The sequence below is a fragment of the Rhodospirillum sp. A1_3_36 genome, from assembly GCF_047263945.1.
Taxonomy (GTDB): Bacteria; Pseudomonadota; Alphaproteobacteria; order Rhodospirillales; family Rhodospirillaceae; genus Rhodospirillum.
On record NZ_JBLAVB010000001.1, the window covers coordinates 803,493 to 918,835 of the forward strand.

General features: G+C 60.7%; 105 protein-coding genes (1 of these 105 only partly in view). 34 read left to right on the forward strand and 71 right to left on the reverse strand.

The genetic code is table 11. The annotated features are described in order from the left end of the window. Positions 1 to 671: 671 nt before the first annotated feature. Positions 672 to 1,637 (forward strand): dihydrodipicolinate synthase family protein, encoded by a 966-nt coding sequence (locus tag ACLIRY_RS03515; protein ID WP_413203948.1) that lies wholly within the window; start codon positions 672 to 674, stop codon positions 1,635 to 1,637. Between the two features lie 110 nt (positions 1,638 to 1,747). On the opposite strand, the gene ACLIRY_RS03520 is transcribed toward ACLIRY_RS03515, so the two are convergent. Both ACLIRY_RS03520 and ACLIRY_RS03525 read right to left on the reverse strand, forming a co-directional pair. Then, on the reverse strand, positions 1,748 to 2,203 hold the full coding sequence (locus ACLIRY_RS03520) for an acyl-CoA thioesterase (RefSeq protein WP_413203949.1): 456 nt from the start codon (positions 2,201 to 2,203) through the stop codon (positions 1,748 to 1,750). Positions 2,204 to 2,445: 242 nt separating this feature from the next. Then, positions 2,446 to 3,225, reverse strand: a complete 780-nt coding sequence (locus ACLIRY_RS03525) for a 3-hydroxybutyrate dehydrogenase (RefSeq protein ID WP_413203950.1) — start codon at positions 3,223 to 3,225, stop codon at positions 2,446 to 2,448. Positions 3,226 to 3,581: 356 nt separating this feature from the next. Between ACLIRY_RS03525 and ACLIRY_RS03530 the strand changes: the two genes are divergently transcribed. Continuing rightward, positions 3,582 to 4,148, forward strand: a complete 567-nt coding sequence (locus ACLIRY_RS03530) for a hypothetical protein (RefSeq protein WP_413203951.1) — start codon at positions 3,582 to 3,584, stop codon at positions 4,146 to 4,148. Positions 4,149 to 4,234: 86 nt separating this feature from the next. Here the strand turns inward: ACLIRY_RS03530 and ACLIRY_RS03535 are convergent, their stop codons facing one another. The 6 genes from ACLIRY_RS03535 to gatC form a co-directional block, all read right to left on the reverse strand. Continuing rightward, positions 4,235 to 6,157 (reverse strand): propionyl-CoA synthetase, encoded by a 1,923-nt coding sequence (locus ACLIRY_RS03535; RefSeq protein WP_413204192.1) that lies wholly within the window; start codon positions 6,155 to 6,157, stop codon positions 4,235 to 4,237. 464 nt (positions 6,158 to 6,621) lie between these two features. Beyond that, entirely contained in the window at positions 6,622 to 6,789 is a 168-nt protein-coding gene (locus tag ACLIRY_RS03540; protein ID WP_413203952.1) for a YdcH family protein, read from the reverse strand. Between the two features lie 389 nt (positions 6,790 to 7,178). Beyond that, positions 7,179 to 8,264 carry a glycosyltransferase family 9 protein gene (locus ACLIRY_RS03545; RefSeq protein WP_413203953.1) on the reverse strand — a complete coding sequence of 362 codons (1,086 nt, stop codon included), beginning with the start codon at positions 8,262 to 8,264 and terminating at the stop codon, positions 7,179 to 7,181. A 619-nt stretch (positions 8,265 to 8,883) separates the two neighbouring features. Further along, on the reverse strand, positions 8,884 to 10,341 hold the full coding sequence (gene gatB, locus ACLIRY_RS03550; protein WP_413203954.1) for an Asp-tRNA(Asn)/Glu-tRNA(Gln) amidotransferase subunit GatB: 1,458 nt from the start codon (positions 10,339 to 10,341) through the stop codon (positions 8,884 to 8,886). A gap of 5 nt (positions 10,342 to 10,346) precedes the next feature. Next, the gene (gene gatA / locus ACLIRY_RS03555) at positions 10,347 to 11,822 is read right to left on the reverse strand and encodes an Asp-tRNA(Asn)/Glu-tRNA(Gln) amidotransferase subunit GatA (RefSeq protein WP_413203955.1); all 1,476 of its coding nucleotides are present in this window, start codon (positions 11,820 to 11,822) and stop codon (positions 10,347 to 10,349) included. A 5-nt stretch (positions 11,823 to 11,827) separates the two neighbouring features. After that, a complete protein-coding gene (gene gatC, locus ACLIRY_RS03560) occupies positions 11,828 to 12,115 on the reverse strand; it encodes an Asp-tRNA(Asn)/Glu-tRNA(Gln) amidotransferase subunit GatC (RefSeq protein WP_413203956.1) in 288 nt (95 codons plus the stop codon). 114 nt (positions 12,116 to 12,229) lie between these two features. Here gatC and ruvX point away from each other — a divergent pair, with 114 nt between their 5' ends. Both ruvX and ACLIRY_RS03570 read left to right on the forward strand, forming a co-directional pair. Continuing rightward, positions 12,230 to 12,697: a Holliday junction resolvase RuvX gene (gene ruvX / locus ACLIRY_RS03565; RefSeq protein WP_413203957.1), complete on the forward strand. Its 468-nt coding sequence runs from the start codon at positions 12,230 to 12,232 to the stop codon at positions 12,695 to 12,697. Positions 12,698 to 12,928: 231 nt separating this feature from the next. Next, positions 12,929 to 14,101, forward strand: coding sequence for an HD-GYP domain-containing protein (locus tag ACLIRY_RS03570; RefSeq protein ID WP_413203958.1), 1,173 nt, complete (start codon positions 12,929 to 12,931; stop codon positions 14,099 to 14,101). Between the two features lie 27 nt (positions 14,102 to 14,128). Here ACLIRY_RS03570 and ACLIRY_RS03575 read toward each other — a convergent pair whose 3' ends face one another. Continuing rightward, positions 14,129 to 14,701, reverse strand: coding sequence for a helix-turn-helix transcriptional regulator (locus ACLIRY_RS03575; RefSeq protein WP_413203959.1), 573 nt, complete (start codon positions 14,699 to 14,701; stop codon positions 14,129 to 14,131). 372 nt (positions 14,702 to 15,073) lie between these two features. On the opposite strand from ACLIRY_RS03575, the gene ACLIRY_RS03580 reads away from it, so the two are divergent. Beyond that, positions 15,074 to 16,006, forward strand: coding sequence for an AEC family transporter (locus ACLIRY_RS03580; RefSeq protein ID WP_413203960.1), 933 nt, complete (start codon positions 15,074 to 15,076; stop codon positions 16,004 to 16,006). Positions 16,007 to 16,038: 32 nt separating this feature from the next. Here ACLIRY_RS03580 and ACLIRY_RS03585 read toward each other — a convergent pair whose 3' ends face one another. From ACLIRY_RS03585 to ACLIRY_RS03595, 3 genes are read right to left on the reverse strand one after another with little or no spacing between them, the layout of a single operon-like run. Then, positions 16,039 to 16,515, reverse strand: coding sequence for a cytochrome C (locus ACLIRY_RS03585; protein WP_413203961.1), 477 nt, complete (start codon positions 16,513 to 16,515; stop codon positions 16,039 to 16,041). 16 nt (positions 16,516 to 16,531) lie between these two features. After that, positions 16,532 to 17,473: a DUF1924 domain-containing protein gene (locus ACLIRY_RS03590; RefSeq protein ID WP_413203962.1), complete on the reverse strand. Its 942-nt coding sequence runs from the start codon at positions 17,471 to 17,473 to the stop codon at positions 16,532 to 16,534. Continuing rightward, a complete protein-coding gene (locus ACLIRY_RS03595; protein WP_413203963.1) occupies positions 17,470 to 17,640 on the reverse strand; it encodes a hypothetical protein in 171 nt (56 codons plus the stop codon). Before ACLIRY_RS03595 ends, ACLIRY_RS03590 begins: the two co-directional genes overlap by 4 nt. Before the next feature lie 146 nt (positions 17,641 to 17,786). On the opposite strand from ACLIRY_RS03595, the gene ACLIRY_RS03600 reads away from it, so the two are divergent. The 4 genes from ACLIRY_RS03600 (at position 17,787) to ACLIRY_RS03615 (ending at position 20,942) form a co-directional block, all read left to right on the forward strand. Further along, entirely contained in the window at positions 17,787 to 18,164 is a 378-nt protein-coding gene (locus ACLIRY_RS03600) for a PepSY domain-containing protein (protein WP_413203964.1), read from the forward strand. Positions 18,165 to 18,167: 3 nt separating this feature from the next. Further along, a complete protein-coding gene (locus ACLIRY_RS03605; protein ID WP_413203965.1) occupies positions 18,168 to 18,833 on the forward strand; it encodes a response regulator transcription factor in 666 nt (221 codons plus the stop codon). After that, positions 18,830 to 20,197 (forward strand): ATP-binding protein, encoded by a 1,368-nt coding sequence (locus ACLIRY_RS03610; protein WP_413203966.1) that lies wholly within the window; start codon positions 18,830 to 18,832, stop codon positions 20,195 to 20,197. The genes ACLIRY_RS03605 and ACLIRY_RS03610 overlap by 4 nt, the downstream gene beginning before the upstream one ends. Positions 20,198 to 20,432: 235 nt before the next feature. Continuing rightward, a complete protein-coding gene (locus ACLIRY_RS03615) occupies positions 20,433 to 20,942 on the forward strand; it encodes a hypothetical protein (protein ID WP_413203967.1) in 510 nt (169 codons plus the stop codon). Positions 20,943 to 21,303: 361 nt separating this feature from the next. Here ACLIRY_RS03615 and mgrA read toward each other — a convergent pair whose 3' ends face one another. Then, a complete protein-coding gene (mgrA, locus tag ACLIRY_RS03620; protein WP_413203968.1) occupies positions 21,304 to 22,344 on the reverse strand; it encodes an L-glyceraldehyde 3-phosphate reductase in 1,041 nt (346 codons plus the stop codon). Between the two features lie 545 nt (positions 22,345 to 22,889). On the opposite strand from mgrA, the gene ACLIRY_RS03625 reads away from it, so the two are divergent. The 5 genes from ACLIRY_RS03625 (at position 22,890) to ACLIRY_RS03645 (ending at position 27,238) form a co-directional block, all read left to right on the forward strand. Next, the gene (locus ACLIRY_RS03625; RefSeq protein ID WP_413203969.1) at positions 22,890 to 23,867 is read left to right on the forward strand and encodes an aspartate carbamoyltransferase catalytic subunit; all 978 of its coding nucleotides are present in this window, start codon (positions 22,890 to 22,892) and stop codon (positions 23,865 to 23,867) included. Then, positions 23,867 to 25,183, forward strand: coding sequence for a dihydroorotase (gene pyrC, locus ACLIRY_RS03630; protein WP_413203970.1), 1,317 nt, complete (start codon positions 23,867 to 23,869; stop codon positions 25,181 to 25,183). Before ACLIRY_RS03625 ends, pyrC begins: the two co-directional genes overlap by 1 nt. Continuing rightward, positions 25,176 to 25,790, forward strand: a complete 615-nt coding sequence (gene plsY / locus ACLIRY_RS03635; protein WP_413203971.1) for a glycerol-3-phosphate 1-O-acyltransferase PlsY — start codon at positions 25,176 to 25,178, stop codon at positions 25,788 to 25,790. The genes pyrC and plsY overlap by 8 nt, the downstream gene beginning before the upstream one ends. Before the next feature lie 132 nt (positions 25,791 to 25,922). After that, positions 25,923 to 26,339 (forward strand): acyl-CoA thioesterase, encoded by a 417-nt coding sequence (locus ACLIRY_RS03640; RefSeq protein ID WP_413203972.1) that lies wholly within the window; start codon positions 25,923 to 25,925, stop codon positions 26,337 to 26,339. Between the two features lie 146 nt (positions 26,340 to 26,485). Next, positions 26,486 to 27,238: a DUF3261 domain-containing protein gene (locus ACLIRY_RS03645; RefSeq protein ID WP_413203973.1), complete on the forward strand. Its 753-nt coding sequence runs from the start codon at positions 26,486 to 26,488 to the stop codon at positions 27,236 to 27,238. 140 nt (positions 27,239 to 27,378) lie between these two features. Here ACLIRY_RS03645 and ACLIRY_RS03650 read toward each other — a convergent pair whose 3' ends face one another. Next, the gene (locus ACLIRY_RS03650) at positions 27,379 to 28,596 is read right to left on the reverse strand and encodes a YbfB/YjiJ family MFS transporter (protein ID WP_413203974.1); all 1,218 of its coding nucleotides are present in this window, start codon (positions 28,594 to 28,596) and stop codon (positions 27,379 to 27,381) included. A gap of 135 nt (positions 28,597 to 28,731) precedes the next feature. Between ACLIRY_RS03650 and ACLIRY_RS03655 the strand changes: the two genes are divergently transcribed. Next, entirely contained in the window at positions 28,732 to 29,526 is a 795-nt protein-coding gene (locus ACLIRY_RS03655) for a helix-turn-helix domain-containing protein (protein WP_413203975.1), read from the forward strand. An 84-nt stretch (positions 29,527 to 29,610) separates the two neighbouring features. Here ACLIRY_RS03655 and ACLIRY_RS03660 read toward each other — a convergent pair whose 3' ends face one another. From ACLIRY_RS03660 to ACLIRY_RS03720, 13 genes are all read right to left on the reverse strand, one after another. Continuing rightward, positions 29,611 to 31,146 carry a tripartite tricarboxylate transporter permease gene (locus tag ACLIRY_RS03660; RefSeq protein ID WP_413203976.1) on the reverse strand — a complete coding sequence of 512 codons (1,536 nt, stop codon included), beginning with the start codon at positions 31,144 to 31,146 and terminating at the stop codon, positions 29,611 to 29,613. 1 nt (position 31,147) lies between these two features. Further along, complete coding sequence (locus ACLIRY_RS03665) at positions 31,148 to 31,642, reverse strand: tripartite tricarboxylate transporter TctB family protein (protein WP_413203977.1); 495 nt, start codon at positions 31,640 to 31,642, stop codon at positions 31,148 to 31,150. 132 nt (positions 31,643 to 31,774) lie between these two features. Then, on the reverse strand, positions 31,775 to 32,770 hold the full coding sequence (locus ACLIRY_RS03670; RefSeq protein ID WP_413203978.1) for a Bug family tripartite tricarboxylate transporter substrate binding protein: 996 nt from the start codon (positions 32,768 to 32,770) through the stop codon (positions 31,775 to 31,777). A 375-nt stretch (positions 32,771 to 33,145) separates the two neighbouring features. Then, positions 33,146 to 35,503 carry a DNA translocase FtsK gene (locus tag ACLIRY_RS03675; protein WP_413203979.1) on the reverse strand — a complete coding sequence of 786 codons (2,358 nt, stop codon included), beginning with the start codon at positions 35,501 to 35,503 and terminating at the stop codon, positions 33,146 to 33,148. A 76-nt stretch (positions 35,504 to 35,579) separates the two neighbouring features. After that, positions 35,580 to 36,023 (reverse strand): PAS domain-containing protein, encoded by a 444-nt coding sequence (locus ACLIRY_RS03680; protein ID WP_413203980.1) that lies wholly within the window; start codon positions 36,021 to 36,023, stop codon positions 35,580 to 35,582. 181 nt (positions 36,024 to 36,204) lie between these two features. Continuing rightward, positions 36,205 to 40,635, reverse strand: coding sequence for a translocation/assembly module TamB domain-containing protein (locus ACLIRY_RS03685; RefSeq protein WP_413203981.1), 4,431 nt, complete (start codon positions 40,633 to 40,635; stop codon positions 36,205 to 36,207). Between the two features lies 1 nt (position 40,636). Then, positions 40,637 to 42,508, reverse strand: coding sequence for an autotransporter assembly complex protein TamA (locus ACLIRY_RS03690; protein WP_413203982.1), 1,872 nt, complete (start codon positions 42,506 to 42,508; stop codon positions 40,637 to 40,639). Positions 42,509 to 42,679: 171 nt separating this feature from the next. Further along, complete coding sequence (locus ACLIRY_RS03695; protein WP_413203983.1) at positions 42,680 to 43,606, reverse strand: sulfite exporter TauE/SafE family protein; 927 nt, start codon at positions 43,604 to 43,606, stop codon at positions 42,680 to 42,682. A gap of 192 nt (positions 43,607 to 43,798) precedes the next feature. Then, entirely contained in the window at positions 43,799 to 45,226 is a 1,428-nt protein-coding gene (locus tag ACLIRY_RS03700) for a sigma-54-dependent transcriptional regulator (protein ID WP_413203984.1), read from the reverse strand. Between the two features lie 603 nt (positions 45,227 to 45,829). Further along, positions 45,830 to 46,945: a CaiB/BaiF CoA transferase family protein gene (locus ACLIRY_RS03705; protein ID WP_413203985.1), complete on the reverse strand. Its 1,116-nt coding sequence runs from the start codon at positions 46,943 to 46,945 to the stop codon at positions 45,830 to 45,832. Between the two features lie 14 nt (positions 46,946 to 46,959). Then, a complete protein-coding gene (locus ACLIRY_RS03710) occupies positions 46,960 to 47,754 on the reverse strand; it encodes an ABC transporter ATP-binding protein (protein WP_413203986.1) in 795 nt (264 codons plus the stop codon). Next, the gene (locus ACLIRY_RS03715) at positions 47,751 to 48,671 is read right to left on the reverse strand and encodes an ABC transporter permease (protein ID WP_413203987.1); all 921 of its coding nucleotides are present in this window, start codon (positions 48,669 to 48,671) and stop codon (positions 47,751 to 47,753) included. Before ACLIRY_RS03715 ends, ACLIRY_RS03710 begins: the two co-directional genes overlap by 4 nt. A 10-nt stretch (positions 48,672 to 48,681) precedes the next feature. Next, complete coding sequence (locus tag ACLIRY_RS03720; RefSeq protein WP_413203988.1) at positions 48,682 to 49,653, reverse strand: ABC transporter substrate-binding protein; 972 nt, start codon at positions 49,651 to 49,653, stop codon at positions 48,682 to 48,684. 129 nt (positions 49,654 to 49,782) lie between these two features. On the opposite strand from ACLIRY_RS03720, the gene ACLIRY_RS03725 reads away from it, so the two are divergent. After that, positions 49,783 to 51,156 carry a class I SAM-dependent RNA methyltransferase gene (locus ACLIRY_RS03725; RefSeq protein WP_413203989.1) on the forward strand — a complete coding sequence of 458 codons (1,374 nt, stop codon included), beginning with the start codon at positions 49,783 to 49,785 and terminating at the stop codon, positions 51,154 to 51,156. A 241-nt stretch (positions 51,157 to 51,397) separates the two neighbouring features. Next, positions 51,398 to 51,979, forward strand: coding sequence for a septation protein A (locus ACLIRY_RS03730; protein ID WP_413203990.1), 582 nt, complete (start codon positions 51,398 to 51,400; stop codon positions 51,977 to 51,979). A gap of 453 nt (positions 51,980 to 52,432) precedes the next feature. Here ACLIRY_RS03730 and ACLIRY_RS03735 read toward each other — a convergent pair whose 3' ends face one another. The 8 genes from ACLIRY_RS03735 to ACLIRY_RS03770 form a co-directional block, all read right to left on the reverse strand. Next, positions 52,433 to 53,200 (reverse strand): ATP12 family chaperone protein, encoded by a 768-nt coding sequence (locus ACLIRY_RS03735; protein ID WP_413203991.1) that lies wholly within the window; start codon positions 53,198 to 53,200, stop codon positions 52,433 to 52,435. A gap of 362 nt (positions 53,201 to 53,562) precedes the next feature. Next, the gene (locus ACLIRY_RS03740; RefSeq protein ID WP_413203992.1) at positions 53,563 to 55,749 is read right to left on the reverse strand and encodes an AsmA family protein; all 2,187 of its coding nucleotides are present in this window, start codon (positions 55,747 to 55,749) and stop codon (positions 53,563 to 53,565) included. Then, positions 55,746 to 56,432, reverse strand: a complete 687-nt coding sequence (locus tag ACLIRY_RS03745; RefSeq protein ID WP_413203993.1) for an HAD family hydrolase — start codon at positions 56,430 to 56,432, stop codon at positions 55,746 to 55,748. Before ACLIRY_RS03745 ends, ACLIRY_RS03740 begins: the two co-directional genes overlap by 4 nt. Before the next feature lie 63 nt (positions 56,433 to 56,495). Then, positions 56,496 to 57,482, reverse strand: coding sequence for an RluA family pseudouridine synthase (locus tag ACLIRY_RS03750; RefSeq protein WP_413203994.1), 987 nt, complete (start codon positions 57,480 to 57,482; stop codon positions 56,496 to 56,498). After that, on the reverse strand, positions 57,479 to 57,865 hold the full coding sequence (crcB, locus tag ACLIRY_RS03755; protein ID WP_413203995.1) for a fluoride efflux transporter CrcB: 387 nt from the start codon (positions 57,863 to 57,865) through the stop codon (positions 57,479 to 57,481). Before crcB ends, ACLIRY_RS03750 begins: the two co-directional genes overlap by 4 nt. Positions 57,866 to 57,871: 6 nt before the next feature. After that, complete coding sequence (locus ACLIRY_RS03760) at positions 57,872 to 59,230, reverse strand: replication-associated recombination protein A (RefSeq protein WP_413203996.1); 1,359 nt, start codon at positions 59,228 to 59,230, stop codon at positions 57,872 to 57,874. Then, the gene (locus tag ACLIRY_RS03765) at positions 59,227 to 60,732 is read right to left on the reverse strand and encodes a DegQ family serine endoprotease (RefSeq protein ID WP_413203997.1); all 1,506 of its coding nucleotides are present in this window, start codon (positions 60,730 to 60,732) and stop codon (positions 59,227 to 59,229) included. Before ACLIRY_RS03765 ends, ACLIRY_RS03760 begins: the two co-directional genes overlap by 4 nt. 181 nt (positions 60,733 to 60,913) lie before the next feature. Next, entirely contained in the window at positions 60,914 to 62,119 is a 1,206-nt protein-coding gene (locus ACLIRY_RS03770) for an MFS transporter (protein WP_413203998.1), read from the reverse strand. A 224-nt stretch (positions 62,120 to 62,343) separates the two neighbouring features. On the opposite strand from ACLIRY_RS03770, the gene ACLIRY_RS03775 reads away from it, so the two are divergent. Then, entirely contained in the window at positions 62,344 to 62,934 is a 591-nt protein-coding gene (locus ACLIRY_RS03775; RefSeq protein ID WP_413203999.1) for a TetR/AcrR family transcriptional regulator, read from the forward strand. Positions 62,935 to 62,968: 34 nt separating this feature from the next. Here ACLIRY_RS03775 and ACLIRY_RS03780 read toward each other — a convergent pair whose 3' ends face one another. From ACLIRY_RS03780 to rplM, 4 genes are all read right to left on the reverse strand, one after another. Next, the gene (locus ACLIRY_RS03780; protein WP_413204000.1) at positions 62,969 to 63,241 is read right to left on the reverse strand and encodes a hypothetical protein; all 273 of its coding nucleotides are present in this window, start codon (positions 63,239 to 63,241) and stop codon (positions 62,969 to 62,971) included. Between the two features lie 213 nt (positions 63,242 to 63,454). Beyond that, entirely contained in the window at positions 63,455 to 64,483 is a 1,029-nt protein-coding gene (locus tag ACLIRY_RS03785) for an acyltransferase domain-containing protein (protein ID WP_413204001.1), read from the reverse strand. Between the two features lie 384 nt (positions 64,484 to 64,867). Then, complete coding sequence (rpsI, locus tag ACLIRY_RS03790) at positions 64,868 to 65,350, reverse strand: 30S ribosomal protein S9 (RefSeq protein ID WP_413204002.1); 483 nt, start codon at positions 65,348 to 65,350, stop codon at positions 64,868 to 64,870. Between the two features lie 3 nt (positions 65,351 to 65,353). After that, positions 65,354 to 65,818 carry a 50S ribosomal protein L13 gene (rplM, locus tag ACLIRY_RS03795; protein WP_413204003.1) on the reverse strand — a complete coding sequence of 155 codons (465 nt, stop codon included), beginning with the start codon at positions 65,816 to 65,818 and terminating at the stop codon, positions 65,354 to 65,356. Positions 65,819 to 66,158: 340 nt separating this feature from the next. Here rplM and ACLIRY_RS03800 point away from each other — a divergent pair, with 340 nt between their 5' ends. After that, positions 66,159 to 66,389 carry a hypothetical protein gene (locus ACLIRY_RS03800; RefSeq protein ID WP_413204004.1) on the forward strand — a complete coding sequence of 77 codons (231 nt, stop codon included), beginning with the start codon at positions 66,159 to 66,161 and terminating at the stop codon, positions 66,387 to 66,389. A 13-nt stretch (positions 66,390 to 66,402) separates the two neighbouring features. On the opposite strand, the gene ACLIRY_RS03805 is transcribed toward ACLIRY_RS03800, so the two are convergent. Next, a complete protein-coding gene (locus tag ACLIRY_RS03805) occupies positions 66,403 to 66,843 on the reverse strand; it encodes a PaaI family thioesterase (RefSeq protein ID WP_413204005.1) in 441 nt (146 codons plus the stop codon). 202 nt (positions 66,844 to 67,045) lie between these two features. Between ACLIRY_RS03805 and ACLIRY_RS03810 the strand changes: the two genes are divergently transcribed. The 4 genes from ACLIRY_RS03810 (at position 67,046) to ACLIRY_RS03825 (ending at position 71,527) form a co-directional block, all read left to right on the forward strand. Beyond that, positions 67,046 to 67,843, forward strand: coding sequence for an enoyl-CoA hydratase (locus ACLIRY_RS03810; protein WP_413204006.1), 798 nt, complete (start codon positions 67,046 to 67,048; stop codon positions 67,841 to 67,843). Between the two features lie 39 nt (positions 67,844 to 67,882). Further along, positions 67,883 to 68,608 (forward strand): CHAP domain-containing protein, encoded by a 726-nt coding sequence (locus ACLIRY_RS03815; RefSeq protein ID WP_413204007.1) that lies wholly within the window; start codon positions 67,883 to 67,885, stop codon positions 68,606 to 68,608. Between the two features lie 234 nt (positions 68,609 to 68,842). Then, complete coding sequence (locus ACLIRY_RS03820; protein WP_413204008.1) at positions 68,843 to 68,971, forward strand: hypothetical protein; 129 nt, start codon at positions 68,843 to 68,845, stop codon at positions 68,969 to 68,971. Between the two features lie 660 nt (positions 68,972 to 69,631). After that, positions 69,632 to 71,527, forward strand: coding sequence for an MASE3 domain-containing protein (locus tag ACLIRY_RS03825; protein WP_413204009.1), 1,896 nt, complete (start codon positions 69,632 to 69,634; stop codon positions 71,525 to 71,527). Between the two features lie 153 nt (positions 71,528 to 71,680). Here the strand turns inward: ACLIRY_RS03825 and otnI are convergent, their stop codons facing one another. Further along, entirely contained in the window at positions 71,681 to 72,475 is a 795-nt protein-coding gene (otnI, locus tag ACLIRY_RS03830) for a 2-oxo-tetronate isomerase (RefSeq protein ID WP_413204010.1), read from the reverse strand. Positions 72,476 to 72,647: 172 nt separating this feature from the next. Here otnI and hemN point away from each other — a divergent pair, with 172 nt between their 5' ends. Further along, the gene (gene hemN, locus ACLIRY_RS03835; protein ID WP_413204011.1) at positions 72,648 to 74,072 is read left to right on the forward strand and encodes an oxygen-independent coproporphyrinogen III oxidase; all 1,425 of its coding nucleotides are present in this window, start codon (positions 72,648 to 72,650) and stop codon (positions 74,070 to 74,072) included. A 101-nt stretch (positions 74,073 to 74,173) separates the two neighbouring features. Here hemN and ACLIRY_RS03840 read toward each other — a convergent pair whose 3' ends face one another. After that, complete coding sequence (locus ACLIRY_RS03840; RefSeq protein ID WP_413204012.1) at positions 74,174 to 74,863, reverse strand: orotate phosphoribosyltransferase; 690 nt, start codon at positions 74,861 to 74,863, stop codon at positions 74,174 to 74,176. A gap of 175 nt (positions 74,864 to 75,038) precedes the next feature. On the opposite strand from ACLIRY_RS03840, the gene ACLIRY_RS03845 reads away from it, so the two are divergent. After that, positions 75,039 to 75,833, forward strand: coding sequence for an enoyl-CoA hydratase/isomerase family protein (locus ACLIRY_RS03845; protein WP_413204013.1), 795 nt, complete (start codon positions 75,039 to 75,041; stop codon positions 75,831 to 75,833). A 281-nt stretch (positions 75,834 to 76,114) separates the two neighbouring features. On the opposite strand, the gene ACLIRY_RS03850 is transcribed toward ACLIRY_RS03845, so the two are convergent. From ACLIRY_RS03850 to hflK, 9 genes are all read right to left on the reverse strand, one after another. After that, on the reverse strand, positions 76,115 to 77,422 hold the full coding sequence (locus tag ACLIRY_RS03850; RefSeq protein ID WP_413204014.1) for a divergent polysaccharide deacetylase family protein: 1,308 nt from the start codon (positions 77,420 to 77,422) through the stop codon (positions 76,115 to 76,117). Positions 77,423 to 77,702: 280 nt separating this feature from the next. Further along, positions 77,703 to 78,185: a bacterioferritin gene (bfr, locus tag ACLIRY_RS03855; protein WP_413204015.1), complete on the reverse strand. Its 483-nt coding sequence runs from the start codon at positions 78,183 to 78,185 to the stop codon at positions 77,703 to 77,705. 273 nt (positions 78,186 to 78,458) lie between these two features. Next, on the reverse strand, positions 78,459 to 78,677 hold the full coding sequence (locus ACLIRY_RS03860) for a bacterioferritin-associated ferredoxin (RefSeq protein ID WP_413204016.1): 219 nt from the start codon (positions 78,675 to 78,677) through the stop codon (positions 78,459 to 78,461). Between the two features lie 656 nt (positions 78,678 to 79,333). Beyond that, entirely contained in the window at positions 79,334 to 79,828 is a 495-nt protein-coding gene (gene tsaA / locus ACLIRY_RS03865) for a tRNA (N6-threonylcarbamoyladenosine(37)-N6)-methyltransferase TrmO (protein ID WP_413204017.1), read from the reverse strand. 100 nt (positions 79,829 to 79,928) lie between these two features. Continuing rightward, a complete protein-coding gene (locus ACLIRY_RS03870) occupies positions 79,929 to 81,638 on the reverse strand; it encodes a hypothetical protein (RefSeq protein WP_413204018.1) in 1,710 nt (569 codons plus the stop codon). A gap of 255 nt (positions 81,639 to 81,893) precedes the next feature. After that, positions 81,894 to 82,502: a DNA polymerase III subunit chi gene (locus ACLIRY_RS03875; protein ID WP_413204019.1), complete on the reverse strand. Its 609-nt coding sequence runs from the start codon at positions 82,500 to 82,502 to the stop codon at positions 81,894 to 81,896. Between the two features lie 98 nt (positions 82,503 to 82,600). After that, positions 82,601 to 84,055, reverse strand: coding sequence for a DegQ family serine endoprotease (locus ACLIRY_RS03880; RefSeq protein ID WP_413204020.1), 1,455 nt, complete (start codon positions 84,053 to 84,055; stop codon positions 82,601 to 82,603). A gap of 739 nt (positions 84,056 to 84,794) precedes the next feature. Further along, entirely contained in the window at positions 84,795 to 85,679 is an 885-nt protein-coding gene (gene hflC / locus ACLIRY_RS03885) for a protease modulator HflC (protein WP_413204021.1), read from the reverse strand. Next, on the reverse strand, positions 85,679 to 86,842 hold the full coding sequence (gene hflK / locus ACLIRY_RS03890; RefSeq protein WP_413204022.1) for an FtsH protease activity modulator HflK: 1,164 nt from the start codon (positions 86,840 to 86,842) through the stop codon (positions 85,679 to 85,681). The genes hflC and hflK overlap by 1 nt, the downstream gene beginning before the upstream one ends. A gap of 330 nt (positions 86,843 to 87,172) precedes the next feature. On the opposite strand from hflK, the gene apbC reads away from it, so the two are divergent. Further along, positions 87,173 to 88,243, forward strand: a complete 1,071-nt coding sequence (apbC, locus tag ACLIRY_RS03895; RefSeq protein WP_413204023.1) for an iron-sulfur cluster carrier protein ApbC — start codon at positions 87,173 to 87,175, stop codon at positions 88,241 to 88,243. A 271-nt stretch (positions 88,244 to 88,514) separates the two neighbouring features. Here apbC and ACLIRY_RS03900 read toward each other — a convergent pair whose 3' ends face one another. Then, positions 88,515 to 89,351 carry a universal stress protein gene (locus tag ACLIRY_RS03900; protein WP_413204024.1) on the reverse strand — a complete coding sequence of 279 codons (837 nt, stop codon included), beginning with the start codon at positions 89,349 to 89,351 and terminating at the stop codon, positions 88,515 to 88,517. A 244-nt stretch (positions 89,352 to 89,595) separates the two neighbouring features. Here ACLIRY_RS03900 and ACLIRY_RS03905 point away from each other — a divergent pair, with 244 nt between their 5' ends. From ACLIRY_RS03905 to ACLIRY_RS03920, 4 genes are all read left to right on the forward strand, one after another. Then, positions 89,596 to 89,757 carry a hypothetical protein gene (locus ACLIRY_RS03905; protein WP_413204025.1) on the forward strand — a complete coding sequence of 54 codons (162 nt, stop codon included), beginning with the start codon at positions 89,596 to 89,598 and terminating at the stop codon, positions 89,755 to 89,757. A gap of 222 nt (positions 89,758 to 89,979) precedes the next feature. Next, the gene (gene hemA / locus ACLIRY_RS03910) at positions 89,980 to 91,194 is read left to right on the forward strand and encodes a 5-aminolevulinate synthase (protein ID WP_413204026.1); all 1,215 of its coding nucleotides are present in this window, start codon (positions 89,980 to 89,982) and stop codon (positions 91,192 to 91,194) included. A 79-nt stretch (positions 91,195 to 91,273) separates the two neighbouring features. Continuing rightward, positions 91,274 to 91,831: a hypothetical protein gene (locus ACLIRY_RS03915; protein ID WP_413204027.1), complete on the forward strand. Its 558-nt coding sequence runs from the start codon at positions 91,274 to 91,276 to the stop codon at positions 91,829 to 91,831. 212 nt (positions 91,832 to 92,043) lie between these two features. After that, positions 92,044 to 94,092 (forward strand): diguanylate cyclase, encoded by a 2,049-nt coding sequence (locus ACLIRY_RS03920; RefSeq protein WP_413204028.1) that lies wholly within the window; start codon positions 92,044 to 92,046, stop codon positions 94,090 to 94,092. A gap of 225 nt (positions 94,093 to 94,317) precedes the next feature. Here ACLIRY_RS03920 and ACLIRY_RS03925 read toward each other — a convergent pair whose 3' ends face one another. Next, a complete protein-coding gene (locus tag ACLIRY_RS03925; protein WP_413204029.1) occupies positions 94,318 to 94,710 on the reverse strand; it encodes a hypothetical protein in 393 nt (130 codons plus the stop codon). Between the two features lie 371 nt (positions 94,711 to 95,081). Here ACLIRY_RS03925 and ACLIRY_RS03930 point away from each other — a divergent pair, with 371 nt between their 5' ends. Continuing rightward, entirely contained in the window at positions 95,082 to 96,209 is a 1,128-nt protein-coding gene (locus ACLIRY_RS03930) for an NAD(P)/FAD-dependent oxidoreductase (protein ID WP_413204030.1), read from the forward strand. A 495-nt stretch (positions 96,210 to 96,704) separates the two neighbouring features. Here the strand turns inward: ACLIRY_RS03930 and ACLIRY_RS03935 are convergent, their stop codons facing one another. From ACLIRY_RS03935 to ACLIRY_RS03955, 5 genes are all read right to left on the reverse strand, one after another. Beyond that, positions 96,705 to 97,694, reverse strand: a complete 990-nt coding sequence (locus ACLIRY_RS03935) for a hypothetical protein (protein WP_413204031.1) — start codon at positions 97,692 to 97,694, stop codon at positions 96,705 to 96,707. Beyond that, positions 97,691 to 98,740: a sulfotransferase gene (locus ACLIRY_RS03940; RefSeq protein ID WP_413204032.1), complete on the reverse strand. Its 1,050-nt coding sequence runs from the start codon at positions 98,738 to 98,740 to the stop codon at positions 97,691 to 97,693. Before ACLIRY_RS03940 ends, ACLIRY_RS03935 begins: the two co-directional genes overlap by 4 nt. After that, positions 98,740 to 99,951, reverse strand: coding sequence for an oxygenase MpaB family protein (locus tag ACLIRY_RS03945; protein ID WP_413204033.1), 1,212 nt, complete (start codon positions 99,949 to 99,951; stop codon positions 98,740 to 98,742). Before ACLIRY_RS03945 ends, ACLIRY_RS03940 begins: the two co-directional genes overlap by 1 nt. A 592-nt stretch (positions 99,952 to 100,543) precedes the next feature. Further along, on the reverse strand, positions 100,544 to 102,388 hold the full coding sequence (locus ACLIRY_RS03950) for an O-acetylhomoserine aminocarboxypropyltransferase (protein WP_413204034.1): 1,845 nt from the start codon (positions 102,386 to 102,388) through the stop codon (positions 100,544 to 100,546). A gap of 75 nt (positions 102,389 to 102,463) precedes the next feature. Beyond that, positions 102,464 to 103,207 carry a creatininase family protein gene (locus ACLIRY_RS03955; protein WP_413204035.1) on the reverse strand — a complete coding sequence of 248 codons (744 nt, stop codon included), beginning with the start codon at positions 103,205 to 103,207 and terminating at the stop codon, positions 102,464 to 102,466. A 335-nt stretch (positions 103,208 to 103,542) separates the two neighbouring features. On the opposite strand from ACLIRY_RS03955, the gene ACLIRY_RS03960 reads away from it, so the two are divergent. Continuing rightward, positions 103,543 to 104,946 (forward strand): sigma-54-dependent transcriptional regulator, encoded by a 1,404-nt coding sequence (locus ACLIRY_RS03960; RefSeq protein ID WP_413204036.1) that lies wholly within the window; start codon positions 103,543 to 103,545, stop codon positions 104,944 to 104,946. A gap of 36 nt (positions 104,947 to 104,982) precedes the next feature. Here ACLIRY_RS03960 and ACLIRY_RS03965 read toward each other — a convergent pair whose 3' ends face one another. The 13 genes from ACLIRY_RS03965 to ACLIRY_RS04025 form a co-directional block, all read right to left on the reverse strand. Beyond that, complete coding sequence (locus tag ACLIRY_RS03965; RefSeq protein WP_413204037.1) at positions 104,983 to 105,417, reverse strand: hypothetical protein; 435 nt, start codon at positions 105,415 to 105,417, stop codon at positions 104,983 to 104,985. 131 nt (positions 105,418 to 105,548) lie between these two features. Next, a complete protein-coding gene (locus ACLIRY_RS03970) occupies positions 105,549 to 106,544 on the reverse strand; it encodes a hypothetical protein (RefSeq protein ID WP_413204038.1) in 996 nt (331 codons plus the stop codon). Positions 106,545 to 106,577: 33 nt separating this feature from the next. After that, entirely contained in the window at positions 106,578 to 106,976 is a 399-nt protein-coding gene (tolR, locus tag ACLIRY_RS03975) for a protein TolR (protein ID WP_413204039.1), read from the reverse strand. Positions 106,977 to 107,039: 63 nt separating this feature from the next. After that, entirely contained in the window at positions 107,040 to 108,008 is a 969-nt protein-coding gene (tolQ, locus tag ACLIRY_RS03980; RefSeq protein ID WP_413204040.1) for a protein TolQ, read from the reverse strand. A gap of 122 nt (positions 108,009 to 108,130) precedes the next feature. Next, positions 108,131 to 108,619, reverse strand: a complete 489-nt coding sequence (locus ACLIRY_RS03985) for a YbgC/FadM family acyl-CoA thioesterase (protein WP_413204041.1) — start codon at positions 108,617 to 108,619, stop codon at positions 108,131 to 108,133. Beyond that, positions 108,616 to 109,683, reverse strand: coding sequence for a Holliday junction branch migration DNA helicase RuvB (ruvB, locus tag ACLIRY_RS03990; RefSeq protein WP_413204042.1), 1,068 nt, complete (start codon positions 109,681 to 109,683; stop codon positions 108,616 to 108,618). The genes ACLIRY_RS03985 and ruvB overlap by 4 nt, the downstream gene beginning before the upstream one ends. Positions 109,684 to 109,686: 3 nt before the next feature. Further along, positions 109,687 to 110,334 (reverse strand): Holliday junction branch migration protein RuvA, encoded by a 648-nt coding sequence (ruvA, locus tag ACLIRY_RS03995; protein ID WP_413204043.1) that lies wholly within the window; start codon positions 110,332 to 110,334, stop codon positions 109,687 to 109,689. Beyond that, positions 110,331 to 110,840 (reverse strand): crossover junction endodeoxyribonuclease RuvC, encoded by a 510-nt coding sequence (ruvC, locus tag ACLIRY_RS04000; RefSeq protein WP_413204044.1) that lies wholly within the window; start codon positions 110,838 to 110,840, stop codon positions 110,331 to 110,333. Before ruvC ends, ruvA begins: the two co-directional genes overlap by 4 nt. Further along, positions 110,837 to 111,586 (reverse strand): YebC/PmpR family DNA-binding transcriptional regulator, encoded by a 750-nt coding sequence (locus ACLIRY_RS04005; RefSeq protein WP_413204045.1) that lies wholly within the window; start codon positions 111,584 to 111,586, stop codon positions 110,837 to 110,839. Before ACLIRY_RS04005 ends, ruvC begins: the two co-directional genes overlap by 4 nt. A 244-nt stretch (positions 111,587 to 111,830) precedes the next feature. Further along, the gene (locus tag ACLIRY_RS04010) at positions 111,831 to 112,646 is read right to left on the reverse strand and encodes a YmdB family metallophosphoesterase (protein WP_413204046.1); all 816 of its coding nucleotides are present in this window, start codon (positions 112,644 to 112,646) and stop codon (positions 111,831 to 111,833) included. Further along, a complete protein-coding gene (locus ACLIRY_RS04015) occupies positions 112,646 to 113,290 on the reverse strand; it encodes a 5-formyltetrahydrofolate cyclo-ligase (RefSeq protein WP_413204047.1) in 645 nt (214 codons plus the stop codon). The genes ACLIRY_RS04010 and ACLIRY_RS04015 overlap by 1 nt, the downstream gene beginning before the upstream one ends. 238 nt (positions 113,291 to 113,528) lie before the next feature. Further along, positions 113,529 to 113,882: a cell division protein ZapA gene (locus ACLIRY_RS04020; protein ID WP_413204048.1), complete on the reverse strand. Its 354-nt coding sequence runs from the start codon at positions 113,880 to 113,882 to the stop codon at positions 113,529 to 113,531. Positions 113,883 to 113,924: 42 nt separating this feature from the next. Next, the gene (locus tag ACLIRY_RS04025; protein ID WP_413204049.1) at positions 113,925 to 114,203 is read right to left on the reverse strand and encodes a hypothetical protein; all 279 of its coding nucleotides are present in this window, start codon (positions 114,201 to 114,203) and stop codon (positions 113,925 to 113,927) included. A gap of 130 nt (positions 114,204 to 114,333) precedes the next feature. Between ACLIRY_RS04025 and ACLIRY_RS04030 the strand changes: the two genes are divergently transcribed. Continuing rightward, positions 114,334 to 114,708 carry a hypothetical protein gene (locus ACLIRY_RS04030; protein ID WP_413204050.1) on the forward strand — a complete coding sequence of 125 codons (375 nt, stop codon included), beginning with the start codon at positions 114,334 to 114,336 and terminating at the stop codon, positions 114,706 to 114,708. A gap of 87 nt (positions 114,709 to 114,795) precedes the next feature. Next, positions 114,796 to 115,343 carry the 5' portion of a thiamine phosphate synthase gene (gene thiE / locus ACLIRY_RS04035; protein WP_413204051.1) on the forward strand. It continues 118 nt past the right edge of the window, so the window shows 548 of its 666 coding nt (coding positions 1-548); it begins with the start codon at positions 114,796 to 114,798; the stop codon falls past the right edge of the window.

Sequence of the window (115,343 nt, forward strand, 5' to 3'; positions counted from 1 at the left end):
TCAACCGCCTCTGCACGTTGCCAGACCCTTATACCAAGCGGCGCGGGTTGAAACCCACGCCGCTTTTCTTGCGTTCAAACGCCAGGCGGGCTGTTACGCGCCATAAGGCGCGGCGACCACTTGGCCGCTTCCAAGGTGCGGTGAGGCAAACTCACCGCACCTTGGTATAAGCCTCCACTTGGAGGGGGTATCCCGCAAAACACTCCTTTAAAAAATGGATTTTAAATCAGCCCCTGTTCACCTTCCCACTATAAGTATTTTTATTGTCGACAAAAATTATTCATCCCCATACCATTCCTCCATTGGCGACGTCCCGGGCCGCGACGTCATGTTCAATGGTCCCTTCCCTTTCGGCACGCGCGTTCAGAAGGAACACGCCGCACCAAAGGAGAATATTGGAATGTTTATTCGCTTGAAGACCTGGGGGCTGATCGCTTCCATACTGGTCATGGGCACGCCTGCCATGGCCCAAGAAATAACTTGGTAGATCCCACATCTGTTCCCGAAGGCTCACCCTTCTATGCCAGCTTTCTCGAGCGATTCTCCGATAACGTGTATATTCTCCCTGAAGTCCATCGCCCCCAGATATGACCTATGGGCTTCCCCATTCACGGGACGTTCTTATTCGGACCCATTCGAAATCGACTGAAAAGCCCACAAAGGAAACGACCATGGCTGATTCCGTCTTCACCGGCTGCATGCCAGCTCTCATGACCCCCTGTAAACCGGATCGCACCCCGGATTTCGACGCCCTCGTGAAGAAGGCCAAGGAGTTGATCGCCCACGGCATGTCGGCAGTGATCTACTGTGGGTCTATGGGCGATTGGCCCCTATTGACCGACGAGGAACGCCAAGAAGGCGTCGGCCGTCTGGTCGCCGCAGGCATTCCAACAGTCGTCGGCACCGGAGCCGTCAATACCAAGCAAGCCATCGCCCATGCGGCTCACGCGGCCAAGGTTGGCGCCAGCGGACTGATGATCATCCCCCGTGTCCTCTCCCGCGGCTCGTCGACCGCCGCGCAGAAGGCGCATTTCAAGGCCATCCTGTCGGCGGCACCCGACCTTCCCGCAGTCATCTACAACAGCCCCTACTATGGGTTTGCAACCCGAGCCGACCTGTTCTTCGCCCTGCGAGCCGAGCATCCCAATCTGGTCGGCTTCAAGGAGTTCGGCGGGGTTGCCGACCTGCGCTATGCCGCAGAGAACATCACCTCGCAGGACGAGAACGTCACGCTGATGATTGGCGTCGACACCACTGTGTTCCATGGTTACGTCAACTGCGGCGCCAAAGGTGCAATCACCGGCATCGGCAACGCGCTACCGCGCGAGGTTCTGCATCTGGTCTCGCTCTGTCAGAAGGCCGCCGCCGGAGATGCCGTAGCACGGGTTCAAGCCAAGGAGCTGGAGGAGGCCCTGCATGTGCTCTCCACCTTTGATGAGGGTCCGGACCTGGTGTTGTACTACAAGCATATGATGGTTCTCGGTGGGGACGCCGAATACGGGCTCCACTTCTACGAAGAAGACGCCCTGACAGACTCCCAACGCAATTACGCCGAAGCGCAGTACAAGCTGTTCAAGGATTGGTATGCAGACTGGAGCACAAGCCTGAACGGGGCCAAAGAACCCAACCCGAAATAGCTCTCATTATTTCAATAGATTATCTGTCATTCCCGCGTACGCGGGAATCCAGGGTGGAAACAGATAACGGAGGTAAATCCAGCAATGGCAGTACAATTGACCGCTCGCAATCAAACGGTATAGCGTTCGAGGGCAGCTCGCAGATCGTCAGGAATGGGAGTGGGCCGGGTGGTTTGCCGGTCCACGAAGACGTGGGTCCAACTCCCTTGGGCTGCTGCGTCCTCTTCTCCCTGGCGGAACAGGGCCAGTCCCCAGGTGACACTGGATGACCCGAGACGGTCAACCCTGACGGCGCCATCAATCATGACCCCTTGGGGGCCGAAACCAGACAAATCGACGGCTTTATTAAAAACGCAGCGGCTTTCGGCGGCGAAACTTACGATGGGCGAATCCCCGGTAAGGTCCAATCCCCCTTCAGTAGCGAGGAAGGTTACGATAGACAATTCAAAATAGCGGTAATAAAGCACATTATTAACGTGATTAAAGGGATCGAGATCTCCCCAACGGATTTGGATCGGTGTGAAATAGCGGAAGGCGCTGCGCTGTTCGATTGGGTGTTTGGGCATGAAAAACCTGGGAAAGACTGAAGGGTCGGGGAAGCTGTGCTTCCCGGTCGGGGGGATCGGGGGGCAGAAGCCCCCCGAATGTTACGATGTCCACCTTCGGTGGAACGGGGGGCAGAAGCCCCCCGAGTGTTACGATGTCCACCTTCGGTGGAACGGGGGCAGAAGCCCCCCGAGTGTTACGATGTCCACCTTCGGTGGAACGGGGGCAGAAGCCCCCCGAAGTATCAAGATATCCCCAAATCCTATTGGGCTGTCCAACCGCCATCGATTGAAAAGTGGGCGCCGGTCACCGTATCTGCAGCTTCGGAGCAAAGATAGACGGCCATACCGCCGATCTGCTCGGGTGTAACGAAACGCAGGGACGGTTGTTTTTCACCCAACAACTCCTTATTGGCCTCCTCAATGGACTTGCCCTCGGCCTCGGCGCGTGCCTCGATCTGCTTTTCCACCAGGGGCGTGTGCACCCAACCCGGGCAGATGGCATTAACGGTGACATGGCTGGTGGCATTTTCCAGGGCTGCAACCTTGGTCAGTCCAACAACACCATGCTTGGCGGCCACATAGGCAGCCTTCTTGGCGCTAGCGACCAGCCCATGGGCGCTGGCGATATTGATGATACGCCCCCAGTTCCGTTCCTGCATGCCCGGCAGGGCAGCGGCGGAGCAATGGAAGACGGCGGACAGGTTGATGGCGATCACCGCATCCCACTTCTCCACAGGGAAATCTGGGATAAAATCGGTGTGCTGGATTCCGGCGTTGTTGACCAGGATATCGAGTTTTCCGAACGCCTCGATGGCGTCCTCCACCAACTTGCGGGCAGCGTCGCCCTTGGACAGGTCGGCGAAAAGGTAAACGGCGCGAACACCGTAATCAGCCTCGATGCCTGCGCGGATTTTCTCGATCTCGTCCTTGTCGCCAAAGCCGTTCAGGACAATGTCGCAGCCCTGGGCCGCCAAGGCCTTGGCCACGCCCAAGCCGATACCACTGGTGGATCCGGTAACCAGCGCGCTCTTACCCTTCATGACCTACGTCCTCTCGCTTTTGATGTGCATCGTCCCTCCGGTTGGAGGAACCCTTCGGGAAGATACCACCCTGAAAGGATATGCGGAAAACCTGAATCTGGGTATTCCCAAGGCAGCCTGCACCTGTTTCCCGCCCCCCATGAAAAGTCGCTTTCCATTCTGGCCCCCCTTTAACAGGGTGCGGAAAAAACGCTTTTATCGTCATCCCCGCGCACGCGGAGATCGAAGTTTTGTGGTTTCTTTCCGTAGAATGAACCTCGGGTTGCCCTATCCCTTAACCCGGCCCCCCTTGACCCCACTCCTTCCACCCCCGAGATACCCCCAAAGAATTAGAGACACACCGGAGCCAAAGCCCCATGAAACACCTCGTCGCCCTTGGTCTGCTCGCAGCCACATTGACCGCTTGTGGCCCCATTCCCCGGAGTGTGACCGTACTCAGCGCAACGGGTGGGGCCTGGCCCCAAGTCCTTACGGCGCTGCAAGGTGGCCCCATTCCGGTAACAGTCATTGGTGCGGCCTATCCCGGCGCCACCGCTGACGAAAGCCTTGCTCTGATCGAACATGCCGTAACGACGGGAATCACTTGGTACCCGGCCAAAGTCGTCGACGGTCGGGGGCTCGATCCCCTTCCCTCTAATCACATGGTTTGGCTGATGGACGCATCCTCGGGGACGGACCCCGCTCCGCTCTGTACTGGAAGCCTTGCCCCAAAAACAGCCGGGACTGCGGACCCGGATCGTATCCATATGCTCGCCGCCCTCTGTTCAGGTGGACATGTGTATACGGCGGTTCAGGGATCCGTTGACCGCTCGCCCGAGGACCCCATGGCTGCCCCGGACCGTTTGGCGCGACAGATGGTCCGCCAATTAGCCGATTATGGGAAGGTCGAGCAGGACGACGATGTGGAGTGGGTCTCCCGCTGATGGGCAGCAGACCACGTCTGCAGAGTAGCAAAGGGCTCTGAATCCCAAGATTCAGAGCCCTTTGCCTTGGTGGATGATCAGCTCCCTCAGTTTGAGCGCTTCCTTGCCAAACCGATGCTTTCCAGGGCCTCCTCGATTTCCGGCAGGATACCGGGGTCATCGATGGTGGCGGGCATTTTGAACTCCTGGTTGTCGGCGATCTTCTGCATGGTCCCCCGTAGAATCTTGCCCGACCGGGTCTTAGGCAAACGGTGCACGACCACTGTTTGCTTATAGGCGGCAACGGGTCCAATCTGCTCCCGTACCAGAGAGGCACATTCCTTGGCGATCTGTTCTGCGGGGGTATTGATCCCAGTCTTCAGGCAGACGAAACCAAGCGGCACCTGCCCCTTCAGGTCATCGGCAACTCCAATGACGGCACATTCCGCAACCGAGGGGTGACCGGCCAGAACTTCCTCCATAGCGCCTGTGGAGAGGCGGTGCCCTGCGACATTGATAATGTCGTCCGTTCGGGTCATCACGTAGATATAGCCGTCATCATCGATGAAGCCCGCATCACCGGTCTTATAGTATCCCGGAAAGTCATTGAGGTAGGCTTGGCGGAAGCGCGCCTCGGCATTCCAAAGGGTCGGCAAGGTACCCGGCGGCAGGGGGAGCTTGCAAACCAATGCGCCGATTTGGCCCGGTTCGACCTCGTGATTGTTGTCATCCAGGACGCGGACGTCCCAACCGGGCGCGGCCCGGGTAGGGCTGCCATGCTTGACCGGAAACAGGTGCAGACCCAAGCAGTTGGCCGCGATGGACCACCCTGTCTCCGTCTGCCACCAATGGTCGATCACGGGCACCTTCAGGACCGCTTCGGCCCATTCGATGGTGGCCGGATCACAACGTTCGCCCGCCAGGAACAGAGCCCGGAACTTGGACATGTCATATTTTTCGAGGAACGCGGCATCCGGATCTTCTCGCTTAATGGCACGGAAGGCCGTCGGAGCGGTGAACAAGGTTACCACGTTGTGTTCGGCGATCACCCGCCAGAACGTCCCGGCGTCTGGCGTTCCCACAGGCTTGCCCTCGAAAACCACTGTCGTCGCGCCCTGCAACAATGGGCCATAGCAGATATAGGAGTGCCCCACGACCCAACCCACATCCGACGCGGCCCAGAAAACTTCGCCCGGGTTGATGTTATAGATCGCCTTCATCGACCACTTGAGGGCCACCGCATGCCCGCCATTGTCGCGGACGACGCCCTTCGGCTGGCCGGTGGTGCCAGAGGTGTACAGGATGTACAGGGGGTCGGTCGCGGCCACCGGAACGCAGTCATGGGGTTCCGCCTCCGCCGCAATGGCCTCCCAGTCCAGATCCCGGGGAGCGGTCAACTCGGCCTTGGCCTGCTCGCGCTGAAAGACGATCACATGCTCGGGCTTATGGTCTGCCTGTTCAATGGCTTCATCAAGCAGGGGCTTGTAGGCGATCACCCGGTTCGGCTCGATGCCACAGGAGGCGGCAACGATCACCTTGGGCTGGGAGTCGTTGATGCGGGTCGCCAATTCATGGGGGGCGAAACCGCCAAAGACGACAGAATGCACAGCCCCGAGGCGAGCGCAGGCCAGCATGGCCACCAAACTTTCGGGAATCATGGGCATATAGAGGATGACCCGATCGCCCTTGGTCACGCCCTTTGCCGCCATGGCTCCGGCAAAGCGGGACACCTGATCCTTCAACTCGGCGTAAGTGGTGGTCGTCTTCACCCCTGTCATCGGGCTATCGTAAATGATGGCGGCCTGATCAGCGCGACCGTCCTCTACATGACGGTCGACCGCGTTATAACAGGTGTTCATTTCCCCGCCAGCGAACCAGCGGTAAAGCGGCGCATTCGACTCATCAAGGACACTGTCCCAGGTCTTCGTCCAGACGATGTCCTCTGCAGCCTTGCCCCAGAAAGCGGACTTATCCTGGATAGAAAGCGCGTATGCCTCTTCGTAAGCGTTGCCCATGGCGTTTCCCCTAATTTGCGCGCCTGAGGGGCGCGCCCTCTCTCTTGTTTGCGTTTCATGGGTCCGAATTCCCGGACCGTCCCCGCTTCTCTTCTTCGCTCTGGGAAAAACAGTTCAGGCGCGGTGGCCCCCGCGCGGTAATGCCCCTCCCCGGCATGATCGGGCCCCTTTGGCCCCCCGTAGGTGCGATGATCACGCACTCTTCTTAGATTTAGCGTCTTGGATTTGATATTTACCCGGAGCGCACCTTTCGAGCAACCCTCAGGTGCAGCGGCCAGCAGAAGAATCCCTTGGAAAACACCAAGCCCCGCTCCCGAGATCGGGGACGGGGCTCAAAAAGCACGATTGCCGCACTTTCAGTCTTCTTAGACGACTTTTAGTCCTCTTAGACTACGGTGTGGCCGCGCTGGGAAACGCGGCGCGAAAGCGAAAAAAGAATGGGAAGGATTTCCCCTCCCCATTCGATCATCGGGCCTCGCTCAGCTGGTCCCCATCCGTGCGATTTCGTCCTTGATACGCAGCTTTTGCCGTTTCAACTCGGCGATGGCTGACATGTCGGGGGAAGGGCGGGTGAATTCATTGTCCAAACGATCCTCCAATTCAGCGTGACGGAACTGAAGAGCATCTTTGCGAGCGTCTTGACCCATGGAAGAGACCTCCTAACCTCGTTTGCAGACAAGAAAACGGTAACACTCCCTTGTGACGGAAAAAAGGCGAACATTAAGCAGCATGTTTTTTCTGTCAATTTTGAAATTATATTGCGAATGCGAAGACAAGACGAATGCTCCAGTCCTCCGCTAGAAAATTAGCTAACTCCTTGATATCAATAAAAATACTAGACAGACTATCCAAATAACGTAACAACAAAGCAAGCGACTCGCAGCTATAAGAGCCCAACCCGAAATTCATACCGTGATTTCAAAGGTTTCCGTTCCAGAATGGAGACCTGCCGCTCTTCCTGTGGCGACAACGGCGAAGATCTGACGAGTGGCCCGAAGATGGACAGAGAGGTATTCCACAGGACGAGACCTATGGTTTACTGGTCCGAGTCCAAAAGGGCGTTGACCTTGTCGACCACGCTTTCGACGGATAGGGACTGCATCCCATCCGTGGCCTGGAGCACCGTAACCCGGGGGCCCGTGGGATACCATTGGCCAGGCGGAAGATCCTTGGTGCCGAACAACCCCAATGTGTTCACACCCAGACTCGCGGCAAGGTGCATCGGCCCGGAATCATGTCCAACAAACAGATCGACGCCTGCCAAGACCGCCGCAGATTCCCGAGGGGACAGGGTGCCGCAAGCGTTCAGAACCGAACCCCGCCACCCCACGGCCACCTTCTCCGCCCGCTCCCGGTCTTCGGGAGCCCCAAGGAAGACCAACCCATACTCACCACGTGACGGAGCAAGGATTTGAAACAAGACACGCCAGTTTTCCTCGCCCCAATCCTGGAGAGGAGTCTTGCCCCCCATATTGACCGCGATCACGGAACGCCCAACCGCCGACGACAACACCGCCCGCCCCTGGGCACATTCTTTCGCCGTCAAACGCAGGTCCCAGCTTTCTCTGGCCTCAAGGTCGATGGGACCGAAGTCCGCCCTGCAACAGCGCACCAGACGAGAGGCTTCCCGCTCCACGTTACCCGTTCCGCTCTCCTGTCTATGGGTTTGCAAGTCCACAGAGCGGGGAAAGCACAGGATGCGACGAAATCCAATCAGCTTAAAAAACACCCAATCCCTCCAAGCTGCCCAGCCCCCCCGTTTCGCCGGGATGTAGATCATGGTGTCGGAGCCCAGAGACCGAAGCACCTTCGCCAAGGTCCAAAGGGTCGGAAGGGATTGGGTTCCCAGGGGATATTCGATGACTCTCTCGATAAATGAGCTGCCGAGAACTGAAGCCGGTGAGGGAGCCACTTCGGAAACGGGATGATTGGTCAAAAGGACCCAGCGCGCATCGGGAAAGGTCCGTCGGGCCGCGTGGATACACGGCAAGGCCACGATGGTATCCCCCAGAGATCCCAGCCGATAGAGAACGATGACAGGACCGTTTCCGGCTGTCCGGGACCCATCGGAGCCCGCAATCCCCCTTAGTCGTACGTCATGGGATAGAAATGACTCGTGCATTTTCGCCATGAGTAAAAAGGAAACGATCTGCCCTCACTTTAGAGCATCGAGCGAAAAAGTGGGGACCGCATGGAACGCGGAGCGGACAACCGGTTTTCCGCTCACGGTACACGACAGTAATTGCTCTCCCATCACGGGGCTTTGCCCCGTCCCCCACTGGGGCCGAAAGGCCCCAGACCCCAGGCTCTTATTGATAAAAGAAAAATGGGGGTTTGGGGGCATTGGCCCCCAAATGGGCTTGGGCTATCGCCCAAAAAACACGAGACACGGTCGTGTCCTGTGCTTCTTAAGAACCCAACCTGAATGACTCTCATTATTTCAACACCTTAGTCGTCATTCCCGCGCAATCGGAGATCCGGGGTGGGAGCAGGCACCGGAGGCACATCCCGCCACGCCAGTGCGTAAGAGCGCCGACACCGAAATCAACCTTGGATGCCCGTTTTCACAGGCATGACGGAGCCTTTTGAACTCACGGCATGCCTTTTGGGTTGGGCTCTATGGGATTCGGGTCTGAGGCCCAGCGGCCCCAGCAAGTAAAACCGGGCAGAGTCCCAGATCAGATAAAGGGCCGGAACACCTCCTTTCCGGCCCATGCCGTCGGCGTCTGGTGCGGCGTATCCTACCCCAAGATCTTCTTCTTCAGAATCTCGTTGACCATGCCGGGGTTGGCCTTGCCCTGGGTGGACTTCATCACCTGACCGGTGAACCAGCCCAGAAGCTTCTCCTTGCCGCCCTGCACGTCCGCGACCTTATCCGGGTTGGCTGCGATCACCGCGTCCACCGCCGCTTCAATGGCGCCCGTGTCGGTGACCTGCTTCAGGCCCTTTTCCTCGACGATGACCTCGGGGTCCCCACCGGTTTCCCACATGATCTCGAAGACATCCTTGGCGATGCGGCCGCTGATCACATCTTCTTTCAGCAGGTCCAGCAACTTGCCCAGGTTCTCAGCCGAAACCGGGCTTTCCCCCACGGACTTGCCTGCCTTGCCCAAGGCACCGAACAGGTTGTTGATCACCCAGTTCGCCGCGATCTTGCCGTCTCGACCGTCGGCCACTGCCTCGAAGTAATCGGCATTGGCCTGATCGACCACCAGCACGCTGGCGTCATAGGGCGTCAACCCGAAGTCCGAGATGAAGCGCGCCTTCTTATCGTCGGGCAGTTCCGGCAAGGCGTCACGGATCTTCTCGACGAAAGCGTCGTCGAATTCCAGGGGCAACAGGTCCGGATCCGGGAAATACCGGTAGTCGTGGGCGTTCTCCTTGGAGCGCATGGACCGGGTCTCGCCCTTCGCCGGATCGAACAGGCGGGTTTCCTGCACGATCTCGCCGCCGCTTTCGTAAACCTCCACATGGCGCCGCGCCTCGGCCTCGATGGCCTGCATGACGAAGCGAACGGAGTTCACGTTCTTCACTTCGCAGCGCGTGCGCAGCTCGTCGTTCCCCTGGGGACGAACGGAGACGTTCACGTCGCAGCGCATGGAGCCCTCCTCCATGTTGCCGTCACAGGTCCCCAGGTAGCGCAGAATGGAGCGCAGCTTGCGCAGGTAGGCGCCCGCTTCCTCTGGCTCACGCAGGTCCGGCTTGGACACGATCTCCATCAGCGCCACACCCGACCGGTTGAGGTCGATCAGACTCTTGCTCGGATGCTGGTCGTGCATGGACTTGCCCGCATCCTGCTCCAGGTGCAGACGCTCGATGCCCACCTCGCGCGAGGACCCATCGGGCATGTCGAGCACCAGCTTGCCCTCGCCCACGATGGGCTGTTCGTACTGGCTGATCTGGTAGCCCTGGGGCAGGTCGGCATAGAAGTAGTTCTTCCGGGCGAAGACGGAATGCTTGTTGATCTTGGCACGCAGCCCCAAACCGGTCTTTACAGCCTGTTCCACGCAAGTGCCGTTGATCACCGGCAACATACCCGGCATGGCCGCGTCCACCAGCGAGACCTGACTATTGGGCTCGGCCCCAAACGTGGTCGACGATCCGGAGAACAGTTTGGACTGGCTGATCACCTGACAGTGCACTTCCAGGCCGATCACCACTTCCCAGGTGCCGGTTTCACCTTCGATCAGATAGGTCATGTCCGTTAGCCCTCCAGGCCCTTGGGAACGGCGGAGAAGCCCGCAGCCTTTTCCAGCACCGATCCCACGTTCAGCACGGTTTCCTCGTCGAAATAGCGCCCTACCAGTTGCAGCCCCAGGGGCAGACCGGTGGAGGACAGACCGACCGGCACCGACAGGCCCGGCAGTCCCGCCAAGGAGGTGGGCACAGTGAACACATCGTTCAGGTACATGGTGACCGGATCACTGACCTCCTCGCCCAAACCAAAGGCGGCGGTGGGCGTGGTCGGTGTCAGGATCGCATCCACGGTCTTGAACGCCGTCTTGAAGTCTTCGGCAATCAGCGCCCGGACCTTCTGGGCCTTCAGGTAGTAGGCATCGTAATAGCCGGCGGACAGGGCATAGGTTCCCACCAGGATACGCCGCCGCACCTCCTCGCCAAACCCTGCAGCCCGAGTCTTGCAGTACATGTCATTCAGGCTGTCCCCGTCCACCCGCAGGCCGTATCTCACACCATCGTACCGCGCGAGGTTCGACGACGCCTCCGCCGGTGCAATGATATAGTAGGTCGCCAGGGCGTATTTGGTATGGGGAAGACTGACCTCCACCACCTCGGCGCCCGCATCCTTCAGCATCTCCGCGCCCCGGTCCCAAAGGGCGGCGATCTCCGGATCAAGCCCCTCGGGCCGGTATTCCTTGGGCAGACCAATTTTCAGCCCCCGGATGTCCCCGGTCAGGGCGGCCTCAAAGTTGGGCACTTCCACCGGCGCGCTGGTGCTGTCCATGGGGTCATGTCCGGCCATGGCACGCAGCATGATCGCCGCATCCCCCACGGTGCGGGTCATGGGTCCGGCCTGATCCAGCGAACTGGCGAAGGCCACGATGCCCCAACGGGAGCAGCGCCCATAGGTCGGTTTCAGGCCGACAATGCCGCAGAAGGCCGCGGGCTGGCGAATCGACCCACCGGTATCGGTACCCGTCGCCGCCATGGCAATGCGCGCCGCCACGGCAGATGCCGAACCGCCGGAGGAGCCGCCGGGCACCAGCTTGGTGTCGTCTCCGGTCCGGGTCCAGGGGCTGACACAGGAGCCGGACGCGCTGGTCTCGTTGGACGAACCCATGGCGAATTCATCCAGGTTGGTCTTGCCCAACATGACGGCCCCGGCATCCTTCAGCTTGCGGCTGACGAAGCTTTCATAGGGCGGCACGAAATTGCCCAGGATGTTGGACCCCGCAGTGGTTTTCACCCCTTCCGTGCAGAACAGGTCCTTGATCCCCACGGGGATGCCTTCCATGGGTCCCGCTTTGCCGACCTCAATCCTGGCTTGGCTTTCTCCGGCCCGGGCGAGCGCCACTTCCGGCGTTTCGGTGATATAGGCGTTCAGTGCCCGCGCCGCCTCCATGGCCGTCAGATGGGCCTGGGTCAGTTCGACAGCCGTGAAGGCACCCTTGGCCATACCATCGCGCGCCTCGGCGATGGTCAGTTTGGTCAATTCGCTCATGCCGCTCACTCCATCACCTTGGGAACCAGGAAGCAGCCGTCCTGTTGCTCGGGCGCGTTGGACAGCACGCGGTCCGGGTATCCGCCGTCGGTTACCTTGTCCTCGCGCCAGGCCAAAGCCAAATCAGCAACGCTGGTCATCGGCGGCACACCATCGGTGTTCACCTCGCCCAGTTGCTCGATCCAGTTCAGAATGCCTGACAGTTCTCCGGCCAGGGCCTCCATGCGGTCCTCTTCCACGTCAATGCGGGCAAGGACGGCGATGTTGGCGACTGTGGTCTTGTCCAACGCCATGGGGTATGGATCTCCAAGTCCTGTTTTTCGTCTCCGGCCCCGGAGCCCGTCGCCCCTGGCCGCCTACGACTAATGTAAGAGACCTTTGTTTAACGATGCCCAACGAGGTCCGCAATGCCTATCCTTGAGCGAGATGCCTTCCAAGACGCCCTCCCCCGGGACGGAGCCCTGTTTGGCCTGGACTTGGGAACCAAGACCATCGGCGTGGCGGCCAGTGACACCCGGCGAATGATCGCCAGCCCTGTAACCACTATCAAGCGTAAGAAGTTCACCATCGACGCCCAGGCACTCCTCGCCCTGATCGACGAGCGGGCCATCATCGGCCTTGTCCTTGGCCTGCCCGTCGAAATGGATGGAACGATGGGATCCCGCTGCCAAGCAACCAAAGCCTTTGCCCGAAACCTCTTGGCCCTGCGCGACCTGCCCCTGCTTTTGTGGGACGAGCGCCTGTCCACTGCGGCGGTGGAGCGACTCCTTATCGGAGAGGCGGACTTGACACGCTCCAAGCGCGCCCAGGTGGTCGACCGCGCTGCAGCCGCCTATATCCTGCAAGGGGTTTTAGATGCCCTGCCAAAACGCTGAACGAGCCAAAATACAGCCTTTTAACTTATGCCTTTCGTCTAAAAGACATTTCTATTTCACCCAAATATACTGCGGGTATCGATGGAGCCGGGACACCGGTCCGCCCGATGCACTCGGGACTAGAGATCGCCTTTCATAGCCCGGCCTGCGCCGGATCACCCTTCGATCCTATCGATCCAGCCGAAGGGAACAGTCAACGCCCGCCCAATAGGGAAAGGGGACTCTGTTGAGATGAGCACTGCATTTTTTAAAAGGCCCGGATCAATCAGCACTGGGTCGATCAGTGATCGTCTGGTTGATATCCACAAGGCAACACGCCTAAACCATCCGGATGTCAGCCGGATCGCTATCGCGCTTTACGACCCCAAAACAGATCGACTGCGAACCTTCGCCCATTCCAGCGAGGGCCGACACCCCCTGGACAACTACCAGATCTGCCTTTCGGAGGTCCCCTCACTCAAAATTCTGGCAAAGTCGGGGGAAATCCGCACAGTCAACAATCTTATCGATTTGTCCAGCCCTGGCAGTGGACATCACACCCATGCCATTGGCGACGAATATCGCTCCAGCCTGACCGTCCCCTTTTATAAGGGGGAAGACTTCGCCGGCTTCATCTTTTTCAATTCCCGAAAGCAGGGTTATTTTACCAAGGACCGATGCCAGGCCCTGTCCCTGGCTGCAGAGTTGGCCCATGCCCTGGTCATGGAAACCCTCAAACCTGTGGAAATGCTCACCAACTCCATTAGCGTAGCCAAGGACATCAGCCACTACCGGGACGAAGAAACCGGCGCCCACCTGGACCGGGTGGCCAATTACGCCAGTCTGATCGCCCAACATCTGGCCAATCAAGAGGAGCTGGACGATGAATTCATCCAGATGATTTTCCTCTTCGCCCCCCTGCACGATCTGGGCAAGGTCGCCATTCCCGACCATGTCCTGCTCAAGCCCGGCAAGCTTGACCCGGAGGAACTGAAAATCATGCGCACCCACCCCGACAAGGGCGTGGAGATCTGTGACCGACTGCTCAATTCCCTGGGTTTTGTGTCACCCCGCCAGGGACGGATGTTACGCAATATCATCCAACACCACCATGAGGCCTGGGACGGCTCTGGCTATCCCCATGGACTCAGCCGACGGAACATCCCCCTGGAAGCGGCCATCGTCGCCGTCGCCGATGTTTTCGACGCTCTGACCAGTGCCCGCCCCTACAAAAGAGCCTGGAGCACCGAAGACGCTTTCGCTTTCCTGTCCCGTCATGGGGGTGAAAAATTCCATCCCGATTGTGTCGACGTCTTTATGAACCACAGACAGGAGGTGGAAGCGATTCAACAACGGTTTGTCGACAACCCCAATGATCGGGAATACGCCGAATGGTCCGAGCAATTCCTGTCCCAGGTCGGGTAACAGGAATCTATGCGAGCGAGGAGAGGGTCAAAGACGCCCCGTCAGGGAATGATCAAGATTCAAGGGTAACACCTCCAGGCTCATCCGATTGATAGCCTCGGTCTTCGTTGACACCTCCAGCTTGACAAACAAGGTTCGGATCTGTGACCGCACCGTCCATTCGCTGCGACCCAGGGCAAGCGCCAGATCTGCCGCGCTGCTATGCCCCGCCAGCATCGCCGTCCCTAATCGGGCTTCCGCAGGTGTCAAGCCATACAGTTCGGACAAAAGCGACCGCATTCGGTCCGCGTTCTGATTAAGCACAATTGTCGGGACCATCACCGCCACGGTGTCGATCGTCCCCCCCAACCCCAGAACATGAACGATCATACGCGGACAGCCCCCATCGGCGGGCACCAAGAAGGACGAGGCCTTGTTCCGCCCCGGCTCCTTTTCCATGGCCTGCCGTACCGAGAGGAGAGTCATCGTCAACTTCTGATCCCCAATAGGAGAGGTTAAATGCAGACGCTCACAAGCGTCTTTATTCAAGAACTCCCCCCGATCCAGCTCCGCCCGGCCTGCGGTATTCACTCCAACGATGACGTCGGAACCGTCGAGCAAGAGCGTGGGAGCACTGAAAAATTCCACAAATGAATGAAAGAGAACATGAGTCACAGATTGATCTTCCATTACCTTCGTTTCCTCCATGAACCCCATACTCTTATTAGAGCTTTTCTTCTCTCTTGATAACACAAATTTCTCTTAAAACGGACGCTTTAGTAATTTAGTATTATTTTTTGGTGGCTATTTTTCCAAGTTTTAAATAGATTATCAATCGGTTAAATTTCATTATAACTCAAAATTGAATCTTTAATATTTATCATCCATTTAAATTTTCCCTTTGGAGAAGCAGTCACCAAGCAGCCTGGCTCCCTCATGGCGAATCGAACCTTGTCCTTGCACTGAACAGACCTCCGTCGTAAACCCAGCCCCATGAATGGAACGTTAGGGGCAGTCCTGCCCGTCTTTCTGGTCATCCTGCTGGGTCTAGTCCTACGTCGGGGGCGGTTCGTTTCCGACTCATTCTGGCAGCCTGCGGAGAAACTGACCTATTTCGTGACCTTTCCGGCCCTGCTGACGGCGAACCTCGCCAAGGCGGAAATGGGGGAACTTGCCTGGGAATCGCTGATGGTGGTGGAAGCCCTCGCGGTCCTGGCTGCGGCCGGGCTGATGGTCTCCCTGCGCCACCACCTCCGAGCCCGCGGGACCACTGATCCCTCCTTCACCAGCGCCTTTCAAGGGGCAATCCGTCCGAACACCTATGTGGGGCTAGCCGTTGCGGTCGCCCTATATGGGAGTCCTGGAGTTACCCTGACCGCCATCTGCATCGCCGTCGTGGTTCCCTTGGTCAATGTTCTGGCGGTCCTGTGCCTGTCGACCCTGGGGCATGGGCAATCGGCTGGTGCTTGGAATCTTGCGAAGGGTATTCTGACCAATCCGCTGATCCTGGCCTGCCTGTTGGGAATCCTCCTCAACGGAACGGGGATCGGCATGCCCCCCGTCATCGGTCCCTTCCTGGACATCCTGGGGCGGGCGGCCCTACCCATCGGGCTGCTCGCCGTGGGGGCTGGTTTGGCGCTGGAGGGGCTCCAGGGCCGGACCCTTCCCCTGGCCCTTTCGAGTTTGGCGAAGCTGGTCGTCATTCCCCTTCTGATCTGGCTGGGCGCCCTGCTTGCCGGGCTGGACGCCATAACCACCACGGTCGCCGTGATCTATGGTGCCCTGCCCTGTTCGGCCTCGTCCTACGTCCTGGCCCGGCGGATGGGGGGCGACGCGCCCCTGATGGCGTCGATCATCACCGTTCAAACTCTCCTGTCCGCCGCCACCATCCCCTTGATTGTCCTCTTTCTGCCTGGAGCCGCTTGAGGTCAATCAGATCTCACCGGCAATAGGCCCCCTCAGTCATCATCATCATAATATCCTTGTTCCGCCCCCCGGTGACAGGCGACGCAATCGAGGATGGACTTAATGCCCTTACGAGCCAGGCGATCCGGCGTGAAGCGCCTGTGTTCATGGGCGAAGTGTCGGCTTTCCGTGAACCGGGGAAGCGTGACCTCGGTCCCGCCAGTCCCAGACACGCCAGGGGAGCCCCACCGTCCGGCGCTGGCCGTCAAATAGGCGGTGATGGCTGCAGTATCCTTCTCTGGCAGGCTGGCGTTTTCACCATAGTGCTTGTCCAGGTTGGCCATGATCACCTCCCAGGAACCTGGGGAGAGCAGGCTTGGTGGGAAGGCCATATGGCACTCTCCGCATTCCTTCAGAGTCAGGGGATCGGTCACGGGCCTCATCCGTTCCTCCCCTTGAGCCAGCAGGGGCGCCCCGGCAAGGGTTGCGCTCAGGGCGCCGAGGATCAGGGCTTTACGCATGACAGTCATGGATCATATTCCTTTTTTATCGGCTTAACAGGAAGGCGGCGAAGTCGCCCTGTTCCAGGGCTGTGCAATCCCGGCCGAGAACAGCGGGGCAATCCCGGCCAAAGCGCTTATCCATCTGGCCCAGGTCGGAAACCCGTTCCGGGTTCACAGAGACGGCCATGGGGTCAATGACCCGACCGGTCTTGACGTGCTCCCCCTGATTGCGCGGGTCCGGGGTATGGCAGGCGGAACAGGAGGGGCGGGTTGCGTCCACCGTATTCCGCGAAAGGTAAAGGGCCTCTCCCCGCGCCGGATCAAAGGCGGTAACCGCCGGATCCTCAGCCTGAGCACGGGCCAGCAATTCGGCCATGACCGCGTCTTGGGGAGATCCGGCCGCGGCGGGATCGGGCGCAGTGACTCCCAACCCGGCAACGAGAACAGCGGCACCGAAAGCGACGCCCACGCGTCGACCGAGCAGAGATGCGATCCGCCCCAAACGGGAGAGGGCTGTGCCAAGCAGGGCAACCACCCCACCCTTGGGCCGCCAGAGCAGCCCCAAAACCAGGGCCACATGTCCGCCCACCAGCCAAGGCGCTGCCTCGGAAAGCGCTTTATGAAGGCCTTCGGCAGAGTGGAACCAGTCTGCGGCGATACCGCTATAGCCTGCCAGGGCAAAGCCCAACAGCATGATCGCCGCCATCCAGGGCATGACCAGACGAATCAGGGGGCCGCGTCCGCTTATGGCCTCGACACCGGGTTTGGCGAGGCGGCGAAGGGCGAAGGGCCCCTTGCCCCGGGCCAGGACCGCAGCCACCAGCCGCGCCCCGACCAATCCAGCGAAGAGGTAACCGGAAAACTGGTGCATGAAGAAGGTGTCCTCATCCGCCGTCAGATAGGCCACGACACCAGAACCGACGATAGATCCGTGCCACAGCCGCCACAGGGCAACCTTCCAGTTGCCGGAAAAGGGGATCCTCATTGGTCCACTCCATGAAAGGGGTCGGCAGGGGCGACAGCGGCGGAAAGGGTCCGTGGAGCCAAGTCTAAAACGGGCGCCTCGGCGCTCCGGGCCACACTCCAGGACAGGGCCGACAGCGCCACCACAGCGATACCCATCAATCCCTGGGAAAACAGCTTTTTAATCATGGGAAAAGGTCCCTTTCATCCGTTGTCGTCGATGCAAGACGGGATCCATCCCCCGTCCATGGTTCCCAATCTGCCCTCCCCTCCATGAACCCACCGTGACGCCGCTGTTCATTTGCCATTCATGTTCGGCCCGCTATGTTTGAAGGATGTCAAACAAATCGATATATCCCCTGCAGGGGCCAATCCGCGTCCCAGCTCTGATCCTCACCCTGGCACTCACCCTTGGCCCCGCCCTCTTGATCTCCGGCCCGGCCTGGGCGGATGGGGATGATCACGACCATGACCATGACCATGACCGCGCCCGGGCCGCTCTGCGCCGGGGGGATATCCTGCCCCTGACCGAGATCCTGGAGCGAATCCAGACCCAGGTCCCCGGTCGCTTCCTGGAAGTGGAACTGGAGGGCAAACACGACACTTTGATATACGACATAAAAATCATGGACGACCGGGGCCGGATCACACGCCTGGATGTGGACGCGGCCACCGGCGCGATCCTCAAACGCCGTGTCGGCGGGCACGACTGAGCCATGCGCGTCCTGATCGTCGAAGATGAACCCACCCTGGCCACGACCTTGAGTCGCGTCCTGGAGAAGGCGGGCTTCGCCGTAGACATCGCCTACGACGGAGAAGAGGGCCTCTTCCTGGGGGAAACGGAACCCTATGACGCCATCGTCCTGGATCTGGGCCTGCCCAAACTGGATGGCGTCGGCGTGCTGCGCCAATGGCGTGCCAGGGCCATGGATGCGCCGGTCCTGATCTTGACCGCCCGGGGGGCTTGGTCGGAGAAGGTCGCCGGGTTCGAGGCAGGTGCCGACGATTATGTGACCAAACCCTTCGAGATGGAGGAGGTCGTTTACCGCCTGAAAGCCCTCGCTCGCCGCGCCCGAGGTCAAGCCAGCGCCGAGATCACCATTGGTCCCCTGCGGGTCGATACCAACGCCCAAAAGGCTGCTATCGCCGGTGTCCCCCTCGATCTGACGGCCCAGGAATACCGAATCCTCGCCGCCCTGGCTCTGCGGCAAGGGCAAACGGTGACCCGCACCGATATTATCGAAACCGTCTATGACCGGGACTACGACAGGGACTCCAATGTCATCGACGTCATCATCGGCCGACTGCGCAAAAAGCTTGGCCCAGGCTATATTGCCACCGTGCGCGGCCTGGGCTACCGCCTGGACACTCCCCCCCCATGATCCGGGTAACACCCCGGTCCTTGCGGGGGCGCCTCTTGCTGGCTGGCAGTCTCTGGCTGATGGCCGGTGTCACGACCGCCTATCTGCTGCTCTCCTGGGCCATCGCCGACACCCTCAATCACGCCTTCCAGGATCGACTCGCCGGGTTGGTCGATAGCTTGGCTGCGGGAATTGACCCAGGGACTGACCCAGGAAACGGGTCTGGACCGGGGAGCCCTGCGGATCCCGCCTTCACCGTCCCCCGTCCACCAACAGACTCCCGCTTTGAACAGGCCTATTCGGGCTGGTATTGGCAGGTGAGCCAAGGGCAGACCATCGTCCGGTCCCGCAGCCTTTGGGACACTGTGCTCGAAACCCAGTTGGATCCGGATGGAGAGCTCCACACCCACCGGACGACCGGACCGAGGGGGCGGCGGCTGCAGGTGGTGGAACGCGATATCCAACCCCCGGGCATTCCGGGGCTGGTCCATGTCTCCGTAGCGGCCGACCGAACGGAGATCGACGGGGACATTACGCGCCTGCGCCTTCTGGTGGCCCTCTGCCTGCTGGCCCTGGGCGGCGGGCTGCTGGCGGCGACCATCGCCCAGGTCACCTATGGCCTCAGACCGCTCCGCACTTTGGGTCACACCCTCGACCGCTTGCGGGAGGAGCCCGATGCCCGGGTCGGCGAGGACCAACCGACCGAGATCGCCCCCCTCGCCCGGGCGTTGAATGGGGTGCTCGACCACGACGCGGCCCTGATCGACCGGGCACGCACCCATGTGGGCAATCTGGCCCATGGCCTGAAGACTCCCCTGGCCGTGCTCAACGCCGCAGCCGGAGAAGGCGAAACGGTTTCCGCAGCCACCGTCCGGGCGGAAACGGCCATCATGGCCCGCTTGGTGGACCGGCATCTGGCCCGCGCCCGGGCCGCCGCAGGCTCGGCCGACTCCTTGGGCTCCCGCGTCCCGGTGCGGGAGACGGCGGAACGCCTGAAACGCACCTTCGCCGCCCTCCTCCCCCGACCAGTCACCATGACCCTGGAGATCACCGAGTCCGCCCGCTTCCCCGGAAATGCGGACGACCTGATGGAAATTCTCGGCAACCTGATGGACAACGGTGGGAAGTGGGCGGAGTCCCTGGTTCTCGTCACCGCGTTCCAGGCCGATGGCGGCCTGTTCCTCGCCGTGGAGGACGATGGCCCCGGACTACCGGAGGGGGAAGCGAACGCAGCCTTGGCCCGAGGGGCGCGGCTCGACGACGCCAAACCGGGCCACGGCCTGGGGTTGGACATCGTTTCCGATCTTGTCGACCTGCGCGGCGGAACCATGACCCTGGACAAAAGCCCCCTGGGAGGCTTGCGAGTTACCCTTCTATTTCCGTGATTCTCAGCGGTTTTTTTGCGCCCTGAACGCCCCATTCTCGACATTTTTTCCTGAATCAGCCCTCCGGTGATGCCCGTCACAGCACCGAGCCGGGGACTCGGTTAATTATTTATCAATGGTTGGAAACGGGATCGGCGAGGCCGACGAGGCAACCAACGAAGCGGTTACCAATACTGGCAACGATCCGACGCTTCATCCGTTTCCCTCATAAGAGATCCAATGGAGGACAGAGATTATGTCCAAACTGCGCAAAATTCTGGGTGTTACAGCCGCCGCCGCCATTCTTGGAGCCGCACTCCCTGCGGCCCTGGCAGAGCAGGCCAACGAGTCCGCCCGAGTGACTGCCGCTCAGGAAAGCCTCCGTCCAGCCAATACCATGCCTGCTCCGGAGGTGACCTTCTCCTTCGATGAAGCGGCGAATCTGAGCTGCGACGATGTCCTGAACAACGTGGCCATCGGCGCCCCGGTGCCCCTGTCCGGCGCCCCCTGTATCGAAAGCTACCTGCTGGTGAGCGGTCTGGGTCGGGAAGAGCTGACCAGTCAGGACCCCGCTGCGGAACTGTTCAACAACACCTTGGTTGGAACCCTGAGCGCCCCAGACCCGTTTGCCTGCGAACAGGTTCTGACCGGCTTGGCCACGGGTCAGGCAATGCCAATCACCGTGGCTCCCTGTGTGACGGCCTATATGTTGCCGCATTCGCCAGAGATAGTATCCCGAGAGAACAAGAGCTTGTCCGGGGCCTGACCCCCAACCCCCACCCGGGGTCCCGGACACCGTCCGATTGGCCGCCTCCCTTCCAATCGGACCCTCAAACCCGCCCATCCACCCCGATGGGCGGGTTTTACTTTGTTCACGCCCTACATCAAACCGCCCTCACAGTACACGACAGTGTCTCGTCTTTTTGGGCGATAGCCCAAACCCCCACTTTTCTTTTAAAAATAACAGACTGGGGTCTGAGGCCTTTCGGCCGCAACTGCCTGGCGTCTGGGGCCTTTCGGCCCCAGTCGGGGACGGGGCAAAGCCCCATGACTGGAAAGCACCAACTGTCGTGTACTGTGGCCACAAAGTGGCCCAACTTGATCTCGGAGCACTCTCGTCGGAAGCCCTACCCTTCCACACGTTGAATGGTGGAAGAGACCGCCCACTTGTTGGTATTCCCTTCCGTCGCATACTGGTCAATCTCGGCCAGATCCTCGGCAGAGAAAGAAAGTCCGTTCAGCGCGCCCAGGGAATTCTCCAACTGCGCGACGGTCCGCGCCCCAATCAGGGCAGAGGTCACCCGCGAATCGCGCAGGACCCAGGCGATGGCCATTTGCGCCAAAGACTGACCGCGTCGCTCGGCGATGCCATTCAGGGCGCGAACCCGGTCAATCTTATCGCCCAAGCTGTCTTCGGTGAGCGACACCCCTTTGCTGGCGCGCGCATCGTCGGGCACGCCATTCAGGTATTTGTTGGTCAACAGACCCTGGGCCAGGGGCGAGAAGGCGATACAGCCCGTGCCCAGCTCCTCCAGCAAGTCCAGCAAGCCATCCTCGATCCAACGACTGAACATGGAATAATTCGGCTGATGGATGAACAGGGGGACGCGCTCTTCCTTGAGAATCGCCGCAGCCTGACGGGTCAATTCGGGCGAGTAGCTGGAAATGCCCACATAAAGCGCCTTACCCTGGCGATGGGCCTGGACCAGCGCGCCCATGGTTTCCTCCAGCGGCGTGGTCGGATCGACCCGGTGGGAATAAAAGATGTCGACATAGTCGAGTCCCATCCGCTTGAGGGACTGATCAAGACTCGCCAGCAGATATTTTCGGCTTCCGCCAACCCCACCATAGGGACCCGGCCACATGTTCCATCCCGCCTTGGTCGAGATGATCATTTCATCACGATAGGGGCTGAAATCCTTGGTCAGCACCTGCCCGAACATTTCCTCTGCCGATCCGGGCGGGGGACCGTAGTTGTTCGCCAGGTCGAAATGGGTCACCCCCAAATCGAAGGCCCGGCGCAGGATGGCCCGCCCCGTCTCGAAGGAATCCTCCCCACCAAAATTCTGCCAGAGCCCCAGCGAAATGGCGGGCAGATCTATTCCAGACCGCCCACAGCGGCGGTAGGTCATGCGATCGTAACGTTCGTCGTTGGCCAAATACGGCATATGACGTCTTTCCTCTTTTCCTTGCCGAGCTCAGTTCTTGTGACCCGGCGACGTACAGGTTGCACGGTACGCGTAAGCGCTTGGGGTCTGGGGCCTTTCGGCCCCAGTGGGGGACGGGGCAAAGCCCCGTAACTGGAAAACACTCCCTATCGCGTACCGTGTACAGGTTGGTCTTCGCCCCATGTAGCATTTCAACGGCTTATACCAAGCGGCGCGGGTTGAAACCCACGCCGCTTTTCTTGCGTTCAAACGCCACGCGGACTTTTACGCGCCATAAGGCGCGGCGGCCACTTGGCCGCTTCCAAGGTGCGGTGAGGCAAACTCACCGCACCTTGGTATTAAGTCCAGCGCCCAGAGGCAAGAACGCCAGCATACCGAAGCAAACCATGCTATGCATCAACCCAAGGTCCGCAGACACCTTTTCGAGATAGGCCCTTAGGGGCAAGCACCGTCCCACCACTCCTTTTCTCACCGCCACAAAACCATCACGCGTCTCCACCAAATCCGGTTTGCTCTGGATCGGTTTGCCCCTATAGTCCCCCCTTATGAACACGATACCCTTCCCCGACTATCGTCACCGGCACCTCCTCGGCATCGAGGGCCTCGTTCCCATCGAGGTCACGGCCCTGCTGGACCGGGCGGAGATCTACGCCCAACGCAACCGCTCCCCTGACAAGTTCAGCGAGGAAATGCGCGGGCGCACGGTCATCAACCTGTTCTTCGAGAACTCCACGCGCACACGGACCAGTTTCGAGTTGGCCGCCCATCGCCTGGGGGCCAACGTCATCAATATGACGGTCGGGTCCTCCAGCGTCGCCAAGGGCGAAACCCTGATCGACACTGCGGTGACCCTCAACGCCATGCACCCCGACGTGCTGGTCGTTCGTCATGCCGAGTCCGGAGCCGCCGCGCTGCTCGCCCAGAAGGTGAACTGCGCGGTCATCAACGCCGGAGACGGCGCCCATGAGCATCCCACCCAAGCGCTGCTCGACGCCCTGACCATCCGCCGTCGCCGGGGCAAACTCAGCGGGCTGGAGGTGGCCATCTGCGGCGATGTGCTCCATTCCCGGGTGGCGCGCTCCAACATCCATCTGCTCAACGTCATGGGTGCCCATGTGCGTCTGGTCGGTCCCAGGCCCCTGATCCCCTCCGGCGCCCAGGAATTGGGCGTGGATGTCTTTTACGACATGCGCGAGGGCCTGAAGGACGTGGACGTGGTGATGATGCTGCGCATCCAGATGGAGCGCATGCAAGGCAACTTCTTCCCCAGTGTCCGCGAGTATTTCCGCTACTTTGGCCTGGATCGGGAAAAGCTGGCCCTGGCCAAGCCTGACGCCCTGATCATGCACCCCGGCCCCATGAACCGGGGCGTGGAAATCGATTCCGACGTAGCCGACGACTTCGAACGCAGCGTGATCCGCGAACAGGTGGAAATGGGTGTCGCCGTCCGCATGGCCGTGCTCGAAATCCTCGCGGCCAACCTGGACCATACTGAGTCGACCAGCACCCTGGAGAAGCGATAATGGCCGTTCCCAAACCGGGCCGCGTGGCCTATGTGAACGCGCGCCTTCTCGACCCCGCTTCCGGCCTTGATGTCCCGGGCGGCCTTCTCACCGAAGGCGAGGAAATCATCCATTTCGGCGAGGGGCTCTTCGCCAACGGCCATTTCCCCAAGGGAGCCGATGTCGTGGACTGTGGCGGTGCCTGTCTCGCCCCGGGCCTGATCGACATGCGCGTCCAGCTTCGCGAACCGGGAGAAGAGCACAAAGAAAGTATGCTCTCCGCCGGGCGGGCTGCCGTGTCCGGTGGCGTGACTTCCATGGTCTGCCTGCCCAATACCGACCCGCCCATGGACGACGAAGCCACCCTGGAATTCGTCGCCCGCCGCGCCCGCCTGAACGAACTGGCCAAGGTCTATTGCTACGGCGCCTGCACCAAGGGGCTGAGGGGCGAGGAACTGGCCGAACTGGGCATCATGTCCGACGCCGGAGCACTCGCCTTCACCGATGGTCAGAAAGCCATCGCCAGCGCCCAGACCATGCGCCGGATCCTGGCCTATGCCGCGACCTTCGACCTGCTGGTCATGCAGCATCCAGAGGAACCGACCCTGGCCGGGGGCGTCATGAACGCCGGCAATCTGGCCACCCGCATGGGCCTGTCAGGCATCCCTCGGGAAGCGGAAATCATCCTGCTGGAACGCGACATGCGGCTGGTCGCCATGACCGGTGGCCGCTACCACGCGGCCCATATCAGCACCGCAGAAGGTGTGGAGATCATCCGTCAGGCCAAAGCCAATGGTCTGCGCGTGACCTGTGACACCGCCCCCTTCTACTTCGCGCTCAACGAACTGGCCGTGGGGGACTACCGGACCTTTGCCAAACTCTCTCCGCCCCTGCGGTCGGAAGCGGACCGGCAGGCCGTTGTCGAAGGCTTGCGCGACGGCACAATCGACTGCATCGCCTCGGACCATTCGCCCCAGGACCAGGACACCAAGCGCCTGCCCTTCTCCTCTGCGGCCTTTGGTGCCGTGGGGCTGGAGACTCTGTTGGCCATTTCCATGGAGTTGGTCCACAACGGCCAGCTCTCCCTGCTCGACATGCTCGCCCGGATAACCAGCGCGCCTGCGGACTTGCTGGGCCTGGAGGCCGGTCGCCTGCGGGAGGGGGCAAAGGCCGATCTGGTGCTTTTCGACCCCAACCGCCCCTGGCAAATCGTCGCGGACAAATTCCTGTCCAAGTCCAAGAACTCCCCTTTCGACGGGCGTCCGGTGCAAGGCCGGGTGCTGCGCACGGTGGTAGATGGACGCTCCGTCTACTCCCGGACATCCGCCCATGCTTGAGACCGCCCCCCTCCTGTTGGCCGCCAGTGCATTCGGGGGTTACCTCCTGGGCGCCATTCCCTTCGGCTTGGTCATCACCCGGGTGGCGGGCCTGGGGGATATCCGGTCCATCGGCTCGGGCAATATCGGGGCCACCAATGTCCTGCGGACGGGGCGGAAGGATTTGGCCTTTCTGACCTTGATCCTGGATTCCGGCAAGGGGGCCATCGCCGCTCTTTTGGCCCTTTGGTTGGTTGGCACTGAAACGGCGGCATTGGCCGCTGGGGCTTTCGCCGTGCTGGGCCACAATTTTCCCGTCTGGCTAGGCTTTAAGGGGGGCAAGGGTGTGGCGACAACGTTGGGCACCCTGATCGCCACCTCCTGGCCGGTCGGACTCGCCGCCTGCGGCATCTGGCTCCTGATGGCCGTGCTGTTCCGCTACAGTTCACTGTCGGCCCTGGTGGCTTTGGCCGTCGCGCCGGTTCTGGCCCATTGGCTGGCCAGCGAAAGCCACGTTTGGACCTTTGCCGCCCTGGCCCTGCTGGCCTGGGGGCGACACCACGAGAATATCCGCCGCCTGCTCAAGGGCGAGGAAAGCAAAATCGGGGCGAAGAAGGCCAAAGGGTGAGAGGCTCTCTTGGGGGGACAGGGTAGACATGGCGCCAATAGAGACCAAAAGACGAGAATATTCCGAGATCAATTTTGGCCAATTTGCAGCCAAACTCGCTTGGTCCCTTTATTCCGCTGAGGAATTTCTTCCATGCTGACAGCCACGGTCCCTCTAACCGTCGAATTTTACCACCTAGACCCCATGAACGTGGTATGGCACGGCAATTACGTGCGCTTTCTGGAAAAAGCTCGCTCGGCCCTGCTTGATGACATCAATTACAATTACGACGAAATGTGCGCATCGGGCTTCTTCTGGCCCATCGTTGACATGCAGGTGAAATACCTTCGTCCTTTGCTGTTTCGCCAAACCGTCAACATCACCGCAACCCTGGTGGAATTCGAGAACCGCCTGAAACTGGACTATCTGATCACCAATGCAGCCACGGGAGAGAAGCTGACCAAAGCCCAAACCGTCCAACTGGCTGTGGACAAGGATAGCGGGAACATGCATTTCCGCAGTCCGCAAATTCTCCTCGACAAGCTGGCTGCCAAGGGGATCACCCCATGATCGACCGCTTGCCACTCCCTTGTGCGACACGGACGTTTGCTTCCCTACTGGTCACTTCCGCAGTTTGGGCCGGGGATGCGTGAAGCAGGGATAATCCCCTCGTCGTCGTCAACCCGACCGTGCCACCTCCCGGTGCGTCACGACCTATGCGCTTGAAAATTCTCCTTCTCCTCGCCGTGCTTCTGACCGGCGCCTGTGCCGCCGAACCGGCAGGGCCGGACCCCTTCAACCTGAAAGACCCCTTTGCCGTGCGGCTGGAGGACTGGGGTAACTTCGCCCTGCCCACACCCCATTGGCCCCATCACGCGGCCCCCATTGAGGCCATGCAGCGCATAGAGGCAACCTCGCCCAACGGCACCCGCATTGCTTTCCAAGCTCGCCTGTCCCTGGGTCCCCAGGGTGCCGCAATCCTGCTGCTCGACGACCTTGGACGACGGGCGATAACAGCCACCTGGACCGATCTGGGCGCGCATGTCTCCCAGGCTTCCTGGCTGCCGAGCTGGGTGGAGGGGCGGCGTCTGCTCGCCGATCTGGTGATGGTCTATTGGCCCCAAACCCTGGTTCGATCTGGCCTTCCCTCAACCCTGGACGTGGAGGAGGTCCGAGGCGACCGGCGGATCATCCTGCGCAAGACCGACGCACCCTATCTGTTGATTCACCACCCGGAAGCGAACATCTGGAATGGCCGGGCAAGTCTGGTCAACCGCTCCGTGGGATACCGCCTGGACATCCAATCCACCAGGCTCTCCCCCCTGTCGGCCGACCTATCGGTCCCGGCGCCAACAGGTGCTCCCTCCCCAATCTCACGGTACACGACAGCCCGTGCTGTCCCGTCACGGGGCTTTGCCCCGTCCCCCACCGGGGCCGAAAGGCCCCAGACCCCAGACTGGTATTTTTAAAAGAAAAAGGGGGGTTTGGGGGCATCGCCCCCAAATGGGCTTGGGCTATCGCCCAAAAAAGATAAGACGCTGTCGTGTACTGTGACCGGTTTTCCGGTCCACTCGATGCTCAAGAGGACGGAGGCCCGGAGTGAGGATTGCTATTCCGACATCGGCGCCACATCTCGCGCGCTCCGCTCCCGCCCGATCATTGCCAGCAGGATTACCGTCCCCAGCACCATCATACCCGCAGCGAGAAACAGGGCGCCGCGATAACTCCCCGTCGCGGTCGCAATGTAACCAGCGAAGGCCGGCGCTGCAATCTGCGCCACCCCGTAACCGATGGTCAGCCGGGCCATGGCCTTGGCCGGATTGGTTGGAAACCGTCGTCCAACCACCGTCAGGGCAAGGCCGACGATGCCCACAAAGGTCCCGCCGAACAGTACCGCGCCCACCAGATTAGGCACCACGCCTTGGAACAGCGCCGACAGCAGGATCGAGATGATTTGAATGCCATAGGCCAGCGCCAAGGCGCCAAGGGACCCCATGACGGCGGCCAGCCGGTCCCATAGGAAACTCGACGGCACGGCGGCGAATCCGACAACCACCCAGATCCAGTTACCCAACCCGGTCAACTCAGGCAGACGGGCGAGGATGGCGACAATAAAGGTCGCGCTAATCACATAGCCGAACCCCGCGCATAAGTAGGTCGCGAAAAATAAGCCGACCCAAGTTCGGTCCGGAGTTGTCCCATTCCCTCCAACGGATCCCTTTCCCCCATCTCGGGGGGGAACCGGCATCCAGATCCAGGCGGGAACGAAGAACAATAGTCCGAGGACTGCCAAGGCCTCCCACTGACTATCCCAGGCCCAGCGGCCCGCCATGGCCTCCACCGCCAATCCCGACAACATGACCCCGAGCCCGATACCCATAAAATGGAGCCCCAGCTCCGGCTTGCGTCCATGCTGCGACAGCCAATTCAAGACAATCCCCGAGGCCAGAAGAAGTCCGGTCGTGCTCGACATCCCCGAAAGGAACCGCAGCACGCCCCAAAGGACCGGGTCCGTGGTCCATCCCATGGCCACCGTGGTCACCAACGCCAACACAAGCCCCAGCCGATAGAGCCGGTATTTCACCCAAAGCGCCGGGATCGAGGAGGCGATGAGAGCCCCCAAGATATAGCCGACATAGTTCACCGTCGCCAACCAGCCCCCGGTCAGCGCGCTCATTCCCGCTTCGTCGCGCATGATCGGAAGCAGCGGTGTATAGGCAAAGCGGGCAATCCCAGCGGTCAGGATCAGGGCACAGATCCCCGCTGAGATAACCCGCAAACGCTCCCAGTCACCGCTCAACGTGGCACTATATGACATCCCGGCCATGGGCTCGGTCCTTTCAAAGGGGCAAATCAGTCTGGCGAGGGTAGCCCTTGCCCCGCCCCTCCGCTTTCGATAGTTTGACGAAAATCATCGACAAAATGACAATCCGGAGCGAGACCAGAGCGGGAGAACGCCCCCATGACCGTGGATCCAGGATGGACGGCGCTTCGGGTGCCTGAGATGGAGCGCCTCCCCGGCCCCGTCGTCCCCCGCTTCGAGGAGATGCCGTCTCACTCCGCCTTCCCCAACCATGTTCACCGCTGGAATCAATTCATCCACGCCACCTCGGGCACGCTTCAGGTCTCCGTGGAGGGGGCCCGCCATGTGATCACACCGGAGCAAGCCATCTGGGTCCCCACAGGCATCCTCCATGACACGCGCGCGCCGGAGGGAGCCGCTTTCCGGAACCTCTACGTGGTCGAGGATCCCGCGCTGGGCCTGCCCCGGCGCTGCGCGGTCTCCGCCATGACGCCGCTGCTGCGGGAATTGATCCAGGAATTGGCCGGGTTGGAACACCGAGGGGAGCCCCCGGCCTATGGGGCACAGATCCAAAACCTGATCCTGGAGCAATTGCGCCGCCTGACGCCCCAGGATTTCCATCTGCCCTGGCCCCGGAGCGCGGCCCTGCAACGGCTTTGCGACGCCCTGTCCGCCGCCCCGGACGACGCCCGGAGCCTGGAGGCCTGGGCCGAAACCCTGGCCCTGACCCCGCGCACGCTGACCCGCCGCTTTCAGCGGGAAACGGGGCTGACCCTCCGCGCCTGGAGACAGCGCCTGCGCCTGTTCAAGGCCATGGAATGGCTCGGCAACGGTCGCGGCGTGACCGAGATCGCCCTGGATCTGGGCTACGCCTCGCCTTCGGCATTTACCTATATGTTCCGCCAGGAAATGGGCTGCAGCCCAACGGAGTGGCTCAAGGGACCGGAGCCGTGACGGGGAAAAGTGTGTGCGGTTTTCCGTTTCATTCCGCTCTAACTATATGATTTCATCGTGATCTAGCGGTTCTCCCCAAGCGTCTTATCCGTCGGCTCCCCGCCCCCGCCTCTCTCCCCGCAATGCCGCAATGCGCCCCATGAAAACGCCCCAAAGCGGGGTACGCGACAACAGAAGCGTCAGAAGAAACACCGTCAGGACCAGGGAGATCGGGTGGGAGACGAAATCCCAGGCGAAGGTCCCGATATCATTGCGCGCGCCCATCATCGCCCGCCGATAGTTGGAATCCATCATCGGGCCGAGAATAACGCCAAGAATGACCGGTCCAACCTCGAAGCCGTAGACCTTCATGAAATAGCCAACGACGCCGAACAGCAGCATCCAATAGATATCCACCGGATTATTTTGGATCGCATAGGTTCCGACAACCGACAGAATAATGATCAGCGGGATCAGGATGGCCTTGGGGCATTCGATGATCTTGGTGAAGATGCGGATCCCCGTCAGGCCGAAGATCAGCAGGAACAGGTTCGCCAGTGCAAGATTGCCCACAGTGAACCAGAACAAATGCGGCGTTTCGACCAGCATCAGGGGGCCGGGCTTCAGGCCGTGGATGAACAGCGCTCCGATGATCACCGCCGTCACCGCGTCCCCGGGAATCCCAAGGGTGAGCATGGGGATATAGGCGCCGCCGACCGCAGCATTGTTGGCCGCTTCGGGCGCAATCAGGCCTTCCTTGGCGCCCTCGCCGAAGGGCCGTTCGGGGTCCTTGGTCGTCCGTTTGGCGTAGTCATAGGCCAGCAGGGCGGCGATATCCCCGCCCGCCCCGGGCAAGGCACCGATAATCGTGCCAATGCCGGAAGATCGGACCGCCAGCCAGAAATACCGCTTGATATCCGAAAGACGGGGAATGATCCGGTCTATGCGCTGTTTAACGACGGGCATATCCAGGCTGTGGAGCTGCATGAAGGCCTCGGCCACGCCAAAGAAGCCGATCATCGCCGCCACATAGGGAATGCCCCCCATCAAGGAAATCGATCCGAAGGTGAAGCGCCCCTCCGCGGTCATGGGATCGAGCCCGACCATGCCGATCAGCACCCCCAGGGCTCCGGCGAAGACGCCCTTGGCGAAACTCTCGCCGGACAGGCTTCCCACCAGCAAGATGCCGATGAGCCCCAACAGCAGATAGTCCCGGGAATTGAACAGGATGGCGAAGCTGGAAATCGCCGGAGCGAACAGGGCCAGGGCGAGGATCCCGATGTAGCCACCGAACACCGACATGACCGTCGTCAGGCCGATGGCCTCCCCCGCCTCGCCCCGCTTGGCCATGGGATAGCCTTCCAGGGCCGTGGCGATAGCACTGGGCGCGCCGGGAATATTCAGCAAAATAGCCGTGCGCGATCCCCCATAGACGCCGCCCATGAACACACCGCCGATCAACGCCAGCGCCGGGTTCACGTCCCATTTAAAGGTGAAAGAGATCAAGATCGAGGTCGCCATGGTGACCGAAAGGCCCGGAATGGCACCGATATAGATCCCCGCGAAGGTCCCCGCCGCCGTCAGAAACAGCAGCCAGGGATCAAACCAACTCATGGTCAGAGAGGCAAAGGTCTCCGCCATCTCAGAACAGCCCCCGCAGGAGTATGCCCTGGGGCAGGACCACCTGGAACACCACCCGGAAGACGACATACACCACGGCCATAGTGACGACCGTCAAACCAATGGTGATTACAATCCGCTTCCGCCAGAGATAGTGAATCCCCGCGAACAGAAACAGGCTGGAGGACAGGACGAAGCCGATCCATGGCAAGACCAGCATATAGACGACGACCATCAGGACCATCACCTGCTGCCGGGCGGGAAAGACCTCGCGCAGGAAGCCCCCAATGGTCCGGCCTTGCCCTTCCTCCACCTCGGGCATCCGCAGGGTCGACCACAGAACCGACAGGGCGGCAAGGGTCATGACTCCGGCGGCAAGCATGGGAAAGACACCTGCGGTGGACAGGCCACTGAAACCGGAAATCCCATAGGCCTGCCAAGACGCGACAAGCGCAAAAACAACAGCCAAGACGGCAAAAGCGCGCTCTCCGGGCCGACGCGCGCGACCCCGTTCCATGGACACTCTCTCGTTCCCACTTCAGAAATGGACCGACCCTTTCCGTCTTGCTTTTCCTTCGGTTCGAGGTCGGCCAACGAACCGGAGCTTGGTCAAGAAAGGCGACCGGTCACCCGGTCGCCAAATGCCTCTTTAGGGGCGCGGAATGCCGAGCGTCTCAGGGCTCACCTTGGCTGCACCGATATCCTGCAGGGCCCAGGTCGTCACCTGTTGCCACTTGGTCAGAAAGGTTTTGGCCTCCTCGCCCGAAATTCCCATCAGAACATTGCCCTTGTTCGCCATCAGGGTGGTGAAGGCCTCGCTTTTCGCCGCCTTATCGAAAGCCGCGACCAGCGTCGCCTTCACGTCGTCGGGCGTTTCGTTCTTGACGAAGACCCCATAGAACGGCCCCCAGGGAAGGTACTTGGCCATACCGGGGATGGTCTCGGTGATCGCCGGAACATCGGGCATGGCAGCCACCGGCTCGGGATTGACCACCGCCAGGGCGCGCAAGGTCCCGGCTTTCACCTGCTCCGCTGCGGCGGAAATACCCGCAGGCATAAAATCGACTTCATGTCCCAACATGGCCGTCAAACCGGGACCTTCCCCACCGAAGGGAATGGGAATGACATCGAAGTCGGCGGAGTTCTTGATCAAGGCGCCAACGGTACTGGGCAGGCCGCCGGGTCCCGTGGACCCCATCTTGACGGTCCCCGGATTGGCCTTGATATCAGCCATCAAGTCGGCCATCGACGTATATTTGGAATCGGCGGGAACCGTGATGACCGCCACGCCCCGCCCCAGGATATTGACCGGGTAGAACCCCGAGTAATCCAGATCCGACACCCCCATCACCGGGTGGAGCTGCGGGTTCTCCGCTCCATATAGAATGGTATAGCCATCAGCCGGAGCCGCGTTGACATAAGCCATGGAAATGGCGCCCGCGCCGCCGGACTTGTTCAAAACGACGATGGGTTTGCCAAGGGCCTCCTCTGCGGCGGGATTCACGGAGCGGGCCACCGTATCGGTCGCGCCCCCGGCTCCCCACATCACGACCCCGAGCAATTCCCGCTCGGGGTAATCCCCCGCCTGGGACAGACCCGTCATCAAAACCAAGGCGGTTGCCGCCCCCAGAAATTTCCTCACCATGTTCGCTCCCAGATCTTATTTTTTGCCTTATCCTCAACCATTTGGGGAGATCTTCTCCATAAATGGTCGGCCTCCAAAGAGTGCCAGGAGGCCCTTGATATCGCAAACAATAAGAAGGGAAGACGTGAGAAAGGGCCGCGCCTCCCAGGGGTTCGACTCGGACGCATGACTCCCCAGGATTTTTGACCGATGGATCACCGTCTCATCGGAGTGTCCCGTCCTTTTTAGGCGATTGCCCACCCCCCCCCCTTTTTTTAGCCCGGGGTCTGGGGCCTTTCGGCCCCAGTGGGGGACGGGGCAAAGCCCCGTGACGGGAAAACACCCCTTGTCGTCTACCGTGAGCTGATTAAGGCAAGATCATTCTAGAATTACGATCTAGTCCTCGTCCCGGGAGGCAAAATATTGTCGCGCGCTCACCAGAATTTCCCGTTTTCCCACATGGTTGGGCGGGCTCACCACGTTCTCGTTTTCCATGCGTTCCACCAGACGGGCCGCCCGGTTATAGCCAATCTGCAAATGACGCTGGATGAAGCTGACGGAGCATTTGCCTTCCCGCAGAATCACCGCCAAAGCCTGGCTATAAAGATCGCCCTCCTCCCCATCCTCGGGGATGTCGTCCATACCGCCACCGGGGCCGCCGTACTCCCCGTCATCGTCGTCATCTTCCTCGGTCACCGAGTAGACGTAGTCGGGCTGGCCCTGGACGCGCAGGTGGGCCACCACCTCCTCCACTTCGTGATCGGCGACGAAGGGGCCATGGACGCGATTGATGCGGCCACCGGCCTGCATGAACAGCATGTCCCCTTGGCCCAACAGTTGCTCCGCCCCGGACTCGCCCAGGATGGTGCGGCTGTCGATCTTGCTGGTGACCTGGAAGCTGATTCGGGTGGGGAAGTTGGCCTTGATGGTACCCGTGATGACATCGACGGAGGGCCGCTGGGTGGCCATGATCAAATGGATGCCCGCAGCCCGGGCCATCTGGGCCAACCGCTGGATGAGCGTCTCGATTTCCTTACCCGCCACCAGCATCAAATCGGCCATCTCGTCAACCACGACGACGATGAACGGCAGGGGCACGAGGGTGACGATGCGATCCTCGAAAATGGGCTCCCGCTTTTCCTTATCAAATCCCACCTGGACTCGGCTGGTGACCTGCTCGCCCTTTTCCATGAGCTCGGTGACCCGGACGTTGTATCCCCCCAGGTTGCGCACACCCAACAGGGCCATGGCCTTGTAGCGGGTCTCCATCTCGCGCACGACCCACTTCAAGGCGGCGACGGCCTTATGGGGGTCGGTCACCACCGGTGTCAGCAGATGGGGAATGTCATCATAGACGGACAGCTCCAGCATCTTGGGGTCGATCATGATCAACCGGCACTGCTCGGGCCGCAGGTGGTAGAGCAGGGACAGGATCATGGCATTGATCCCCACCGACTTGCCCGACCCCGTGGTTCCGGCAATCAGCAAATGGGGCATCTTGGCCAAATCGACCACAACAGGGACACCGCCAATGTCCTTCCCAAGCGCCATGGGCAGCTTGGCCTGGGAAGAGCGCCACTCGTCACTATCCAGGATTTCCTTAAGATAGACCGTCTCGCGGACATCGTTGGGGAGTTCAATGCCGATCACGCTCCGGCCCGGCACCAGGGCGATACGGGCGGTCACCGCGCTCATGGAGCGGGCAATGTCATCGGCGAGATTGATAATGGTCGAGGACTTGGTACCGGGAACGGGCTCCAGCTCGAACAGGGTCACGCAAGGACCCGGGCGGACTTCCATAATCTCGCCCCGGATCCGGAAATTGCGCAGCACCGTTTCCAGTTTGCCCGCCTGTTCGGCCAGTTCGTTCTCGTTGCCCTCTTCTTCCTCCTCCTTCAAGGTGGCGGGCCCGCCCAACAGCTTCACCGCAGGTAGAGCGTAAGATTCCATATCGACGGGGTTTTCCGGCCCTTGAACCGGCCCTTCGGCAGAGAGTACCGGGGGTGGGGGCGCGACAGGCTCCGCATTGGCTTCGGTCTCTGGTTCCGCTTCTGGGTCGGCCTCCTGCCCACCCTTCGGCTCCCCGTCGCCAATATCGTCTCCCTCGACTTCGGCTTCCGGTCCGTCGACGAAGGCTTCCGTCTCCGCATCCACCTCAAGAGGCGTATCGCCATCCTCGGGCACATCAATCCCGGGTTCTGCTTCAGCCTGCCCCTCCTCCGGAGCGTCTGCCTGGGAATCGGCCTCCTCGCCTTCGTCCAAACCTCCGGACACACCCGTGGTGATCTGGCCTTGGACCGTGCCACCGCCGATTTTGGCAGACAAGGGCGGACGGAAGGCCCTTTGGCGTTCCTCGTACTCATCCTCATCCAGCCACTCCACCTCCCGGTCGGAGACGGAGAAGGTCCCCCCCGATACGGGCTTGGGCGCGCCTTGAACTTTGGTCTGGGTCTCCCCCTCCTCCTCGGCTTCGGCTTCACGCAGGGCGATTTCCGCTTCCACCCATTCGATCCCGGCGACGAAGGCATAGGCGATGGCCGTCGCCGTGGCTTCATGGTCGGTGCCCGAGCCCCAGATCACGGCAGCCTCGGGACGACCCCGGTCTGCCTCGATACACCATTCCCGCATACCATCCTCCCAATCGGACAGGCGCAGGGCAAAGGGCCGGTCGTTCATCGCGCACCAGAGATTAAACTCTTCCGCTTTCGTTCCCTGGGCCGAGGTAATGGGTCCTGCTTGGGCCTCATTTTCCATTTGGGACTCCTCCACGGCTCCGGAAACGTGTGACGCGTCCGACTTCAAAGGCTGACCAATCATCAAAAAACCTCGTTTAACTTAGGCGGAAGGCGGCAACCATGAGCTTTTCCACCTCGCCATCCCGAGCGAGGAAGGGCAAAACCAACCGTTCCCAAGTTTGCTCTTCCCCATCAAACAGGCCCGTGTAGACCCGGGAAACGGGAATCTGTTCGGCCCGCACCTGTTCGTATTCCCGCTTCAGGATATCCCGTTGTATGGCAGGAAGGGAATCAATGGATTGGCCAACCCGGTCCCCATCGAAGGTCTCGGCATATTCGGCACTGTAGTAGCCGTAGACAAAGCGGCCCTCTCCCTCCACCTTGATCACCACAAGATGGGACAGCCAGGGACGCAGATCCGATGGATCGAGATCCACGGCCATGGGAACTTCTCCCTCGCCCCGCAGATCACACCATTTGGCGTATAAACTCTTCAATTCGGGATGCCGTAGCATCAAGGCCAGATTGGTCGCGCTCATCGGTTCACCCAGGTTCGCCCCTCCGCCCGGCCTGGAAATCACACGGATTCCGGCGGGAAAAGCCGGTCTCCGGGGTCACCATGGCGGAATTGAATGGCGTTGAATCTCATACGGTTATGAGTCAACTGACCGGGGATTGCAAGGGCCGGAACGACCCCGCCCCGCAACTGCCGAAAATCACTTAGTAATCTTTTTTCCAGAAGATTCCAGCTTCGCCCGTTCCCGTCACCCCCGCCTTGGTTTCCACGGTGATTTCGGGGGTCAGTTCCACCTGGACCTCCACGGCGCTGTCCTTCAGCCCCAGACCCTGTTCCACCCCCACATAGACATTTTCCCGCAGATGGGTCCCCGCCTCCAGTGTGGTCCCACCGGATGCGCCTTCACCCAGTTGCAGAACATCCAGGCCGGTGAAGTCCTTCAGCTTTTCGATGAAACCCCGCCCCCCGCCGAACCCAGCCAATTCCCCAGCCACCTGGGCCAATTGCACGGCCTCGAAGGCGGTCAACTCGCCAGAGGTCTTGCCGAACAGAATTTGCGAAATCACCTCGTCTTCTGGCAGCGCCGGTTCGGAGGAGAAGGAGAGCTCAGGATTCGACGCGGATCCGCTCACGTTCACCAAGGCAACCACATCGCCAGCGTCGTTCTCCACGGTGACATCCAATTGCGGGTCGATCCGACGCCCCCCGTCGAAGCGGATTTCCCCGCGCCGCAGGCTAAAGCTCCGCCCCAGGAAGGTCGCATTGGCATACAATCCCGTCACCTGACCAACCACCTTCGGCTGATTGGCGCGACCACTGACGGTCAAATTCCCCTTCCACTCGGAGTCCACTCCGGCCCCCTTCACATAGACCCGATTGGGCATGGACACCCGAAGATCCAGGTCGATGGGCAGAGGCGGCGGCGCCTCGGCGAGGGCCTTCTTGCGAGCGGCCAAGGCCTCCTGAACCGTTGCGGGCTCCCCTGTGCCACCGACTTCAATGACAGCCAGGTCTGAAACCGAGGGTCCCAACCCACCGACCAAACGGATATCAACCACCTTGGTCGTCACCTGTCCTCCCAACCGCGCGCCCTCGTCGGTCAGGTTCAAGGCGAGATCGGCGGACAAACTGGCCAGGGCATCGTCGCGGCGAACCAAGGTCGCATCATTGATCTTTAGCGAGACCGCTCCCACTGGCCGGTCCAGATCCTCCAGGGTGACCTCGCCATCGACCGCAATCCGCCCCGCGGCCCCGTCCGTGCCCTTCAGATCGACGCTCACCCGCTGTCCCGTATCCCCTTGAACCCGCAGGGCGATGGCTTTCAACACCGTGCCGGTGACAAGATTTTCATAGCTACCATCGGTGACGGTCAGCCCACCGGCCACCTTTGGATCGTCCATGGTGCCAGACACCCGCAAATCTACCACCCCCTGACCCGCCAGCCGGTGCTCCACCAGGGGAGAGAACTCCCACAGGTCCGCCACCGAGCCCGACCAATCCATCCGGGCTTCCAGCGGGGATTCGCTGCGGATGCGCGGTCCCGGCCCCATTGGCAAACGGGCTGTGAGCCTGGCCGGGTTTGCACCGAATCCCCCCAAGGTCACGGTCGCGTCCAGCATCTTGGGAGAGAGGGTCGCGTCCATCTGGGCGGACAGCGCCCTATGGCCGATAGTGGCGTCGGACCGAACATCCGAAAGGGTTGCCGCAACGGTCGCCCTGGGCTGATCCGGACTTCCAGACAACGCGATTTGGGCATCCAGGGCGCCAGCGATATCGCTATCGGGAACGAACAGACTGACCAGCGACAAAGGCAAGGCGGCGATGCTGCCCTTTGCCTTCACAGCGCCATTGACCAAACCACCCCGCAGTCCCATCTGCCCCCCGTCCAGATCCAAGGCGAGGTCATCCACCTCCGCACCCTGCGCCAGGGATAGCGTCGCCGGATGGATCAGAGAGAGGGTTTTCCCCCCGGTTTCCGCCGTCAGAGCCTCCAGGCGGATGGTCGGTCCGGCCTCCAGGTTGATCCGCGCGCGCGTCCTGGCAGTCAAGGCTCCAGGGTCCCATTGCCCGTCCAGATCCAGGCGAACCCCGAGATCGGCCAAACCGCCCTTGGCGCCCAGGGCCAGCCGCGACCATTGGACCGCTCCGACATCCCCACCGGTCGAGACCACGCTCACATCCAGACCCGGCGCGCCCAAGGCATCGGCTACGGATCCGGAGAGGGACAGGCGCCCCAGATCCAAGCCATCCAGAACCAGCCCCGGCGCCGTCAGGTCAAGGGCTGCAGTCTGCTCGCCGTCCCTGCGGGTCAGGGTCAAGCTGCCCGACAGGGATCCGGAGAGGGGAGGCGCACCCAAACCTCCCAAGTCCCGCAGGTTCGGCGCCTTCAGGGAGACCTTCCCCTCGGTCAGGAAGGTGGCAAGGTCCACATGGGCACCCAGATCCAAACGGGTGCTCCCCAAGGCCACGCGCCCGTCCCAAAGATCCAGGGTTGAGAAAGCCCCGTCCAGGGTAAAGGGGGCCACCAGAGTGAAGGGCAATCCGCCAACCTGGGCATTGCCTTCCACCTGCCCTGCGGCGCCGGTCAGTAGGGTTCCGGCGGTGACATGCAGACGCAGATCCTTCACCTCTGGCCCCACCCCACCCAGAGCGTCGGCGGAGAGAGTCACCACCACACCCGGATCGCTCACCGGACCGGACGCCACCACATCGAGGACCGGCGCGCCACTCAGGCCGGGGGAGACGGCGCCCAGGTCGGCCAATGCGGCCCGCAGGGTGGCGTCCAAGGTTCCATCAGCCGACAGCCCCCCCTGTCCTTTCACCGAAGCCCCGGCTGCCTTCAAAACAAGTTGGCCTTCGCCCAGACTGCCATCGGGGGACAGGGTCGCGCGGGCTTCAAGGCTTGGTTCGGGGCCGACCAAATGATCCAAAGCCTCCGCCCCCAGAGACAAGCCCCGCCCTTGGACGCCCAAACGCACCGACCCGGCCAAGGGTGACAGCCCAAGATCACCCGCTTCCACCGTCGCCTTCAGGCCACCCGCCATGGATTGACCGAGCGCCCCATCCAACAGGGAAAGGTCCGGCAGGGACAGGGTCACCTGTGCTGTTTCCACCCGATTTTCGGCAAGGGACAAGGCCCCCGTCCCCGCCAGTCGGGTGCCTGCACCTTCCAGGGTCAGGCTGTCCAAGACCACCCGCCGAGCCTCCTGCTCAAAGGTGCCGGAGAGCACCAATACCGGCGCCCCTCCCACCAGCGCCAGGAGCGCCGGGCCTCCAGCGGGCAGCTCCATCCCCTCGGGTCGGGCTTCCAGGCTCAGGGCAATGTCGTCTCCGGTCGGCATGGCCGCTGCGGTCACATTCAAGGCAGTCAGGCGCAGATCCCCGGCATAGGACAGACCCTGGCCGGTCAGGGTCAGGTGGGCCTCGGGCCGCTCCAGGGTTCCCCCACCCCGGGCCGTCAGGGACAGCCCGCCCAGCCCCAGCTCCGGGGCCAATCTGGCCAAGGGACCGGGGCCATCAAGGTCCACCTTCGCGGTCAGATCCAAGTCCCCAGCGGCAGCGACCGTTCCAGACAACGCACCCGTCCAACCCGGCCCGGCCAGGGCAAGCCGGGAGAGGGTCATATCCCCCGCTTCACTCCTCGCCAAATCCAGACCCAGGGTGGTTTCCGGCCCCGCCACGTCGGCCAGGGTCGGTGGCGCATTGTCCAGAACGCGTAGGGCCCAGTCCAACCCGAGCGCCGTTCCCCCCTCCCCATCCACCGCAAGGCGCAAGGGTCCAGAGAGGGACGCAATGCCGTCAAAGCCACCGTCGAGGGTCCCGGTCCATCCGGCCAGGGGGCCCGAACCGGTCAGGGAGAGGGAGGCCGCCGGGGCACCGGGCAGGTCAAGCAGGGTTGCAAGAAGTCCCCCTTGGGGCTCTCCCGCCGTCAAGGACAGGTCCAGGGCCAAGGGGTCTCCGGCCAGGGTCGCGCCCAGGTCCAGATGCCCGGGCGCATCCTGCCGCACAACGGACAGAACCGCCCGGGCCGCCGTCGCGCCCTCGGGCTCCAGGGACCCTGTCACCGACAGGTGGGCCCCGGTTCCGCCCACCAATCCGGCCCCCAGGGTGATCTCCCGGATCGCCAGCTCCTTCAGGGTCAACAGACCCAATAGCCCGGGATCGGGCGGGGAGGACGATGATGGGGCGTTTTCCTCCGGTCCCGGAGGCAACACCGGCGCGCGCACCACATCCAGGCCCCGGGCCGTCAGGCTCTCCACCCGCACTCTCCCCCCAAACAGGGCCAAGGGATCCCAGGACAACTGCGCTTCCGCCAACCGAAGCCAGACCCCCTGGGGATCGGACAGGGTGAGGTCACGCAGCACCACCTCACCGGGAAGGCCCCCCTCCAGAGACCCCAGCCTCATGGAGAGTCCCTCTGGATCGGTCACCAGATCCTCCAAGGTGGCCCGCACCCAGGCCCGCCCCCCATCCGTGCGGCCCAGATAGGCGCCCAGACCCAAGAGAGTGACCAACACCGCCGCAAGGATCCCCCCGGTCCAGCGCAGAACGCGCCAGACAAGACGCCCTTTCCGCCGAGGGCTGGGAGCGCGATCCCGGGGGTCGGGGCGCAGGACCTGGGGGTCGTTCGCCATATCAGAAGGCCTGACCGAGGCTGAAATAGACCTGGAACCAATCATCCTCGGGCCGGGGGTTCAGGGGTACGGCAAAATCGGCGCGGAGTGGACCAAAATCCGTGTGGTAGCGGAGCCCGAGCCCCGCCCCCCAACGCACATTTTCATCCAGATTGGGCCAAGGATCCTCCGTCACCAATCCCCCGTCGATGAAGGGCACCACACCAATGGTATCGGTGACTCTGATCCGGGCCTCCAAGCCGATTTCTGCGGCAGACCGGCCCCCCTCCGGGTCTCCATTGGCTCCAAGCGGGCCAATCATTTGATATCCATAGCCGCGCACCGATCCACCGCCACCCGCATAAAGACGGTGGTTTGGAGGGATAACGCTCAGATCCGCCCCGACCAGGGACGCCACCCGTACCCGGCCCGCCAGGATCACCCGATCCTCGGCAACTTCATAATAAGTTGACCCCGCGGCTTCCATGGTGGCGAAGGCCGTCCCTTCGTCCTCCACCAGACCGGCATAGGGCATCAAGGACAGGGAAATCCGAGAGCCTTTTGTGGGATCAAGCAGATTGTCCGTGTCGTCCCGCTCCGCCGTCACCGGCAGGCCAAGCAGGGTATGGTTTTGGGACTCGTCCCCATTGCCATCACCGAACCAGATCAGATTGGCATATTCCCCAGCCAGGGCGGCGGAAACCCGCCAGTGCTCACCCATTTCCCGTTCAATCCCCAGGGATGACTCCCCCAGCAGACCTCGATAGGCGCTGACATCCTCCCGAGCGGCGCGAAACCCCGCAATCAGACTTTGCCGGGAATCCGGAAAGTAGGGGCGGCGAAAGGACAGTTCCAGGGACTGTTCGTAGAGGGCCCCCACAAGGTCGGCCCTGAACTTCTCCCCCGAACCCAGCAGGTTGCGATGTTCCCACCGAAAGGTCGCCCCGGGCCCCTTGTCGGTGGCATAGCTGAGTCCGGCGGCGACGGTCCGATGGGAGGCTTCCGTCACCTCCAGGATGATGGGAACCCTGCCATCGGCGCCAACAGCCTCCGCCGGGCTCAGTTGCACGGTGGCGAACAGCCGACTCTTGGACAGGCGGGAGCGGAACGTGCGCAGGGTTTCCTCGTTGTAGGGGTCCCCCGTCTTCCAGGGACTCATCCGGTGAAGCAGCGCTTCCTTGACCGTCTTCAATCCGCTGACCTTCAGATCCCCAAAAGTCGCCGGTGGCCCCGCATCCAACTGAAAGGTGATCTCCATTTTCCGCGTACGGTGGTTCACCACGGCGCGGCGATCCGTCACCTTGGCCAGAGGGCGCGCGTCGTTTTTTACGGAAAGAAGCAAGCGCTCTTGGGCGGCCAGAATATCAGACGACAGGGCTGGCGCCCCCAGAACGAGCCCCACCCCTTGAGCGCCTTGTGGAAGAGAACCGGCATCAGGAGACGCGCCGTAATCCACGGAGACGGCACCGATGGTATATTGTGGTCCTGGGCGCACGGTCAGAGTCACGGGAATGCCGCCCCCTCCTCTGCCAGTAGCCGCATTTTGCCCGGCCTGGGCCTCTCCCACGGATTGCTGAATGTCCGCAGCGTAGTACCCCCGGGACCGAAGAGCATCGCGAAACCGCGAGAGATCGGCCTGGATCCGACGTGTGAGCCCCAGACGACTAAAAGGCGGCGTGGCCTCCAGAGAGCGAAGCTGGGAGACACCCTCCAGCAGGTCCCTTACGGCCTGGGACTGAGCCTTGGTCTGGGATTGTCCCCCGTCTACGGTGATCGTGAGGGTATAGGGAATGCCTCCCCCTGTCTCTTCCTCCGCTGCAGGTCCCGCAGGATCTCCTTCAATCGCCCAGCCTGGAGCCGGGCCAAGAGCCCCCCCCAGTGCCAAGACGAACAAACCCCCTCCCACCAAAACGCTGGAGAGTGGCCTGCGTCGAGACCCGGTTGATCCGGGCGCTACGCTTATCGTTGAAGGCCCATAGACGAAGGTCATACCGAGTTAAATGGCAAGGAGGGAGGAAAACCGCAACGATTTCACAACAAATGACGACTTGTTTTCCGGAATCCCCTAATTCAAGGGCAGGGTACCGAAGGAGAAAATTTCCGTCGGTGTCGACATCAGGTCATAGGCCAGCTTTCCGCAAACCATCAGCACAAGCGCCGCCAGAAGGACTCGCAATTGCTCGCCCCGCAGACGAGCACCAACCTTGGCTCCGACCTGAGCGCCAAACACCGCCCCAGCCAAAAGCAGAAGGGCCAAGACGATATCCACGGTCTGGTTGACCGCAGCCTGCAGCATGGCAGTGGAAGCCGCAACGAAGATAATCTGAAACAGGCTGGTCCCAATCACCACCTGAGTGGGCATTCCCAACAGGTAGATCATGGCCGGAACCATGACAAAGCCGCCCCCAACACCCATAATTGCGGCCAGAATACCCACCATGAACCCAATGAGCAGGGGCAAAATGGCGCTGATATAGAGCTTCGAGCGGCGAAACCGCATTTTCAACGGCAAACCATGCATCCAGCTATGCCGCCCAGGCCCCCGAGCCGACGATCCGCCCGGAGACCGGCGTCGCTTCACGAGGGTCGAGGCGCTCTCGACGAACATCAGCCCGCCAACGGCACCCAGAAACACAACATAACTCAGCGAAATGGCCAGATCGATCTGACCTAAACGGCGCAACAGGGCAAACAGCCAGACACCAACCACCGATCCCACCAAGCCGCCGACCAGAAGCACGAAGCCCATCTTGAAGTCCACGTTGCCCCGGCGCATGTGGGCCAGGACTCCGGCAATGGAGGAGGCAACAATTTGATTGGCCTGGGTTCCCACGGCCACCGCTGGGGGAACGCCATAGAGGATCAACAGCGGGGTCAGCAGAAACCCGCCCCCAACGCCGAACATACCAGACAGAAACCCAACCACGCCGCCCATGCCCAAGACCAGCAGGACATTCACGGACATCTCGGCGATGGGCAGATAGATCTGCATCGGGGCGGATAATCCCGGAGGAAGGAAGAACAAAGCCTAGGGCTATTCGAAACACACAGAGGGGTCGATACGCTCAGACGGGCCAAACCACTTCTAAGAGACCTCAACCGCTTCGATAAGACCCGGTCCCGCAGCCTGTTTCAAGCCCCATACGCGGATTATTCCGCAGAATTCCTTGAAAACACCATAACCCTAGCTGCTTCCGGACTTATAAGCAGAATGCTTGCGATAGATCGTCGAAGGGGAAACATCCAGAATGCGGGCAGCCCGAGTTACATTATTGTCAGACAAGCGCAAAGCAGCCTCGATGGCCATGGCTTCCAACTCCGCGAGCGGTCGCGCAAGGATTTGATCCAAACTCAACCGTCCCCCCTCTCCCTCTTGTCCGCTGCCGCCAAGGGTGACTGCGGTCTCCAGGCTGTCCAGGGGGGGAGGGAGCATGGACGCCTCAACCAGGCTTCCACTGTTCAGAACGACGATATTACGGATGACGTTCTCCAGCTGCCGCACATTCCCTGGCCAGGAGTAGGACAGGATCCGCCCCAGGGCATCGGCTGTGAAGTCCTGGAAGGATTTGGATTCCAATTTGGAAAAGTCTGCCAGAAACCGACGGGCGAGAAGGGCCACATCCTCTCCTCGACTCCGCAAGGGTGGCAGATGAATGGGCACCACATAAAGCCGGTAATAGAGGTCCTCGCGAAACCGCCCCTCCCGCACTTCCTTTAGGGGATCGCGATTGGTCGCGCAGACGAAGCGGATATCGGACGGCCGATCAACGCTGTCGCCCACCTTGCGGTAGGAACCGGTCTGGATGAAGCGCAACAACTTGACCTGAAGGTCCAGGTCCATTTCACAAAGCTCATCAAGGAACAGCGTTCCCCCGTCGGCCCGGCTGGCCGCCCCCTCCCGGTCGGTTACGGCACCGGTAAACGCCCCCTTCCGATGGCCAAAAATCTCGCTTTCCATCAAATCCCTGGGGATGGCACCGCAATTGATCGCAACAAAAGGTCCATTCCGGCGTTCGCTCAAATTGTGGATAGCATTGGCGCAAAGCTCTTTGCCCGTCCCTGTCTCGCCTGTAATGAACACGCTGGCTCCACTGCTTCCCGCAGCCGCCTCAATCAGGCTAAAAACATTAGACATCGCGGGAGAATTGCCCAGAAATCCCGATGGCCCCCGCGTCTTCCCTTCCTCTGTTCCCTGGGCCAAGCCACTCGGCCCCGTTGATGTGGCACCCCGCACGGCCCGACGCTCCAGGGCGCTTTCCACAGACTGCCGAAGTTTATCCGCCGCGCAGGGCTTGACCAGGAAATCGATCGCCCCTTCCCGCATGGCAGCCACCGCGCTCCGCACTGAACCGGATCCGGTCAGAACGATTGTGGATGGCACATTGCCACCGGGGCCACCCAGGCGACGCAGGATATCGAGACCGTCCATGTCCGGCAGCCCCAAATCTAGAACCATCAGGTCGAAGCCGTTGGCCTTTTCAGCCCCTTCCAGAAACTCCAGAGCTTTGTGCCCAGTATCGGCGATCTCAACCTCAAGCCCCGAAACGCGCAGATAGGTCGCGTAAAGCTCGGCATTCGAAGGAGAATCCTCCACCATGAGAATACGAGTCATAGACAGGCCGCCACTATAGAATTTCAGATACGCCCTATCACCTTACCGCCATGCCGATTAGGCGTCCATCCCAACGCTCTCATATACTCTTAAAAGAGAGAATATGGCGTCAAAGTGACCGACCAACCCCATTGAGGACAAACTGAAAAGCAGCCCGCTGCATCATCAAACGAAGGCGACCCGAGAAGAAAGAACAACATACCGGAAAAAAAACGAATCAAATGCGCCGAGGGCTGCGTATGGAAGTATAACGGGCTCGTGTAAACGCTTTGTTCAGCTTTTTTTGCCGCTTCGACATCCGCTCTTCAATAATTCGGGCCAACATCACTAACAAAAAGACAACAAGAAAAAGCTCAACCATACCAAAACTCCAAAAAAGAACGGACCAGACCAAAAGTTTATATTAATTTTGGGAGGTTGGTATTTTCATACTCACCCAAATAACCTTAAGACGGAGAATATTTCGCAACGCGAAAGAATTCAAGCTGGAATCAAACTCCCCCTAACCATTTTGATATCGATATTAAAACCCCTGAATAGCAGCTGCTAGATATATCAACCCATGGGAGAAAATCGGTTATCCAAACCGATCTTTTGCCCCCCTTAATCCCGTTGGGACCAAGTGGCGATGACATCCTCCAATTCCGACTGCCGCATGGCCGCACGGGGCATCGGTGGAGTCCCCTCCAGCAGAATCGGCAAAAGGGGGTCGATGACCCCCGACCTACCGAGGGGAAGAAGGCCACGGTCGCGCACCTGAGGCAGACCCGGCACCTCTCGGGGGTCGAGAACCGGTTCCACACAGCAATCGACAGCCTCCAAAATCACACCCCATTCATCCCGTGACTTGGTCGAAAACAGGTTTCCCAACTCCGCTTTCAGGGCCGCTTGAGGCATCGGATCGGCTTGTCGGTGCAACAGGTCCGGACGCTTCACCGCCCCGCAAAAGGCGGCCCAGAATTTGGGTTCGATGGGTGCAAAGGCAAGGAAGCCACCATCCTTGGTCCGGTAGATGCCATAGTAGGCGGCTCCCCCATTCAACAAGTCCCGACACCGCCCCGTATCCGCGCCACGCTCCGCCAAGGCCAGTCCAAGGCCGTTCAGGGCCTGGGCACTTTCATGCAGACTGACATCCAGATGCGCCCCCCGTCCCGTGCGTAAACGACGCAACAGCCCCGATAGTACAGCGATCACAGCCATCAAAGCGCCCGCGTGGTCCGCCGCCGGGGGGAAAGGCATAACCGGGGTCTCCTCTGTTCCTTGCATGGCCAGGGAGCCTGTCAGAGCCAAATAGGTCAGATCATGCCCCGCTTTCAAACGCCAAGGGCCGGTCTGGCCGAATCCGGACAACATCACATGAGTCAGGGTTTTGTTGATGACGTCGAGGGCCGCAGGTCCGAATCCCAGCCGTTCAAGAACCCCGGGCCGGAAACTCTCGACCAAAATGTGACTTTTCCGGATCAGCCGCGAGAGTTGCTCTTTACCCGTCTCGCTTTTCAAATCGGCGATAACCACGGTTTTTCCGGCGTTCAGAACCTTATAAAGGGGGCTAATCCCGTCGGGGTCGAGGGGACCGAAGACCCGCATGGGATCCCCTCCCGGCGGTTCCACTTTGACCACCTCCGCTCCCAGGTCGATCAGCAAAAGCGTGGCGAAGGGACCGGGAATGTATTGCCCCATGTCCACAACGCGCATTCCCTTCAAAGCGTCCTTCAACATGGCGGCACCCTTCCCTATCCCAGCAACAGTTTATCGTCGTCCAGTTCCTCCCCCCTTTGACGGGAAAATTCAGCCAAAAGACCTTGGACGGTCATCCCCTCGCGCGCGGCTCCTTGAATATCCAAGGCCACCTTTCCCTCGTGCAACATGACCGTGCGGTCGCCCAAGTCCAGTGCCTGGCGCATGGAATGGGTCACCATCAGCGTCGTTAACGAGCGCTCACGCACCAAATCCCGGGTCAGCCGCAAAATGAGATCCGCCGTGCGGGGATCCAGTGCAGCGGTGTGTTCGTCGAGGAGCAGGATCCGCATGGGAGCAAGCGTCGCCATCAACAGGCTGACCGCCTGACGTTGTCCCCCGGACAGCAGACCCATGCGGTCGTCCAACCGGTCTTCCAACCCCAAACTCAGGCGCGCAAGACCCGCCCTGAGAGTCTCCCGTTCACCGCCCACCAGGGCACGACGCAGTCCCCGAAGGCCTCCCCGGCGCAACGCCAGGGCCATATTTTCTTCAACAGTCAATCCCTCACAGGTCCCGGCGAGGGGGTCTTGGAAGACACGCGCAGCCAGGGCGGCCCGCTTGTGGATGGGCCAACGGGTGACCTCCTGATGGTCGATCAGGACCCTCCCCCCGTGCAGCGGCGCAGCCCCCGATAGGGCGTTCAACAGGGTGCTCTTCCCTGCGCCATTTGACCCGATGACCGTCACCCACTGACCGGCTGGGATATCCAGCGTCACCCCACGCAAAGCCCGGTTTTCCAGGGGAGTCCCCGGGTTAAAAACGACTTCCACATCTTGGACGCTGATCACGGCTTGGCTCCCTTATCTCCAGCCCGACCCCGCATCCAGCGGCCAAAGGATCCCTTGGAATTCGGCAGAACCAGAGCCAGCCCCACCAGCACGGCAGTAACCAGATTGAGATCCTGGGCCTGGAGCCCGATGAAATCCGCGTTCAAGGCCAAAGCCACCGCCGTCCGGTAGAGAATCGCCCCGAACACACAGGCAATGGATGCCAACAGAACCGTCCGGGTCGGCATAATTGCCTCCCCACCGATGACAGAGGCCAGACCGATGATGATCACCCCCACGCCCATGGTGACATCCGCGCCCCCCTGGGACTGGGCGAACAGGGCACCGGCCAAGGCGACCAGAGCATTGCTCATGGCCATGCCCAATACGATGACGCTTCCGGTAGCCACCCCTTGGGCGCCCGCCATCCGTGGGTTTGCACCGGTGGCCCGCATGGCCAGACCGGCCCGGGAGGCCATGAACAGATTGAACACCAGCAGACAGACAACGACCACCACAAGAAGAGCTGCTGGAATCATCCAAGCCCGGGGCGGCATGCCCGGTCCCTCGACCATGGAAAAGACCGTTGGTTCCATCAGCAAGGCCACATTGGGCCGCCCCATAATGCGCAAATTGATGGAGTAGAGCGCGATCATGGTCAGGATCGACGCCAACAGATGAAGGATTTTCAGGCGGGTGTTGAGCAGGGCTGTGACCGCCCCAGCCCCGGCCCCGCAGACCATGGCGAGCCCCGTCGCCAGGAAGGGGTTCCAACCGGAAACAATAGCCGTGGCGGCCACGGCACCTCCCAAGGGAAAGGAACCGTCTACGGTCAGGTCGGGGAAGTCCAGAATCCGGAAGGACAGGTAGACCCCCAGGGCGACAAGACCGAAAATAAGGCCGGTCTCGACAGCCCCCAGGAAGGCAATGAGGCTCACAGAAGGGGTCCTACTTCACGACTTTGGCAGCTTCGGCAATCATATCTGCAGGCAAGGTCACACCCATCTTGGTTGCCATGTCAGGATTGACGAACAGTTCGGTTTTCTGCACCGTCTCCACGGGAATGGTAGACGCATCGGCTCCGTCGAGGATTCGGGCCACCATTTTGCCCGTTTGCAGGCCAAGGTCGTGGTAGTCGAAACCGACAGCCGCGACGGCGCCCCGCTCAACAGAGGCCGTATCTCCGGCGAAAACCGGTATCTGGTTATCGATCCCCACCTTCACCACCGCCTCGAAGGCAGAGACGACGGTGTTATCGGTGGGGACATAAATGGCGTCCACTTTACCCACCAGATTACGGGCTGCGCCAAGCACATCCGAGGACCGGGGTGCGGTCGACTCCACAATCGTAAGACCGGCATCCGCCCCAGCGATCTTCAGGCTTTCCACCAGGCTGACCGAATTGGCTTCGCCGCTGTTATAGAGAACACCGACAGTCTTGGCCCCGGGCAAAACGCGCTTGATCAAAGCCAGATGCTTGTCTAAGGGCAGCATGTCCGAGGTACCGGTAACCGGACCACCTGGATCGGCCATGGACCGCACCAGCTTGGCCCCCACGGGATCCGTCACTGCGGAGAAAACCACGGGAATAGAACCTCCAGCCGAAGCCACAGCGGTTTGAGCCGAGGGGGTTGCGATGGCGACAATCACATCGGGAGCCATGCCAACGAAGGTCTTGGCGATCTGGGCTGCCGTCCCCACGGATCCCTGCGCCGATTGGAAGGTCCACTTCAAAGTCTCGCCTTCAATCCAACCGTCTTCTGCCAGAGCCTCCTTGATTCCTTGACGGGCGGCGTCCAGGGCGGGATGTTCCACGATCTGCGTGATCGCGACATGCTTGACATCAGCAGACCAACCGGGGGAGACGGACGCCAGTCCCAAACCAAGGACGAGAGTGGCGACCGAGAAAAGCGAGCGCATGAAAGTCTCCAAGGGTTTACGAAATTGGTGTCGTAAAGTGCGCCTCCCCCCTGCCCCCGTCAAGGACGCCTGACCCGTTTTTTCCCGGCTTCGCAGCAAGCCCCCCAAACCAGTGGATTTCCAGCTTTCATGGGTAAACGAACCAACCGCCCCTCAAGCCGCCCGGCGCGGCCCATTCTCGCCAAGGTCGAGGGTCTCGGCGACCGGGGCGACGGCCTCGCCCGGCCCCTCGACGCCCCCGAGAGCAAGGCAGACCGTCTGTACTATCTTCCCGGCGCCTTGCCTGGCGAAACCGTCCAGCTTCGCCCCGGAGCCCGCAAGGGAGACGGCTGGGAAGCGGACTTGATCTCCATCGAGACTCCCGCGCCGGACAGAGTCACGGCCCCCTGCCCCCAGGCGGAGCAATGTGGCGGCTGTGACCTTCAACACCTCGCCCCCGCGGCCATCGCCGACTGGAAGCGTGAAAAAGTCGTCCGTGCCCTGGCCCACCGAGGGATCAAGGAAAGCGATATCGCCGAAGGAGCGGCGCGCCCGGTCCTGTCCATGCCCCAAGGCACACGCCGCCGCCTTTCGGTCACCCTGCGGGGCCGGGCCAAGCGGGCCCTTTGCGGTTTCCGGGAACGGGGCGGCCACGGCTTGGTCGATGCCCCACGCTGTCTGCTGGCCACCCCGGCCCTGGTGGCCGTCATGGAAGCCCTGCGGGAAACCCTGTCCAAGGTCCTGGCCCCCGGCTCCGAAGCCACAGCCCTGATGACAGAGACAGAGACCGGCGTGGACCTGCGGCTGAACCTGCCCGAGCAGCCGAACCTGGAAGGCCGGGAAGCGCTCGCAGCCCTGGCCGATCGCATGGACCTTGCCCGCCTGTCCCTGGGAAGCGAGGATGGGCCGGGCGAGCCCGTCTCCGCCCGCCGGGCGCCAAAGCTGACCCTGGGCGGTCAGGCCGTCGCGCCTCCCCCTGGCCCATTCCTGCAACCGAGCCTGGAGGGACAGGCCACCCTGACGTCGCTGGTGCTGGAAGCACTGGGGGCGCCCAAGGGCAAGGGCCGGGTCGCCGACTTGTTCTGTGGGTTGGGCACCTTCGCCCTGCCCCTGCGCGAGCGGGGGTTCCTGGTTACCGCCATGGACAATACGCCCGAGGCCATCGCCGCCCTGAATCGGACAACCCGGGTCCAAAGCACGATCCGCGATCTGTTCAAGACCCCCTTGGCCGGTGCAGAGCTGGCCGATCTGGTGGGCGCCGTGGTCGACCCACCCCGGGCTGGCGCCCGTGCCCAATGCGAGGCCCTGGCCGAAGACGGTCCAGCGGTAATCGCCATGGTATCCTGCGCCCCGGCGACCTTCGCCCGGGATATACGAACCCTCCTGGACGGAGGCTACCGCCTGGAGTGGGTGGCACCGGTAGACCAGTTTCCCTGGTCTCACCATGTTGAGGTGGTCGCCCGCCTTACCCGATCAGAGGGCGACCTGCCCGCCAAAGCAAACGTCATAAACTGGCTGGGTTAGAGTGTCCTGCCTGATTTACCGATCCACGGTACACGGTACACGACTTTTTGGACTTGGAGTCTATTGGGATGGGCGGCCCCACTGGGGGACGGTGCGGTGTGTCAAACTCACCGCACCTTGGTATGACAGGATTGCTTCACCGCCGAAAGGGGGCGATGATCCCAACGATATGCGCCAGAACCGTCTTCATGGGCAATCCTCCCCTTTCCTCGGTTACTCCGACGGACTATAACATTTCACCATGAGCCAAGTCATGAAACTGGCCCTGGAAGCGGGGCCCCTGATCGTCTTCTTCATCGCGAATGCGAGGACGAATCTGATCACCGCTACCGCCATTTTTGTCGCCACAACCGTGGCGGCCCTGGGCATTTCCTGGATCTTAAGCCGCAAGGTTCCCGTCATGCCCCTGGTGGGTGGCGTGTTCGTTGTGATCTTCGGTGGATTGACCGTCTTCTTGGGCGATGACACTTTCATCAAAATCAAACCAACCATCGTCAACCTGCTCTTTGCTGCCATTCTGATCGTTGGACTTGCCACCGGGCGTTTGTTCCTGAAGTTGATTCTGGAAACAGCCATGTCCCTGGATGAAGCAGGCTGGCGCGCCCTCACCTTGCGCTGGGCGATCTATTTCCTGGTGCTCGCCGGGTTGAACGAAGCTGTCTGGCGGAACTTCGACTCCGATACTTGGGTAACCTTCAAGGTTTGGGGAATACTGCCCTTGACCCTGGTGTTCAGCGCCTTGCAGATCCCTTTGATCTTGCGCCACCAAGTGGCAACAACACCAGATGAGGAAGGCAAGCGGAAGGCAGACTCCGCCGCTTGATTTCACCCACCTTTCTCCCAAAAGGTCATCGGCAGCATCATGCAGATCAATAGTTCTTGTCGTTGGTATAAGGGTGAAGAATGATAACAAAATAAGGCACTCTAAAATCTATAGAATGAGAGTGAAACGTGGCCAACTTGACTCAAGCTGAGCCCGTTTCACTCTTATGTATCTTTTGAATTGATGCTTTTTCAAAAGAAACTCTCGCGTCGAAAAGTTTGTGTGCTAAAGGCCCCAGACCCCAAGCTTTTATTTTTAAAAGAAAAATGGGGGTTTGGGGGCATTGGCCCCCAAATGGGCTTGGGCTATCGCCCAAAAAACACGAGACACTGTCGTATACCGTGGCCCGTTTTCACCGGCATGGCAGGGGACGGGATCTGTAATGGCGACGGTTGATCCAGCTTTGATGTGCGGGTTGGTTACCGCCTTATCGTGGTTTCGTCGCGGAGCACTCTAAGACACCAGGGACAGAAAGCGGTTGGCCTGCTCCAATTCCGCCCCGATATGCGCCAGACGCTCTAATGCTTCGCGATCTTCACCCCATAGTTCCATCTGATGGCCTTCGTCCATCGTAGCTAGGGCCAAGGTTTCTGCGGGTCCCATCAAACCATCTGCCAGGGCGAGGGCGAGGATCAGCGATCCACAGATGGCTGTCACACTCTGTACGACAGCGAATACCCAGGGATCCATCTCTTCCAGAACCCGGCGAACAGCAATAAGAGACTCTTTGGGTTGGTCGACGGGCATAAGCCCCTGCGTCACCGTAAGAACAACCCCATGGCGCGTTTTCAGCCATTCCAATACAGGATCCCAGCCAGATTTCTGTCGGGTCACGAGACTCTCTGGAGAGGAGACCCGGTAGCACAACAGGTCCGACCCGGCGTACCGTATCAACTCGTCAGTCAACGCCTCCCTGGCCTCCGTCACCCGGTCCAAGGCCGTGTTGGCGAGTTGCGTCAACGGCATGGTGGCAGGCTCGATGGTTTCCCCCTGAGCGTCCCATTCCGCAGCGATCGCCTCGGCCAAGCGACGATTGGGCAGAGTCAGGGAGCGCCTGCCGGGCGTTCGCACAGCACGCCCATCCAGGGTCAGACCGAATCCCTCCCCTTCAACCAACAACCCGACGGCTTTATAGAACCGCCTGCGGGTCTGGGCAGACAGGGGCTTGTCCACAGCCTTGGTAGGCACGGCGATGGAGGGGGTAACCTTCTTCAACGACATAACATAACCTCTACTCTACGATGATAGAATGCACCGATATAGTTTGGGTTGACCTTGTCCGTCTCCGGTCCCCCCGTGGAACTTCTCGACGGCACCCGAAAATTCGTCAGATGAGAGTGAAGCTGGATCACCATACCCCGTCTCCTTGAAAAACCGAAAAATGCGGGGCCCCCACCGGGGCCTGAGGCCCCGGACCCCCATTCGGGATCAAAGGGTCCGTGACCCTTTGCGGGTCTGGGCAGAGCCCAGCAACTGCGAAGCAGGGTTTCCGGATTTTCAAGGATACAAAGTATATATGGATTTTAGAGTGCCTTCGAGATCAAGTTGGGCCAAGACATGGCCCAACTTGATCTCGGAGCACTCTAGTTTCCGAACAGACCGCCCAACCCCTTCTTCACGGCCTCTGCGGCACCCTTGGTCGCCTCTCCAACAGAGCTGTCTTCCTCCGCAGCCCCTTTCAACAGTCCCTTCACGGACTCCACAGCGCTGTCCCTGACCGTCCCATCCCCGGAGGGGGCTGTCGCAGCCTTCTTCGGAGGCTCCTTGTTCCCCAGCGCCGTTTCACAGGGTGCAGGGTCTGTTTCTTCCACGCCGAGCAGCCCCGCAGCCATGTCCTCCAGGGCCACGGATCCCCCAAGGGTCGCCACCGCTGCGCCAAGTTGGACCGCAGTCCCCGCTGCCGTGGTCACAGCCTGTCCCAGGTCCACGTCCACCTCCGGCTTGGCAAAGGTTCCCGTCACGCGGAACAACTGGGTAATCTTACCGATCCCGGATTCGAGTCCGATCCCCTCCCTTGGGCGCGGTTTGACGCCGACATCCAGGGTCTCCGTTCCCAGGCCAACCGTACCAAGACTGGCGACGGTCATGCGATCCGTTTCCAGGGCCACCCCCCGGTCCCAGGAGATCACACCGTCCTTGACCGGCGTATTCACCACAACACAGCGGAGATTGGTCTTGCGGCTGCTCCGACCAAATGGATTGACCAGATCGGACAACTGACTGACCAGATCTCCCCCCACCAAGTCGACCAGGGCACTATCCACCTCGCCCTTGCCCATATTGACCCAGATACGTCCGTTCAAGCTGGCCGCGATCGCATGGGGAGAGGTCCCGCTGCCTTTCAAAGACACCTTCAGATCCGTAGCCCCACCGGTCAGAGGCGAGGATCCGTCGCCGACCAGATCCAGCAGATCGCCAACACCCACCCCCTTCCCTTCGGTCTCGAAAGAGAGCCCGACGATACCCTCTTTCCCTGAGGTAACGGTCACCGTTCCATTAACCACCCCCCCGGCGATCTGAGCAGAATACCTCGCCGGTCCGGCGACACCGGGTTCGAGCTTCAGCTCCAGCGTCACATTGTCGAGAGCCAGCTTGTTGGGCAAAACAACCCGCTCCGCAGTAATCGGCAGATTGATGGACAGGGGCAAATCGCGAAGGGCAGACAGGTCAATGGGTGTCGCAGGAATGACCGTCGCGCCGTTTTTCTGGGCCTTCTCACCCTCCCCTTTGCTTTCTGGCAGGACCTCATTCAAAGCCAGCAAGGGAAAATCGAGCGATCCGGTCAACTGAGCCGGGGCCGTCGCGGGGTTGAAGCGCAATGACCCTTTCATGGCGCTTTGTCCCAAACGCAAGGCAATATCTTGGATCAACCACGCCGTGCCATCTTGCAAGATATGGCCTGACAGATCCATCCGCTGGGACTGAAACGTGCCATCGGACAGACTGGACAGATCGGGAGCATGGGCGGAGAAGCGCAAGTCTACGCCCAATTGTGACAAGGGAGAGAGCAAATGACCATCAATGGTGCCATCCATGGTTTCTTTGCCATTGGAATCGACCACTCCCAGACGGAAACTCACCGGGACGTTGGCCCCGGACAGAATCATCGGCAAGGATCCCACATGACCCGCCAGAGTCAGAGCCTGATCCATAACCGTCCCTTCGACTTCGACACTCAGGGTATCGTCTGCCTGATGGGACTCAATAATAAGATGCTTCAGATCCACAGAGATCGGCGGCTCTCCGGACTGACCATCCTTATAGGTCATCAGGACATTGGACAGGTCCACCCGCCCCACATCCATCTGTGGCAGCGCTATGTCCGACCTCTCCCCCTTGTCGACGACCTCCCCGGTTGACGACGGGCTGGAGGTGAGGGTCGGCATCATCCAATTGCCGACTCCCTGTTCATTGGTGGCCAATTGAATCCGCGCGCCATCCAGTACAACTTTTTGGACCACAATCTTTCCGGACAGGAGCGGTCCCAGGGCCACCTGAGCTTCCAGATGGTCCGCAGCAAGCATGGGCTCCTTGCCCGCCCAATCGGCGTTGGCAAAGGTGATTCCATTGGCCGTCAAGGCCGGGTGCCACCCCAAGGACAACCCCAAATCTCCGGAGATACTCAACTCCCGTCCGGTGATCCGGCTGACCTCCTCGGTCAGGGCCTGTTTGTGGCTATTGACGTCCAGGGACATCACCACCGCCACCAAACCCACAACCAGGACCACAACCAAAAGGCCCGCAACTTTCAGTATGTTCCCGAAAGTCATGCCTCGGCCTCCCCCTGCCATTGGCTATCCAGGAATTCGGTCACTTGGTCAAATCGATCCACCACCAGCCGCGCGCCTGCCGCCAGCAGGGCCGGTGAGTCATGGTATCCCCAGGCGACACCAACGCCCAGGGCTCCGGACCGCGCGGCCATTTCCATGTCATAGCTGGTATCGCCGATCATCACCGTTGACCCCGGCTCCCCACCAACCGAAGCCATGGCGTCGAGCACCATCCAGGGGTCGGGTTTCCCCGGTCCATCGTCGGCGCATCGTGTGACGACAAAACGCGTTTCAAACCCATGCCGCTCAACAAAGGACTCAACGCCTCGCCGAGACTTTCCCGTGGCCAGGGCCAGCAACACGCCCCGGGCCTCCAAGGCATCAAAAACCTCGACAACACCGGGAAACAGGGCCTCGCCGAATTCCGGCCCGACCCGTCGCCGGAAGAAGGCTTCCTTGTAGGCTTGAGCAACACGATTCACCAGGTCGGGCTCGGCCTCGGGCAGAATGCCTTCCACCGCTTCGACCAGGGACAGGCCGATGATGGACCGCACCGCCGCAGGATCCGGCTCAGCCAATCCGTTTTCCAGGAAGGCATCGGTCATGGCGGCGACAATATTATGCTGGCTGTCAACCAGGGTGCCGTCCACATCAAAAATGGCCAGTTTCAAAGGCGTTCTCATGAAATCCTATCCAAAGTGTTTGCGTCCCCCATCCAAATCGGATGCCTCGGACGCGGATGCCGCCTAATCCTCGGCCCAGCCCTCGAAGGGCTCCAATGCGTCAGACAGGGAAAAACCGAGGGTCTTCAGGCTGTCCACGAAATGGCGGGGTGGCGGCGCGATGACCGACAGCATTCCCCCTCCAGGATGGGGTATGCGCAAAGCGCGGGCATGCAGATGCATCGACTTGGACAATTCTGTCCCCTCCAGATAGGCATCCGCCCCACCATACTTCCCGTCCCCCAGAATGGGCGTGCCCATTTCCAGGCAATGGACGCGCAACTGGTGGGTTCGCCCGGTGCGGGGCCGCAGGTCCAACCACGCACAGGTTCGAAACGCTTGATCGATCACGCGGAAGTCGGTGACGGCGCGTTTGCCCTCTTCCTCGTTGATCTCCATGCGTTCGCCCCGCCCCGTCGCGGCCTTGGCCAGCGCCCCCTTGATGGTTCCCTCGGTCAAGGGAGGCTCCCCCACCACCAGGGCCCAATAGATCTTCATGGCGTCCCGGGAGCGGAAGGCTTCGGTGAGTTTACGCGCCGCCTCCAGCGTGCGGGCCAGCACCAGAACCCCGCTGGTGTCCTTGTCCAGGCGGTGGACCAGCCGGGGCCGCTCCCCCCGTTCGGCCAAAGAATCGAGCAGGGCGTCGAGGTGGCGGGTCATGCCCGTCCCCCCCTGCACGGCCAATCCGGCTTCCTTATTCAGGACAATCACATGCCTGTCCTGGTGCAAGATGGCGTCGCGCAGGGCCTTGGCCTCATGGGCGGGCACGGGGCGGGCATCGGGCTTGGGAGCGGGTTCGCTGGCCGCGTCGCCCAACGGAGGCACCCGCACTTCCTGCCCGACCTCAAGCCGTTGGTTGCTCTTGGCCCGCTTGCCATCGACCCGGACCTGTCCGGTGCGCAACAGCTTTTCCAACCGCCCCTGGGTCAGGGTCGGCCAGCGGCGTTTGAACCATCGGTCCAAGCGGGAGCCTTCCTCGTCGTCGGTGACGGCGATCACTTCAACACTCATGAAAACATCATCCGTCCTAGGGACATGCCCGCAGCCAGGGCCATGATGCCCGCAGCCACGCTCACGGCCAGATAAAAGCCCGCTATTCCGGGGGTTCCCCGTTCAAACAGGGTCACGATATCCAGGGAAAAGGTGGAAAAGGTGGTGAACCCTCCGAGGACCCCCACGGTGATAAACCCACGGAGTTCCGGCCCCACATGCCATCGCAGGGCCAAACCCTCCACCAACAGTCCCATGGCGAAACTGCCCAGAATGTTCACCACCACGGTCCCCGAAGGAAATCCATGTCCGAACAGGCGAGTCACCATCACCACCGTTACATACCGCCCCACGCTTCCCAGAGCTCCCCCCAGGGCAACGGCCAAAAGCATCCGTCCCGACATCGTCCCTCATGCACTCCCGTCTTTCGATCGCCGCTCCCGGCGTAACTTGTCCCACCAAACGAGACGCTTGCGCACCTCGCGCTCGAATCCCCGCTCGGGCGGATCATAGAAGGTCTGCCGCCCCATTCCCTCTGGGAAATAATCCTGCCCGCTAAAGCCATCCGGGGCGTCGTGGTCGTAGTTGTAGCCTTTCCCATACCCCAAGTCCTTCATCATCGACGTCGGTGCATTCAGGATATGGGCTGGAGGCATCAACGACCCTGTCTTTTTGGCCGCACTCATGGCCGATTTGAAGGCCGTATAGGCCGCATTGGACTTGGGTGCCGTCCCCAGATAGATCACCAGATTGGCGATGGCCAACTCCCCTTCCGGCGAACCCAGACGGTCATAGGCCTCCCAAGCGGCGATGGCATGGCGCAAAGCGTCTGGATCGGCGAGACCGATGTCCTCGACAGCGAAGCGGGTCAGGCGGCGCAGCAGGAAGGCGGGATCCTCTCCCCCGGCCATCATCCGCCCCATCCAATAGAGCGCGGCATCCGTATCCGATCCGCGCAGGGATTTATGCAGCGCACTGATCAGGTTGTAATGCCCCTCCCGGTCTTTGTCGTACTGGGGGGCGCGGCGTTGGACGATCCGCACCAGGGCCGTGGTGTCCAAGATGGGATCGGCGGGCAGGGCAAAGACCTGTTCGGCCAAGTTCAACAGGAACCGCCCATCCCCATCAGCCATGGCGCGCAGGGCTTCGCGGGCATCTGCCGTCAACGGCAGGGCACGCCCCACCTCCCCTTCCGCCCGGGTCAACAATTCATCAAGAGCCCCATCGTCCAACCGACGCAACACCAGAACCTGACAGCGCGACAACAGGGCGGCGTTCAACTCAAAGGAGGGGTTTTCCGTGGTGGCCCCCACCAGAACCACCGTCCCATCTTCCACATAGGGGAGAAAGCCGTCCTGTTGGGCGCGGTTGAAGCGGTGGATCTCGTCAATGAACAACAGGGTCCCCTGCCCCATGGCCCGCCGATCCCGGGCCGCAGCAAAGACCTTCCGCAGTTCCGCCACGCCCGAGAAGATCGCCGAGAGGGGTTCGAAATGCAGGTCCGTGCCCAGGGCCAGCAGGCGGGCAATGGTCGTCTTGCCGCAACCCGGTGGCCCCCAAAGGATAATCGAGGCCATGCGACCGGCCGCCGTCATGCGGCCCAGCGGTCCTTCCGGTCCCACCAGATGGTCCTGGCCGACGACCTCGGCCACGACCTGGGGGCGCAGACGGTCGGCAAGGGGACGCGCGGCTCCCTCCTCGAACAGCGAACCACCCCTGTTCCCCCCCGCTGCACTGGGGGGGGCGTCGAAAAGGCTGCCTCGGCTCATCCGCGCAGGGCCAGTTGAAGGGTCTGGCCGTTTCGATCAAGCAGAATGATCCAGCGCGGTTGCTTCCGCTTCACCAACTTGCGCAGGGTGGACACCGAGTCAACGGCAGTCCCATTGACCTCCAGGATCCGATCCCCGGGGCGGAACCCCGCTCGCTGAGCCACGGCTCCCTGGCGGATCCGCAGAACCGTCACCCCAGGCCGAGCTTCATCCAGGCCGACCTCCTCAGCCAAGGCCGGGTTCATATTGGCCACTTCGGCCCCGGCGAAGGGATTGGGGCCATCCAGCGTCGTGGTGTCCCGGGCCGGGGTTTCCGGCAGGGAGGCCAGTGTCAGGGTAAAAGTCTTCTTTTTCCCATTCCGCAGGATATCCACCGGCACCTTATCGCCGGGACGGCGCACGGCGATACGATATTTCAGGGCGTCGGCATCCACCACCGGACGGCCATCGACGGAGAGCACAACGTCACCGGACTCAAGCCCGGCTTTGGCCGCCGGCCCCCCCTTGGTCACTTCGGTAATGGCCACACCGATGGGGCGGTCGAGCCCCAGATGCCCGGCCAGATCCTGGGTCACCGTTTGACCGTCGGCACCAAACCAGGGACGTTTCACATGGCCATCGGCCAGAATCCCCGCCATCACGGCCTTGACCATTTCCACCGGGATGGCAAAACCGATGCCCACGCTGCCTCCGTCCCTGGAATAGATTGCCGTATTGATGCCGACCAACTTGCCAGAAACATCCACCAGCGCGCCACCGGAATTCCCCGGATTGATGGCCGCATCGGTCTGGATGAAGGAGCGGAAATCGGAAATGCCCACCGTGGTTCGGGCCAGGGCCGAAACGATACCGCTGGTCACCGTCTGACCGACACCGAAGGGATTGCCGATGGCCAGCACCAAATCGCCGACCTCCAGGGGGGTTCGGTCATCGGCGGTGGGCAGGGTCGGCAGGGGAGTATCGGCCTTGACCCGCAGGACAGCGAGGTCTACCCGCTCGTCGATTCCCACCAGCTCCGCCGCGAATTCCCGCCGGTCGTTGAGCGCCACGGTGATTTCCTCAGCGTCCTTGACCACATGGGCGTTGGTCACGATGATCCCGTCGGACCCCAGGATCACGCCCGACCCCAGGGACCGTTGGACCCGCTCCCGCTGGGGCACATTCATACCCTGACCACCGAAGAACCGCTGGAAGAACGGATCATTGAACAGGGGCGACACCCGGGCCTCCCGGACCACCCGTTGGGTGAAAACATTGACCACGGCGGGGGCAGCCGCCTTCACGATGGGCGCAAAGGTCAAGGTGATTTGCGCCTGGGACCCGGGGACGACATCCGCCCCACGCGCAGCCGACTGGGCTTGGGCATAAACAGCCCCTCCAACCAATCCCAGCATCACCACCCCGGCCAAAGCCCGAGCCGCCCACCTCGCCCCGTTTCCAGCCTGCCCAAAGCCAGCCCGCTTAAAGACAGTCCACCATTCGCGTGCCGGAAGCTGCGTCATGAAACGAATCCCTTGATCTGTCACCCTTGAAAGGCGGTGGGAGCCGTCCGATTCCGCCGCCGTCCACAAGGTGGGTGTTAAAAAGACATTCGTCTAGCAATACTCTTTGTTGGAAATGTGGGAAAGGCGGCTGGTCTGGGAATTCTTCGCCGCCCCGGTCTCGCGCTCTGGTGACGAAGCCTTACGTTTCTTCGGGACAAGCCACCCCCTTCGGCGGAAGGCCCTGCTCCTGTCCTGTCGCCCCCCGGCTCAAACCGACCGCACCCAGAGCCAACAGGATCAAGGCGGTCCCATAGACCAGGGTCGCCATGGTCAGGCCCAGGTTTGTCGCGAGCATCCCCACGGCCACCGTTGGAATGCTCATGGCACAGTAGCTCTGCACGTAATAGAGGGCCATGAGTCTGGCCCGATCCCTGGCGCCGACCAGGGGAACGAGGCTTCCCAAAACCCCAAGGAAACTCATGCCCCAGCCAAAACCGGCGACTGCAGTCCCGAGATAGACGAGTCCCAGGATTTGCCCCGAGACACCGGCCACAGACAGGCTCACCCCTGCGGCGAGCGCCAAGGGGCCTTCGACCATGGCCCGGTTCGACGGACGACGCCGGGTTGTAAACACGGCCAGGGTTCCCATTGCCGTCAAGCTTGCCACCACACTCCCCCCAACCAACGCAGAGGTGCTGTGAAGGGACACCCGCACCACCGAAGGCACAAGGGACAAATAGAATCCCCCAAGCGCCCAGACCGCCAGATTGGTTGGTGTCACACGCCAAAAGCCCCGCCGTGCCTCCTCCGGAAGCGCCCAACGGGGTCCAGAGGGCTCTTTCCCACCCCTGCCCCTCCCCTGTAGACGCGGCTCCGTTGTCAGCCAAATCAACGCCATCAAAAGCACAAAAACGGCCAGCAAGGTCCAGTACACCAAACGCGTCGGCGCCGGACCAAAGGTGACAAGGACCGCCGACCCCAAGACGCCCAAGGTCATGCCCAGAAGTGGCGCAATGCCGTTGATGAGCGGGGCGCGGCCAGGGGCAAGGTCCATGATCGCCGCAGCCAGGGCGCTGGTTGCCGCCCCCGTGGCGATCCCTTGCAGCAAGCGGGCAAGGAGCAGAAGCCAGATCCGATCGGCCCCCGCAAAGGCCACCATGCTGGCCCCCTCGACCACCAAAGCCAGGAAAATAACGGGCCGCCGCCCCAACCGGTCCGAGAGGGACCCGAGCGTCAACAAGGCCGCGAGCAAGGCGAGGGCGTAGACGGCAAAGACAACCGTCACCATGGTCGATGTCAGTCCCCAGGCCTCCTGATACAGCCGGTACAGGGGCGTGGGCGCGGTCGATGCAGCAACGAATATCGTTAAGGTCGCAGCATAATATAAGGGTGCGCCCTTGGCCATCCAACGGGATGGCTGCCCCCTGAGGGGGGAAGAGACATCTGACAAAACCTTCTCCATCGTTAAGGCAAATTTTTTGCGTTAAATGAAGATAGCGCCACCGGGAGCAAAAGCAATATATTTGCGTTAAAAAGCATCTCGGAGGAACCGCAGGGAAATCCGGTTCACTTGACCGCAGGAATTGGGGTATTACGCCCATACCTTTGCAAGAAAGGACGCGGCACATCATGAATGGGAAAGGCACCCGACCCGGGGGACGGAGCGCCCGTGTACAGTCTGCGGTCCACGAAGCGGTGACGACACTTCTTCGAGAGCACGAGCGATCGGACCTTACGGTCCCCCAAGTCGCCGAACGGGCTGGCGTCACCCCTTCAACGATTTACCGCCGCTGGGGTGATCTCAGGAACCTCCTGGCCGATGTCGCCGAGGATCGACTGCGCCCCGACGCGGACCCCGAGGATACCGGAAGCTTGCGGTCTGACCTTGAAGCCTGGCTGATCCCCTACGCCGAAGAACTGGCCTCCGAGCCCGGACGCCAGCTGATACGAGACAGCCTTTTCGGAGCCCGCCCGCCCGGAGCCGCCTGTAAATGCGACCAATACCTCCGCGAGCTGATGACTCGAATCGTCATCAGGTCCAAATCCCGGGACGAACCTACCCCCGATGTGGACGCCCTCATTGACGGACTCGTCGCGCCTCTCCTCTATCGGATTACCTTTGCGGGGGAACATCCGGACACAACCTATTGCCGATCACTCATCGACAACCTTCTGTCCCGCGACAAGACGCGTGCAGTCCAGCAGGCACGTTCGCTGTGACAGGTGACGTTTGCCAAAGCCACCTGTCACAGGGTCACTTCCCGAAGCGAACGACGGGCTCGGAAGACGTGCTTTGTTGTGTGGTCGAAAAGCTTCGAATGGTATCCTTCCAGGCATCGCCGGAGCGGTCTTCCAACGTCAAGGCAATTGCCGCAAAGACACCGCAAAAAGCGACGATCACACCAACATCCCGAAGGACATGGGAAGAGCGTTTTGCTTTGTGACGCCGCAGATGCCTGACAGGCTTGCGGGCGGCTTCGACACTACGGGAAACGCTGAATTGACGGGTAGTGACTTGACGGGTCATGAGTCCACCTCCTCCGTATGAGATGGCCCGATTTGACCGAACAGACACCGGACAGGCCCATCGGCACGGGCGCATTCTTATGGACTACCCCTACTTTAAAGTGTAGCGCTGACCGGTTTTCCCGGCAACGCCAAATGGTATTCAGAGATGTTTTTAGCTGATTTCCGAAGATTTAGTCGATTTTCGCAACGAGATCAAAACGGTTTGCACCGATCACTCCCCATCGGCCATCAGTCGATTCCGCGATCCGGGCTTGGCTGGCCCCCGGTTGGCGAGCGCCCCCAAGGCCTTCTCCAACGCCACCAGGCCCCCGCCCATGGGTGAGAGCACCGACACCACCCGGGAGGGAGAGTCGGCAGCTAACCCCTGACGTAAAATAGTACTGATGGTGCTTGACGGTCCCAGGTCCAAATAGATGACTCCCCCACCCTCTCCCCGCCGCCCCGCTTCAATTGCGGCGATGGTTTTGGCAAAGGACATGGGACCGCGAACCACATCCCACCACAGGTCCGGATAGGTGGGATCCGTGGGCGCAGCCAAGCGGCTTGACCAACAGGTCCACCGTCCCGGTGCCAAATGGGTCGGCTGGATGTCCCGAAACCCCGACGCCGCCCCATCGATCCAGGGCGAATGGAAAGCGTAGGGCACTGGCAACCGCTGGAAAGGAATCTCCAGACGCGCCAGAGCCTCCTCCACCCCATCTAGCCCCGCCAGGGTCCCGGAAATCACACCGTGGCGCGGACCGTTCACGCCGGCCAGAACAGCGCCCCCAGCCATCTCCGGCAGGGCCTCCACCTGGGCAGGGTCACCCAAGAAAGCCGTCATCCCCCCCGGAGGACAGGTGCGACGGTACACCGCCGGATGGTCCGACACCGCAGCCAACGCCACCTCGAAGGAACACATGCCCGCAAGTGCCATGGAAACGGTTTCTCCCAGGCTGATCCCCAGCGCAGCGTCCGGGCGGATCCCCGCATGCATCACTGTTTTGGCCAGGGCGTATTGCACCAGGAATAGAGCCGGATTCGTCTCTTCCAGCCGACCAAAGGGATCGGCCACGCTCTTGCCCGGCGCAAACATTTCTGCCACCGGGGAAAAGCCGTGACGTCCCCGAACCACCTCGTCTCCGATGTCCATCCAGTCCCGGAAGACCGGTTGGCTCCGATACAGGTCGCTCCCCATCTGGAAGTACTGGGACCCTTGACCGGAAAAGCAGAACAGAATCGGTAATTCACGGAGAGTCATGCCGGTGTTCCTTTTCAATGCCTCCCCCTTTGGTGTACTGCCGAAGCGAGGGAGACATCAACGCAATGACGACAATGGGACCGTTCTACCATGCCCTTGTTGGTTGAGCAGGGCCATGGGGCGAAGGCACTCTAAAATTTATAGAATCAGAGTAGAATTGGGCCAGCTTGCACGGTACACGACAGGGCGTGTTTTCCCGTCACGGGGCTTTGTCCCGTCCCCCACTGGGGCCGAAAAGCCCCAGACCCTGGGCAAAAAAGGGTGGGGGTTGGGGGCATTTGTCCCCAAATGGGGTTGGGCAATCGCCCAAAAAAACCCCGGACTTTCCAGCCCGGGGTTTTTCCGCCCCTCCCCAAGGGAGAGCCATATATATAGTCGGTTCGCCTAGCGCTTGGAGAACTGGAAGCTCCGACGGGCCTTGGCACGACCGTATTTTTTCCGCTCCACGGTGCGGGGGTCACGGGTCAGGAAGCCGACGGCCTTCAGAGCCCGGCGCAGTTCCGGATCAAAATAGGTCAATGCACGGCTCAGGCCATGGCGCAGGGCGCCAGACTGGCCGGTCAACCCGCCGCCCTTGACCGTGCAAACCACATCGAACTCATTGACGGTGTTGGTCACCACGAAGGGCTGGTTGATCACCATGCGCAGCACCGGACGGGGGAAGTAGGCTTCCAGCTCCCGATCGTTGACGATGATGCGACCGGAACCGGGCTTGATCCAGACACGGGCCACGGCGTCCTTACGACGACCCGTGGCATAGGACCGGCCCTGGGCATCACGCTTGGGCTCACGCTTCACGGGGGCGGCTTCCGCGACCGAAGCGGTGGCGTCCTTCAGATCCTCGAAGGATTTAATTTCCTCGGCCATGGATTAGGCGCTCCTCTTGTTCTTCGGGTTCAGGGCAGCCACGTCCAGCACTTCGGGGGTCTGGGCATCGTGGGGATGCTCTGTACCACCGTAGACGCGCAGCTTCTTGAACTGGGCGCGGGCCAGGGGGCCACGGGGCATCATACGCTCCACCGCCTTCTCGATCAGACGCTCGGGATGGGCCCCGTCGCGGATCTGTCCCAGGCTGCGGCTTTTGATGCCACCCGGATGACCGGTGTGCCAGAAAAAGCGCTCGTTGGTCGCCTTGTTGCCCGTCAACTTCACCTTCTCGGCGTTGATGACGACCACATGGTCACCGGTATCCACGTGCGGAGTGTAAATGGTCTTGTTCTTCCCGCGCAGCAGATCGGCGATGATCACGGCGAGTCGACCGAGAACGACACCTTCAGCGTCGATCACGTACCATTTCCTTTCCACCTCATGGGGCTTCGCGGAATAGGTCTTCATTGGTCCGTTCTTTTCCTTCCGGCCCAAAAGGGTATCCCGCCGAGAAACCCGGCGCCAAACCCCTTTCGGCGGTTTATGAAAGTCACCCGTCCAGACCGGAATGGACATCAAACTCCATCTATAGGTCCGTGTGGCGTGGCGGCGGAGTATGCCAGGAAAAAACGGACTGTCAACTTAACTTAATCGTTTGCTTTCAAACAGTTAGGAACTTGGTATTATGATACCCCACGATTAACCCCCTGAAAGCGCGTTCTTTTGCGAGCCTGCCCTGGAAAGCTCTTGACCCTTGGAGTGGAAGGAGATTGACTGGCAACGCACTCGAAACACAGGAGGATTTTCCGTGAAAACGGTCGCATCCATCTCTTTCAAAGATGACCACAGTCTCAGCATGGACGTCACCGACGTCACGGGACTGACCATGGGGGCCCCCCTGATGGTCGAACAGGGAACCTGGGTGGTGGAAATGGTCGTCAACACTGCGGCAGGCAAGGTTGCCCTGCAAATGGTTGGCGCTTCGCCAGACAGCTTCCACCTCATCCGCCCCGAACCGCTCGATCAAGACGCGGAATAGGCCAAGCCCCCCCTCACCCAGCGGTTACCGCGTGAGGAGGCACCGAATAGGTTCCCGTCACATGGGCCACCAGGTCCCGGGTTCCGTCTTGCCGGGCACTGAACAGCTCTACTTCGGCGACAACCAATCGCTTTCCTTCCTTCAGGACATGGCTTTCGGCCAGGATATCGTGGCTGGGGGGCTTGCGCAGAAAGTTGATGGATAGATTGGTGGTTACCGCCAGTTCCACCCGTCCCACAAGGCTGAGGACCACGGCATACATGGCCACGTCGGCCAAAGCCATCATCGCCGGGCCGGAAATGGTTCCCCCTGGGCGGGTCAGATCGGGCCGATAGGGCATACGCAAGAGCGCATGCCCGCCTTGAATCTCCTCCGTCCGAATGCCCAGCATGGCCGCGATAGGCAGCTCGGCGTCCAGAATCTCCGAAAACTCCGTCAGACTGATACGCGACATACGATGGCGTCCCCTCGCTGATGCCCCTCCGGTCGATCGTCCTTGATCGGATCGACTCGCCGACACTTTCCCTTGCCAGTGGTTTTTCATTTGGGCATTATTCTATCCGAATCAATAACTCGCAGCGATTTCCTAAACAATCGCAAAAACTGACTCCCGATCCATGATGACCACTGGATCGGAAGTTTCGAGGGGAGGATAGATGAGCGACCAGGGCACCAAAGATGATCCCATCCTGCTAATCACCGACGCTGCGGGCGTTCGCACCCTCACCCTGAACCGGCCCAAGGCGCGCAACGCCCTGTCCGTCGGACTGATGGCCGCCCTTCAGGAGGCTCTGAATCAGGCTCGAGAAGACGAATCGGTGAAAGTGGTTGTCCTGGCGGCCAATGGCCCGGCCTTCTGTGCCGGACATGACCTGAAGGAGGTCCGCGCCACTCCCACCCGTGACGCCTACGAGACCCTGTTCAAACAGTGTTCGGAGCTCATGACAAGCATCGTCCGCCTGCCGAAACCGGTCATCGCCAAGGTCCACGCCATGGCCACGGCTGCAGGCTGCCAGCTTGTCGCGTCCTGCGATCTGGCCGTGGCCGCCAAAGATGCGCGATTCGCCACGCCTGGAGTGAACATCGGCCTGTTCTGCTCCACCCCCATGGTCGCCCTCTCGCGGAACGTGCCCCGCAAGAAGGCCATGGAAATGCTGTTGACCGGCCACCCCATTTCCGCCGAGGAGGCACTGGCCCATGGCCTGCTCAATACCGTCGTCGAGGCGGATGCCCTGGACAGCACTGTCGCCGCCTTGGCCGAGACCATTGCCAGCAAATCGCCCCTGACCCTCGCCATCGGCAAGGAAGCCTTCTATCGGCAGTTGGAGATGCCGCTGGACGAGGCCTACCTCTACGCCAGCGAGGTGATGACCCGCAACATGATGGCCCGCGACGCCGAGGAAGGGATCGATGCGTTCCTCTCTAAACGCGCGCCCAGCTGGACCGGGCGCTGACCCGCCCGCGTCCAGTTCCACCGCCGGAGGCTGGGACCGATGACCACGACCGCTTTGCACTGCTGCCCTGCCCGCCCCCAATCCGGCCCCAAATCCCGGCAATGGCGCGCCCTGGCGCTGGTTTCCCTTCTGCTCGTCTCTGCCTGCGGTGGCGGACGATCGATGACAAGCACACCCGGTTCCATGGCCATTCCCCGCTATTCGGGCGATGAGAGCTTTGTCTGGTGCGTTCCCTATGCCCGCGCCATCTCTGGGGTGAGCCTACGCGGGGACGCCGATACCTGGTGGGATCAGGCGGCCGGGCGATATACCCGGGATAACCGGCCCCAACTGGGTTCGGTTCTCACCCTGCGACCGGACAGCCGACTGCGATCCGGGCATGTGGCCGTGGTCACGGGAATCGACGGCCCCAGGGATATCCGCGTCAGCCATGCCAATTGGGGATGGAATGACAAGACCCGGGGAAGAATCTACGAAAACATGCCTGCCAGGGATGTGTCTCCGAACAATGACTGGAGTCAGATCCGCTTCCGGCATCCAGAGGTCAACGGCTATGGCCGGGTGTATTCGGCCTTGGGCTTCATTCATTCGGAAACCCGGGTCGCGTCTGTCACCCCCGACCCGGAAGACACCCGCTTTCCGGCTCAAAAACCCTTGGTCCGCCCAACCACCCCCATTCAACCCCAAGCGGTCTCTCTGCGCTCTCCCCAAGCCCCCTCCAACCAACAATCGGTCAACCCGACCCGCTCCCTTCAGCTTTGGTAACCTCTGGCCGCATGCCCATCACTGCACCGGCCCCGCACCAAAACGGCACTCTCCACAGTATGCCCCTGAGAAATCGCGAAAGCGCCTTATTCACAGTGCCATCCGTCACAGCTCCGCCCAATTACCCGAGTTAAATCAACATCAAGGAAAGGCGAGCCCCCTTTTAACAGAGCGGATTCGCTTCTGGACCAGACTTTGTGTCCGGCCAGCTATCGGGAAGTGGAGAACAGGATCATGCGCTTTGTGGTCTATGAACGTGCCGGGGCAAGCATGGCGTCGAGCCTCATCAAACCTGCCGTTCTGCTCTTGGGCAGCGCCATGGGTATGGCCTTGCTGTCGGCCCTAGGGTCTACGACCTTATAAAGCCTCAAGGGTCTAAGACCCCATAGATCAGGAGAATCAAGCCCGGATCCAAACGCTTATGGGGCGGCCCTCGAAGAGCCGCCCCATTTTCGGAAATCGCCAGAGCGACTCCACCGATTGCCTCCAGGGAAGTGCGGTTCGGATCTACCGGTGAACCCGGCTCTGATTTTCTCCGAATCAGCGGAAGGTTACCCCCTCCCCTTTTGAACGGACCAGATGCGCTCCTGGATCACAAAAAAACCGGTCAACTCTCGAAATTTTGACAACAGGATCTTCCTCGACGCAGGAACGCGGCCAACCTCAATGGCTAAAAACCTATGGAAACAAGGCTTCCGGATTAAATCTGCGCTCCGCCCAGCCCCGCAAAGGGTCATGAACCCTTTGGATCCCATTCGCGAAAAACCCCATGTGCATAAAAAAGATGGGAGAACCCGGGCTAAAAACCCGGATTGACTCATTAGGTCACCGAGGCGAGATATGCTTTCCAAGCCAAATCCAAAAAATGCCAGTCCCTCAGGACCATCTGTTTATTGATGTGTTTCATAGATGCTCACCCCCGAAGGGTGTATTATTTTAATCTGATGTTGATGCCCAAAGGGTGGACGCGACCATAGCCGCTCCAAATGGCTCATGTTTTTCTTCATATCCGACATGGTGCCCATGAAAGCCCCACCGATAAAGGCCCCTTCGCCCTTTCCCCACCTCACCCTTTGGGAGTGGCTGTTCCCCCTCGGGGCGGTCGCCGCACTCGCAGCCCTGAGCAGTTGGAGCTATCTGCTATTCCATGTGACCGCAGAGCTGTTCATCGCTGCCATTGGTTTGATGATGTTCTTCGTTTCCAGCAGTGCGGCTCGCTTTGGGCAAAGCCACTTCCTTTTGATCCTCGGCGCCGGGTTCTTTTGGGTAAGCGTGCTGGAGATCTTTCACTGCATTTCATACAAGGGCATGAACATCCTCTTCGATGGATCGGCAAACGAAGCCACCCAGCTTTGGTTGGCGGCACGACTGCTGGAAGCCCTGACCCTGGTCACTGCCCCACTTTTCATTGGCCGTCGGGCCTCTCCCATGGTCGCCTTTCTCGGATTCGGCCTACTGGCAGCGATTTCGGCCTGGGCCGTTGTTGCAGGCCACTTCCCCGACGCCTATCGGGAACTCAGGGGCATGACACCCTTCAAGATCGCTATGGAGTGGCTGGCCATTGCCCTCCTTGGTGTCGCGGCCCTGCTCTTGTGGACACGGCGGGAAGAGCTGCCCCCGCGGTCCTATCACCTGTTGATGGCGGCTCTGGTCCTCTCAACCCTAGCCGAACTCGCCTTCACCCTTTATACGGGTGTGTACACATCTTGGAATGTCTCAGGACACCTGATCATCTTCCTGGCCTTCTGGCTCTTTTTCCTGGCCACAGTGAAGACCATGATGACAGAGCCCTTCATTCATGTGACCCAGGACGCCACCATCCTGGAACTGTCCCCCGATCCCACGGTCCTCATCACCCAGGACTATCAGGTCAAGCGGCTGAACCTTGCGGCCCAACGGGCTTTTGGTGAGCCCTCAAGCTCGGACAAATCCACCCTGTTCAAGCTGGTGGGGCCGTCAGGTCACTGGAGCCGAAGCCCGACCGCCCTTGCAAGGGATATGCTCCACCTCAAGGGGACAGAAGCGCCACAAGCCATCCTGCTCCAGCGGGGGGAAGTGTGGTACGACGTACGCATCCAACCCTTGGAAGGCTCCATCCTGGGGAAATCGGCCATCGCCCTCTTCCGGGACATCACCGAAAGCAAGCATGCCCAGGACATTCTATTGCGGTCCAACGCGGAGTTGGAACAATTCGCCCATGTTCTCTCCCACGAACTACAGACCCCCATTCGCTCGATTGTCAGTTACCTTGGCCTGATCCAACGCCGTCTGGGAATAGATCTGAGCCAGGACATCCGCCAAGACATGGAAATGGCGGTTCAGGCAGGAAAACGCATGTCGGCGATGATCCACGGGCTATTGGATTACGCCAATGCCCGCCCCTCCGACCACCCCCTGGTTCCGGTCAAACTGACGCTTCCCCTGACCGACGCCTTAAGCGCTCTGGAACCGAGGCTGAAAGCCTGGGGGACCCACGTGGCGACCCCCGAACGGTTGCCAACGGTTCTGGGCAATCGCGACCAATTGGTTCATGTCTTCCAAGAGCTTTTGGAAAATGCAAGCAAGTTTACCCCAGCGGATCGCACTCCAGAGATCTCCATCACCGCCACGGAGTCGGAGGAGCAGGTCCACCTGTCTTTCACCGACAACGGCATGGGCATTCCGGATAAGGACCGCCAAGTGGTTTTCGGCGTCTTCAAACGTCTGCATGGTGAGACGGAATTTCCCGGCACGGGCCTGGGATTGGCCATTTGCAAGCGGCTGATCGAACTGCACGGGGGCTGGATCACCCTTCGTCCCCGCATGGGCACGGAGGGATCCGTTTTCACTGTCACCCTATGGAAAGAAAGCGCCGCCGCCCCCCTCTCTGTCTCGCAGACAGAGGTCGACAAGGAAACGGCCCTTCCCAATGATGTCTAGAGCAAATCCCGAGCAAGCTGGAACAGATTGCGACGGGCGGAACGCACGCCGTAGGCGTGACGATTTTCTTCAACGTCAGTGACTTAGAGCATGTTGCGTGAATCACATTTCACACAACATGCTCTAGACGGAAGACTGATCGCCTTGTTGTCCCTATTCCGCCGGAGCGGAAATGCCAAAATCCTTGGCCCACCGCAAGCCCGCTTCGGTCTTGCCCCGGGGGCGGTATTCGCACCCCACCCACCCCGGAAATCCATGGGCATCCAGCATACCGAACAGGTAGGGCCAATTGACCTCTCCATTGGCGTCCGGTTCATGGCGACCGGGCACGCCTGCGATCTGCACATGGGCGATGCGATCCAGGTTGGCTTCCAGGAAATCCGTCAGCCCCCCTTGCATGATCTGGGCATGATAAAAATCATACTGTAAGTACAGGTTCTTATGATCGACCTCAGAGAGGATGGTCAGGGCATCATCGGGACGACTCAGAAAGTAACCGGGCATATCCACCGTATTGATCGGCTCGATCAGGGCCTTGACTCCATGGTCCGCGCAAAACTCCGCCGCCCAGGCCAGGTTCTCCACATAGGTCTCCAGGGCCTCAGGCCAAGCCTCCTCCTCAACCACGCCGGCCATGATATGCAGGCGCGGACAGTCGGTCAGCTCCACATAGGGCATGGCCACCTCCAGACTGTCCCGGAAATCGTCCCGACGGCCAGGCAGGGCCGCAAGCCCCCGCTCTCCCGCAGCCCAATTCCCCGGAGGCGCATTGAACAGGGTGAGCTCCAGCCCGTTACAGGCCGTCAGGTCGCCAAGCTTTTCCGGTCGCAGGGTATAAGGGAACTGAATTTCGCAGCCCTTGAACCCACAGGCCGCAGCCCGGGCGAAGCGATCTTCCAGGGGCCGGTCTGTGAACAGGGTGGATAGATTGGCGGCGAAACGAGGCATGGGGGGCTTGTCCTGGACAAAAGGGGTGGGGTAGGAGTATCGCTGACCGCCTGGGCGCCCCATATGGCGAGGGACGGCCCTTCGACAGGTCTGCGGCATCCTACCCCCGCCGCCGTCCAAAGACGAGGCCTTCCAGAGGCCCCTCCGACCGATGAACAGCGAGGCATTTCGCATGGCATCCCTCCAGACCCTTTCCTCCGCCCCCGGCACCGGCCAGCCCCCCACGCCCCCGGCGCCTTCAACCGAAGCGGTCGAGCGGCTGGCGGCGAAATACGACCTGCGGCTGCCCCGCTACACCAGTTATCCCACGGCTCCCCATTTCCACCCGGGCATCACCGGCGACAGCTACGGCGATTGGTTGGCCGCGCTCCCGGCGGGCACCAAGACTTCGCTCTACCTGCATATCGCCTATTGCGCCGAGATGTGCTGGTTCTGCGGTTGTCACACCAAGATCACCAAGCGCTACGACCCCATCGCCGATTACCTGGAGGCCTTGCTGGCGGAAGTCGATCTGGTCGCTGACCACCTGACCGCACCGCTTGACGTGACTCATGTCCATTTCGGTGGCGGCACGCCCACCATTTTAAAAGGCGAGGACTTCGCCCGGGTTCTCGACACCCTGCGCGCCCGCTTCGGCCTGTCGGAGAGCGCTGAAGTGGCCGTGGAAATGGATCCCCGCACAGCCACGCTCGACTATGTAAAGACCATGGCCAAGGCCGGCGTGACCCGGGCCAGTATCGGCGTGCAGGATTTCGAACCCCAGGTTCAGGCCGCCGTCAACCGCATCCAGCCCATCGAGTTGGTTGAGCAGGTCATCGGCTGGCTGCGGGACAACGGCATTTCCGACATCAACATGGACCTGATCTACGGCCTGCCCCATCAGACCACGGAGTCCGTGTTGACAACCGTGGACCGGGCCGTAGCCATGAACCCGGCCCGGGTGTCCCTATTCGGCTATGCCCATGTCCCCTGGATGAAAAAACACATGCGTCTGATCCCGGAAGACACCCTGCCGGGCGCATCCGAACGGTGGAGCCAGTATCTGGCGGCCACTCGCCGTTTCCAGGAATTGGGATATGTCGCCATTGGCCTGGATCACTTCGCCGCTCCCGACGACGAAATGGCCCTGGCCCTGAACACGGGCACCCTGCACCGCAACTTCCAGGGCTATACCACCGATACGGCTCCGGCCTTGATCGGCCTTGGCGCCTCGGGCATCGGCTACTTGCCCCAAGGGTATGTGGCCAACGAAGGCGAACTGACAAACTACAAACGCATGGTTCGAGAGGGCCATCTGGCCACTAAACGGGGCGTCGCGCTGTCCGACGAAGACACGGTCCGCAGGGCAATCATCGAGCGGATCATGTGCGACATGGCCGTGGATTTAGCCAAGATCACCCATGACCATGGGCTTCCGGACTCGGCCTTCGATGACGAATTGGCCGCGATGGCTCCTTTCCAGGACGACGGCATCGTGTCCGTGGAGGGATCCGTGATCCGCGTGACGGATATGGGCCGTCCCCTATCCCGGGCCGTCTGCGCGGCCTTCGACAAATACCTGAAAGCCGGAGAGCAACGCCACTCTCGCGCCGTATAGGGAAAAACTCTGGGCTCTGCCCAGACCCGCAAAGGGTCACGAACCCTTTGATCCCATTTGTTTTAAACGCATGAAAAGCGGGGCAGAGCCCCGCTTTTTTCCTATTCTGACCGGCCACCGCGTGCTGCGGACCACCCCACGGGATCCTTCAGGAACGCGCGCACCCCTTCGATGCTGTCTTCGGGGAAGGCCTTGGTTTCCTCGGCCACGGCCAGGACGTCATGCCAGGTCGCCAGCCAGTGCAGGGACACATCCTCCTTTGCCAGGGAGTCCAAAGCACCCGGGAAGGCCCCGTAGAAGAACACCACAAAGGCATGGTTGACCTGCGCACCCGCATCCCGCAGGGCCTTCACGAAGGACAGCTTGGAGCCACCATCGGTAGCCAGATCCTCGACGAGCAGAACGCGTTGCTCTTCGGTTAAATCCCCCTCGATCTGGGCCATCCGGCCAAACCCCTTGGGTTTCTTACGGACATACTGCATGGGGAGGGCGAGGGAGTCAGCCAACCAAGCGGCATAGGGAATACCCGCCGTCTCGCCTCCGGCCACGGCATCCAAGCTTTCATAGCCGACCATGCGCTCGATCTTCCGGGTTGCCAGCTCGATGATCCGACGGCGGGCCCGGGGATAGCTGATAATCTTGCGACAATCGATATAGACCGGGCTCGCCCAGCCCGCGGTCAGGGTATAGGGCTCCTGGGGGCGGAAATTGACCGCGCCGATTTCCAGCAAAATGCTCGCGACGGCGCGACCGGCCTCGGCGTCGGCGAGGGCGTGGGGATCGAGGGTCATGCGGGTGAGTCCTTCTGAACGGTGGCCCTCCCGGATGGATCCCGCAGGAGATCAGGGGGCCGATGGGATGGGGAGGAAGATCGCTAAACCATTGGCGGGTTCCGCTTTCCGTTGTTTACCGGTAAATCTGTGGTCCGGCAACCACCCTCCTCCCCGGCAAAGGACGCGCCCTCAGATGTCATCATCCGTTATCCAAACCACCATCGAAGGCCCCGTGGCCACCATCACGCTCAACCGCCCCGACCGACTGAACGCCATGAACCTGCCCATGTGGCAAGCACTGGGAGATGCTCTGGAAGCGATAACGGAACAGTCCCAAACCTCTCAAGGTCCCCATTGCCTGATTCTGCGGGGCGCGGGTGGCAAGGCCTTCGCTGCGGGGGCGGATATCGGGGAATTCGACACGGTGCGTGCCACGCCCGATCAAGCCAAGGACTACGACCGGATCATGCGCCGGACCTTGACCCTGGTTCGGGACTGCCCCCTGCCGGTCATCGCCGCCATCGAGGGGGCCTGCGTGGGGGGCGGGCTGGAGCTCGCCTGCCTGTGCGACTTGAGAATTTCCAATGAATCCGGGCGTTTCGGCGTGCCCATCAACCGCATCGGCGTGGTTATGGCCTATCCGGAGATCCAGGCCATCGAACGACTGATCGGCCCGGCGAACACCCTGTCGATCCTGCTGGAAGCCAAAATCATCCCCGCCGTCGAAGCCCTGCGCATGGGTCTGGTCAACCGGATCGTCCCAGATGATGCCTTCGAAGAGCACCTCGCCGAAACGGCCAAGACCATCGCCAAAGGTGCACCCGGAGTGAACGCTTGGCACAAGAAATTCATCCGCCGCCTCCAGGACTCTGCCCCGGTTACCGAAACGGAACTGGATGAGTGCTATGACTTCCTGAACACAGAGGATTACCGAGAGGGAATCACCGCTTTCAAGGAAAAGCGTAAACCCATATTTCAGGGAAAGTAGGGACGCGGTCTCTAGGTCACGATGAAATTCGGTCTGATCGACCGAATTTCACGGTACACAACACTGTTTCGTCTTTTTTGGGCGATTGCCCAAACCCCTACTTTTTAATGGCCTGGGGTCTGGGGCCTTTCGGCCCCAGTGGGGGATGGGGCAAAGCCCCGTGACGCGAAAACACTCCCAGTCCTGTCCCCTGACCGACCTTAAGAAACGTGATCTAAATTAGATGGTTGGGGCGGAATGAGACGGAAAACCGCGACACAGCTTTCTGCTTTCCACTCTAACTACACGTGGTAGCGAATAATCGCGCTGGCTGGCATCAGGGCATAACCCTTGCCGGCCAATGTCGGCAACCATTGGGCCAAAGCCCGATAGGTTTTTTCGCGTGGATGGCCAATCGCCACTGCCTGCCCATGACGGGCTGCGAATTGCTCTATTTGAGCCAACTGATGGTGGATGGACTGGGCGCTATCCTTATGGTCGATGAAGACGGCCCTCTCCACAAAGGGCACGCCATGGAGGCGCGCCTGGGGTGGAGCAACGGAGCTTCCCGTGGTGCGGCTATCGAGGAACATGAGCCCCCGCTCGGCCAGACTGCCCATGACAACCCCCATACCCCGGGCATCTGCCGTAAATTTGCTGCCCATATGGTTGTTGAGCCCCACGACACCCGGATATCGGGACAGGGCATCAGCCACCAACCGTCGAATCTCCGAATCGGATTGGCTGGTCATCAGGGCACCGGGGCCGGGATTATAGTGGGAATCCCGGGGCTCCATGGGAAGGTGAAGCATGATCTCATGCCCATGGAGCCGACCGGCAGAAACCAACCCCTCCGGCGACTCGGCGTAGGCCATGTGGGACAGGGTCAGGGGGCCCGGTAAGGCTATGAAATCCCGGGTTATCTTACGGTTCAAGCCCAAGTCGTCGATCACCACGGAAATCATGGGCCGCCCGCCCGGGTCCGGGACAGGCAGGGCATTGTCCAACCAAGCCCGCCCCCGGCTACCCGGCAGAGCAAAAGCTGTGGAAGACGGAGCCTTTCGTTCTGGTTGGATATAAGCCACCGGTTGGAAAGAATCGGAGCCATACAGGGGGCGGGATGGCGAATCGATAACCCCCTGCTGATCGGGCATCCCATAGTCCGGGGCCTCGCTCAACGCCACAGCCTGACGAACACCCAACGGATTCCTGGGTTTGATCCCGGGCGGAAGTGGAACCGCGCCCCGTGCGCCTGCCAGTGTCTCTCCACCAGAGGGTTGAGGCTCCGGGCTCGATACAGTCCGAGGTCCGGGCATATCCGCTGGACGAATCACCTGAGTCGGCGCGAATGCGGGAGGGTCGAAAATAGAGGGCTCAGCGCCCTCGGCCAAGGGCATCCGCATGGCAATATCGGCCGGGGCAAGGAACCCTCGGCGCGCGGTCGCCAAGCCGTCATCCTCAACAAAGCGCACATGTCCCAGAGCCGCAGCCCGGGCGGCGCCCTTGCCGCCCAAGGCGTCGGCTCCACTCGCCCAGACCTTACCCAGCTTGGCGAGGGCCGCTCCACCAACCGCGCCAAACACCAACATCCCCACACAACTCAACATCATCCGCCGCGAAATCAGCGGAGGCGGTGGAGGATCCAAGGGGGACCCAAGAGTGCGCCTTTTGGGTTGCCGCACCGGTCGGTTCTGCCAGGGGTGATTCCCAGGCAGTCCCTGTTGGGGCAGTCCCTGTTGGGGCCGTCCCTTATTGGGTCCCCTTTGTCGGGGCCGCCCGAGGGGACCAGCAGCAGTCTTCTGCCTTTTTGGAGGAAAGCGAGCCATGGCGGGACATTCGCAAATGTTGGAAACTAGGCATAATCCTGCCATGACTCGGGTTAACGGGGTGTTACGACCCCGAACCAGGGTCCATCTGGGACTGGATGTAATTGGCTAGGCCAACCTTCTCCAACAAACCGATCTCGGTTTCCACGTAGTCGATATGCTCCTCGGTGTCGTCGAGGATTTCGTCCAGAATCTGCCGGGACACATAATCCCGGGCCGCTTCGCAAGCGGCAACGCCCTCCACCAGATCGACTCGGGCGGCAACTTCCAGCTTCAGGTCGTTCTCCAGAACTTCCTGAACATTCTCGCCAATCATCAGCTTGCCCAGGTCCTGCAAGTTGGGCAGGCCTTCCAAGAACAGAACGCGTTTGATCAGTTTGTCGGCGTGGCCCATCTCTTCGATGGATTCCTTATACTCATGGGCGCCCAGCTTGGCCAAACCCCAGTCCTGCAGCATGCGGGCATGCAAAAAGTACTGATTAATGGCCGTCAGCTCGTTCTTGAGAATGCCGTTCAACAGTTTGATGATCTGCGGATCACCCTTCATTGGATCGTCCTCCAAATGTGGTGGAAACTGAAATAGTGTTGGATGGTCGTTCGCTGCGGACGAATGACACGGGGACAAAACCCGAGTGGAGAGAAATCCGACCCAGCCCAAGGAATATAGGCGCTCTAAGAAACTTCGTTAAGGTGGTGAATATAAAAAAGGGTTATGAAGCCACATAGATTACGTGCTCCGCCCTACTCCATCAACTCTATCTAATATTTTTCAAATCTGCGCAGTCCTGCTCAGCCGTACCTTGAAATTCAATTCGGCCCTTTATTCGGCAGCCTGACGTCCCATTGCTTCATGGTGGTGATGCTGCTCCATGCGCCCCTTACGACTTTCATCCAGAACCGAACGCATACACCCAACACACTTCCCGCAGACTGGCCGAACACCGCGACGAGCAAAGACTGCCCCCGCAGACCTAGCCCCCGCATGGGCATCTTCTCGCACCTGACGATCGGTTAAGGCGTGACACACGCAAACGTACATGCCCAAGTCCTCCACACACGAACGAATAGAACCCAAATGGTCCTCGCGCACCCGCACAGTCAAAAAAAGTCAACGACCCGCGCACCAATCTTTCAGAGTATATCGACGGGCCAACCTCAGATCGAAGCCTTCGTTAGGGTACTGCGCCCAGCTACCTCTCCCGTAGCCGGGCGAGGCGGGGGACGACCCGCCTCATATCCATAGACTCTAAGAGGCCAATAATTGCGAGTCAATCTCAAAATCAACTCCTCCCCCTTTTTGGGGTATTAAACTCCCATCCAAAGCGCTCTGCGATGACTTGGGCCGATGGCGTAAATGCGAAACGAACACCGTTTCATCACAAAAAATTTCGCTTAGAGTATTCCGGGATCACGTTGGGTCGCTTTGCGACCAAACTTAGCCTCGAAGGCACTCTCACAGGACACAATACTGTCTCGTATTTTTTGGGCGATTGCCCAAGCCCATTTGGGGGCAAATGCCCCCAAACCCCCATTTTCCTTTTACAAATAAAAGCCCAGGGTCTGGGACCTCTCGGCCCCCAATGGGGGACGGGGCAAGGCTCCGTGACGGAAGCTCCCCCTGTCCTGATGGCCACCGGCGCCTTATGGCGCGTAAAGCCCTGTCTGACGTTTGAACACACGAACAGAAGCGAAGCCTCAGGAGGATACCGCATTCGGATAGGCATCCGTCGAGGCATGATAGGGCTTGATGTCCAGCAGCGGCGTGCCATCCAGGCAATCCAAAGGCCCCACGGTCACCCTGGCCATGTCCTGGTCCACACCAAGAAGCGGCACAATACCCAGGGCGATGGGATTGGGTCGAACCGGCGAGCGAAGGGAGAAGACACCCCGCGCCCGGTCCGAATGACGAGGCCATTGCAGGATCAAATCCCGCCGCGCCCGGTCCATCCAATACAATACGACCACATGACTATATCCCTCCAGGCAAGACAGCCCTGGCCCATAGGCGGGTTGCAGGACCAGATGGGCCGGTTCACTGGTGCGCTCCCGGGCCTGGATCAAATTGCGCGGCGCGCTGCCCCTTTCCTTCCAGGGTGTCTGGATCCAACCAATGAAGCTCACCGATCCATCGGCTTTCGCGCCTGGGTCAAAGTCCAGGGCGACTTCACCTTCGCGGATATCACTGTCCATGGCTTCCTTCCCGACGTTTTGGAATATTCCCTTGAATTTAATAAGAATACTCTGTCATCCGTCGAAAGTCAGCGATCCATGAAGGCAATCAGCCTGCAGATTATCCCGCGCTGAACCCGGATTCGGCCAACATCCGATAGAACTCCCGCACGGTGCTTTCCCTCTCCTTCACCTCTTTCACATCGCGAGTGAATTCCTCCACGAAATTGGGCTGACGCAGATGGTGCAAAACCCGAGATCGGGCCAGGGTCAGGGCCTTGCCCTCGATCAGAATTCCAGACCCGCAGAACCTTACCAGACGAACGGCACGAACCCTCAAGCTGTCGCTGGGTGAATCCAGCTTTTCCACCACCCGATTCTCCACAAGATAGCGGGCCAGAAGGTCGTCCAGTCGCCCGCACACCCGGGTCCGTAAAACCTCCGGCAGGGTAGATTCCATCAGCGCCCTTTGAAGACCGGACATAATCTGGAGCTTTTCCGTGGTCGACAGTCGGGGGTCCACAAAATAATCCAGGTTGGCCGCTTCTTTAATGACCTGCACCACTTCTTCCGCAACAGCGGTCATATGTTGACCATCCGCTTGGCAGTCTGCGACGGCGAACAGGTAATGCAGCCGCCGGGCCTTATCCCGCAACAGATGGGACACCCCCTCAATGGACAGGCGCCAGCCCGTGGCGCCCCCCTGTTCCAACCGCAGGCCATAGCGGCGTGTCAGAGCTGCGGCAACGGGGGCTCCGCCCGCCACCCCATCGCGCCGCACCAAACGCTCCATCAGGGCAAGAAAAGCCTCATGTTCCTGCGTGGGGTCGTTCCGTGCCAAGGGTTGGCGACCGCCGATCTCACGGGTCACCCGTTCCATCAAAACCGTCAAACCGGATGGCAGTTTGTTCTCCTTGAACAGCCTGCGCAAAACCTTGACCGTGTCCGGATCGTCTAACGCATCCGGCCCCGCCTTCCCCTCCATCAGATCCAACAGGCCGATCAGGGCGTTGGACAGGTTGGGTCGACTGCCGAGAATTTCCTGGATCACCTGACTGACATTCAGGGTGTCGGCGATGAACCCATCCAGGATCTTCAGGGTATCCTCGCTCAACTCGTCCGATAGGCAAGCCAACAGGACCTCAAGCTTTCCCAGGTAGTTCCGCTCCTTATAGGTTTCTCGAGCGATCACATGGCGCAGCAACTGGACCTGCTCTTCATGAATAAATGCGCATTTGCTCACCGCAGCCAGGACCCGCCGGAAGTCCGCAAGAGTGACCTTCCACAGCAACTTCTCCCCTTCAGCCTTCCGGGCCCGTCGCCCTATCTCTGCCACCCAGCGATAGAGCTCGTCCTTCCACGCCTTGGCGTTCAGGGCCTCATTGGCGCGGCAATGAAGAGTGACCATCCGATCAACAGCAGCGGGCAGAAGCGCGCCGTCGACATCCTCAAGCTTCGACAACGGAGAATAGCAATACAGCAATTCGGAGGGAATCAGCACCCGACTTTCCAGGTACTTCCGCAAGAGCCGGGCAATGGTCATACGGCTTTCAAGCCCATAGACCTCCTCCACCGAACCGCAATACGCCCCCTCTTCAATGGGATTTAGGCGGATGGGAGCCTCGGGCATTGCACCCAGGATTTCTTCGAACACCACCCGTTCACGATGCAGTCCGTCAGGTCCCAGGCGGTCATTGATCACCCGCACCCCATCCACTTGCCTGCTTTTCACGATTGTCTTTGCCGTGTCGAGGGCCGACCGTTCCTCGTCGTGGATTTCCTGGGTGATCCAGCGTTTATCCCTGTTAATCTGGACTTCGAATTTGGGCATGGGTTTTATTCCCCAAAGTCCACCCCATGCGCGGAGCGGCAGATTTCAATTCAAATTTACGGCCCAGATTTTACCCATTCGGGCGACGACATCTTTCGGGCCAACATATACAACCATACACCTTGACAGCACCCTCTTAAGAGTGAAGCCACCTAGACAAGGATACACCCTTTAGGCCATGTTGAGCAAAGTATAAACCATTCAGTCAATTGACGTAAATTGCTACGATAGACGACCTGCGAGTTTTCTAACAATTTATTTGATCGTTTTGAGCCCTGTCCCATCCCGCCCTACATCCAGCGAAGCGGTGTGCTCACCCCCCTTTTTCCCTGTCTCTTCAGCATTTTCACGGGCCTTTTCAATCCACCGTCCCTGATCATCCTGGCTCCAATAGCGCAATTCAACACCCTGGTCCCGCAAGATCCGCCAATGTCCCCGTGCGGCCTCCACCACCGGACCGTTCCGTCCGTCGAACAGATTCAGGACTCGGGTAAAGCCCCCTTGCTCCTTGGGCCAAGCTCCATCTGTCAACACGAGGACATCGGCGGCATTGGGATTTTCGATATCGGTAGTCAGCCAGATGGGGTGTCGCCCCGGATCCCCATCCTCCCGAGAGCCATGAGGCAACCAGGAACTGGCGTCGAACGTCCAAAGCAAGGCATTCAGGACCCGCACCCGTTCCTCAGATCCGGCAAGGACGACGGCCCGGTGTCCCCCCCCATAGACGCGCGCCAAGAGGCGTGGAAGGGCGTCTTCCAGGGGCCAGATTGTCAGATGGTAAAAGTCGTATCGGATCATGGGCGTGGTCATGGCCGGAGTGTAAACGAAGCCTTCCCCCGTCGTCCGGCAAAAAAGGACCCGCATGGGGAAAAGGAATCAAGGCTCACTCGTTTGATCGGGAGACAGGAAAAAGCCGCCCCCTTTCGGGGGGCGGCTCGATTGTCCCATTCCGGTCGCGTCCTCTACTTGTCGCTGATTTTCAAGGGGATAAAGGTGCGAGCACCCTTGTTTTCCACCAGCAGCAAGACGGTCTTTCGATCGGCGTCAACGGCATTGGAAACCGCCTTGGTCACTTCCTCGGGGGTTGAGACTTCCTGCTGATTGACCTTGATGATCACCACACCCGGTTCCACACCCTTGGTCGCAGCGTCGCTGTCCTCCTTCACGTCAGTGATGACGATACCCTTGGTATCCTCGCTCAACCCATACATGGACCGCAGCTGGTCATTCAGTTCTGCCACACCCAAACCAAGGGGCGCAATCAGCGTCGATCCATCTTCCACCTGTGCCGTCTTGGTTTCGTCGTCAAGCAGACCCTTTTCCTCAGCCACTTCCAATTCACCGACGGACATCTTCAGATCGACGTCCTTGCCGTCGCGCCAAACCTTCACATCCACTTTCTTATCGATGGCGGTTTCGGCCACGATGCGGGGAAGCTCCCGCATATCCGGTATCGGGCGACCATCGAAGGACAGGATGACGTCTCCGGCCTTGATGCCCGCCGCAGCGGCCGGGCCTTCAGGGGTAACGGCCGCCACCAAAGCGCCCCGGGGCTTATCCAGGCCTAAACCTTCGGCGATTTCCTCACCCACGGACTGAATCCGCACACCGATCCATCCCCGCTTTGTGCGCCCATATTCCTTCAACTGAGCCACCACCTGCTTGGCCAGATTGGAAGGCACGGAAAAGCCGATGCCGATGGACCCGCCTGAGGGGCTGAAGATCGCCGTATTAATGCCGATCACCTCGCCGTCCTCGTTGAACAGCGGGCCACCGGAATTGCCCTTGTTGATGGCCGCATCGGTCTGAATGAAGCTATCATAGGGACCAGCGTTGATGTCGCGAGTCTTGGCGCTGATGATGCCAGCGGTCACCGTTCCGCCCAGACCGAAGGGGTTGCCAATGGCCACCACCCAATCGCCCACCCGTGCGGCGTCAGAATCCCCCCAGGGCACTGCAGCCGTCAGGGGCTCCTTGGGCTCCACCTTCAGCAGAGCGACGTCGGTTTTCTCATCATGGCCAATCAGTTTGGCTTTCAAGGCCGTATCGTCCTGCAAAATAACCGTGATCTCGTCGGCGTCTTTGATCACATGGTTATTGGTGACGATGTAGCCTGTCTTATCGATCACAAATCCCGAGCCCAAGGACGTGGCCTTGCGCGGCCGTCCACCGCCGTTGCCGCCGCCGTGCCGATCAAAGAAATCCTTGAAGAACTCCTCGAAGGGCGAGCCCGGCGGGAATTGGGGCATGTCCGGACCGCGAGCGGAATCAATGGTCTGCGTGGTGGAAATATTGACCACCGCAGGCAGCAGGCGTTCGGCCAAATCGGCAAAACTTGCCGGGGTATCCCGTGCCTGAGCTTCGCCAATGGGCGACAGACCCGGCACCATGGGAACCGCCATAAGGACGCCGGCCATGAGAACCGGTGCAATGATCCGATGGGCAAATCTCGCCCGCCCTTGGGGGCGCTGGGAAGTCCCGCCTTCTCCCCGGGGTAATTCGGTTTCTCTGTGAAAGACTTTCTGGAACACGTCATGGTCTCCTTTGGGCTCCTTCCGATCAGGCCTCCCGTATGGACGGCCGATGGGAAGGATCTTGGCGCGTCCGGGTGGCGATGGACCGCGCCGGACCTAATGGGATTTGGGTTCATAGCCCCCGGCGGTCAATCGCCGAAGGCCCGGGGGAGGACCCCCCTTTCGTTCTTGCCTGTTTACAAACTGTTAGCCAATGGTGGCGGAAATGGGACCGACCGGGGGCCAATGTAGTCTATTTCGGGGTATTCCTTGGTTCCAGCGAACACCGGAGCAATTTTTGGGGGGGATTGTGAGCATCGAGCGGAAAAGGGGGCACCGGTTTTCTGCTCCACGCGATGCTCTAACCATATGATACGAGATCAAACCGCCCTAAATCGATCCCGATTTAGGGCGGTTTGATCTAATACCCAGGTGCGGTGAGTTTGACTCACCGCACCTGGGAAGCGGCCAAGTGGCCGCCGCGCCTTATGGCGCGTAAAAGCCCGCCTGGCGTTTGAACGCAAGAAAAGCGGCGTGGGTTTCAACCTGCGCCGCTTGGTATAAGGGGCGGGACGGAAGAACCAAAAGGGGGCGGGACCTCCGTCGGAGATCCCGCCCCCTTTGACGCGTTAACCGAGACTCCTTACCGAGCCGGGGCAGGCTGGCCCGTCATCGATCCGAAGTACTTGAAAAAATCGCTGTCCGGAGACAGCACCATGCTGGTGTCCTTGCCGGTGCCCAAGGCCTTCTTATAGGCCTCCATGGAGCGGTAGAAGGCAAAGAACTCAGGATCGGCGCCAAAGGAATCGGCATAGATCTTGATCGCCTGGGCGTCGCCATCACCCCGCAATTGCTGCGAAGTCTTCTGGGCCTCGGCCATGATCACCGTGCGTTCCCGATCGGCGCGGGCGCGGATCTGCTGGGCCTGTTCCTGGCCCTGGGCGCGGGACTCACGGGCCTCCCGTTCACGTTCCGACCGGATCCGATCATAAATGGCCTGGCTGGTTTCCTCCGGCAGGTCAGCCCGTCGGATCCGAACATCGGTGACGGCGATCCCCATTTCCTTGGCATCTTTGTCCACCGCAGCCTTGAGGTCGACCATGATCTGCTCGCGCTCCGGAGACAGCAGAGTCGCCAATCCCACATTACCCAGCACCCGACGCAGCGAGGAAATCACCACATCCGACAGGCGCGAGCCCGCCTGATACTCGTTGTTCACTGCCCGATAGAATTGCAGGGGGTCAGCGATGCGGTAGCGAACGAAGGTATCCACCACCAACCGCTTTTGGTCAGCAAGGATCAACTGTTCCGCCGGGGGATCCAGCTCCAGAACGCGCTTGTCGTAGTAAACCACATTCTGGATGAAGGGAATCTTCACCTTCAGACCAGGCTCCTGGATGGTTCGAACATGCTCGCCAAACTGGAAGACCAGGGCCTGTTGGGTCTGGTTGACAATGAACAGGGACGAATAAAGGCCAACTGCGACGATAACCGCGACGACGCCGAGGGCGAGAAGAGACGTTTTCATTATTTGCTCCCCTGCGCGGTGCTGGCTCCGGACGTCGATCGCCCCGGATCGGACCGGTTGGCATTCAGTTCTGGCAGGGGCAGATACGGAACGACGCCCTGTCCATCTTTATCGATGATGATCTTGTTCACGCTAGCCAATACATCTTCCATGGTTTCCAGATAGATGCGCTTGGTGGTCACATCCTTGTCGACCTTGTAGGCCTTATAGATTTGGTCGAAACGCGAGGCATCACCCTGGGCACGATTGACAATCTCTTCCTTATAGGCTTCGGCCTGTTGGACCAACTGCTCGGCGTTACCCCGGGCTGCCGGGATGACGGAGTTGCGATAGGCCTCCGCTTCGTTGCGAAGGCGGACCTTGTCGGTTTCTGCACGCTGCACATCGTTGAACGCATCCACCACCTCGGCGGGGGGGTCGACCTTCAGCAACTGCAGACGGCGAATCTGGATACCGGACTTATATTCGTCCAGCAGGGCCTGAAGCATGGATTTTGCCCGCTCTTCGATGGCTTGACGACCCTCGGTCAAGGCCACTTGGATCGGAGTCTGACCGATGACCTCACGCATGACGCTTTCGGCGGCGCGGGTTACGGCGCTGCGGGGATCGCGAAGGTTAAACAGGTATTCACCGGCGTCCTTGATCACCCAGACCAGGGAAAAGTCGATGTCGATGATGTTCTCGTCTCCGGTCAGCATCAGGCTTTCCTCGAGAACGTCACGGGCCACTTCACCGGGACGACCGGTTGAGCCCCGCAAGCCGATTTCCACCCGGTTTTCCCGAGTCACCTTGGGCAGTAGCACCGTTTCCACCGGATAGGGCAGATGGTAATGCAACCCCGGGGGCGTGGTCGTGGTGTATTCGCCGAATCGCATAACGACGCCCTGCTCGTCCGTGCCCACCCGATAGAACCCGGAAAGCAGCCAGATCGCCAGAGCAAGCAGAACAAGGATAGCGATTCCCTTGGAGCCCAGTCCACCGCCAGAGCCGCCGGGGATCATGGACTTGAAGCGCTCCTGGCCCTTGCGCAGAACTTCCTCGAGGTCGGGGGGTTGGTTGCCACGGCCATTATTGCCGCGCCCTCCACCGCCACTGCCCCATGGGCCGCCGCCACCGCCGCCGCTACCCCACGGGCCGCCGCCTCCTTGTTGGTTCCATGCCATTGAACGAAGTCCCTTTCGCGTTTAAATCTTCAAACATCTTTGTCGCGCGCCGCCTTGAAAATGCAGGGCCGCGAAAACCTTATAGGACAGGTAAGGACTACTGGCCAAGGACGCAACAGAAACCGAGCACCGGTTACTCGGACAGATCCTGAAACCGCTGTTCGGTTTCAGGCCGTCGATCCGCAAACCAACGCCCTCTTTCCGCTTCGCTTCTCTCAGACGCACTCCCTGTCCCGCCTTTCTCCCCCGAGGGTCGACCTGACCTTCCCACCCGACATTCGCAATGTTGGGTTCTCCGCATATCGTTTCACCTACAAGGGGTTTCAATCGATGTCCGCCGTCACAAAGGACGATATTCTCAAGGCCTTGGCCACCGTGAAGACGCCCACGGGCCAGGATCTGGTTTCCCAGGGATGGGTGGACAGCCTGTCCGTTCAACCTGGAGAGGGGGGAGCTGCCGTGATTCTGACCATCGCCGTCCCCCCGGAACTGGGCGAAAAGCTCGAACCGCTGCGCCGTCAGGCAGAAGACGCGGCCCGTGCCCTGCCCGGCGTGGGTCGAGTTACAGCGGTCTTGACCGCCCAACGGCCAGAACCGCCACCGATCAACAGCAAACCCCAAGGGCCGAACAAGATCGCGCTGCCGACCATCAAACATGTGATCGCCGTGGCCTCCGGCAAGGGAGGTGTGGGCAAATCCACCACCACGGCCAATCTGGCCCTGGCGCTGGCCTCCCAGGGCCTAAAGGTCGGTGTCTATGACGCAGACATCCATGGCCCGTCCATGCCCCGCATGTTGGGGGTGAGAGACGAGAAGCCCCAGTCCGCAGGAGGAGAACAGGCCTATCCGGTCACTGGCCATGGGCTGGCGATCATGTCCATTGGTTTCATGGTGGCCGAAGACGACCCGGTGATTTGGCGCGGCCCCATGGTCATGGGCGCCCTGGAGAAGCTGCTTCGGGACGTGGTTTGGGGGGATCTGGATATTCTGCTGATCGACATGCCGCCGGGGACGGGGGATGCCCAATTGACCATCAGCCAGAAGGTCCCTCTATCCGGCGTGGTCATCGTCTCCACCCCCCAGGACATCGCCCTGCTGGACGCCCGCAAGGGTTTGAACATGTTCCGCAAGGTGGATGTCCCCGTTCTCGGCCTGATCGAGAACATGAGCTACCACCTGTGTTCCAATTGCGGACATCGGGAAGAGGTCTTCAGCCACGGCGGTGCCAAACGTACGGCGGAGGAACTCGGGGCGGAGTTCCTGGGGGACCTGCCCTTGGATATCAAGATCCGGGCGACGGCGGACATTGGCGCCCCGGTCACGGTCAGCGATCCGGACGGCCCCCATGCCCTGGCCTACAAGGCCATCGCCAAACGCATCTGGGATAAGTTGGAGGGATAGGGGAAGCCCTGGTACCTCCCAAGGTCATTTTCAGAGACCACCGCAGTGAAGACGAGCCCCAAACTGCGGCAATCAAACACCCGACTGGGCGCCAGGCAAAGCGCGCCCAGTCGAAGCCCTTCGCGCGGCCAGAGTGCCTTCGAGATCAAATTGGCCCAGGTCTTGGCCCGACTTGATCTCGAAGGCACTCTAAAATCTATCTAGTGAGAGTGAAACTGGCGTAAGGCAAGTCAGCACCGGATGCCCCTACGTCCATCCGGTGCTGAAGCCCTCAATGACTCATCAGAACCGGGATGGTCATATGGCGCACGATGTGGCGGGTCGCCCCACCGAGCACCAATTCGCGCAGGCGGGAGCGGCCATAGGCCCCCATGACGATCAGATCGACGCTTTCGTCAGCGGCCCGGGAGAGCAGCATGGCGCCCGCATCCATGTCTTCGGCATGGACAGCATGGGCTTCGGCTTTCACCCCATGGCGGGCCAAATGCAGACAAATGTCAGCACCCGGGACCTCGCCATGGCCCTGACGGCCCCCGCGCGGGTTGACGACGACCACTTCCACCTTGCTCGCCCGTTTCAGGAGGGGAATGGCGTCGTTGACGGCCCGGGTCGCCTCCCGGCTTCCGTTCCAGGCGACCATCACATGGTGACCGGCGCTCTTGAAGGTGCCGGCGTAGGGCACAACCAGAACCGGCCGTGCTGCATCCAATACCAGATGGTCGACGAGCCCCGACTCCCCGTCCATTTCGTCGTCGCGGGGGTCGATTTGACCGGCGACCACGAAATCCGTGTAGCGGGCATGCATACAGAAGCTCTCGACCAAATCCCCTTCGGCCTCGCGCCATTCGTAAGATACGCCAGCGGCCTTGGCCACGGATTCGAACATCTCGTGTTCAACCTTGATGGCGTCGGCGGCGAACTTGCGCTGGGCCTCGGCGACCTCGGGACCCAATTGGGACATGACGAACTGTGGCACATGGGGAACGGTCTTCACCCCCAGGCCCGTCAAATGCGCCCCATGTTCCACGGCCATGGCCGCCGCCAATTCCAGCCGAGCCCGGCAATGGGACGACTTATCAACATGGACTAGGATGTCCTTGAAAGACATTGCTTCCTCCTTGAACGGTGGGTGATGATCCGGATCCCGAGGATTCACACCGGACTTCACCCAACCCTATTGAATACGGACCGAGGGGAGCCGCCAGGCCAAAAGCCATCAGCCCAGAAACGATCCATGGGACGGTCGCGAAAAGGTCCTCCTCCCCCCCTGGCCGAACCACTTGGACAGGGGCGGCCTCCCACCTGGCACTGGATCCTAAATCACTGGGACGCGGAGATAAACCGCCAAGTCGATGAACGAGCCCTGCGGAAAATCCGCATCTGATCCGCGCGATCCACCACATCCCCAGGAGAGAGCCCCCCAGGACACTGCCTTGGTCGCCATCCTGCTGGGCAGCCTGTTGGGCGGCGTCGGTCAGATCACCGCCCAACAACATATCCCCCATGCGCCTTAAGTCGGTTCATCGGGTCTGGACATCCCGCTTCTCACCCGTATGCTGGGACTTCGTTGGTGACGATCCGTCCTTAACACCCCGAGAAGGTCTCTTCCCGAAGCGGCCCCAGGACCCAGCCACCGCAGTATGCCCCCGGCCCCCGACCCATCTGGTGACCGCCTCAAAGGCGCACCGATCAGTTCACAGGGAAAGTGGGGCGAACGCGTCAGGAGTTGCCCGACCATGGATTACGAGAGCTTTTTCGCAGACAGGCTGAGCAGTCTGAAGCGGGAAGGACGGTACCGCGTCTTCGCCGACCTGGAACGCCAAGTCGACAGGTTCCCGATCGCGCGGAACTACCGGAACGGCATAGTCCATGAGGTCACCATTTGGTGCTCGAACGACTACCTGGGCATGGGGATCCATCCCGAATTGCTGACTGCCATGGATGAAGCCCTGCGCATCTGCGGCGCCGGCGCTGGGGGAACCCGCAATATCAGCGGCACAAACCATTACCATGTACTGCTGGAGGAGGAACTCGCCCTCTGGCACGCTAAGGACGCAGCCCTTCTGTTCACCAGCGGCTATGTTGCCAACATGACCGCCCTGATGACCCTGGGATCCCAAATTCCCGACTTGGTCATCCTGTCGGACTCCGACAACCATAATTCCATGATCGAAGGGATCCGTCACTCCCGGGCGCCGAAGGAGGTCTTCCGCCACAACGACCTGGAGCATTTGGAAAGCCTCCTGCGGAAGTATCCTAAGGAGACTCCGAAGCTGATCGCCTTCGAATCGGTCTATTCCATGGACGGGGACATTTCTCCCATTAAGGAAATCTGCGATCTGGCCGATAAGTATGGCGCCATGACCTATCTGGATGAAGTCCACGCCGTGGGTATGTATGGCGAGACCGGCTCCGGCGTCGCCGAACGGGACGGCCAACGCGATCGGATCACCATCATTCAGGCGACGATGGGGAAGGCCATCGGCGTGATCGGCGGCTATATTTGCGCCTCGCGGAATCTGGTGGACTTCATCCGCAGCTTCGGTGCGGGCTTCATCTTCACCACCTCCCTGCCTCCGGCCATAGCGGCTGGCGCCCTGGCCAGTGTCCGGTATTTAAAGGCGCACAACGAATTACGCATCCGCCACCAGGAACGCGCCGCCACCGCCAAACGGCGTCTGGCAGAAGCGGGCCTCCCCGTCATGCCATCTGTCAGCCATATCGTTCCCGTTTTGGTGGGGGACGCGACCCTGTGCAAACAGGCGTCGGACCTCTTGCTGGAGCTGCACGACATCTACGTTCAGCCCATCAATTATCCCACCGTGCCCAAAGGGACAGAGCGTCTCCGCCTGACCCCAACGCCGCTGCATGGGGATGAGCATATGGACCACATGGTCGCAGCACTGACCGACGTTTGGCGCCGCCTTGGATTGAAACAACGCGCCGCGTGACACGTTTACCAGAGCGGAATAATGCGGTATACTGCACCTGCTTCGCAATTGAGCGAGGCCCGCATTGGAAGACACAGCCATGTTCGCCGACAACACCCTGACCCCGCGTGAAGCGGTTCGCCTTTGTGCCCTCGGAACCATTGCCCGGGGTCCCCGGCGCTATAGCGATCTGGCCGCCTCGGTCCGCCATTTTATCACCCGCCTGACGGGTCCCTCCCTGGACCTGCTGGGTAGCTCCATGGAACTGTTGCGCTACGAGGGGCTTATGGAGCCCGTCGATGGGGAGGGGATGGAAGATGATGCCCTCCTCGCCATCACCGAAGGGGGGAAAGCCGAGTTCATCCGCCTGATGACGGCAAACCTTCGGGCCTCCTCGGACCTCTCCCGACTGATCACAGCTTTGAAATTTCGCTTCCTGGATCTGCTCCCCATGGACCAGCGGGCCATGCAGGCCGATCTTTTGCTGGAAACGGCGGAAACGGAACTGGCCCGCCTGTTAGACCTGCTCGCCGCATCCCGCGAAGAAGGCGTAACCATGCGGGACTGGCTCGCCCATGAAGTCTCCATCGCCGAATCCCGTCTGGCTTGGCTGGAAGACTTCTCCCTCCGACAGAATCCCCAACCGAACAAGACTTAAGGTCCGACGAGTCCTCGGGGAAATTCGACTCCAAAGCTATATATCTTAACCTTTCGGACACGGAACTAGTTTCCATGGAGTTGGAAAGCACAACCACTACAGGTAGTTAGTTTGAAGTGGTTGCTGTTTTCCCCTTCCGGTATCAAAATCCGACCTTCGGAGGCGCCTTGGTGGGGAAAATGGGCGGAGGGAAACGGATATTTGGGGTCTGCTTGTCCCTTCTCTGGTGGTTCTGCGCATCAGACCCGGGATGGGCGAAAGCCGACGGCGAAACGGATAGCCTGCGCCTTCAACTCCCCTGGACCCACCAATTCGCCTTCGCCGGGGTTTATGCTGCCATCGCCAAGGGCTTCTATGCGGATCGGGGCTTGACCGTCATCCCCCTGGAAGCCGAACCGGGCAGCGACCCCGTGGACCGAGTCCTCTCCGGCGATGTGGACTACGGACTCTCGAGCACAGATCTTCTTGTCCCCCTGTCGAAGGGGGCCCCCCTGGTGGCCCTTGGAGCCATCCAACAACACTCCCCAAAGGTGATCCTGGCCCGCGCAGACACAGGTATTCGAACGGTCCATGATCTGGTGGGGCGGCGTCTGGGCCTGTCCAACGACTGCCTGCCCGTCCTCGCCTATCTCGCCAGCGAGGGCCTTGACCTCTCTCTGATGGACATCACCCAGCGGGATTTCACCCCCGACGCTTTGATCGACGGCAGCCTGGACGCCGTCTGCGCCAGTGAAGCCGACGACCCCTACATCTTGAAGGCCCTGGGGCTGGAGATCCTTACATTCTCGCCCCGGGCTTCTGGCATCGACTTCTATGGGCAGATCCTCTTTACCACCCACAAAACCATGGCCGATCATCCCGAGCAGGCGGAGGCCCTGCGTGCCGCCACCCTGCAGGGGTGGGATTACGCCATCACCCATACCCGGGAAATCGCCGAATGGATCCGCAAGCGCCACGGCGCCCGTCACGAACTGGCACATTTGCTTTTCGAGGCGGCCACCCTGCGGCCCTTGATCGCCTCTGATCTGGTCGAGCCGGGGTACATGAACCCCGGGCGGTGGGAAACCATCCGTGACACCTATGCCCGCTTCGGCCTCATCCCACGGAATACGGAGCTTGCCGGATTTCTTGCAGGACCGGGCACGGGGACCCGTACGATCATGCGAACCGATCCGCGCTTTCTCTACGGGGCTGCAGGGCTTGCACTCGTCACCTTGGCCATCGGTGGAGTCGCATGGCGGATAACGGCCATGAACAGGCGTCTCGCCCGGGAGATGTCGGAGCGGGAAATCGCCGAACTCCAGATGCGCGACAGCGAAAGCCGCTACCGGACCCTCGTCGAAAGTGCCCCCTACCCCATCGTTATTGCCGGGCTGGAAACGGATCGGATCCTGCACACCAATGCCCGATCAGAAAGCCAACTCCAAATTTCCCGACATTGGGCAAGAGACAAGGCTCTGTCGGGCTTTTTCACCGAACCCGATCGCTTCCGCAGCTTCCGCGACCTGTTGAAACGGAAGGGACAAGCGAACAGTCTGGTGACACAAATGCGCACCACAGGGAACGGCGCCTTCTGGGCCGATGTCTCCGCTTCGATCATCACCTTCGACGGTGAACCTGCGGTCTTCGCAAGCTTCAGCGACATCAGCGAGACCAAGGCCATGGAGCAGCGTCTAAGAGATCTGGCCGAAACGGACCCCCTCACCGGCGTGGCCAATCGACGCCGTTTCCTGGAGCTCCTGGAGCAGGAAATGGAGCGTCTGCACCGCTACGGTGGGAATCTCTGCCTGCTGCAAATGGATCTGGATCACTTCAAATCCATCAACGACCGCTTCGGCCATGGGGGCGGTGACGCGGCCCTACGCCATTTCACCACCGTTTGCCTGGCCACCCTACGCAATTGCGACCTCTTGGGTCGCATGGGGGGCGAGGAATTCGCCGCCCTCCTCCCCGGAACCAACAGCCGGGGCGCCATGCTGACAGCGGAACGCCTTTGTAGTGCGATCCGGAACGCCCCCTCGGTGGTGGGCAGCCAGACCATCGACATAACCGTCAGTATCGGCGTAACGGATATCCGCCTGGACGACGATGCCGATGGTGCCTTGGCCCGGGGAGACTTGGCCCTCTACCGCGCCAAAACAGAGGGTCGGAACCGGGCCGTGGGCGATTTGGCTCCCCCGACGGCTCAAGGACACGACCTGCCGGAGCTTGAGCTTCCCCAGGACGAGGAAACAGAAGAACGCACCACCGCTCAAGAGTGATGGAAGAACTCGGAGCCATATGATGGCCTCAGCACTCCGTGGCGCGACAAAGTCCGCGTGGTGTTTGAACATAATAGAGCATCGAGCGGAAAACTGGGAACCGGTTTTCCGGTCCACGCGATGCTCTAACCATATGCTTTTAGATCAAACCGCCCTAAATCGATTCCGATTTAGGGCGGTTTGATCCAAAAGCGGCGTGGGGTTCCCCCACCCCGCCACTTGATCTTATTGTCCTGCAGCCAGTTTATTGCGCATAGCCGCAATGATCTCAGTATTCCAACTCTTCTGGCCGACAATGCCAACAATGGACTTTTCCGTTGCCACTTTGGCGCGCGACGAGCTGCTCGTCAAAGGATCGATCCAGACGCCAACGGTTTCCCCTCCCGAGCCGACCACAAGCCCGATTCTACGGGAATGGAACCCTTCTACGTAAAGAGGTTCGGCTTTTTCGACATCGAACCCCGTGTCACGAAGAGCGCTGACTGCGGCCTTTTGAACGACGGGTGCCGGATAGGAGAACGTGACGCTTTCAGCCGAGCTGTCGTCACTTGAGGGTGCAGAGGCGCAAGCACCAACCATCAGAACGGCACTGACCGCCGCGATTACCCCATACTTCATCGACTCACTCTCCAAGATCCTATTGCGGGTACCGCAAGAAACTCACATCTTTAACGGTTTTCAATACAAAACAGTCTGTTTAGAACTGATAAATCGTAACCCCTTGATTTCATGTGACTCTCCCTTGGATCTTGACTCACGATTTAGAGGGAACCCCGAAACAATATGCGTCTCATTTTACAACGATCTTCTCAGCAACCTGAGTCGGCGAACGACAGGCTATCCCAAAGCATCTCCCAGGTTCCTGGCAACCGATAAGACCAAAACGGACGGAAACTCCTCCCCCCTCCCAACTGACGACGAACAGCATTGGATTCTTATGCCAAAGCCATTATATAAGATTATGTTCATGTAAACTCTGTGGGGCATCCGTGACCAACATCACCATTCTGGGCTCAGGCTTCAGCGCCTTGACCACCGTCCGCGAACTCCGCAGCCAAGGCGTCGACGCAGACATCACCGTCATCTCCCCACGCGATGCTCTCCACTACCTACCCAGTTCGATCTGGCTGCCTGCGGGTCTGCGCAAGGGCAAAGACCTGAAGATTCCGCTCGGCAATTTCTTCGCAAGACACCGCGTCACCCATGTGAAAGCCTCCGTCCTCGGATTATCCGAAGGTGGCCGGGTTGTCTTGACCGACGTGGGAGAATATCGCAATGACCAGCTTGTCATCGCGACCGGCGCCCGCTTCATCCGCAAACTGCCCGGGATAGAGCATGCGCTCATTCCCTGCGAAGGCATCACCGTCGGCGAGGAGATCGAGCGCCGTCTCGCGGGGATGACCGGGGGCACCATCGCCGTTGGCTTTGCCTCGAACCCCATGGAACAGGGCGCCGTCAGGGGCGGTCCGATGTTCGAATTCCTGTTCATCATTGATGCCCTCCTCCGCCGACAAGGCCGCCGGAACAGCTTCACCCTAACCTTCTTCAATCCTTCTCTCCGACCAGGCCAGCGGCTCGGCGACAAGGCCGTCGACGGCCTGCTGAAGGAGATGGCCAAACGCGACATCACAACACGGCTGGGTCACAAGATGGTGCGCCTGGAGACCAACAAGGTCGTGACCGAAGGAGGTGAGTTTGCAGCCGACCTGATTCTGTTCATGCCCGGACTGACCGGCCCCGCTTGGCTCGCCAACGCCGACCTTCCCCTCTCCCCCGGTGGCATGATCGCCGCAGACGAGATGTGCCGGGTGACAGACCGGGACGGCGTCTGGGTGGTCGGCGACGCGGGCAGCTATCCCGGCCCAGATTGGATGCCGAAGCAGGCGCATCAAGCGGACCTCCAAGCCAAGGCCGCAGCCGCCAACATCGCGGCCTCGCTCAAGGGGCAGGACGTTGTGACCCGGTTCAAGGCAGAACTGGTGTGTATCGTCGATATGCTCGACAAGGCCATGCTGGTCTATCGAAGCGAAAGCTTCGGCTTCCTCGGCCCGAAGATGAGACTGTTCCATTGGATGAAACGCGCCTTCGAACGCCACTACCTGCGCACCTATCGCTAGAGTGAAACGGGGCCAGCTTCACGCTACACGACAGTCAGTACTTTTCAGTCACTGGGCGTTGCCCCGTCCCCCACTGGGGCCGAAAGGCCCCAGACCTCCAGCATTTACTGGCCGAAAGGCCCCAGACCCCAGGCTGTTATTTTTAGAGCAAATACCGAGCAATCTGGGACAGATTGCGACGGGCGGAACGCACACCGTAGGCGTGACGATTTGCTTCAATGTCAGAGGCTTATACCAAGGTGCGGTGAGTTTGACTCACCGCACCTTGGAAGCGGCCAAGCGGCCGCCGCGCCTTATGGCGCGTAAAAGCCCGCCTGGCGTTTGAACGCAAGAAAAGCGGCGTGGGTTTCAACCCGCGCCGCTTGGTATTAGAGCATCAAGTGGAGCGGAAAACCGGTGCCCACTTTTCCGCTCGATGCTCTAAAAGAAAAATGGGGGTTTGGGGGCTTCGCCCCCAAATGGGCTTGGCAATCGCCCAAAAAATACGACCGGCAGTTACCTCCAGGACGGCGGCACGGCCTCGGCCCCTCGGTTAGCCGCCGATGCCGCATAGGCCGCCCGCCGGAGGGTGTTGATCGAGCCAAGGGGTTCGTGCGCCGCAAGACAGTTCCAGGGACTGAAGGCCAGTTGATCACCCAACGCAACCGTAGCCGCCACATCCTGTGGAGGGATCTCCAGGACTCCGACGGAATGGACCGGGCTTTTCCAGGCCTGCCGGGTATCTTCAACGGAATCGCTGTCCAGAACACGGGGTTGCAAGCAGAATTCGAAACGGATCGGCCCCAGATCAAGGGCGGCTTGCAATTTCGCACCGAAATCGCGTCCCTTGGTTGAAGGACGAATCCTGGCGGCTCCATCAGGCCGAAGCAGGATCTTCATTGCCCCGTCGCCAAGCCGGTAAGGGGTAACGCTGTTATAGGTCATCCGCGCCAAATCACGCCCCAACAGGTGCCGCAAACCGGAACCGTTGAGAAAAGCCCAGTAGCGCCAGCGCATCCGCCAAGGCAGGATGCTGGGAAACAGATATCGTGGCGCCAGTATTGCAACGGTCGTTGCCCGCCGAATGCCATCCAGGGCGCGAAATAAATCCATGGCTTCCGCCGCATCCTTGGACGGTCCTATGGCACTATTCATCAACACGAAATCCTGCTGTCCCGGCGGCGCACCGTCGCACACCGCCCCTTCGACTCCGCGCAGCTTGATCGCCACACCCCTTAGATCGGGATGGGAATCATCATCGAAGAACGCGTTGGAAAACCGGACGAGCGCCTCATAACGACCGGGCTTGGCGAAGAGTCCCCTCCGCCACGCTTGGTTATCGGGCGGATCAATCACCAGTGTCGCCTTCAGACAAGAGTGAGTCTTGCTATGGAACTGCCGGGAAAGAGTACCATCGGCATCAGGGCGCTGGAAGGTGCGCCGACAAATTCCCAGCAGTTCGTCCAGATCCTCAGAAGTGACGGGGCATCCTTGCTCTTGGGTCAAACCGCATATCCTAAGAGTTCCAGGCCCGGCCCACAGGCCTGTGTCAGCGCCACTTGCTGATCTGCGGGCAAGGTCCGAAAGGAGGAGCGAGCCGGTCGGGGCACTGTCGAGACTTTATCGAGCCAGCCCTCGTCTTCGAGCGACGGATCAATAAAACGGATCACCTCCCGCAGCTTTTCCCGGGGCGCAACTTGGACCTCCTCGAACTTCACGTTCAACAGACGGTCCGGCGGTAGATCCTGGAAAACCCGGTGCCCAATCAGGATCAAATCACTCCAAAACCGACCAAAATCCTCAAACGTTGGGAGGGCTGCGGTTTTCTCAATATTCAAAAGCCGAAATGCGAGCGATTCCATCAACACGTCTGCCAGACTGCCTTGTGTGTCCAGGAAACGCCGTTGGACATCAATCCCAAGCCGACGGCACCGCAAGATCGCTCCAAGAAGCACGCGAAAATTGTAGTGACGGCTCATCGATATCGCCGTATCCCGGCCATCGCGATAGACATGGATCACGCGCGCCTCGGGAAACAGACGCAGCAGTTTAGCCGCATGCATCAAAGTTCCACCGGACCGCTCCACCCAGACGCGCCGATCCAACTTCTCCGCCAAATCCTGGAACAAAGCCCGGTAGTGGTCTGCCAAGGGCATGCGAGGACGAGCCCGGACGAGGGGCTCCAACTCGTCCAGCAAGGCCTCGGGATCAACCGTCAGATGGGGAAGGGTCACGGCGATGATCGGTGGCATGGTTTCAGGGGTGAAGCGGGCCCCGGGCATATCATACTGATAGAGAGACTCATCGACCACATGGCCGTCCTTCAGCATGGCGTGGAGGCCCGGACTCTGCCTTGTCAGGGTTTTCCACATGCGTTCGCCGTCGGGACGGCGCCAAGCGAATGCGCTCTGACCGAGGGGAACGAAAAATTCGGAAAGGCTTAAGATCCCCGGATGCTGATTGAGCAGATCCGAAAGCATGGTGGAACCGCATCGCCCCGTGCTGAGGATCAAAACCGGTGCGATCACCTCTTCACTTCCACGAGCGGTCATTATAGGTGAGCGTCCTTCTCCGCGTGAACATGACCCGGCAAGCGATAGCGGATCCCCTCTTCGCTATAAAGCGAGACTGTCAGCATGGTCTGGAACTTGCTGGCCCGGCGGCGTGCACCGAATGCGGGAACGAGTTGGGACAGGATCCGCTCGGCCCCATTGGTCAGGCGCAGGACAGCCAAAGTGCCCGTGGTGTTCATTTTGGGATAGTTGAGCTGATCGGCAAGGTCATCGCCGATCATCGCCCGGGATATCCGGTAGATCTTTCGGCTCAACCGCCGTCGGGCGCCCAATTCGGTGATATCCGCAACAATGGGTGCGGAATTGATCAACCCATTGGCCAGCACAATGGATTCAAGGGTTGGTGGCGGCTCGCAAAGGGTTCCGACCCGGTGGAGGTGCAGGGCGCTGTCTTCCGAGTCAAACAGCAAATCTTCGGGAACCCCCATCAAGTGACCGGCATACCGCCAGATCATCATGAAGGACTCCCGCTCCTCTACCGAAAGGGTAACCCCAAGCATGGCGGCGCGCTTCAATAACAGCCCGGAAAAGGCCGCCGTCGCGTAGGCCATATGGGCGGCGCTGAGGGGCACCCCCCAGGCGGCCTCCTCCCATTCCTCGGCCCGGGACAGCAGGAGCCGAATGCGTGCATGGACAAGGCGGATCCGCACCGACAGCTTCCAACCATCTCCCCGGCGGTCCAGACCTCCAGGGAGAAAAATTTCCACGATCTGCCGGTTGTTCTGCTTCAGGCGTCGGACGCCTTGATCAACAAGACGACCGGTGATCGTGAACGATTGGCTGATCAGGGTGGAAAATCCCTCGATCAAGACCGCCGCCACAAACGCCCCGATGAACATCTCCGAATTTCGATGAAAGGCCCGGCAACCGGGCAAGACCTGATCTGCATCGAACCAGGGAGGGACCTGCTCCGCGTCGGCGAAGAATGCACGGACACTCTCCGGTGCGTCCTGAATCGCCGATGGCCCGACCTCGATGGCTTGCTTGATCCACTCTTGGCTTTGCCCCGCGTCGTGGCGAGACAGTTCCGCAACCACGGCATCGGCCTGGGGGTCGCCAAGGAGAGTCGCGGCCACATACCGACCGGCGAGCCCGGAATCGACAAGTGTCGCCTTGGCGTACCCATCGCGGTAGGCGGTGGGGATGACGTTTCCATCCCCCAAGGGATTGGATGTGGAGAAAGCTGACATGTGCAAATGCCGTAAAAGGTCCAAACAGGGATAAGAAACATACACCCCATAGCATAATTATTGACGGGACGGAACAATCGAAAAACACCCTTTTTCGGAGGGGATTCGCGCGACTGAAGGACACCTGTGATCCGAACCTGGACGGCTGCCTCTACTCCGCTTTCATTGCCCACACCATTCCTGATAGCCGTCAATTGGCAAGAAGAATATCAATCAATAGATGAATGCATAACACATAACACCTATACAGGGTTCCGTTTCGGCAAAGGGAACACAAACTTTATATGTATTTACAACAAACGCCTTTTGGACTACATTTACATCCTATTGCATCTATTGACACAACAAAACTCTCTTGCCGAACGGGAACCATGGCTCAGGCGTCGGGACGCCTGCTTCGCAGTTTCTGGGCCCTGCCCAGACCCGCAAAGGGTCGCGGACCCTTTGATCCCAATGGGAGTCCGGGGCCTCAGGCCCCGGTCTCGCCAAAGAAGGTGGGGGGCGGGGCAAAGCCCGGCGTTTTTCGGTTATTCAAGGAGACAGAGTATAATTAGAGTGAATTGGGGCCAGCTTGATTCGAGCTGATCCCGTTTTACTCTAGGGCCTGGTCCAGATCGGCAATCACATCCGTCGCAGTTTCCAGGCCTACCGAAAGACGGATCACGTCATCTCCGGCCCCCGCCGCTGCCCGCTGCTCGTCGGTGAGCTGACGGTGGGTAGTGCTTGCCGGGTGGAGAATCAAACTGCGGGTGTCGCCGATATTGGCCAGATGGCTGATCAAATTGACCCGCTCAACCACCGCCTTGCCCGCCTCGTACCCTCCCTTCACGCCAAAGGTGAAGACCGACCCAGGCCCCTTGGGCAGGTACTTGTCGGCGAGCACTTTATAAGGACTGCTCTCCAATCCCGCATAACTGACCCAGGCCACTTGAGGGTGCTCCGCCAGGAAGGCCGCCACGGTCCGGGCATTCTCCACATGCCGATCCATGCGCAGTGGCAGGGTCTCGATCCCCATCAGGGTCAGATAGGCATTCATGGGCGAGAGCGACGGACCGAAATCGCGCAGGGCCACAGCCCGGGCTTTGGTGGTGAAAGCAAAATCGCCAAACGTCTCGTGGAAGGTCAGGCCATGGTAGGCGGGCTCAGGTTGGGAGAGGCTCGGGAACTTATCGCTGGCCGACCAGTCAAAACGTCCGCTCTCCACCACTGCTCCACCCAAGGCGTTGCCGTGCCCGGACAAGAACTTAGTAGTGGAATGGACCACCAAATCCGCTCCATGGTCCAGAGGACGACAAAGGTAGGGCGTGGCCATGGTGTTGTCCACGATCAGCGGGATGCCCGCCCCATGGGCCACCTCGGCCACCCTTTCCACGTCCACGATCACCCCGCCCGGATTGGCCAAAAGTTCCAGGAAAATGGCTTTGGTCCGAGGTCCGATGGCCGCCTGGAAATTGGCCGGATCGCCGGGATCTACGAAGGTGCAATCCCAGCCCAACTTCTTGAAAGACTGACCGAATTGAGTCAGCGATCCCCCATACAGATTGCGCGAGGCAATAAAGTGATCGCCGGGCTCCATCAGAGTGAAGAAGGTCAAGAATTGCGCCGCATGACCGGACGCACAGCAGACCGCAGCCCTCCCCCCTTCCAGGCTGGCCACCCGCTCCTCCAGGACACTGACCGTCGGATTGCTCAAGCGGGAATAGATATGGCCGAAGGTATGAAGGTTGAAGAGGTTCGCCGCATGATCCGAATCCTCGAAAACGTAGGAAGAGGTCTGGTAGATCGGCGTCGAGCGCGCGCCCGTCGCCGGATCCGGGGCCGCGCCCGCGTGGATAGCCAGGGTCTCGAAACCATACTCCCCTGGTCGGCGCCCCGCTCCCTCCCTGGCCGAACCCGGCGCTTCCCGGCCTGAAGCTTCCCGACCGGGGGCTTCCCGACCGGGGGCTTGATGTACCTTGCTTGTGATGATGCCCGTATTGACGCCCTGCCAGGACAGTTCTCCCCCCAGGCGCCCGAACTCGATCTTGGGGCAGCGGTCCATGATCACCGTCAGCCCAGCGGCTTCGCCCCGGGCGGCTGCGGTCTCGTTGATCACAGTCAACTGCATCCACAAGGCGCGGATGCCCTTCTCCTCCTTCAGCGCGATGGCCTCGTCCGTGATGGCCCCGGCAGCCTCGGAATTGCGGAAGATATCGACCATGTCGACGGGACCCGGCACCTCAGCCAGGGACGCGTAGACGATTTCTCCCAGGATCTCCTTGCCCGCCTGCCCCGGGTTGACGGGGATGACCCGATAACCCTTGTCTTGGAGGTATTTCATGACGAAATAGCTCGGACGGTTCCAGTTAGCCGAAGCGCCAACCATGGCAATGGTCTTGGTTTCTGCCAGGACGCGGCGGATCAGGCCGTCGGGATAGGACAGCGGCGAAGTGGACATGGGAAACCCCTCCCTGGGCGTTTGCATTCTTATTGGTGGACTTTTATAAATCGTCGATGATTTCTGAGGCGCGCGTCACCCTGCCAAAAAATCGGCCTGTGTCTTCACCACGTAATCCCGGGCAAGGCGCAGGAATTCCGCACCAAGCTCCTTGGTCGCCAAAGCCGGGTTGGAGCCCATGCGTCCGTCCGGAAAGTTGGCCCGCAGGGAGCGCCAATCCGTGAAGCGTCCGTCTGGCGCCACGGGGGGATTCAGAGGCACGTCACGGATTTGATCCGGATAGGCATGCCACGTCACGGCCACTTCCGACGGTGTCGCATGCCCCCCCTCGGCGTCCCCAAAGTAGCGCCGGGCAGCCTCGACCACCGGCGGAGAATTGAACCAATTGACCAGACCACATTGGATATCCGGCGCATTGGCGCCATGGGTCGCCCGCTGCTCCTCGTAGATCTCGTAGAAGGCCGATTGAATGGTGGGAATATTACCGCCATGGCCATTGATGAACAGGAACCGGCGGAACCCATGGGCAGAGAGGGACACCACATGGTCCCGGATCATCGCAATCATGGTCGACGGCCGCAGGGTCATCGACCCGGCGAAGGCCATATGGTGATGGGCCATGCCCACAGCCATGGTCGGAGCCACATAGACATTGAGCGCCGCGCCAACCTCCCAGGCCACCGTCTCTGCGGTGATGGCATCTGTCCCCACGAGGGCTGAGGGGCCATGTTGCTCCGTCGAGCCAATCGGCAGGATCACACCCCGGTGGGTGGTCAGGTATTCGGTTACTTCCGGCCAAGTGGCAAGTTGGAGTCGCAAAGCCAATCTCCTCAAAAATCTTTATCGTATCGAGCGGAAAAATGGGGACCGCAGGAAACGCGGAGCGGACAACCTGTTTTCCGATGGGTGGCGAAGCATGCCTCCGGTCGCCCCGATGGTCAATGGACGGTCGCACATCGGTTTGGAAGTCTTCAACCCCTTTCCCAGCCTTCCGACCGAAGAGCGTGGCGTCAAATCGAGGATGCCTATATCCTTAAACTTTGAAGGCTCTCATGCGTCGAAGCAAGGCGCCAATCGGACACCCGCCCCGCCTGCCCAAGACAGGCGACCGGGCAAAAAACCCATCCACAGCCCATCCGAGGAACGTCGCATTCATGCCCGATCAAACGCTCCCATCCATCCTGCTCGTCGAGGACACCCCTGTCCAAGCCAGGACATATCTGGATTACCTTGATGGGGGTCCCTGGCGCGTCGACCATGTGGAAACGGGGGCTGAGGCCTGTATCAGACTGTCAGAGGATCCACCGGACCTGTTGCTGCTGGATATCCGCCTGCCAGACATGGACGGCATGGAAATCCTGCGTCGGGTGCGGGCGGAGGGGTTGTCCGTTGGGGTGGTGATGATCACCTCCAACGCCTCCATCACCTTGGCTGTGGCCTGTATGCAAACCGGCGCCAACGATTTTCTCGTCAAACCCTTCAGCTCCGACCGGCTGACCGTGACCCTACGCAATGTCTTGGACCACCAACATCTTTCCCGAGAAGTGCAAACCCTGCGGGAAAGCCTTGGGATCGCAGCCTTCCAGGGATTTGTCGGCGCGTCCGCGCCCATGCAACGGGTCTATCGTCTGATCGAGGCTTCGGCTTCGAGCTCGGCGACGGTCTTCATCACAGGGGAAAGCGGAACGGGCAAGGAACTGGCCGCAGAAGCCCTTCATAAGAATGGCTCCCGGAAATCCGGCCCCTTTGTGCCCTTGAACTGCGGAGCAATCCCCAAGGATCTCATGGAAAGCGAGATTTTCGGCCATGTGAAGGGAGCCTTCACAGGCGCCGTCACCGACCGGGAAGGCGCTGCGGCCATGGCCAACAAGGGCACCCTGTTCCTCGACGAAATCTGCGAAATGGACCCCAACCTGCAAACCAAGCTGCTGCGCTTCTTACAAACAGGTACAGTGCAGAAGGTTGGCGGAGACAAGCCGCGCAAGGTAGATGTGCGCATCGTCTGCGCCACCAACCGGGACCCGCTGGAGGAAGTGCGCGCCGGACGGTTCCGAGAGGATCTCTATTACCGCCTGCATGTCATCCCCGTAAAGCTGCCGCCCCTGCGCGAGCGCCAAGGGGATATCATCGAACTGGCCGACCATTTCCTATCAACCATCGCCCAGGAAGAGGGCAAGGCCTTCGCAGGCTTTTCTGCGGCCGCAGCCCAGGCCATCGCCGCCTATGACTGGCCCGGTAACGTCCGCCAGCTCATCAACGTCCTACGCAATGTGGTCGTGCTGAATGGGGGGCCAGAAGTCACTCTGGCCATGCTGCCTGCCGACATCGGCCAAGGCATGGCAGAGCTGACCCCCGGCAGCGTTCCGCTAATCAAGGCCCAGGGCAGTGGCCCTGCCACTCAGGAGAGCATCGAGCCCCTTTGGGTGGTTGAAAAGCGCTGTATCGAGCAGGCAATCGAGGCCTGTGATGGCAATATCCCCCGAGCCGCCGCCCTGCTGCGGGTCAGCCCCAGCACCATCTATCGCAAAAAGCAGGCCTGGGACGAAGGGCGGCATTGAGGTTCGGTAACAGTCCCCACCCCTCGACGTGATGGCTTATTTTGAGCCGTCCGGTGAATAAAAGCGAACTGTGAAGCCTTTGGAGAAAACAGAATATTTATCCTTCGGAATGGGCAGAGGGCTTGCATTCTCAACCGCCTGTTCGGCACGGGCAACAAAGGCTTGGTAGGCGGTATTGTCCTTAAAGCGTGGCTCCATTTTCGCTTTGGCCGAAAGGACTGTCCCATCTGGTTTCACATGGACAAAAACCGCGACCCAAGCAGGCTCTCCATTCGCCATGATAACCGGCTTCAACTCATCCGGCCGAAAGGCTTCCGTTAGACGGTTCTGAATCGCCCTGCCCTCCCACTGCGTCAATTTTTCCTGCTTGTCTCCCTGCGTCGCCACAGTCTCGGTCTCGGGCCTCTCCGCAGCCCGAGCCTCTGCAATCAATCTATTCCCAGTCTTCATCACCTCTCGGACGAGGTCCATGGTCGCAGGCGAAATCATCGGGGGCACGTCCGCGTTCTTTTCTTCCCGGACAGTGGTCTGGCATCCGCCCAAGCTGACGCAGAGAACGAAGTGCAATACTCCAACCAAGCGCATGTCGCTTTAACACTCCGTTATCTAAATCCATCCAATCCATTGGAGTTATAATTCAGTATGAATCCATCGGCGAACACGTCGAATTTCCCGCCGGGAATAGGCATCGGCGTACAGCGCATCGTCGACCGTTCCGCACTGGCCGCAAAGGCCCGATAGGTCGGATCCGCTGCGGAGCGGGAATCCAATTGGGCCTGCGCGGACAAGACACGCCCATCGGGTGCCACCCGAACGACCACGGGGACCCGCATACTGTCAATGCCGCCAACCTGATTGTAGGCCCAACACCGCTCGAAGTGATATCTGACGGCATCCATCTCGGTCATGGTCAATTTAGAAGAAATCCGCCCGCCGGTATTCGACGGTTTGGTCGGTGCGGGCTGGCTGGGAGCAGGCTTCGAATCCTCCTCCTTCTCCAAGTCATTCACCGCGTTCAGCAGGGCATCAAAGTCATCCTTTGGTTTGGGCTGCTCCTTGGGCGGCGCAGGCTTCTTGGCCTCAGCTTCCAGAACCTTCTGGGGGACCTTGGGCTTGGGCGGCGGCGGAGGGGGCTTGAACACCTCCTTCTTCGGTTCCGGTATGGGCTCGGGTGCGGGTTCTGGCTCGGGAACAGGCTCAGGCTCCGGTGTCGGCTCGGGGACGGGTTCTGGCTCGGGGACGGGCTCAGGCTCTGGAACCGGCACAGGTTGGGGTTCCGGCGGCTCTGGAACCGGCACAGGTTCGGGCTCGGGCTCCGGGGGGGGCAGTGGCGCGACAGGTTCCGGTTTGGGAGCAGGCTTTGGCTCTGGCGCAGGCTCCGGCTTTGGAGTCGGCGGTGGCGGTGTTTCCACGGGCTTCACCTCCTTGGCCGGCGTATTGGCCAAGGAGGTGGTTTCGTCGCTGATCTCCACCAGCTCAACGATCTGCGTTGGATCGGTCACAACCACCGGATCCCGCGCCAGATGGGGCAGACCGACGATCAGCAACGCGACAATGATCGCGTGGAATACCAGGGATATGAGAAAAGCCCGTGTCATTCGAAGAATGCGTCCTTCGCCCGAAATCGGCAGTTATTTCTTACTGGTACCCGCAGCCGGACCGCCGGGCAGGGTAACCAGGGCGACCTTGGTGTAGCCCGCAGTCTTCAGGATACTCATGACTTCCATAACCCGCCCATAGTTGATGGACGCGTCGCCACGCACATAGATGCGGCTTTCGGCGTTCACGTCGGTCACTGCGGCGAGAGTCGCGGCCAAGGCCTCGACCGTGGTCTGATAGTCTTGGATGTAGACCGAGCCATCAGCGGCAACCGAAATGGTCAGGCTCATCTTATCCTGATCCAGCGCGGGCGCATTGGCCTGGGGCAAGTCGATTTTCACCCCCGTGGTCAAGAGGGGTGCAGTTACCATGAAGATGATCAGCAAAACCAGCATCACATCCACCATGGGTGTGACATTGATCTCGCTCATCTGATGGGATCGGCGGCGGCGGGATCCCCCGCCCCGGCGAGGCTGTATGGATGCACCCATAACCTACTCCCGCTCGTCCAATTGGCGCCCCAAAATGGCACCGAATTCACCGGAGAAGGCCTCCAGCCGCCCGGCATATCGGTCAATATCCGCAGAAAGCTTGTTGTAGGCGATCACCGCCGGTATGGCCGCGACCAAGCCCAATGCCGTCGCGAACAGGGCCTCGGCGATGCCCGGTGCCACGGTGGCCAGACTGGTGTCATTGGACATGCCAATGGCATGGAAGCTGTTCATGATCCCCCAGACCGTACCGAACAGCCCGACGAAGGGGGCCACGGACCCGGTGGATGCCAGAAAACCCATGCGCCGCTCCAGCATCTCCAATTCGCGGTTCAAGGTAATGGCCATGACCCGCTCGATGCGCTGGGCCAATTGGGGCTGGGCCCCGACAACGCCGCGCCGTTGGGCGGTATGGCGCCATTCCCGCATACCGGCAACGAAGACCGCGCTCATGGGGTCCTTGGGGCGGGAGCCCATGCGGTCATACAGGTCTTCAAGCGACCCGCCGGACCAGAACTTTTCCTCAAACATTTCCGCCTTGCGGTTCAAACCCCGGATGCGGAAAATCTTTTCGAAGATGATGCTCCAGCACCAAACCGATGACAGGGTGAGCGCGATCATCACCCCTTTCACCACCAAATCCGCCTGCATGAACAGCGCCCAGGGGGACAGGGAGCTCGCCCCCTGGGCAGCGCTTCCCATCATGGGTGCACCGCCAGGAGCCATGGTGGACCCACCAACCGGAGGAGCAATACCGGGCAGATTTTGACCCTGCACCGGAGATACGGGTGCTGCATTGGGGGCTGGCGGTGCAGCCTGAACATCCAGCCCCGAGCCCAGGGCATGCCCCAACCGTCCGAGCAGGTGCCCAAGCTGGTCAAGGCCCCCTTGCCCCACCTGACCGGCCAGATGGCTCAGATGACCCAGGTCGGCCAAATGGGCCAAATTCGTTGCATTGGAAAGTACATCCATGGAAAGGCTATCCATTCTTCGCCCCGTCTTCCGTCATGGCTTCGGCGCTATGCCGAACGCGTTAAAAGCCCCTCGGCGCCGTACCGAATTCGATAAAATGAAGTGTACCCGAACGACCGTCCTTAGGGGACCGTTGCCGCCATTTTTTCCCTGACCCCCTTGGGAATCCGCGTCGCCCGTCCCTCTTTCAGGGACAGACAGGCAACCTTCACGGACAAGATCGCCAGGGCCTCCCCCTTCCGCGTGACGGTCTGCTTGAGATCCATGACGGCCCCACCCAACTGCTCCACGGTGCTTTTCACCACCAGAACATCATCCAGGACCGCCGGTCGTTTGTAATCAATGGTAATCCGGGCCACAGCAAAAGCCACCCCCAGATCCTTGAGCATCTCTTGCTGGCTCAAATCCGCCAAACGGAGCATCTCAGTCCGAGCCCGCTCGGCAAACTTCAGGTATTCGGAATGGTAGACGATCCCCCCGGCATCCGTGTTTTCCCAATGGACACGCAAGGGAAACAAATGCACCCCATCGCGCCAAAGCCCACTGACCGGTTCAGGCATTGCCAATTCGGGGGGCAGCTCCACAGCGGGATCCTGATCCTGCGCGCTCACTCCCGTCCCTCCCCTTCCGCACTGCCGAAAAGATCCGATTGCGCGGCCTCGGCCCCCTTGGGTGGGGTCATGCCCAGATGGGACCAGGCCGTGGTGGTCATCACCCGGCCCCGGGGAGTCCGCTTCAGGAATCCCTGTTGAATGAGAAAAGGCTCGATCACGTCTTCCAGGGTATCCCGCTCCTCGGCCATGGCTGCGGCGAGGGTATCGACCCCAACCGGACCTCCGTCATAATGCTCGGCCATACGCGACAGATACCGTCGGTCCATCGCATCCAACCCGCGAGCATCGACCTCCAGCCGGTTCAAGGCGGCATCTGCCGTGAAGGCGTCCACCGGCGAGCGTCCCGCCACCGCAGCGAAATCCCGCACCCGACGCAGCAAACGCCCCGCCACCCGCGGCGTTCCCCGGGAGCGGCGGGCCACCTCGCGGGCGCCGTCCTTGGTCATCTCCATGCCCAACAGCCGGGCGCCACGGGTCACGATGCTCACCAATTCCTCTGTTTCGTAGAAATTCAGCCGCAGGGGAATGCCAAAGCGATCCCGCAACGGCGTGGTCAGAAGGCCAGACCGGGTGGTCGCCCCCACCAAGGTAAACGGTGACAGGTCGATACGGACACTCCGCGCCGCCGGGCCATCTCCGATGATCAGGTCGAGCTGGAAATCTTCCATTGCCGGATACAACACTTCCTCGATGGCGGGATTAAGGCGATGAATTTCATCAATGAACAAAACGTCGCGCGGTTCCAGGTTGGTCAGAATCGCCGCCAGATCCCCGGCCTTGACGATCATCGGCCCGCTGGTCGCCCGGAATCCCACACCCAATTCCCCGGCGACGATCTGCGCCAGCGTTGTCTTGCCCAACCCCGGTGGCCCATGGAGCAAAACGTGGTCCAGGGCCTCCCCCCGGCCCTTGGCGGCCTGAACGAAAACAGCGAGGTTCTCCCGTGCCTGTTTCTGCCCGGTGAAATCGGCCAGCGTCTTGGGTCGCATGGCGGCATCGGCGTCCCCTGGGCTCCGGCGGGCGGAGATCAGGCGGTCCTCTTCTTCGTCGCGTTCGACCATGGGTTAGAAAGTTCCCTTGCCCAAATCCTTGAGGGCCGCGCTCAGAATCCTCTGGGTGGTCGCCCCCTCCCCCAGGGCCGTCGCCGCAGTGGCCGCAGCCTTATAGGCATCGGATCGGCCATAGCCCAAATTCACCAAAGCCGAAACGGCATCCGCCACCACATCGGGTTCGGTGACCGCCGGGGCAGCATCCGACCCGCTCCCGGGCAACGAGACCCCCTTGGGCGCAAAGCTGGGCGCCGAGCCCATGGCCACCGCCTTGTCCTTCAATTCCTGACAGATGCGCGCGGCCAGCTTCGGCCCCACCCCCGGCGCCCGGGTGATGGAGGCCTTATCCGCCGCCGCGATGGCCTGCCCGATCTGGTCTGCGGACAGGGTCGAGAGAATCGCCAGTGCCACCTTGTTCCCCACCCCTTGGACGGTGGACAGTACCCGGAACCACTCCCGTTCCCGGGGATCCATGAAGCCATAGAGGTGGAAATGGTCCTCCCGCACATGGGTCTCGATATAAAGCGTCGCGACCTCTCCCTCCCCCGGCAAGCGGGAGAGCACCCGGGCCGGACAGAAGGCGCGGTAGCCCACGCCGTTCACATCCAGGACAACATGGTCCTCGGCCTTGAAATCGACAACACCCTTCAGCTTGGCAATCATCGTCGCCCCCTTACGCGGGCCAGGGCGAGGGCCAGACTGCCCGCCCGGTTGTGGGCATGGCAGACGGCGATGGCGAGTGCATCAGCGGCATCGGGGGTTTCAAGGGTGGCTCCGGGCAACAACATGCGGATCATCATGCCCACCTGCTCTTTGGCGGCAGCACCCGTCCCCACCACGGCCTTTTTCACCACAGAGGGCTGATATTCGGCGACGGGAAGACCGCATAAGGCCGGGGCCAGCAAAACCACCCCCCGGGCCTGCCCCAGTTTGAGGGTCGAGGCGGGATTGCGGTTGACGAAGGTTTCCTCTACCGCCGCCTCCAGCGGATCAAATTCGGCGATGATGGCCCGGACACCGTCATGGAGCTGAACCAACCGTTCAGCCAGGGAGAGACGTTCGTCGGAGCGCACGACCCCGTCGGCAACATGCTGCAAACGGTTGTCCTGCGCCTCAATGACTCCCCATCCCGTGATCCGCAAACCAGGATCCAGCCCCAGGAACCTCATGCGCCAAGCTTCTCCATGATGGCATCGTCGATTTCGTAATTTGCCGCGACCCGTTGGACATCGTCGTTGTCGTCCAGGATATCCAGGAACTTCAACAGGGTCGGTGCGGTCTCTTCTTCAACGGCCACCGGGGAGAGCGGACGCCAATCCAAGCGCGCGAACTCGGGATCGCCAAGAGCGTCTTCCAGAGCCTTGGCGACCGTATTCAGATCGTCCGGCGCACAATAGATGTCGTGGCCGTCCTCGCTGGATTCCACATCATCGGCGCCCGCCTCGATGGCGGCTTCCAGGACGGCATCGGGCCCGCCCACCTTCTCCGGATAGTGCACGAGGCCCACCCGGTCGAAGTTGAAGGCCACGGAACCGGTTTCGCCCATGGTCCCCCCATTCTTGTTGAAGGCCGTCCGGATTTCGGCTGCGGTCCGGTTGCGGTTGTCCGTCAGGCATTCGACGATAACCGCCACATTGCCGGGACCGTAGCCCTCGTAGCGCAATTCCTCGAGGTTTTCGGCGTCTCCCCCGCTGACCGCCTTGTCGATGGCCCGTTGGATATTATCCTTGGGCATGGACTGTCCGCGCGCGGCCACAATGGCGGCGCGCAAACGGGGGTTGGAATCCGGGTCGGGTTGACCGAGCTTGGCGGAGACGGTGATTTCGCGGGCCAGCTTGGTGAAAAGCTGGGCGCGCTTGGCGTCCTGCCCGCCCTTGCGGTGCATGATGTTCTTGAATTTGGAATGACCGGCCATGGTCGCTCACTCTCGTCCTTTGTTAGTGCCGAGAGCCCCCTCTAACACCCCAGACGCGCGAAAGCGGACCATGGGATGAAATTTTGGGTGGCTCGAAAATGTTGTCTGCCTGGATCCTACAACGGGATCAGGCCCCTTGTCATGGACCACCCCCGCTGCCGGAAAAGCGGCGCGCACTATGGCAGGGTGAGGACAGAAAGGGAACAGGGGAGAATGGAAGCCCTTCTTCCGTCAAATCGGGGCGTCAAATCGAGGGCATGGCCCGCGCCAGGGCACCACCCAGACTGACCGGTTCGCAATGGGTTGCTAGGCCAGTGCGGTCGTCCAATGTCACGAACAACCCCCGCAAGGTCCCCTCGCCGTCTGCCGGAGAGAGGCGCTCACCGGGCGTCTTCTTGGTGAAGCGAGCGACTGCGGGGCCGGGCACCATGCCGATCACCGACTCATAATCCCCGCACATGCCCGCATCGGTCTGATAGGCCGTGCCTTTCTTCATCACCCGGGCATCCGCCGTAGGCACGTGGGAATGACTGCCGACGACGATGGAAACCCGACCGTCGCAATACTGGCCCATGGCCATCTTTTCACTGGTGGCTTCGGCGTGGATGTCCACCAGGATGATATGGGCCGTGGTCCCCAGGCGGTGGCGGGAAAGGATCTCGTCGACCGCGCGGAAGGGACAGTCCAAGGGATCCATGAACAACCGTCCCATGACCTGGATCACCAATGCCTTCCGCCCCCGGGAGATTTCTACCACCGAATGTCCCACCCCCGGCGTGCCCGGTGGATAGTTGGCCGGACGGATCAGGCGGTGTTCCCGGTCCATGAAGGGGATCACTTCCCGCTGGTCCCAGGCGTGGTTACCCGTGGTGATGACATCCACGCCATTGGCCAGGAATTCCTCGGCAATCTTGGTGGAAATACCGAAGCCATGGGCGGAATTTTCGCCGCAGACCACCACCAAATCCAAATTCAGCGTCTTCCGCAGGTTGGGGAGTTCATCCATCAGGGCCGCACGACCCGACCGGCCAACAACGTCACCACAATACAACACATTCATCAAACAGGGTCCTCGGAACCGGGAGCGCAGGAAGGATGGGGAGAAAAGCGCCGGATGCCCGTTTCCGTGGCCACGGCATTCAAAGGACAATCATGCCCTTCGATGGGCAATTCGTCCACCTCTTGAGCCGAGAAGGCCACCCCCAAGGTCATCGGAAGCCGCCCCTCCGCCGCCAGAGCCGCAAGCGTCCTGTCGTAAAAGCCCCCGCCCATGCCTAGGCGATAGCCCCGGCGATCAAACCCCATGAGGGGAACCAGAAGCCAGTCGGGCACCACTTCAGGTGCGGAAGGGGAAGGATGAAGGGTCTTCAGGGGGCCCGGTTCAAGGGGATCGCCCGGAGCCCAGCCCCGGAAAACCATCGGCCCCTCCCGATCCACCACCACGGGCAAAGCCAGGGCAAGGCCCCGATCGGCCAGGGCATGGAGCAAGGGGCGGACATCGATTTCACCGGGCATGGGCCAATAGGCGCCGACCACGGCCCCCACTGGTGGAGGGATCTCCTCCAAAATGAGGGGAACAAGGGCCTCTCCCGCTGCGGGGCCGAGGGCCGCACTGGCCATCCGTCTGCCCGCACGCAAATCCCGGCGCAGGGCCGCCTTGGCCGCAGCCAGATCCGTCGGTTGTGAAGTGCCCGTCCCGGCCATGAATCCAGTCCCTGACATGAAGCCCGTAACAGTCGGTTGGTAGGGAGGACGGAGAGAGAGCAAGAAAGGTGCGGAGCCATTCAGCCGTGGGTCGTTACGACCCCCACATGGGCCGAAAGCACTAACGTGGTAGGCCGAGTGTCCGGACCAAGGTACGAACAGGGTCAGCCCCCTTTCTGAACGTATAGCCCCCGGGAGTGTGCTGCCACACGCGAGGAACAGCCTCCGCACCTTTTACTTAAGGCGTTTCGAGGGTTTCGGCAATGCCTTCCACGCGCTTGGCGATGGATTCTATGGCCAGGGCCACCCGCTCCTCGGCCATCTCTCGGGCACTGGGGCCATCCGTGGCACCGGTGGCCCCCAGGGCATTCCGCAGCTCCTGCAACTCACCGGTCACGTCGGACAGCTCATCGGCAATCAAAAGCGAGGCCATGACCAGCATCAGGCTTTCACTCACATGGCCGGCAGCGTCAATGAGTTGCGTGCAGCGCTGGTCCACATATTGGCCCAGGCGGGCCAGATGCTCCTCCTGCCCGTCATCGCAAGCGACGCGGTAGGCCTTGCCGTTGATCATTACGGGAACGATGGCCATGGGTCGTCTATCCAACAAGAGGAAGGGAAGCCCCGCGCGCCATCAAGGAGCATCCAGGACACCGCGCACCCGGTCGATCGTGGAATCCAAACGACCGGATATGGTGCGGGAAATGGTTCGCAGGTTTTCATAATCGGCGCGCAGTCCCTCGATCTCCCGACGCAGGGCGATTTCGGACTCGGACTCGCCGGGATCCTCCTCGACCACAGGGATATCGACCGCACGGGAACGGGCGGCTGCTTCCAACCGTTCCACCGCACGGGACAGGTCATCGATGGCCTGCTCAATCCGCGCGAGCTTATAGATCGCTATGTCTTTCAATGGAATACCCGAGAGTCCTAAAACATCAAGTGAGACTATGCCTTTCTCTTCGCCCCACGTCAACGGCGCCTGGAATGGGAAACCGCGTTCCCCGCTTGACAAGGGGGTGAGCGATCCCATCCATAGCGCCATGAACAGCTCCTCCCCCCCTTCCAACGCCCCCTTCTCCGCCCCTCCCCTTCCTTGGCACAGGGTCCGGGTCCGCGCCGATATCGAGGCCCTTTTGGCCCAGGCGTCCCCCGACGCCCCTCCCCTGGTGATCGTCACGGCGCCCGGACTGGTCTCTGCCGCCGGTCCCGACTGGTTGCCCGCCCTGTTGGAGGGACTCCCCCGGGAGCGGCTGATCCCCTTGGCCGATTGCGGGGAAGACGCGGGCTTCGCCCTGGCGAGCCTGACCCTGGGCATGGGCATCCTCGCCCCAGAGGTCGGCGAGGCCGTCCGCCCCCGCCTTCTCTCCATTGGCGCCGCGCTTGGCTTGCCCGTGCTCTTTGAAAGACCGGGATAACAGGCCTTGTAGACATAGACAGCACGCCCATCCTGACGCAGACTCTCCGCAAGCCAATCCAAACACCCAAGCGAAAGCACCCCATCCGTGTCCGACGAGTCCTCCCCCTGTCGCCTGTATCTGATCACCCCGCCCCGCCTGGACGACCTGTCGGCCTTCGCCGAAAGCCTGAAAGCCGCCTTGGACGCCGGGGACGTGGCCTGCCTGCAAATCCGCCTGAAAGAGGGGGGCGATGACGTCATCCGCCGCGCCGCAGAGGTTCTGCTGCCCCTGTGCCACGCCAGGGATGTCGCGGTCCTGATGAACGACCGCCCGGATCTGGCCAAGAAAACCGGCTGCGACGGCGTCCATGTCGGTCAAGAGGATATGCCCTACAAGAAGGCCCGGGCGCTGCTCGGCCCGGATGCCATGATCGGGGTCACTTGCCATGACAGCCGCCACCTCGCCATGATCGCCGGAGAAGACGGCGCCGATTACGTGGCCTTCGGGGCCATGTTCCCGACCGAAACCAAGCAGGCTCCCACCCTCGCCGATCCCGAATTGCTGCGCTGGTGGAGCAATGTGATGCTCATCCCCTCCGTTGCGATTGGCGGCATCACCGTCGACAACTGCCGGGAGGTGGTGGAGACCGGAAC

Coding starts and splice junctions, on each gene's coding strand:
- ACLIRY_RS03515 (WP_413203948.1), top strand. CDS start 672: ATGGCTGATTCCGTCTTCACCGGCTGCATGCCAGCTCTCATGACCCCC.
- ACLIRY_RS03520 (WP_413203949.1), bottom strand. CDS start 2,203: ATGCCCAAACACCCAATCGAACAGCGCAGCGCCTTCCGCTATTTCACA.
- ACLIRY_RS03525 (WP_413203950.1), bottom strand. CDS start 3,225: ATGAAGGGTAAGAGCGCGCTGGTTACCGGATCCACCAGTGGTATCGGC.
- ACLIRY_RS03530 (WP_413203951.1), top strand. CDS start 3,582: ATGAAACACCTCGTCGCCCTTGGTCTGCTCGCAGCCACATTGACCGCT.
- ACLIRY_RS03540 (WP_413203952.1), bottom strand. CDS start 6,789: ATGGGTCAAGACGCTCGCAAAGATGCTCTTCAGTTCCGTCACGCTGAA.
- ACLIRY_RS03545 (WP_413203953.1), bottom strand. CDS start 8,264: ATGCACGAGTCATTTCTATCCCATGACGTACGACTAAGGGGGATTGCG.
- gatB (WP_413203954.1), bottom strand. CDS start 10,341: ATGACCTATCTGATCGAAGGTGAAACCGGCACCTGGGAAGTGGTGATC.
- gatA (WP_413203955.1), bottom strand. CDS start 11,822: ATGAGCGAATTGACCAAACTGACCATCGCCGAGGCGCGCGATGGTATG.
- gatC (WP_413203956.1), bottom strand. CDS start 12,115: ATGGCGTTGGACAAGACCACAGTCGCCAACATCGCCGTCCTTGCCCGC.
- ruvX (WP_413203957.1), top strand. CDS start 12,230: ATGCCTATCCTTGAGCGAGATGCCTTCCAAGACGCCCTCCCCCGGGAC.
- ACLIRY_RS03570 (WP_413203958.1), top strand. CDS start 12,929: ATGAGCACTGCATTTTTTAAAAGGCCCGGATCAATCAGCACTGGGTCG.
- ACLIRY_RS03580 (WP_413203960.1), top strand. CDS start 15,074: ATGAATGGAACGTTAGGGGCAGTCCTGCCCGTCTTTCTGGTCATCCTG.
- ACLIRY_RS03585 (WP_413203961.1), bottom strand. CDS start 16,515: ATGACTGTCATGCGTAAAGCCCTGATCCTCGGCGCCCTGAGCGCAACC.
- ACLIRY_RS03590 (WP_413203962.1), bottom strand. CDS start 17,473: ATGAGGATCCCCTTTTCCGGCAACTGGAAGGTTGCCCTGTGGCGGCTG.
- ACLIRY_RS03595 (WP_413203963.1), bottom strand. CDS start 17,640: ATGATTAAAAAGCTGTTTTCCCAGGGATTGATGGGTATCGCTGTGGTG.
- ACLIRY_RS03600 (WP_413203964.1), top strand. CDS start 17,787: ATGTCAAACAAATCGATATATCCCCTGCAGGGGCCAATCCGCGTCCCA.
- ACLIRY_RS03605 (WP_413203965.1), top strand. CDS start 18,168: ATGCGCGTCCTGATCGTCGAAGATGAACCCACCCTGGCCACGACCTTG.
- ACLIRY_RS03610 (WP_413203966.1), top strand. CDS start 18,830: ATGATCCGGGTAACACCCCGGTCCTTGCGGGGGCGCCTCTTGCTGGCT.
- ACLIRY_RS03615 (WP_413203967.1), top strand. CDS start 20,433: ATGTCCAAACTGCGCAAAATTCTGGGTGTTACAGCCGCCGCCGCCATT.
- mgrA (WP_413203968.1), bottom strand. CDS start 22,344: ATGCCGTATTTGGCCAACGACGAACGTTACGATCGCATGACCTACCGC.
- ACLIRY_RS03625 (WP_413203969.1), top strand. CDS start 22,890: ATGAACACGATACCCTTCCCCGACTATCGTCACCGGCACCTCCTCGGC.
- pyrC (WP_413203970.1), top strand. CDS start 23,867: ATGGCCGTTCCCAAACCGGGCCGCGTGGCCTATGTGAACGCGCGCCTT.
- plsY (WP_413203971.1), top strand. CDS start 25,176: ATGCTTGAGACCGCCCCCCTCCTGTTGGCCGCCAGTGCATTCGGGGGT.
- ACLIRY_RS03640 (WP_413203972.1), top strand. CDS start 25,923: ATGCTGACAGCCACGGTCCCTCTAACCGTCGAATTTTACCACCTAGAC.
- ACLIRY_RS03645 (WP_413203973.1), top strand. CDS start 26,486: ATGCGCTTGAAAATTCTCCTTCTCCTCGCCGTGCTTCTGACCGGCGCC.
- ACLIRY_RS03650 (WP_413203974.1), bottom strand. CDS start 28,596: ATGGCCGGGATGTCATATAGTGCCACGTTGAGCGGTGACTGGGAGCGT.
- ACLIRY_RS03655 (WP_413203975.1), top strand. CDS start 28,732: ATGACCGTGGATCCAGGATGGACGGCGCTTCGGGTGCCTGAGATGGAG.
- ACLIRY_RS03660 (WP_413203976.1), bottom strand. CDS start 31,146: ATGGCGGAGACCTTTGCCTCTCTGACCATGAGTTGGTTTGATCCCTGG.
- ACLIRY_RS03665 (WP_413203977.1), bottom strand. CDS start 31,642: ATGGAACGGGGTCGCGCGCGTCGGCCCGGAGAGCGCGCTTTTGCCGTC.
- ACLIRY_RS03670 (WP_413203978.1), bottom strand. CDS start 32,770: ATGGTGAGGAAATTTCTGGGGGCGGCAACCGCCTTGGTTTTGATGACG.
- ACLIRY_RS03675 (WP_413203979.1), bottom strand. CDS start 35,503: ATGGAAAATGAGGCCCAAGCAGGACCCATTACCTCGGCCCAGGGAACG.
- ACLIRY_RS03680 (WP_413203980.1), bottom strand. CDS start 36,023: ATGAGCGCGACCAATCTGGCCTTGATGCTACGGCATCCCGAATTGAAG.
- ACLIRY_RS03685 (WP_413203981.1), bottom strand. CDS start 40,635: ATGGCGAACGACCCCCAGGTCCTGCGCCCCGACCCCCGGGATCGCGCT.
- ACLIRY_RS03695 (WP_413203983.1), bottom strand. CDS start 43,606: ATGCAGATCTATCTGCCCATCGCCGAGATGTCCGTGAATGTCCTGCTG.
- ACLIRY_RS03700 (WP_413203984.1), bottom strand. CDS start 45,226: ATGACTCGTATTCTCATGGTGGAGGATTCTCCTTCGAATGCCGAGCTT.
- ACLIRY_RS03705 (WP_413203985.1), bottom strand. CDS start 46,945: ATGTTGAAGGACGCTTTGAAGGGAATGCGCGTTGTGGACATGGGGCAA.
- ACLIRY_RS03720 (WP_413203988.1), bottom strand. CDS start 49,653: ATGCGCTCGCTTTTCTCGGTCGCCACTCTCGTCCTTGGTTTGGGACTG.
- ACLIRY_RS03725 (WP_413203989.1), top strand. CDS start 49,783: ATGGGTAAACGAACCAACCGCCCCTCAAGCCGCCCGGCGCGGCCCATT.
- ACLIRY_RS03730 (WP_413203990.1), top strand. CDS start 51,398: ATGAGCCAAGTCATGAAACTGGCCCTGGAAGCGGGGCCCCTGATCGTC.
- ACLIRY_RS03735 (WP_413203991.1), bottom strand. CDS start 53,200: ATGTCGTTGAAGAAGGTTACCCCCTCCATCGCCGTGCCTACCAAGGCT.
- ACLIRY_RS03740 (WP_413203992.1), bottom strand. CDS start 55,749: ATGACTTTCGGGAACATACTGAAAGTTGCGGGCCTTTTGGTTGTGGTC.
- ACLIRY_RS03745 (WP_413203993.1), bottom strand. CDS start 56,432: ATGAGAACGCCTTTGAAACTGGCCATTTTTGATGTGGACGGCACCCTG.
- ACLIRY_RS03750 (WP_413203994.1), bottom strand. CDS start 57,482: ATGAGTGTTGAAGTGATCGCCGTCACCGACGACGAGGAAGGCTCCCGC.
- crcB (WP_413203995.1), bottom strand. CDS start 57,865: ATGTCGGGACGGATGCTTTTGGCCGTTGCCCTGGGGGGAGCTCTGGGA.
- ACLIRY_RS03760 (WP_413203996.1), bottom strand. CDS start 59,230: ATGAGCCGAGGCAGCCTTTTCGACGCCCCCCCCAGTGCAGCGGGGGGG.
- ACLIRY_RS03765 (WP_413203997.1), bottom strand. CDS start 60,732: ATGACGCAGCTTCCGGCACGCGAATGGTGGACTGTCTTTAAGCGGGCT.
- ACLIRY_RS03770 (WP_413203998.1), bottom strand. CDS start 62,119: ATGGCCAAGGGCGCACCCTTATATTATGCTGCGACCTTAACGATATTC.
- ACLIRY_RS03775 (WP_413203999.1), top strand. CDS start 62,344: ATGAATGGGAAAGGCACCCGACCCGGGGGACGGAGCGCCCGTGTACAG.
- ACLIRY_RS03780 (WP_413204000.1), bottom strand. CDS start 63,241: ATGACCCGTCAAGTCACTACCCGTCAATTCAGCGTTTCCCGTAGTGTC.
- ACLIRY_RS03785 (WP_413204001.1), bottom strand. CDS start 64,483: ATGACTCTCCGTGAATTACCGATTCTGTTCTGCTTTTCCGGTCAAGGG.
- rpsI (WP_413204002.1), bottom strand. CDS start 65,350: ATGGCCGAGGAAATTAAATCCTTCGAGGATCTGAAGGACGCCACCGCT.
- rplM (WP_413204003.1), bottom strand. CDS start 65,818: ATGAAGACCTATTCCGCGAAGCCCCATGAGGTGGAAAGGAAATGGTAC.
- ACLIRY_RS03805 (WP_413204005.1), bottom strand. CDS start 66,843: ATGTCGCGTATCAGTCTGACGGAGTTTTCGGAGATTCTGGACGCCGAG.
- ACLIRY_RS03810 (WP_413204006.1), top strand. CDS start 67,046: ATGAGCGACCAGGGCACCAAAGATGATCCCATCCTGCTAATCACCGAC.
- ACLIRY_RS03815 (WP_413204007.1), top strand. CDS start 67,883: ATGACCACGACCGCTTTGCACTGCTGCCCTGCCCGCCCCCAATCCGGC.
- ACLIRY_RS03820 (WP_413204008.1), top strand. CDS start 68,843: ATGCGCTTTGTGGTCTATGAACGTGCCGGGGCAAGCATGGCGTCGAGC.
- ACLIRY_RS03825 (WP_413204009.1), top strand. CDS start 69,632: ATGAAAGCCCCACCGATAAAGGCCCCTTCGCCCTTTCCCCACCTCACC.
- otnI (WP_413204010.1), bottom strand. CDS start 72,475: ATGCCTCGTTTCGCCGCCAATCTATCCACCCTGTTCACAGACCGGCCC.
- hemN (WP_413204011.1), top strand. CDS start 72,648: ATGGCATCCCTCCAGACCCTTTCCTCCGCCCCCGGCACCGGCCAGCCC.
- ACLIRY_RS03840 (WP_413204012.1), bottom strand. CDS start 74,863: ATGACCCTCGATCCCCACGCCCTCGCCGACGCCGAGGCCGGTCGCGCC.
- ACLIRY_RS03845 (WP_413204013.1), top strand. CDS start 75,039: ATGTCATCATCCGTTATCCAAACCACCATCGAAGGCCCCGTGGCCACC.
- ACLIRY_RS03850 (WP_413204014.1), bottom strand. CDS start 77,422: ATGATGTTGAGTTGTGTGGGGATGTTGGTGTTTGGCGCGGTTGGTGGA.
- bfr (WP_413204015.1), bottom strand. CDS start 78,185: ATGAAGGGTGATCCGCAGATCATCAAACTGTTGAACGGCATTCTCAAG.
- ACLIRY_RS03860 (WP_413204016.1), bottom strand. CDS start 78,677: ATGTACGTTTGCGTGTGTCACGCCTTAACCGATCGTCAGGTGCGAGAA.
- tsaA (WP_413204017.1), bottom strand. CDS start 79,828: ATGGACAGTGATATCCGCGAAGGTGAAGTCGCCCTGGACTTTGACCCA.
- ACLIRY_RS03870 (WP_413204018.1), bottom strand. CDS start 81,638: ATGCCCAAATTCGAAGTCCAGATTAACAGGGATAAACGCTGGATCACC.
- ACLIRY_RS03875 (WP_413204019.1), bottom strand. CDS start 82,502: ATGCGGGTCCTTTTTTGCCGGACGACGGGGGAAGGCTTCGTTTACACT.
- ACLIRY_RS03880 (WP_413204020.1), bottom strand. CDS start 84,055: ATGGCCGGCGTCCTTATGGCGGTTCCCATGGTGCCGGGTCTGTCGCCC.
- hflC (WP_413204021.1), bottom strand. CDS start 85,679: ATGAAAACGTCTCTTCTCGCCCTCGGCGTCGTCGCGGTTATCGTCGCA.
- hflK (WP_413204022.1), bottom strand. CDS start 86,842: ATGGCATGGAACCAACAAGGAGGCGGCGGCCCGTGGGGTAGCGGCGGC.
- apbC (WP_413204023.1), top strand. CDS start 87,173: ATGTCCGCCGTCACAAAGGACGATATTCTCAAGGCCTTGGCCACCGTG.
- ACLIRY_RS03900 (WP_413204024.1), bottom strand. CDS start 89,351: ATGTCTTTCAAGGACATCCTAGTCCATGTTGATAAGTCGTCCCATTGC.
- ACLIRY_RS03905 (WP_413204025.1), top strand. CDS start 89,596: ATGAACGAGCCCTGCGGAAAATCCGCATCTGATCCGCGCGATCCACCA.
- hemA (WP_413204026.1), top strand. CDS start 89,980: ATGGATTACGAGAGCTTTTTCGCAGACAGGCTGAGCAGTCTGAAGCGG.
- ACLIRY_RS03915 (WP_413204027.1), top strand. CDS start 91,274: ATGTTCGCCGACAACACCCTGACCCCGCGTGAAGCGGTTCGCCTTTGT.
- ACLIRY_RS03925 (WP_413204029.1), bottom strand. CDS start 94,710: ATGAAGTATGGGGTAATCGCGGCGGTCAGTGCCGTTCTGATGGTTGGT.
- ACLIRY_RS03940 (WP_413204032.1), bottom strand. CDS start 98,740: ATGACCGCTCGTGGAAGTGAAGAGGTGATCGCACCGGTTTTGATCCTC.
- ACLIRY_RS03945 (WP_413204033.1), bottom strand. CDS start 99,951: ATGTCAGCTTTCTCCACATCCAATCCCTTGGGGGATGGAAACGTCATC.
- ACLIRY_RS03950 (WP_413204034.1), bottom strand. CDS start 102,388: ATGTCCACTTCGCCGCTGTCCTATCCCGACGGCCTGATCCGCCGCGTC.
- ACLIRY_RS03960 (WP_413204036.1), top strand. CDS start 103,543: ATGCCCGATCAAACGCTCCCATCCATCCTGCTCGTCGAGGACACCCCT.
- ACLIRY_RS03965 (WP_413204037.1), bottom strand. CDS start 105,417: ATGGACCTCGTCCGAGAGGTGATGAAGACTGGGAATAGATTGATTGCA.
- ACLIRY_RS03970 (WP_413204038.1), bottom strand. CDS start 106,544: ATGACACGGGCTTTTCTCATATCCCTGGTATTCCACGCGATCATTGTC.
- tolR (WP_413204039.1), bottom strand. CDS start 106,976: ATGAGCGAGATCAATGTCACACCCATGGTGGATGTGATGCTGGTTTTG.
- tolQ (WP_413204040.1), bottom strand. CDS start 108,008: ATGGATGTACTTTCCAATGCAACGAATTTGGCCCATTTGGCCGACCTG.
- ruvB (WP_413204042.1), bottom strand. CDS start 109,683: ATGGTCGAACGCGACGAAGAAGAGGACCGCCTGATCTCCGCCCGCCGG.
- ruvA (WP_413204043.1), bottom strand. CDS start 110,334: ATGATTGCCAAGCTGAAGGGTGTTGTCGATTTCAAGGCCGAGGACCAT.
- ruvC (WP_413204044.1), bottom strand. CDS start 110,840: ATGAGGTTCCTGGGGCTGGATCCTGGTTTGCGGATCACGGGATGGGGA.
- ACLIRY_RS04005 (WP_413204045.1), bottom strand. CDS start 111,586: ATGGCCGGTCATTCCAAATTCAAGAACATCATGCACCGCAAGGGCGGG.
- ACLIRY_RS04010 (WP_413204046.1), bottom strand. CDS start 112,646: ATGAATGTGTTGTATTGTGGTGACGTTGTTGGCCGGTCGGGTCGTGCG.
- ACLIRY_RS04015 (WP_413204047.1), bottom strand. CDS start 113,290: ATGGCCGGGACGGGCACTTCACAACCGACGGATCTGGCTGCGGCCAAG.
- ACLIRY_RS04020 (WP_413204048.1), bottom strand. CDS start 113,882: ATGGCCATCGTTCCCGTAATGATCAACGGCAAGGCCTACCGCGTCGCT.
- ACLIRY_RS04030 (WP_413204050.1), top strand. CDS start 114,334: ATGAACAGCTCCTCCCCCCCTTCCAACGCCCCCTTCTCCGCCCCTCCC.